General features: G+C 54.7%; 103 protein-coding genes, 1 pseudogene and 1 riboswitch (2 of these 105 only partly in view). Of the genes and pseudogenes, 15 read left to right on the top strand and 89 right to left on the bottom strand.

What is annotated here, in order from left to right:
• From SK3146_RS01925 to SK3146_RS01960, 8 genes are all read right to left on the bottom strand, one after another.
• On the bottom strand, positions 1-552 hold the 5' portion of the coding sequence (locus SK3146_RS01925) for a protein adenylyltransferase SelO (RefSeq protein WP_249866149.1). 924 nt of this gene lie to the left of the window's left edge; only the first 552 of its 1,476 coding nucleotides appear in the window; its start codon is at positions 550-552; the stop codon falls past the left edge of the window.
• Positions 553-630: 78 nt separating this feature from the next.
• On the bottom strand, positions 631-1,191 hold the full coding sequence (locus SK3146_RS01930; RefSeq protein WP_249863472.1) for a GNAT family N-acetyltransferase: 561 nt from the start codon (positions 1,189-1,191) through the stop codon (positions 631-633).
• A gap of 187 nt (positions 1,192-1,378) precedes the next feature.
• A complete protein-coding gene (locus SK3146_RS01935; protein WP_249863473.1) occupies positions 1,379-2,140 on the bottom strand; it encodes a DeoR/GlpR family DNA-binding transcription regulator in 762 nt (253 codons plus the stop codon).
• Between the two features lie 16 nt (positions 2,141-2,156).
• Positions 2,157-3,584: a rhamnulokinase gene (locus SK3146_RS01940; protein WP_249866150.1), complete on the bottom strand. Its 1,428-nt coding sequence runs from the start codon at positions 3,582-3,584 to the stop codon at positions 2,157-2,159.
• A gap of 70 nt (positions 3,585-3,654) precedes the next feature.
• Positions 3,655-4,914, bottom strand: coding sequence for an L-rhamnose isomerase (gene rhaA / locus SK3146_RS01945; RefSeq protein WP_249863474.1), 1,260 nt, complete (start codon positions 4,912-4,914; stop codon positions 3,655-3,657).
• A 24-nt stretch (positions 4,915-4,938) separates the two neighbouring features.
• Positions 4,939-5,310 carry a sensory rhodopsin transducer gene (locus tag SK3146_RS01950; RefSeq protein ID WP_249863475.1) on the bottom strand — a complete coding sequence of 124 codons (372 nt, stop codon included), beginning with the start codon at positions 5,308-5,310 and terminating at the stop codon, positions 4,939-4,941.
• A 43-nt stretch (positions 5,311-5,353) separates the two neighbouring features.
• Positions 5,354-7,423 carry a bifunctional aldolase/short-chain dehydrogenase gene (locus SK3146_RS01955; RefSeq protein ID WP_249863476.1) on the bottom strand — a complete coding sequence of 690 codons (2,070 nt, stop codon included), beginning with the start codon at positions 7,421-7,423 and terminating at the stop codon, positions 5,354-5,356.
• Positions 7,424-7,662: 239 nt separating this feature from the next.
• On the bottom strand, positions 7,663-7,881 hold the full coding sequence (locus SK3146_RS01960; RefSeq protein ID WP_249863477.1) for a hypothetical protein: 219 nt from the start codon (positions 7,879-7,881) through the stop codon (positions 7,663-7,665).
• Positions 7,882-7,976: 95 nt separating this feature from the next.
• On the opposite strand from SK3146_RS01960, the gene SK3146_RS01965 reads away from it, so the two are divergent.
• Positions 7,977-8,804: an alpha-helical endospore appendage domain-containing protein gene (locus tag SK3146_RS01965; protein WP_434006853.1), complete on the top strand. Its 828-nt coding sequence runs from the start codon at positions 7,977-7,979 to the stop codon at positions 8,802-8,804.
• Between the two features lie 64 nt (positions 8,805-8,868).
• Here SK3146_RS01965 and SK3146_RS01970 read toward each other — a convergent pair whose 3' ends face one another.
• Together SK3146_RS01970 and SK3146_RS01975 are read right to left on the bottom strand one after the other, a co-directional pair.
• Positions 8,869-11,859, bottom strand: a complete 2,991-nt coding sequence (locus SK3146_RS01970) for an NTTRR-F1 domain (protein ID WP_434006854.1) — start codon at positions 11,857-11,859, stop codon at positions 8,869-8,871.
• Positions 11,860-12,240: 381 nt separating this feature from the next.
• Positions 12,241-13,125, bottom strand: coding sequence for a TetR/AcrR family transcriptional regulator (locus SK3146_RS01975; RefSeq protein WP_249863480.1), 885 nt, complete (start codon positions 13,123-13,125; stop codon positions 12,241-12,243).
• A 203-nt stretch (positions 13,126-13,328) separates the two neighbouring features.
• Between SK3146_RS01975 and SK3146_RS01980 the strand changes: the two genes are divergently transcribed.
• On the top strand, positions 13,329-14,033 hold the full coding sequence (locus SK3146_RS01980; RefSeq protein ID WP_249863481.1) for an MBL fold metallo-hydrolase: 705 nt from the start codon (positions 13,329-13,331) through the stop codon (positions 14,031-14,033).
• The gene (locus SK3146_RS01985; RefSeq protein ID WP_249863482.1) at positions 14,030-15,118 is read left to right on the top strand and encodes an AbrB family transcriptional regulator; all 1,089 of its coding nucleotides are present in this window, start codon (positions 14,030-14,032) and stop codon (positions 15,116-15,118) included. The genes SK3146_RS01980 and SK3146_RS01985 overlap by 4 nt, the downstream gene beginning before the upstream one ends.
• Before the next feature lie 149 nt (positions 15,119-15,267).
• Here the strand turns inward: SK3146_RS01985 and SK3146_RS01990 are convergent, their stop codons facing one another.
• The 27 genes from SK3146_RS01990 to SK3146_RS02120 all read right to left on the bottom strand — a co-directional run bounded on the left by SK3146_RS01990 (position 15,268) and on the right by SK3146_RS02120 (position 44,118).
• Positions 15,268-16,254, bottom strand: a complete 987-nt coding sequence (locus tag SK3146_RS01990; protein WP_249863483.1) for a Gfo/Idh/MocA family protein — start codon at positions 16,252-16,254, stop codon at positions 15,268-15,270.
• A 121-nt stretch (positions 16,255-16,375) separates the two neighbouring features.
• A complete protein-coding gene (locus SK3146_RS01995; RefSeq protein WP_249863484.1) occupies positions 16,376-16,957 on the bottom strand; it encodes a uracil-DNA glycosylase in 582 nt (193 codons plus the stop codon).
• A 33-nt stretch (positions 16,958-16,990) separates the two neighbouring features.
• On the bottom strand, positions 16,991-18,070 hold the full coding sequence (locus SK3146_RS02000; protein WP_249863485.1) for a Ger(x)C family spore germination protein: 1,080 nt from the start codon (positions 18,068-18,070) through the stop codon (positions 16,991-16,993).
• Between the two features lie 15 nt (positions 18,071-18,085).
• The gene (locus SK3146_RS02005; RefSeq protein WP_249863486.1) at positions 18,086-19,186 is read right to left on the bottom strand and encodes a hypothetical protein; all 1,101 of its coding nucleotides are present in this window, start codon (positions 19,184-19,186) and stop codon (positions 18,086-18,088) included.
• Between the two features lie 64 nt (positions 19,187-19,250).
• Positions 19,251-20,558, bottom strand: a complete 1,308-nt coding sequence (locus tag SK3146_RS02010) for a spore germination protein (RefSeq protein ID WP_249863487.1) — start codon at positions 20,556-20,558, stop codon at positions 19,251-19,253.
• A gap of 345 nt (positions 20,559-20,903) precedes the next feature.
• Positions 20,904-22,382: an Lsa family ABC-F type ribosomal protection protein gene (locus SK3146_RS02015; RefSeq protein WP_249863488.1), complete on the bottom strand. Its 1,479-nt coding sequence runs from the start codon at positions 22,380-22,382 to the stop codon at positions 20,904-20,906.
• A 323-nt stretch (positions 22,383-22,705) separates the two neighbouring features.
• A complete protein-coding gene (locus SK3146_RS02020) occupies positions 22,706-23,080 on the bottom strand; it encodes a DUF488 domain-containing protein (RefSeq protein ID WP_249863489.1) in 375 nt (124 codons plus the stop codon).
• 18 nt (positions 23,081-23,098) lie between these two features.
• A complete protein-coding gene (gene cysI, locus SK3146_RS02025) occupies positions 23,099-24,820 on the bottom strand; it encodes an assimilatory sulfite reductase (NADPH) hemoprotein subunit (RefSeq protein ID WP_249863490.1) in 1,722 nt (573 codons plus the stop codon).
• Between the two features lie 34 nt (positions 24,821-24,854).
• Complete coding sequence (locus tag SK3146_RS02030) at positions 24,855-26,678, bottom strand: assimilatory sulfite reductase (NADPH) flavoprotein subunit (RefSeq protein WP_249863491.1); 1,824 nt, start codon at positions 26,676-26,678, stop codon at positions 24,855-24,857.
• Positions 26,679-26,890: 212 nt separating this feature from the next.
• Complete coding sequence (hmpA, locus tag SK3146_RS02035) at positions 26,891-28,126, bottom strand: NO-inducible flavohemoprotein (RefSeq protein ID WP_249863492.1); 1,236 nt, start codon at positions 28,124-28,126, stop codon at positions 26,891-26,893.
• A gap of 109 nt (positions 28,127-28,235) precedes the next feature.
• Positions 28,236-28,610, bottom strand: coding sequence for a globin domain-containing protein (locus SK3146_RS02040; protein ID WP_249863493.1), 375 nt, complete (start codon positions 28,608-28,610; stop codon positions 28,236-28,238).
• 253 nt (positions 28,611-28,863) lie between these two features.
• Positions 28,864-29,778: an NAD(P)-dependent oxidoreductase gene (locus SK3146_RS02045; protein ID WP_249863494.1), complete on the bottom strand. Its 915-nt coding sequence runs from the start codon at positions 29,776-29,778 to the stop codon at positions 28,864-28,866.
• 236 nt (positions 29,779-30,014) lie between these two features.
• Positions 30,015-30,566 (bottom strand): DinB family protein, encoded by a 552-nt coding sequence (locus SK3146_RS02050; protein WP_249863495.1) that lies wholly within the window; start codon positions 30,564-30,566, stop codon positions 30,015-30,017.
• Positions 30,567-30,774: 208 nt separating this feature from the next.
• The gene (gene sufB / locus SK3146_RS02055; protein ID WP_249863496.1) at positions 30,775-32,172 is read right to left on the bottom strand and encodes a Fe-S cluster assembly protein SufB; all 1,398 of its coding nucleotides are present in this window, start codon (positions 32,170-32,172) and stop codon (positions 30,775-30,777) included.
• Between the two features lie 60 nt (positions 32,173-32,232).
• The gene (sufD, locus tag SK3146_RS02060) at positions 32,233-33,537 is read right to left on the bottom strand and encodes a Fe-S cluster assembly protein SufD (RefSeq protein WP_249866151.1); all 1,305 of its coding nucleotides are present in this window, start codon (positions 33,535-33,537) and stop codon (positions 32,233-32,235) included.
• Entirely contained in the window at positions 33,534-34,331 is a 798-nt protein-coding gene (sufC, locus tag SK3146_RS02065) for a Fe-S cluster assembly ATPase SufC (protein ID WP_249863497.1), read from the bottom strand. The genes sufD and sufC overlap by 4 nt, the downstream gene beginning before the upstream one ends.
• Complete coding sequence (locus tag SK3146_RS02070; protein ID WP_249863498.1) at positions 34,324-34,563, bottom strand: nitroreductase family protein; 240 nt, start codon at positions 34,561-34,563, stop codon at positions 34,324-34,326. The genes sufC and SK3146_RS02070 overlap by 8 nt, the downstream gene beginning before the upstream one ends.
• Positions 34,564-34,850: 287 nt before the next feature.
• Positions 34,851-35,831 carry an AraC family transcriptional regulator gene (locus SK3146_RS02075; RefSeq protein ID WP_249863499.1) on the bottom strand — a complete coding sequence of 327 codons (981 nt, stop codon included), beginning with the start codon at positions 35,829-35,831 and terminating at the stop codon, positions 34,851-34,853.
• Positions 35,832-35,941: 110 nt separating this feature from the next.
• Positions 35,942-36,688 carry a sulfite exporter TauE/SafE family protein gene (locus tag SK3146_RS02080; RefSeq protein ID WP_249863500.1) on the bottom strand — a complete coding sequence of 249 codons (747 nt, stop codon included), beginning with the start codon at positions 36,686-36,688 and terminating at the stop codon, positions 35,942-35,944.
• Between the two features lie 648 nt (positions 36,689-37,336).
• A complete protein-coding gene (locus SK3146_RS02085) occupies positions 37,337-37,942 on the bottom strand; it encodes a TetR/AcrR family transcriptional regulator (protein ID WP_249863501.1) in 606 nt (201 codons plus the stop codon).
• Positions 37,943-38,022: 80 nt separating this feature from the next.
• A complete protein-coding gene (locus SK3146_RS02090; protein WP_249863502.1) occupies positions 38,023-38,631 on the bottom strand; it encodes a VC0807 family protein in 609 nt (202 codons plus the stop codon).
• Positions 38,632-38,923: 292 nt separating this feature from the next.
• Positions 38,924-39,616 carry an RraA family protein gene (locus SK3146_RS02095; protein WP_249866152.1) on the bottom strand — a complete coding sequence of 231 codons (693 nt, stop codon included), beginning with the start codon at positions 39,614-39,616 and terminating at the stop codon, positions 38,924-38,926.
• Positions 39,617-39,637: 21 nt separating this feature from the next.
• The gene (locus SK3146_RS02100; protein WP_249863503.1) at positions 39,638-40,816 is read right to left on the bottom strand and encodes a UxaA family hydrolase; all 1,179 of its coding nucleotides are present in this window, start codon (positions 40,814-40,816) and stop codon (positions 39,638-39,640) included.
• Positions 40,773-41,123, bottom strand: coding sequence for a UxaA family hydrolase (locus SK3146_RS02105; RefSeq protein WP_249863504.1), 351 nt, complete (start codon positions 41,121-41,123; stop codon positions 40,773-40,775). The genes SK3146_RS02100 and SK3146_RS02105 overlap by 44 nt, the downstream gene beginning before the upstream one ends.
• Before the next feature lie 27 nt (positions 41,124-41,150).
• Positions 41,151-42,659: a tripartite tricarboxylate transporter permease gene (locus SK3146_RS02110; protein WP_249863505.1), complete on the bottom strand. Its 1,509-nt coding sequence runs from the start codon at positions 42,657-42,659 to the stop codon at positions 41,151-41,153.
• A 10-nt stretch (positions 42,660-42,669) separates the two neighbouring features.
• Complete coding sequence (locus SK3146_RS02115; protein ID WP_249863506.1) at positions 42,670-43,119, bottom strand: tripartite tricarboxylate transporter TctB family protein; 450 nt, start codon at positions 43,117-43,119, stop codon at positions 42,670-42,672.
• A gap of 30 nt (positions 43,120-43,149) precedes the next feature.
• Entirely contained in the window at positions 43,150-44,118 is a 969-nt protein-coding gene (locus SK3146_RS02120; RefSeq protein ID WP_249863507.1) for a tripartite tricarboxylate transporter substrate binding protein, read from the bottom strand.
• A gap of 282 nt (positions 44,119-44,400) precedes the next feature.
• Here SK3146_RS02120 and SK3146_RS02125 point away from each other — a divergent pair, with 282 nt between their 5' ends.
• Entirely contained in the window at positions 44,401-45,165 is a 765-nt protein-coding gene (locus SK3146_RS02125) for an IclR family transcriptional regulator (protein WP_249863508.1), read from the top strand.
• Positions 45,166-45,292: 127 nt separating this feature from the next.
• On the opposite strand, the gene SK3146_RS02130 is transcribed toward SK3146_RS02125, so the two are convergent.
• The 11 genes and pseudogenes from SK3146_RS02130 to SK3146_RS02180 form a co-directional block, all read right to left on the bottom strand.
• Positions 45,293-47,458 carry a hypothetical protein gene (locus SK3146_RS02130; protein WP_249863509.1) on the bottom strand — a complete coding sequence of 722 codons (2,166 nt, stop codon included), beginning with the start codon at positions 47,456-47,458 and terminating at the stop codon, positions 45,293-45,295.
• A 28-nt stretch (positions 47,459-47,486) separates the two neighbouring features.
• Complete coding sequence (locus SK3146_RS02135; RefSeq protein ID WP_249863510.1) at positions 47,487-48,842, bottom strand: ABC transporter substrate-binding protein; 1,356 nt, start codon at positions 48,840-48,842, stop codon at positions 47,487-47,489.
• A gap of 36 nt (positions 48,843-48,878) precedes the next feature.
• Positions 48,879-50,054 (bottom strand): efflux RND transporter periplasmic adaptor subunit, encoded by a 1,176-nt coding sequence (locus SK3146_RS02140; protein ID WP_249863511.1) that lies wholly within the window; start codon positions 50,052-50,054, stop codon positions 48,879-48,881.
• A 34-nt stretch (positions 50,055-50,088) separates the two neighbouring features.
• On the bottom strand, positions 50,089-50,955 hold the full coding sequence (locus SK3146_RS02145; protein WP_249863512.1) for a carbohydrate ABC transporter permease: 867 nt from the start codon (positions 50,953-50,955) through the stop codon (positions 50,089-50,091).
• 19 nt (positions 50,956-50,974) lie between these two features.
• Positions 50,975-51,847 (bottom strand): carbohydrate ABC transporter permease, encoded by an 873-nt coding sequence (locus tag SK3146_RS02150; protein WP_249863513.1) that lies wholly within the window; start codon positions 51,845-51,847, stop codon positions 50,975-50,977.
• Between the two features lie 150 nt (positions 51,848-51,997).
• Positions 51,998-53,452: a sensor histidine kinase gene (locus tag SK3146_RS02155; RefSeq protein ID WP_249863514.1), complete on the bottom strand. Its 1,455-nt coding sequence runs from the start codon at positions 53,450-53,452 to the stop codon at positions 51,998-52,000.
• Entirely contained in the window at positions 53,439-54,107 is a 669-nt protein-coding gene (locus SK3146_RS02160) for a response regulator transcription factor (RefSeq protein WP_249863515.1), read from the bottom strand. The genes SK3146_RS02155 and SK3146_RS02160 overlap by 14 nt, the downstream gene beginning before the upstream one ends.
• Before the next feature lie 91 nt (positions 54,108-54,198).
• Positions 54,199-55,305 (bottom strand): Ger(x)C family spore germination protein, encoded by a 1,107-nt coding sequence (locus SK3146_RS02165; protein ID WP_249863516.1) that lies wholly within the window; start codon positions 55,303-55,305, stop codon positions 54,199-54,201.
• On the bottom strand, positions 55,302-56,363 hold the full coding sequence (locus tag SK3146_RS02170) for a GerAB/ArcD/ProY family transporter (RefSeq protein WP_249863517.1): 1,062 nt from the start codon (positions 56,361-56,363) through the stop codon (positions 55,302-55,304). The genes SK3146_RS02165 and SK3146_RS02170 overlap by 4 nt, the downstream gene beginning before the upstream one ends.
• Positions 56,360-57,706, bottom strand: a complete 1,347-nt coding sequence (locus SK3146_RS02175) for a spore germination protein (RefSeq protein ID WP_249863518.1) — start codon at positions 57,704-57,706, stop codon at positions 56,360-56,362. Before SK3146_RS02175 ends, SK3146_RS02170 begins: the two co-directional genes overlap by 4 nt.
• 141 nt (positions 57,707-57,847) lie before the next feature.
• A pseudogene (locus SK3146_RS02180) lies at positions 57,848-58,434 on the bottom strand (NAD(P)H-dependent oxidoreductase).
• 159 nt (positions 58,435-58,593) lie between these two features.
• On the opposite strand from SK3146_RS02180, the gene SK3146_RS02185 reads away from it, so the two are divergent.
• Positions 58,594-58,737 (top strand): hypothetical protein, encoded by a 144-nt coding sequence (locus SK3146_RS02185; protein ID WP_249863519.1) that lies wholly within the window; start codon positions 58,594-58,596, stop codon positions 58,735-58,737.
• 133 nt (positions 58,738-58,870) lie between these two features.
• Here SK3146_RS02185 and SK3146_RS02190 read toward each other — a convergent pair whose 3' ends face one another.
• From SK3146_RS02190 to SK3146_RS02240, 11 genes are all read right to left on the bottom strand, one after another.
• Positions 58,871-60,205 carry an MFS transporter gene (locus tag SK3146_RS02190; RefSeq protein ID WP_249863520.1) on the bottom strand — a complete coding sequence of 445 codons (1,335 nt, stop codon included), beginning with the start codon at positions 60,203-60,205 and terminating at the stop codon, positions 58,871-58,873.
• Positions 60,206-60,327: 122 nt separating this feature from the next.
• Positions 60,328-61,977, bottom strand: coding sequence for a response regulator transcription factor (locus SK3146_RS02195; protein WP_249863521.1), 1,650 nt, complete (start codon positions 61,975-61,977; stop codon positions 60,328-60,330).
• Positions 61,964-62,920 carry a sensor histidine kinase gene (locus tag SK3146_RS02200; RefSeq protein ID WP_249863522.1) on the bottom strand — a complete coding sequence of 319 codons (957 nt, stop codon included), beginning with the start codon at positions 62,918-62,920 and terminating at the stop codon, positions 61,964-61,966. The genes SK3146_RS02195 and SK3146_RS02200 overlap by 14 nt, the downstream gene beginning before the upstream one ends.
• 26 nt (positions 62,921-62,946) lie before the next feature.
• Entirely contained in the window at positions 62,947-63,861 is a 915-nt protein-coding gene (locus tag SK3146_RS02205; RefSeq protein ID WP_249863523.1) for a cache domain-containing protein, read from the bottom strand.
• A complete protein-coding gene (locus SK3146_RS02210; protein ID WP_249863524.1) occupies positions 63,851-64,924 on the bottom strand; it encodes an autoinducer 2 ABC transporter substrate-binding protein in 1,074 nt (357 codons plus the stop codon). The genes SK3146_RS02205 and SK3146_RS02210 overlap by 11 nt, the downstream gene beginning before the upstream one ends.
• A 59-nt stretch (positions 64,925-64,983) precedes the next feature.
• Positions 64,984-65,511: a DUF4241 domain-containing protein gene (locus tag SK3146_RS02215; RefSeq protein WP_249863525.1), complete on the bottom strand. Its 528-nt coding sequence runs from the start codon at positions 65,509-65,511 to the stop codon at positions 64,984-64,986.
• Between the two features lie 711 nt (positions 65,512-66,222).
• Positions 66,223-68,985 carry a glycoside hydrolase family 2 protein gene (locus SK3146_RS02220; protein ID WP_249863526.1) on the bottom strand — a complete coding sequence of 921 codons (2,763 nt, stop codon included), beginning with the start codon at positions 68,983-68,985 and terminating at the stop codon, positions 66,223-66,225.
• A 320-nt stretch (positions 68,986-69,305) separates the two neighbouring features.
• The gene (locus SK3146_RS02225) at positions 69,306-70,223 is read right to left on the bottom strand and encodes an ArsR/SmtB family transcription factor (protein WP_249863527.1); all 918 of its coding nucleotides are present in this window, start codon (positions 70,221-70,223) and stop codon (positions 69,306-69,308) included.
• An 87-nt stretch (positions 70,224-70,310) separates the two neighbouring features.
• A complete protein-coding gene (locus SK3146_RS02230) occupies positions 70,311-72,209 on the bottom strand; it encodes an ABC transporter ATP-binding protein (RefSeq protein ID WP_283942804.1) in 1,899 nt (632 codons plus the stop codon).
• Positions 72,206-73,936: an ABC transporter ATP-binding protein gene (locus SK3146_RS02235; RefSeq protein WP_249863528.1), complete on the bottom strand. Its 1,731-nt coding sequence runs from the start codon at positions 73,934-73,936 to the stop codon at positions 72,206-72,208. The genes SK3146_RS02230 and SK3146_RS02235 overlap by 4 nt, the downstream gene beginning before the upstream one ends.
• Positions 73,933-74,622: a TetR/AcrR family transcriptional regulator gene (locus SK3146_RS02240; protein WP_249863529.1), complete on the bottom strand. Its 690-nt coding sequence runs from the start codon at positions 74,620-74,622 to the stop codon at positions 73,933-73,935. Before SK3146_RS02240 ends, SK3146_RS02235 begins: the two co-directional genes overlap by 4 nt.
• 235 nt (positions 74,623-74,857) lie before the next feature.
• Here SK3146_RS02240 and SK3146_RS02245 point away from each other — a divergent pair, with 235 nt between their 5' ends.
• A complete protein-coding gene (locus SK3146_RS02245) occupies positions 74,858-76,021 on the top strand; it encodes a GNAT family N-acetyltransferase (RefSeq protein ID WP_249863530.1) in 1,164 nt (387 codons plus the stop codon).
• A gap of 142 nt (positions 76,022-76,163) precedes the next feature.
• Positions 76,164-76,565, top strand: a complete 402-nt coding sequence (locus tag SK3146_RS02250; protein WP_249863531.1) for an NUDIX hydrolase — start codon at positions 76,164-76,166, stop codon at positions 76,563-76,565.
• Between the two features lie 578 nt (positions 76,566-77,143).
• Here the strand turns inward: SK3146_RS02250 and SK3146_RS02255 are convergent.
• The 13 genes from SK3146_RS02255 to SK3146_RS02315 form a co-directional block, all read right to left on the bottom strand.
• The gene (locus SK3146_RS02255; protein ID WP_249863532.1) at positions 77,144-77,812 is read right to left on the bottom strand and encodes a cupin domain-containing protein; all 669 of its coding nucleotides are present in this window, start codon (positions 77,810-77,812) and stop codon (positions 77,144-77,146) included.
• Positions 77,813-77,973: 161 nt separating this feature from the next.
• Complete coding sequence (locus tag SK3146_RS02260) at positions 77,974-79,275, bottom strand: pyrimidine-nucleoside phosphorylase (RefSeq protein WP_249863533.1); 1,302 nt, start codon at positions 79,273-79,275, stop codon at positions 77,974-77,976.
• Between the two features lie 51 nt (positions 79,276-79,326).
• On the bottom strand, positions 79,327-80,034 hold the full coding sequence (gene deoD / locus SK3146_RS02265) for a purine-nucleoside phosphorylase (RefSeq protein WP_249863534.1): 708 nt from the start codon (positions 80,032-80,034) through the stop codon (positions 79,327-79,329).
• 21 nt (positions 80,035-80,055) lie between these two features.
• Positions 80,056-81,237 (bottom strand): phosphopentomutase, encoded by a 1,182-nt coding sequence (gene deoB, locus SK3146_RS02270; protein ID WP_249863535.1) that lies wholly within the window; start codon positions 81,235-81,237, stop codon positions 80,056-80,058.
• Between the two features lie 34 nt (positions 81,238-81,271).
• The gene (locus tag SK3146_RS02275; protein ID WP_249863536.1) at positions 81,272-82,450 is read right to left on the bottom strand and encodes a NupC/NupG family nucleoside CNT transporter; all 1,179 of its coding nucleotides are present in this window, start codon (positions 82,448-82,450) and stop codon (positions 81,272-81,274) included.
• Between the two features lie 115 nt (positions 82,451-82,565).
• The gene (gene deoC, locus SK3146_RS02280; RefSeq protein WP_249863537.1) at positions 82,566-83,231 is read right to left on the bottom strand and encodes a deoxyribose-phosphate aldolase; all 666 of its coding nucleotides are present in this window, start codon (positions 83,229-83,231) and stop codon (positions 82,566-82,568) included.
• A 223-nt stretch (positions 83,232-83,454) separates the two neighbouring features.
• Positions 83,455-83,844: a cupredoxin domain-containing protein gene (locus tag SK3146_RS02285; RefSeq protein WP_249863538.1), complete on the bottom strand. Its 390-nt coding sequence runs from the start codon at positions 83,842-83,844 to the stop codon at positions 83,455-83,457.
• A gap of 197 nt (positions 83,845-84,041) precedes the next feature.
• Positions 84,042-84,872, bottom strand: coding sequence for an ammonia-dependent NAD(+) synthetase (nadE, locus tag SK3146_RS02290; RefSeq protein WP_249863539.1), 831 nt, complete (start codon positions 84,870-84,872; stop codon positions 84,042-84,044).
• A gap of 23 nt (positions 84,873-84,895) precedes the next feature.
• The gene (gene nadD / locus SK3146_RS02295) at positions 84,896-85,510 is read right to left on the bottom strand and encodes a nicotinate (nicotinamide) nucleotide adenylyltransferase (RefSeq protein ID WP_249863540.1); all 615 of its coding nucleotides are present in this window, start codon (positions 85,508-85,510) and stop codon (positions 84,896-84,898) included.
• A gap of 45 nt (positions 85,511-85,555) precedes the next feature.
• Entirely contained in the window at positions 85,556-86,359 is an 804-nt protein-coding gene (locus SK3146_RS02300) for an NUDIX domain-containing protein (protein ID WP_259617751.1), read from the bottom strand.
• Positions 86,360-86,709: 350 nt separating this feature from the next.
• The gene (locus SK3146_RS02305) at positions 86,710-87,375 is read right to left on the bottom strand and encodes a stalk domain-containing protein (RefSeq protein WP_249863542.1); all 666 of its coding nucleotides are present in this window, start codon (positions 87,373-87,375) and stop codon (positions 86,710-86,712) included.
• Positions 87,376-87,494: 119 nt separating this feature from the next.
• Positions 87,495-87,845 (bottom strand): VOC family protein, encoded by a 351-nt coding sequence (locus SK3146_RS02310; RefSeq protein WP_249863543.1) that lies wholly within the window; start codon positions 87,843-87,845, stop codon positions 87,495-87,497.
• 285 nt (positions 87,846-88,130) lie between these two features.
• Positions 88,131-88,514 carry a ribosomal maturation YjgA family protein gene (locus tag SK3146_RS02315; RefSeq protein WP_249863544.1) on the bottom strand — a complete coding sequence of 128 codons (384 nt, stop codon included), beginning with the start codon at positions 88,512-88,514 and terminating at the stop codon, positions 88,131-88,133.
• Positions 88,515-88,689: 175 nt separating this feature from the next.
• On the opposite strand from SK3146_RS02315, the gene SK3146_RS02320 reads away from it, so the two are divergent.
• Complete coding sequence (locus SK3146_RS02320) at positions 88,690-88,872, top strand: hypothetical protein (protein ID WP_249863545.1); 183 nt, start codon at positions 88,690-88,692, stop codon at positions 88,870-88,872.
• A gap of 126 nt (positions 88,873-88,998) precedes the next feature.
• On the opposite strand, the gene SK3146_RS02325 is transcribed toward SK3146_RS02320, so the two are convergent.
• The 5 genes from SK3146_RS02325 to SK3146_RS02345 form a co-directional block, all read right to left on the bottom strand.
• On the bottom strand, positions 88,999-90,477 hold the full coding sequence (locus tag SK3146_RS02325; RefSeq protein ID WP_249863546.1) for a sulfatase family protein: 1,479 nt from the start codon (positions 90,475-90,477) through the stop codon (positions 88,999-89,001).
• Between the two features lie 69 nt (positions 90,478-90,546).
• Entirely contained in the window at positions 90,547-91,377 is an 831-nt protein-coding gene (locus tag SK3146_RS02330; RefSeq protein WP_249863547.1) for a carbohydrate ABC transporter permease, read from the bottom strand.
• Complete coding sequence (locus SK3146_RS02335) at positions 91,374-92,363, bottom strand: carbohydrate ABC transporter permease (protein ID WP_249863548.1); 990 nt, start codon at positions 92,361-92,363, stop codon at positions 91,374-91,376. The genes SK3146_RS02330 and SK3146_RS02335 overlap by 4 nt, the downstream gene beginning before the upstream one ends.
• A 39-nt stretch (positions 92,364-92,402) precedes the next feature.
• A complete protein-coding gene (locus SK3146_RS02340; RefSeq protein ID WP_249863549.1) occupies positions 92,403-93,908 on the bottom strand; it encodes an ABC transporter substrate-binding protein in 1,506 nt (501 codons plus the stop codon).
• 103 nt (positions 93,909-94,011) lie between these two features.
• The gene (locus tag SK3146_RS02345; protein WP_249863550.1) at positions 94,012-95,403 is read right to left on the bottom strand and encodes a response regulator transcription factor; all 1,392 of its coding nucleotides are present in this window, start codon (positions 95,401-95,403) and stop codon (positions 94,012-94,014) included.
• Between the two features lie 133 nt (positions 95,404-95,536).
• Between SK3146_RS02345 and SK3146_RS02350 the strand changes: the two genes are divergently transcribed.
• Positions 95,537-97,363 (top strand): cache domain-containing sensor histidine kinase, encoded by a 1,827-nt coding sequence (locus SK3146_RS02350; RefSeq protein WP_249863551.1) that lies wholly within the window; start codon positions 95,537-95,539, stop codon positions 97,361-97,363.
• A 260-nt stretch (positions 97,364-97,623) separates the two neighbouring features.
• Here the strand turns inward: SK3146_RS02350 and SK3146_RS02355 are convergent, their stop codons facing one another.
• A complete protein-coding gene (locus SK3146_RS02355; RefSeq protein ID WP_249863552.1) occupies positions 97,624-98,415 on the bottom strand; it encodes an AraC family transcriptional regulator in 792 nt (263 codons plus the stop codon).
• A 215-nt stretch (positions 98,416-98,630) separates the two neighbouring features.
• On the opposite strand from SK3146_RS02355, the gene SK3146_RS02360 reads away from it, so the two are divergent.
• From SK3146_RS02360 to SK3146_RS02375, 4 genes are read left to right on the top strand one after another with little or no spacing between them, the layout of a single operon-like run.
• The gene (locus tag SK3146_RS02360) at positions 98,631-100,133 is read left to right on the top strand and encodes an ABC transporter substrate-binding protein (protein WP_249863553.1); all 1,503 of its coding nucleotides are present in this window, start codon (positions 98,631-98,633) and stop codon (positions 100,131-100,133) included.
• 24 nt (positions 100,134-100,157) lie between these two features.
• Positions 100,158-101,120, top strand: a complete 963-nt coding sequence (locus SK3146_RS02365) for a carbohydrate ABC transporter permease (protein ID WP_249863554.1) — start codon at positions 100,158-100,160, stop codon at positions 101,118-101,120.
• 2 nt (positions 101,121-101,122) lie between these two features.
• Positions 101,123-101,977: a carbohydrate ABC transporter permease gene (locus tag SK3146_RS02370; RefSeq protein ID WP_249863555.1), complete on the top strand. Its 855-nt coding sequence runs from the start codon at positions 101,123-101,125 to the stop codon at positions 101,975-101,977.
• 29 nt (positions 101,978-102,006) lie between these two features.
• Positions 102,007-103,482 carry a sulfatase family protein gene (locus SK3146_RS02375; RefSeq protein WP_249863556.1) on the top strand — a complete coding sequence of 492 codons (1,476 nt, stop codon included), beginning with the start codon at positions 102,007-102,009 and terminating at the stop codon, positions 103,480-103,482.
• A 228-nt stretch (positions 103,483-103,710) separates the two neighbouring features.
• Here the strand turns inward: SK3146_RS02375 and SK3146_RS02380 are convergent, their stop codons facing one another.
• The 6 genes from SK3146_RS02380 to SK3146_RS02405 all read right to left on the bottom strand — a co-directional run bounded on the left by SK3146_RS02380 (position 103,711) and on the right by SK3146_RS02405 (position 107,397).
• The gene (locus tag SK3146_RS02380) at positions 103,711-104,919 is read right to left on the bottom strand and encodes a cytochrome P450 (protein ID WP_249863557.1); all 1,209 of its coding nucleotides are present in this window, start codon (positions 104,917-104,919) and stop codon (positions 103,711-103,713) included.
• A gap of 161 nt (positions 104,920-105,080) precedes the next feature.
• Positions 105,081-105,377, bottom strand: a complete 297-nt coding sequence (locus SK3146_RS02385; RefSeq protein ID WP_249863558.1) for a spore coat protein — start codon at positions 105,375-105,377, stop codon at positions 105,081-105,083.
• A complete protein-coding gene (locus SK3146_RS02390) occupies positions 105,374-105,589 on the bottom strand; it encodes a hypothetical protein (RefSeq protein ID WP_249863559.1) in 216 nt (71 codons plus the stop codon). The genes SK3146_RS02385 and SK3146_RS02390 overlap by 4 nt, the downstream gene beginning before the upstream one ends.
• A gap of 30 nt (positions 105,590-105,619) precedes the next feature.
• Complete coding sequence (locus SK3146_RS02395) at positions 105,620-106,756, bottom strand: zinc-dependent alcohol dehydrogenase (protein WP_249863560.1); 1,137 nt, start codon at positions 106,754-106,756, stop codon at positions 105,620-105,622.
• Complete coding sequence (locus tag SK3146_RS02400) at positions 106,753-107,139, bottom strand: spore coat protein (RefSeq protein WP_249863561.1); 387 nt, start codon at positions 107,137-107,139, stop codon at positions 106,753-106,755. Before SK3146_RS02400 ends, SK3146_RS02395 begins: the two co-directional genes overlap by 4 nt.
• Positions 107,140-107,151: 12 nt before the next feature.
• Entirely contained in the window at positions 107,152-107,397 is a 246-nt protein-coding gene (locus tag SK3146_RS02405; RefSeq protein ID WP_249863562.1) for a spore gernimation protein GerQ, read from the bottom strand.
• A gap of 166 nt (positions 107,398-107,563) precedes the next feature.
• Between SK3146_RS02405 and SK3146_RS02410 the strand changes: the two genes are divergently transcribed.
• Positions 107,564-107,917, top strand: coding sequence for a group I truncated hemoglobin (locus SK3146_RS02410; protein WP_249863563.1), 354 nt, complete (start codon positions 107,564-107,566; stop codon positions 107,915-107,917).
• Positions 107,918-108,062: 145 nt separating this feature from the next.
• Here the strand turns inward: SK3146_RS02410 and SK3146_RS02415 are convergent, their stop codons facing one another.
• From SK3146_RS02415 to SK3146_RS02435, 5 genes are all read right to left on the bottom strand, one after another.
• Complete coding sequence (locus tag SK3146_RS02415; protein WP_249863564.1) at positions 108,063-108,902, bottom strand: C40 family peptidase; 840 nt, start codon at positions 108,900-108,902, stop codon at positions 108,063-108,065.
• Between the two features lie 3 nt (positions 108,903-108,905).
• A riboswitch (cyclic di-AMP (ydaO/yuaA leader) is annotated at positions 108,906-109,055 on the bottom strand.
• A gap of 69 nt (positions 109,056-109,124) precedes the next feature.
• A complete protein-coding gene (locus SK3146_RS02420; protein WP_249863565.1) occupies positions 109,125-109,574 on the bottom strand; it encodes a DUF441 domain-containing protein in 450 nt (149 codons plus the stop codon).
• A 74-nt stretch (positions 109,575-109,648) separates the two neighbouring features.
• Complete coding sequence (locus SK3146_RS02425) at positions 109,649-111,367, bottom strand: ABC transporter ATP-binding protein (RefSeq protein WP_249863566.1); 1,719 nt, start codon at positions 111,365-111,367, stop codon at positions 109,649-109,651.
• A 342-nt stretch (positions 111,368-111,709) separates the two neighbouring features.
• Complete coding sequence (locus tag SK3146_RS02430) at positions 111,710-112,708, bottom strand: ABC transporter substrate-binding protein (RefSeq protein WP_249863567.1); 999 nt, start codon at positions 112,706-112,708, stop codon at positions 111,710-111,712.
• 90 nt (positions 112,709-112,798) lie between these two features.
• On the bottom strand, positions 112,799-114,418 hold the full coding sequence (locus SK3146_RS02435) for a helix-turn-helix domain-containing protein (protein WP_249863568.1): 1,620 nt from the start codon (positions 114,416-114,418) through the stop codon (positions 112,799-112,801).
• A 200-nt stretch (positions 114,419-114,618) separates the two neighbouring features.
• On the opposite strand from SK3146_RS02435, the gene SK3146_RS02440 reads away from it, so the two are divergent.
• Positions 114,619-115,343, top strand: partial view of a helix-turn-helix domain-containing protein gene (locus SK3146_RS02440; protein ID WP_249863569.1) — the 5' portion only. 91 nt of this gene lie beyond the right edge of the window; only the first 725 of its 816 coding nucleotides appear in the window; its start codon is at positions 114,619-114,621; its stop codon lies off the right edge, out of view.

Below are 115,343 nucleotides of genomic sequence, written 5' to 3' on the forward strand. Positions count from 1 at the left end.
GCTGGCGGCCACGCGGGTCAGAACCGCACCAGGCAGCTCGGTCTCGCGCATAATGGACTGTCCGGTCGCCGTCACCGCCAGACTGCGGGTCGTAGGAATCCCCAACGCATGCATCGCCTCGCTGATGATATATTCGCGCAGCATCGGTCCGACAGCCGCTCTGCCGTCGCCGCTGCGGGAATACGGGGTCCGGCCGGGGCCTTTCAGCTGAATGTCGAACCGGTCACCCCGGGGCGTTATTTGTTCGCCGAGCAGGATCGCCCGACCGTCCCCCAGCATCGTTAAATACCCGAACTGATGCCCCGCATAAGCTTGCGCGAGCGGCGCAGCGCCCTCGGGAATCGTGTTGCCGGCCAGCACGGCGGCTCCTTCCTCGCTTCGCAAAGCTTCGGCGTCCAAGCCCAGCTCCGCCGCCAGCGCCCGGTTCAGCGCCAGCAGCTCCGGCGATCGTACGGGGGTAGGAGCGAGCAGCGTAAAAAAAGTTTGCGGCAGCCGCGCATAGCTGTTGTCGAAGTTCCATCCTGCGCCGGTTATTGATCTATGATCGCTCATCATGTCACCTTGTTTCTTTATGATTATTTTTCAGAAGGGTGGCGAAAACCGCTGATTGCGCATGCGAAAGCATCTAGATTATGTACGGCGGTACGCCTTTTCGTGGAAACGGGTTATGCTGCGAAACAGCGCTTTGCCGTCCTCCGGCAGCCGGTCCGTCTCGCTGAAGCTGCAGTACATCGCCTGATAAGGCTCGGGCACCCAAATGTATTGATGCACATACGAAGTAAGCTGGAAGCCGTTCGCTTCCCAGAAGCGGATACGCCGCTTGTTCTCCTCCGTAGGCTCGGATTCCACTTCGACGATAATCCCCTTGGCATCCGCCTCGGCGCGCGCCCACTGCTTGATATGGCCCAGCAGCGAACGGCCGATTCCCGTACCGCGCACATCGCGGCGAACCGCCAAATAATCGATGATCACGGCTCTCGCCTGCTTATCGATACCGGTTAAAGCCATTCCGGCGAGTTCCCCGCCTCGGGCTACGGTATGCAGCTGGCACATCCGTCTTTCAAACATGCGGCGGATGATCGCGCGGCTCTTCCTGCCTTCGTGAGGAAACGCCTGCTCGTAGATCCGCTCCGCCTCGTTCCAGCGCTCTTCGTCCCACTCGCCGCTGATGCGATAATTCAAAGTGTCCAATCATGCTCCCTGCTTTCGGAATCCGATTCGGTATGTATTGTTGGCGCTCCAACAACATCATCATACCACTAGCTGAAGCCATATACCAAACCCGTTCCAGTACGTCGGGAGCTAAGTCTCCGATTAAAGGAAAAAGCGGCCGGCCAGAAGTTTTCCTCTGGCCGGCCGCTGGTATTCGAAGATTTCATTAAACGGTAATAACGGTAATTCCGCGGTCCTCAAGCTGATCTACCGTTTCCTTGGCGATGCGGCGATCCGTAATGATGACGTCGATTTCGGATAGATCGGCGACTTGCGTAAACGACTGCACGCCGAATTTACTCGAATCGACGAGCAGAATCACTTCGTCCGCGATGCCGATCATTCGTTCTTTGATTCGGGCTTGCAGCTCGTTCGATTCGCTGATGCCGCGATCTAAATGTACGCCTTTGCAGGACAAAAACACTTTATCCACGTGATAAGTATCGAGAGAACGTTCGGCCAGCGGCCCGACGAAAGATAAGGAACGCTGAGCCAGCCGGCCGCCCGTCGAAATCACTTCAATCTTCTCCTTATTGCTCAGCTCCGTTGCGACCTTGATCGAATTGGTAAGGACGGTCAGAGGAAGATCGGGAACTTCCGCCGCCATGTACCAAGCCGTAGAACTGGCATCAAGAAGAATCCGGTCTCGCTCGCCGATCCGCTCGATCGCGGCCTGGGCTATTCTCTTCTTCTCTTCGGCATAGGCGATTTCCCGTTCAAAGTAAGGGATCTCCGGCTGCTGGTCGTCCTTGATGCTGACTGCCCCGCCATGGGAACGAGTCAAACGCCCCGCCTGCTCCAAACGGTCCAGGTCGCGGCGAATCGTCTCCTCCGTAACCTGGAACAGCTCGCTAAGCTCGGAAACTCTTACTGCGCCTCTTTGGTTAACCAAACTTACAATTTTCTCGTAACGCTCCGCAACTAGCATAAGGTGCTCCTTTTCACTATTGTGCAATTCCCGTCAGCTTAACGAATCGTTCATAAGCCGCGGACCACTGCTCCTGCTCTTCCGGCATGTACTCTTCGACTGGGAACGAGTCGCGGATAACGCGGCGCGCTTCCCAGATGTCCTTGAACACGCCTTGCGCGATCCACTGCACGGCCATATTGCCGATAGCGCTGCCTTCCGAAGGCCCCGCCCATACGGGCTTGCCGATCGCATTGGCCGACCATTGGCAGAGCAGCGTATTGTTAATGCCGCCGCCGACCATATGCAGGCCGTTCAACGTCTGATTCGACAGCCGTTCGGTCATTTCGAACACAAACCGGTATTTCAAAGCCAAGCTTTCCAAAATGCAGCGAACGATTTCTCCTGCCGTCTCCGGCGCCTGCTGTCCCGTTTCGCGGCAATACTGGGTGATACGGGCGGGCATGTCTCCGGGAGCCAGAAACATCGGATGATCGGGATCGATGAATACGCCGAACGGTTTGGCCGCCCCCGCCAGCTGCACGAGCTCGGGGAAGGTATACGATTGCCCTGCCTTCTCCCATTCGCGGCGGCTTTCCTGGAGAATCCACAGTCCCATAATGTTTTTCAGCAGGCGGTACGTGCCTTCGACGCCGCCTTCATTGGTGAAGTTAAACTGCTGCGCCATATCGTTTATGACCGGCTCCTGAACCTCAGTTCCCATGAGCGACCATGTTCCGCAGCTCAAGTAAGCGAAGGAACGGTCGGTTGCCGGCACCGCCGCTACGGCCGATCCCGTATCATGCTCTGCTACGGCATAGACGGGAATGGACGGAATGCCGAGCTCTTCGCATACGGACTCTTGCAGCTTCCCTGCCGGACTTCCCGGCTGCAGCACTTCACAGAACCATGATTCCGGAAAGCCGAGCTGCTGAAGAAGCTCTTGATCCCAAGTGCCCTTCACAGGGTTGAACAGCTGCGTCGTCGTAGCGTTGGAAAACTCGTTATGCATTTCTCCCGTCAGGAAATACCGGAGCAAATCCGGAATCATCAGGAAGCGGTTGCCTTCCTGAAGCCAAGGCGAGTTCGCCTGTTTAAGCGCAAACAGCTGGAAGATCGTATTAAACTGAAGAAATTGAATGCCGGTTCGTTTAAAAATCTCCGACGCAGGGAGCTGCGCGAACAGCTTCTCCATCGTATGATCCGTATGCCGGTCCCGATAATGGTAAGGATTGCCGACCAGCTCGCCGTTCGCTCCGATAAAGCCGAAATCGACCGCCCAGGAATCGATCCCGATGCTGTCCAATTCGATTCCTTGATTTTTGGCCTTTAGCAATCCCTGCTTGATTTCATGGTATAACCGCAAAATATCCCAATGCAGGCGGTCGCCCACCTGCACCGGATCATTGGAAAAGCGATGAAGCTCCGTAATTTCAATCTTGCCGTCTATCAGGCGGCCCAGCATCGCTCTGCCGCTGCTGGCCCCCAGATCAAAAGCGATAATGTTTCCCAAGGATATCACCCTTATCCGTTAATTAGCCGCGTTTGAGCAGCACTTCTTGCTCGTACGCTTTCACTTGGGACAGCCATTCCTCGCGCACAGGAACGCCTTTGGATGCGCAGTAGTAATCCCATACGGCGCCGAAAGGATACGATTTGAATTCTTCCGTCAAAGCCAGACGAGTCGTGTAATCCCCTTCCAGCTCGGCTTTCTTCAAAGCTTCCACCGGATCGAGCATCGCCCGCAGCAGCGCTTTGATCGTGTTGCGCGTACCGATAACCCAAGCGGCTACACGGTTGATGCTGCCGTCGAAGAAGTCCAGACCGATATGCGTTTTGCCTAGCAAATCGCCGCGAACCAGTTCCCGGCCGATATCGATCAGCTCGTCGTCCAGCGTAACCACGTGATCGCTATCCCATCTCATAGGGCGGCTTACGTGAAGCAGGATACCGTCGGCGAACAGGGACAGGGAAGATAACTTATTGGAAATCACTTCCGTCGGATGGAAATGGCCCGCATCCAAACAGATTAATTTATTATTTTGAAGGCCGTAGCCCATATAAAACTCATGCGAGCCTACGACATACGCTTCGGAACCGAGGCCGAACAGCTTGCTTTCTACCGCATCCAGGTTATACGCCGGGTTCAGTTCTTCCGCGAACACTTCGTCCAATGCGGATTTCAGACGCTGTCTAGGCGCCAGGCGGTCCGCCGGAACATCCTTGAAGCCGTCCGGTACCCAGACGTTGGTTACGCAGGTTTGACCGAGCTGCTCGCCGAAGTAGGCGCCGATTTTTCTGGACGCTTTGCAGTGGTCGATCCAGAACTTACGGATCGCCGGATCGGGATGGCTTAACGTGAAGCCGTCCTTGGAATTCTCATGAGAGAAGCAAGTCGGATTGAAATCCAGACCCAAGCCCTGCTCCTTGGCCCAATCCACCCATTTGTCAAAATGCTTCGGCTGAAGCTCATCCAGCTCCACCTTCTCATCTGTATCGGCATAGATCGCGTGAAGATTCACCTTATGCTTGCCGGGAATCAGCGAGAACGCTTTCTCCAGGTCCGCGCGAAGCTCTTCGGGAGTGCGCGCCGCTCCGGGATAATTGCCGGTTACGGAAATGCCGCCGGTCAAATCCTGATCGCGGTTCAAAAAGCCTCTTACATCGTCGCCTTGCCAACAGTGCATGGAAATTTTAATTTGTTCCAGCTGCTTCAGCACTTGATCGACGTCAATGCCGTGGGCTGCATAAAGCTCTTTTGCCAATTCATAATTGGCCGCAACGTTTTTATCCATTTGTACAGCTCCTTTTAACGTATTTTATTTGATCGGATAAGCGATAACGGACATAAGGGCGTTCTCAGCCTGAGTTGCGTCCAAACGGCTGTATTGCACAATAACCGGAATGTCGCTCTTCACTTCGATGGCATAAGGAACGCCGACCGGAATCGGCGTCCCTTCCTTGGCCAAAGAGCTTGTGCGTATATGCTTCGTGCGCCGGGCCGCGACGACCTCGGCGATATTCTCCAGCGGATCGCGGTCCTCGAAGAAAATCGTGATGGTCAGATGGGCATCCTCCGAAGCGGTGTTAAGCACGCAAATCGATTCATGGCTGGTTAACGTTCCGGAGCTGTGCTCCGGAATATAACCGTCAGGAATAATCCATACTTTTTCCCCTGTAGCCGTTGGCATATGGCAAATCCTCCTTTAAATGAAACTCGTCATTTATAGATGATTAGCGAGTGAACGCAGCAGGTACGCCGCCGTCGATCGTCAGCATGCAGCCCGTCGTTTTCGCCGATTTCGAGGAAGCGAAGAACGCGATGCCTTCGGCAATGTCACGAGGATAAATGTTAACGAGCAAGGTCGTACGCTTGCGGTAGTACTCTTCCAATTGATCCGGCTCGATGCCGTAAGCGGCGGCGCGTTCGTTGCGCCAGCTTCCGTTCCAGATCGCCGAGCCTTGCAAAATTGCGTCCGGCAAAATCGTATTGACGCGGATGCCGAATTCTCCGCCTTCTGCGGCGATGCAGCGCGCAAGATGAGCTTCCATCGCTTTGACCGCGCTGTAGGCCGTTGCGTTTTTGCCGGCGTACACCGAGTTCTTGGAGCCGACGAACACCATGCTGCCGCCGACCGCTTGTTCTTTCATAATAATGAACGCTTCGCGGGCAACGAGAAAGTATCCTGTTCCGAGCACGTTCATGTTCAAATTCCATTCTTTCAGCGACGTTTGGTCGAACGGGCTGGAGGTTGCGAGACCCGCATTATTGACGATAATGTCGACGCCGCCGTAAGTAAGCGCCGTTTGCGCGTAAGCGGCTTTGATCATCTCTTCGCTCGTTACGTCCATTTTCACGGCAAGAGCGCGGTTCTCGCCGAATTTCTCGTTGATTTCCGCCGCGACCTTCTCGGCGCCTTCCAGGTTAAGATCGGCCAGCACGACATGCGCGCCTTCGGAAACCAGACGGCGTGCCGTTTCGCTTCCGATACCGCCCGCTCCGCCGGTGATGAAAGCGACTTGACGGGAGAACTCCGCTTCCGCAGGAGCCAGGGACAGCTTGTAAAGCTCAAGTGGCCAGTATTCGACGTTGTAAGATTCGTTCTCGCTGAGGGAAACGAATTGACCGAGAGCCGTAGCGCCTCTCATCACCGCGATTGCGCGATGGTACAGCGCGCCGCTTACTTGGGACATAACCCAGCTCTTGCCGGTGTTGATCATGCCGACGCCGGGGATAAGGATAACGCGCGGCGCCGCTTCGAACATGACGTCGCCTTCATTTTTGTTGCGCTCGAAGTAAGCTTTATATTCTTCTTTATATGCGGCAATGCCTTCTTTCAGCTTCGCTTTCAATCCGTCGATATCTTCTGCGTTCGGAGTCCAGTCGATGAACAACGGAACGACCTTCGTATGAACGAGGTGATCCGGGCAAGCTGCGCCGACCTGCGAAAGCTTGGCGGAGTCTTGTCCTCCTACGAATTGCAGCACGTCTTCGGCGTCGTCGAAGGAAAGGATCATTTTCTTCGCATCGCTTACCGCGCCGCGGATCGTCGGCATCACTTGCGCTGCGACGCTTCTGCGCTCTTCGGCCGTCAAGGCGCCGTGCTTCACGCCGCCGAATACGCGGCTCTCGTTAATGCGGGATTCGATGAAGCTTTCCGCTTCGGTAATGATTTTGATCGTTTGCGCGTAAGCTTCGTCAGAAGTTTCTCCCCAAGTAACCAAACCGTGTTTCTCCATAAGAACAAGCTCTGCCTTCGGATTGTTTCTTACGCCTTCCGCGATCATTTTGGACAATTTGAAGCCGGGGCGAATATAAGGAACCCAAACGAAGCGATCTCCGAAAATTTCGCGGGCGATTTCTTTGCCGTTATCCGCGCAGCACAGGCTGATGATCGAATCCGGGTGAGTATGGTCTACGTGTTTGAACGGAAGAAATGCGTGAAGCAGCGTTTCGATGGAAGCGCGCGGATGCTTGGCGTCGATCATGCAGTTGGCCAAATAAGCGACCATATCTTCATCGGACATGTCGTCTTTTTCGTACAGAGGACGAATGTCGTCCATGCGCAAGCCGGTGAAGTTAGACGCCTTCATCGTCGCCAGGTCGGAGCCGCTGCCTTTGACGAACATCACTTCGATGTCGCGGCCGCGGAAATCCTTAACGACCGTCTTGCTGGAGGTATTCCCGCCGCCGTAGTTACAAACGCGGCGATCCGTACCGATAAGATTCGAGCGATAAACCAGTTGTTCAAGACCTGTCGTAAGCTCTGCTGCTTTAGATGCATCCCATAAACTTTGTACCATTGATTTATACCTCCAGATGAATGTTGATTTATGTTTGTTTACATCTTATCATATCTGTTTCTCTTTGGATACTATAAATTCAAAAATAAACAAAAATAAAAACAGAAAAAATAAAATATGACCCCGCCGCGTCTTCAATCCGCTTTCCATATCTTCAAGGGCAATATTTAACCAATAACAGACATCCCTGCGCCTCTGTCGCCGAAGTTGAACACCTAAGAAAGCGGGCCCGAATATAGTTAGATATTAGATAGCTTTAATTCCCGGATTTCCGCCGATCTTCGGACCAGTCCTCTCAAGAAATCCGGGTCGGGCGGCGAGCGGAAGAAGCTTTCGCCTGTGCAGCCGGCGTTTTCTTCCCCGTTTAGGATTCTGTCAGAAAGAGTTGCTTGATAGAAGTTTCCAATCGAGCTGAAATCGGATTTTTGGATGGTTGTTCCTTTTTCTATGAAGAACATTCGTTTTCTTAGGCGAACGCTAACGTTTTTCCAGATTCAAATGGTCCCTCCGCTCTTTGTTCACCATCCTTTATCAATGAAAGGAGCTAATGACCGTGTCGCAAGCAAACTTTCCGAATATAACTCCTTCCATTTCTATAACGAGAGAACAGGCGATCAATTTGCTTTTATCCTCCATCGCTTTTGAGGAGCTGGGCCTCAGTCATATTTTGAATGCGGAAGGGGAAAAACTGCAATATGTGCTTGGCACCTTGCCGGGCTTGTCGCCAGCGGCGAGCATAGACGATCTTCTTGCCGTCAATAACAGCGTGTCGAATACGATCCAAACGATCATCCAGAAAGAATGGATTCTAAGCGATAACCTGGACAGCATACTTCGTACGCCGGTCACGGTCGGCCCGACGGGAGCCACGGGAGCGACCGGAGCGACAGGTCCTGCGGGAGGACCGCCGGGGCCGACCGGACCGACAGGTGAGGCGGGAGCGACCGGACCCGCCGGCCCTACAGGCCCCCCGGGAACCGCCGTCACCGAAAACAACGCGGATATTGGATTCGTCGGAACGTTTGCGGGCTTTTCACCGGTACCGTTAACAACGAATTATTCCATTAACGGGTTGGCAATCAGCCATCTGCCGGATACCGCGGACATCCTTCTCGCTCCCGGGCATACTTATCAGGTTGTATACACGTTCGAAGGCGTGCCGGGCGTCGGGCGCAATTTGCAGGCAAACTTATTATTGAACGGCAGTCCGGTTCCAGGCAGTGAAGCGGTCAACCAAATGACTTCAAATCCAAACCCCGAACTTGCTGTCGGTATTTCCATCGTCACCACTGCGGGGATTTCGCCGAGCATTCTTCAAGTTAACAACATTACGGCGAACACTGTATCCAGGGTGAGAATCATCATAACGCAAATCGCCTGACTTTCAATCCAAAAAGCCTCGATTCCTGTATTACAGGAACGAGGCCTCTTGGATTATGCCGGTATTAAGATAATCTGTGGACGGAGAATACGATTCCCCCGCTGTTGACGCCGCCCAAATTAATTGCAACCGTCAATCCTCCGCTATCATAGTAAAGATTGATGACATCACCCGCATTGAGCTGTACGTCTCCAGCCAATGTAATCGTTCCATTTCCCAAAATGGCTCTTAGAGTAAGCACCAGCGCAACGTTGACATTCAGCAGCGGGAAAAGCCCGCTTATCAGATTCGTTGCCGTGGCCGATGTCCTCCGTACAATAAACCCGGGATTCACTCCGGAGCCGAGCGATGCCGAAATCGCCGCTGATGTGGAATAATTAATGGTGGCTTTAATAGAATAGGTGCCTGTGCCAGGCACTGTAAAATTACCGGACGCTGGATCAAATCCGCTTGTATTGTAATAGGGAGAAGCGACCGTCCATCCCGCGAGCTGCCCGCTGGCGGAAATGGTCGCTGTTGAAATAAATGCGGAGAAGCCTTGCTGCGTAACTGTAGGCCCTGTGGCGCCCGTCGCTCCCGTTGTACCTGTTGCCCCGGTGGCACCCGTAACTCCCGCGGCACCTGTTGCACCCGTCACTCCCGTTGCACCTGTGGTCCCGGTTTCGCCCGTCACTCCTGTGACGCCTGTCGCTCCGGTAGCCCCTATTGTGCCCGTTGCACCTGTCACGCCTGTTGACCCGGTGGCACCTGTGACGCCCGTAGCTCCTGTCGCTCCCGTTGCACCTGTTGCCCCAGTGGCACCCGTGACGCCTGTTGACCCGGTTTCGCCCGTCACTCCCGCGACGCCTGTCGCTCCCGTGACACCCGTAACACCGGTCGCTCCCGTTGCGCCTGCGGCTCCTGTTACGCCTGTGGCTCCTGTTGCCCCCGTCGCACCCGTCGCTCCTGTTTCGCCTGCAGCTCCTGTTGCTCCTGTTTCACCCGTAGCCCCCATGACTCCCGTTTCACCTGTCGCTCCCGCAGCCCCCGTGGCTCCTGTTGCACCTGTGGCTCCGGTTTCGCCCGTCGCACCCGTGACACCTGTAGCTCCCGTCGCACCTGTCGCACCCGTCGCTCCTGTTGCACCCGTCACTCCTGTGACGCCCGTAGCTCCTGTTGCGCCTGCTACTCCTGTTGCTCCAGTTTCACCCGTAGCTCCTGTCGCTCCCGTTGCGCCTGCGGCTCCTGTTGCCCCAGTTGCACCTGTGGCGCCCGTAGCTCCTGTTGCCCCAGTTGCACCTGCGACGCCTGTCGCTCCTGTTGCCCCGGTTGCTCCAGTAACTCCCGTTTCACCTGTTACACCTGTGGCCCCGGTTTCTCCCATGGCTCCTGTGACGCCTGTCGCTCCGGTAGCCCCTGTGGCTCCCGCTGCACCTGTCGCTCCCGTTGCGCCTGTTGACCCGGTTTCGCCCGTCGCACCTGTTGCACCCGTAACACCGGTCGCTCCCGTTACGCCTGTTGCCCCAGTTGCACCCGTGACGCCCGTAGCTCCTGTCGCTCCCGTTGTACCTGTTGCACCCGTGACGCCTATGGCTCCTGTTGCACCCGTGATACCTGTCGCACCCGTGGCTCCTGTGACGCCTGCCGCTCCTGTGGCCCCCGTGACACCTGTGGCTCCTGTTTCGCCTGTCGCTCCTGTGGCTCCTGTGGCTCCTGTTGCACCCGTCACTCCCGCGGCACCTGTGGTCCCGGTTTCGCCCGTCACTCCCGTTGCACCTGTGGTTCCGGTTTCGCCGGTCGCACCCGTGGCTCCCGTTGCGCCCGTAGCTCCTGTTGCTCCCGTTGCTCCTGCGGCTCCTGTTGTACCTGTTTCGCCCGTAGCCCCCGTGGCTCCCATCGCTCCTGTTGCCCCAGTTGCACCCGTGACACCTGTTGCGCCTGTGGCTCCTGTTGCACCCGTCACTCCCGCGGCACCTGTGGTTCCGGTTTCGCCGGTCGCACCCGTGGCTCCCGTTGCGCCCGTAGCTCCTGTTGCTCCAGTTTCACCCGTAGCTCCTGTCGCTCCCGTTGCTCCTGTGGCTCCTGTTGTACCTGTTTTGCCCGTAGCCCCCGTGGCTCCCATCGCTCCTGTTGCCCCAGTTGCACCCGTGACACCTGTCGCTCCCGTTTCACCCGTGACTCCTGTCGCTCCTGTTGCCCCAATCGCACCCGTGACACCTGTCGCTCCCGTTTCACCCGTGACTCCTGTCGCTCCTGTTGCCCCAATCGCACCCGTAGCTCCTGTTTCGCCTGCGGCTCCCGTTTCACCTGTGGCTCCTGTTGCACCCGTCACTCCCGCGGCACCTGTAGTCCCGGTTTCGCCCGTCACTCCTGTGACGCCTGTCGCTCCGGTAGCCCCTGTGGCTCCTGCTGCACCTGTCGCTCCCGTTGCGCCTGTCGCTCCGGTAGCCCCCGTCACTCCCGCGGCACCTGTCGCACCCATTGCGCCTGTTGCACCCGTGGCACCTGTCACTCCTGTCGATCCCACGGCCCCCGTTGCACCTGACGCTCCTGTTACTCCCGTTGCTCCAGTAACTCCCGTTTCACCTGTGGCTCCTGTTGCCCCAGTCGCCCCCGTGACGCCCGTCGCACCCGTCGCTCCTGTCGCCCCCGTTGCACCTATTGCACCTGTGCTGACAGCAGCCATCAGCACAACTTCATCTACAAGAATTCCGCTCGCTCCCGTTAACGGAGCCCGCGTGATCGTCAGTTGCGCATATGCTGTATTTAAAGGCGCTTCCGTTGTCACTCCTTCGAACACATTCCAGTCAACGACTTTGAAATCCGTGAAATAACCTTGGGGAATTGTAAAAACGACGGCGGAGCTTGCCAAGTTAAAAGCGGCGTCCAAATAATCCACCAATATGGAAATAGCCGGACTTTCCCCAGGCATCGACTTGGCGAGGCTGACCGAAAAGTATAAGCCCTCGCCCGGACTGGCTGCAACGTTCTGCTGGAGAGACGAGGCAAAATTTCCGCCCAGCAGCTCCGCGCTGCTTAGCCCTTCTTTGCTAATCGGGCTTAAACCGGTGTTCACGGCGGTCCATGATGCCAACCCCGCCTCAAAGCTGCTGTTTATGATTCTATTTTCCAGTTGAGTCGTCATGAATTCACCTCGATCTGTTCTAAAATAAGCCTAAGCCATACCATGATATTCAAGTTTATTCTCACGGTTTGTGTTTTTGCCAAACTGAACGGGGCAAAAGGTCAAAAGCAGGTTGGCCGCTCATGGAAATCACAAACGGTTCCCGCCCCGTTCTTCCGTAATTCCTCTGGGATCGTTCTATGGGTAGACTTTACTTTCGGGGGAGACCACGGATATCCACAGGATATGGCTGCGCATCATTTCCTAAACAATAAAAAAAGCGCACACCTTCGATCAGGTATACGCTTGCAACTATAAAATGGTTAGCCGAGCTCATGACAACAAATACTTTAATTGGCGTATATGCGAACGAAGCTCGGGAATCGCATCCAAGTAAGACGCAAGCACCCGAATGAGCGTTTTGTCAGAAGGCTGCCGCTCGCACTGCTCACCGAGCATCGCCGCGACTTTAAGCAGCTCTTCCCGCTCGTCTTCCGGCTTCGACAGCTCGCCGATCCGGCCGGCCATGCAGGCGATCAGCTGCTGAACCGTCGCCTGGCGCGCCGGAGCATCGCTGGGATTTAAGTAATTGAAAGGCATACTGCGTTCGTCGATCACCGGCTTCGGCGCCGTCCGGATCAGATCCTCGGCCAAGGCGTCCATCCGGTCGACGATGAAAGCCGCCAGCTCCGACATCGGCAGCGCGATGACTTTTTGCTGGACGTAGCTTAAATATTCGATATGAATGCCGCGGAAAATAGCGACCACATCCCAAATATAGGGGATGATTTTCTCCCCGTACGCATCGATAAGCAGCTCGCGGCGCCAAGTCTGCAGCGCGGCTTTCTTACGCTTCCAGGCCGCGATGAACTGTTCGTTGGCGGCGATGGGCAGCTCTTTGAAATCGATCATAAACAGATGATTTTCCACCGTATATAGCAGTTGGAGCTCGATTTTGCGCCGCAGCTTTTCTTTGGGAGACAGATTCAGTTCGGCTCCCACTCGATCGAGTGCGCCCGCCTGATCCAGCAATGTCTGATGGCATACGACAAACGCAGCCGTAAACAGCTCTTCTTTGGAAGCAAAAAATTTATAAATGCTGGCCTTGGCCATGCCGCACGCTTCTGCAATATCCTGCATGGAAGCGGCGCTGTACCCCTTCAACCGGAACAGTTCGATGGCCGTTTGCAAAACTTTCGCTTTTTTCGCGTCTTCCATCGTCATTCCCCCTTCCTCATATCTTGACATGAGACAAGATGCGCGTCAACGTTTTCCCATTGACCAAAAAACTAGCTAGTTCTATAATGAACTCATAAGTTTCGGCCCATTCCATCAGATAAAGGAGGTGGCCGGTCCTGTCTTACGACATCCTTATAAGGTCAGGTATCGGCATGTACATGCGAATTGCACAAGGTATTGAGATGTTGGATTTAACAAAGGGGTCGGCGGCGTTATGCCCTACGATTTTGTACGATGAGAACGGCTGGATATTGATCGATACCGGCGTTCCGGGATCCGCACCGGCGATTCGTGAATTGGCGAAACAGGCCATAGGCCGGGATTTGCCGCTTCTTTCGATTATTTTGACGCACCAGGATATAGATCATATCGGTGGCCTGCCCGAGTTTCTGACTTCAGAGGAAGGGACTCCGGCGGTTTATGCCCATGAAGACGACAAGGGCGCCATTGACGGCACGCTGCCGATGATCAAGATGACGCCGGAGAGAATGGCCGGGCTCCTTGCACAAATGACCGAATCGGTACGCGGTTCATTCGAGCGGATATTCCTTCATCCGGCCGCTCCCAACGTAACTCGCATCGTTGCGGACGGCGACACGCTGCCGATCGCAGGCGGCCTGACGGTTATTCATACGCCGGGACATACGCCAGGCCATATCAGCTTGTACCACCAGCGGAGCAAGACGCTGATCACAGGAGACGCCACGGTCGCCGAAGACGGCGAGTTGAAAGGGCCTAACCCTCCCTACACGCCGAATATGGATCAAGCTCTGCAATCGCTCAAAAAATTCACGTCCTTCGATGTCGAGAACATCGTCTGCTATCACGGCGGACTTATTCAGGGCGACGCAAACCGCCGGCTGGCCGAACTGGCCGGCCGATCATGATCCGGTTTCTGGTCACTCTTGCCCTGGCGCTTGCGGGCGGAGCGCTGTTCACGCTGATTCATTCGCCGCTGCCCTGGCTGCTCGGACCGATGGTTTTTTCCTTGCTGGGGGCGCGGCTGCTGAAGACGATCAAGCCGTTATGGCCCAGTTACTTGCGCGATACGGCGATGATTATTATCGGTTATTCGATCGGCCTGTCGTTTACGATGGAGACGCTGAAAGAGATGGGCCGGCAATTGCCGACCATGATTTTGATGACGGTGCTGCTGCTTCTGTTCAGCGCGCTGATCGGTTATGGCGTCGCGAAGGTGTCGGGGCTTCCGCTGCCGACGGTGCTGATGGGGAGCGTTCCCGGCGGCTTGTCGCAGATGATTCTTCTTGCAGAGGAAACCGAAGGAATCGACCTGACGGTCATGACGTTTTTGCAGGTGTCGCGGGTCATCATGATTATTTTCTGCGTGCCGCTGCTCGTCTTCAGTCCGCTCTTCGGAGGCAATCATCAGGACATCAGCGTCTCTTCGGGAGCGTTCGGACGATGGGAGGATTTGTTCCCGGGCATTCTGCTGTTCGCCGTCGTCTGTGTTGCATTTGCCATGCTGGCAAAGAAAATCCGTTTCCCTTCCGCCTACTTGCTCGGACCGATGATCGCTACGGCGATTCTTCATGTGGCGGGAGTGCCCGGCCCGGCTCTGCCAGCCAGTCTTCTGGACGTTTCGCAGCTGCTGATCGGCACCTACGTCGGGCTGCTGCTTCGCCCGGAAAGTCTGACGAACAAATTCCGCGTCATCAGCTTATCGTTCCTTAGCGGCGCCGTGCTGATCCTCGGTTCGCTCGGGCTTAGCGCGCTGCTGACCCAGCTGCACGGCGTATCCTCCGCCACGGCCTTTCTGAGCATGGCGCCCGGAGGTATGGATCAAATGGGGATTATAGCCAAGGAGATCGACGCCGATATTGCGGTCGTCAGCTGCTACCAGCTGTTTCGGACCTGGTTCATCTACTTTGCCGTACCGCCGATATTGCGGCTGGCTTTCAAGCGTATTGCGCCGCGGGCGAAGGCGGCGGATGAAGCGGCCGGAGGACGCTGAGGCGGCACGGCATCAACGCAAGCCTACTTTCACAACGGTTCGACAACATTTCGAAGCGGTCGGCTCCAGGCCCGGCCTAGAAAAGAAGAAGACCTTCTCCGGCCATTCGGAAAAGGTCTTCTTCCTCTATCCGCGCGCAAGCTTCACACTCAACTCTGCGGCGAATAAAATCCCTTAACAAGCTCATCCATCACCCGGTTCGTGCGAGCGGCCGATTCTCCTGTACTGGCACAGACGCCGAAGCCCAGCAAATCGTTCACGACCGTCTGAATCAGCGGCTGCTGAATATGCTGCGGAGGTTCGAACGGAAACAGCTGCGTTCCGTCCGCCGTGTCGAGCCGAATCGGCTCATGACCGAAGGTGGAGAAGCTCAGTTTGCCCAGCGAGCCGACAATCTCGTTGCGATCCTCCCTCGCAAATGCCGAGAAGCACCAGCTGCCAATGCCATGCACACCGCTCTCAAACCGGTATGTCGCTGTGACAATGTCCTCGATTCCGGCATACTGTCCCTGCTGATTCGATGCGATCCCTTTGGCTTCGGCGATAGGCCCGAGCAGAAAATCAAACAAGTCCAGCGTATGGCTGGCCAGATCGAAAAAGAGCCCTCCGCCCGAAAGCTCCGGTTGCAGCCGCCAAGGGATCTCTCCTTCCTTCGCTTGCGGAGCCGGCTGGTACTGCACCATCGCCGCATAGCGAACATCGCCGATCGCTCCTGCTTCGAGCAGTTCCTTAACTTTAAGAAACCGCGGCAGCGCCCGCCGGTAATAAGCTACATACAGCGGCACTTGCGCCTCGCGGCAGGCCGCGATCATCCGGCTGCACTCCTCGCCGCTGAGCGCCATCGGTTTCTCTACATAGACCGGCTTGCCGGCCTTCGCCACCGCCAGCGCATACTCAAGATGCGAACCGGGAGGCGTTGCGATATACACCGCATCGACGTCGGGATCGCCGATCAGCTCCCCGGCGTCGGCATACCAGCGCGGCACGCCATGCCGCCGGGCATAGTCCTCCGCAAGCGCGGCGTCTCGCCGCATAACGGCGACGAGCTCGCAATGCTCGGCTTTCTGAAAGCCGGGGCCGCTCTTCACTTCCGTTACATTGCCGCAGCCGATGATGCCAAATCGTATACGCTTCATAATCGATAACCTCTCCTCGCCACAATGTAAACCGCTGCCATCTATTGTAACACGGTTATGCATTGAAGCGCATCACGGGAAATTGCTGCCGAAAGCTTGCCGACCCGAGCCCGTTCATTTTTTATATAAGGCTCATTTCCTTGGCTTTGCGAACAACGAACCGCAGGTCTTCCGCCAAATACTTCTGAAGCGCCGGTCTTCGGCGTACCGCCAACGGATGGTAGGAGAAAGCAATGGGAATCCCTTGAAAGTCATGCCACCTTCCTCTCAAGCTTTTTACGTCGCTCTCATCATGAGGAAATAGCGTTTGCACAACCGTGTTCCCCAAGCCCAGAAGCAGAGAGGCCTTGCTTACCGAGAGCTGATACTGGAAATAAGGGAAACAAGTCTCCCTGGCAAGCGGTTTATTGTAAGCCCGTCTAGGACGACATTTCAGGAGAAAGCTAACATAGACCTTCTCGGGCGCCAATCCGGCTTCATACATCCCTTGCTGCAGCGCTTCGCGCGTGCCGCATACGAACGGATTCCCTTCGGCATCCTCTCGCATTCCCGGGTTATCTAACAAGATAAAAATGGGCGCCCCGGGCGTCCCTTCGCCCCAAATCACTCGTTGACGTTGATTGGCAAGCTCGCATCTCCGGCAATCAACCGCATGTGACGGCGGCGGATCTTCCTTCAGCGGCACCGGCATAAAGTCGGACATGATTTGCTCCCCTTTCTGCTTTTTTTCCGGCGGTTAGCGGACGACGCCGGGTCCCAATATTTTGACACGGGTAGTTACTTTAAACTGAACGTCGGGATAGACGGACTGCCAATGCTTATAATCGTTTTGATCGCCGAAATAAGTGGACAAATACCGAAGCCCGAAGCCGTATGGATCGACCTCCGCATCGCGGATTTTGTACAGCAACTTCTCGACTTCGCGGGAGAACCGCTGGCCCAGCTTGCGCTCAATTCCTTCCCAGTCCCGCTCCAATACGTTCGGAGGACTCTCTTCCAAAATGCCCGATACCTGGACGTCCATCCTCACCTGCGGTACGTCGTCCCGGCTGATCTTCACCTTGGTCCGGGCTTGGTTGACGGTGAGCACGATCCGCTTATTGCCGTAAGGCATTTTCAGCTCGGATTTGGAATATTGATTGGCCGTCATATTATATAACAGCGTCTCCTCCGGGGTCAGAATAAGACGCATTCGCTTCTTATCCATAAATAAAGCGCGGTCGATCGCATAAGTATCGCCGTTGCTGCGAATGACCGGGAGCACCGGGTCCATTCCCCTTTCGAAATGCCTCCGCACCAGGTCGAAGAAGTAGGTCGTTACCGTATAAGGAGATTCGGAGCCTTCGTTGCCGAACGTAAGGGTCAGGGCATTGCCGGGATACCGTTCCGATTTCGGCGTAATCTTCAGCACCGACAAAGCGTCCGGATCACCGACGCCGACGTAGCTGATCGCCTGGATATCCCGTCTGCGGACAAACCAGGTCATCGATTCGGGATCTCCGTGCTCCAGCAGCGATTTGCCCATCACGAATACGCGGCAGTGCCCGAAATCGAGCTCCTTGTCCACGAACGATTTCAAATGGCGAATACCCTCGGCGATCGAGGGCGCTTCAATCGATTGAAGCTGGGTTTTGGACGAACCGCTTTCGACCTTCGCCGAAGTAATGGCCAGCCGGATCGACACCCGGAAAGGCTTCTCCGGCTTGCCGCTCCAATCGACTCCCGTCGCAACGACATAGAAGCGCTTGTCGATATCCTTCATCCCGCAGCCCGCGAGAAGCGCGCAGAGCAGGAAAGCGATGAACGCTCTGATCATGAAGGGCACCTCCTCCTACTTTCCGTAATTGGCGGAACCTCCTTTCGCGGCGCGAACGTTCGGGTCCTTCCTAGCGAGGAATACAATTATAAGCAGCAGCAGCATTAAGAACACTTCGACACAAAACCGGATCATGAGCCACCACTCCGTAGCCCATTGGTTTTTTTGCTCGTTGGCCCAAAAACAATAAATGAAAGACAATACACCGAAGACTGCGCAATAAATCCAGTTGGCCTTCGGTACGGGCATTTCCTCCGCTTTGGGCCGATGACGCGGGGAGCAGGATTTAAAAAACTCCATCGCACTGTGAAACGTATTCATGACAAACATGAGCGATAAAAACGAGAACACAATGAGAAACGTAAACAGCACCCGCTGCACGAATCCGTATTGCATGATCATGGAATCCGCAGTAATGCTCCAAAGAAACACGTACTGCTCTACCGCCATCGTGCCGTGGAATCCGATCGGAATGAAGAAGGTATAGAAGGCGAAGATCACGCCCACAATCGGAATGACCCAGCGGTGCTTCAACTTGAATCCCGGAGGATTCAATCGATTGAACAGCGACAGATTGAGGTACCCGCTGAACAGAAAGGTCGCTGCCGCAATCGATTTAAACGTCGGCGCTTGATGCACATAGCCGGCCACTACCCTCATTGCATCCCAGCTGACCCAATGGTCGGTTACGGCCTTGTACAGGATGAATAAACCTAACGGAGCGGTTAGCAGAAGCAGTATTTCTAGAGAAAATTGAACGGACCGCGACGACCGCGAGCCGGCAAAGATGCAAGCGACAACCATTATGAACAGAAACAAAAATTCGTTCATCTCCGGGTTGAAGAACATCCCCATCGTCCGCGTAAAGCTGTAAACGACGAGAATGCCCCCGGACATCCAGCTCAAGGCGGTCAACGCGATGAGAGCGATGGCAAGTCCCTTGGGAAAATAACGATAAAAAATTTCCGGCAACCCCAACCCGGGAAAACGCTGAAAGCATCCTGCCGTTACGATAGAAACCGTCGTGCCGCAAACGATGGCGATAATAAGGCTCATCACCGCTCCGTGGAACCGGTCTCGAATGAGAATATGCGGTACGAACAGCATGACGTTCATAAACCCGACATAAACAAAATGATAATAGAAATAACGGTTCAGATGCGATCCCCCCGCCCGCTGATTAACGATTTTCTCCAGGCTGATAGATCGAGAGATACGGCTGCCCGAAGCTGCGCAAATGGCATAAATACACGATAACAAGAAACATGGTGACGATGACGCCGACCATCCCGTAAAAGATCGACATCACGACGAAAACATACTTCAAGGCTCGAATCGAATAACTGAACGAGCTGCTCGGAATAACGAAGTTGGAAATCGCGACAACCGAGGTCACGATGATCATGATGCTGCTGACCAATCCCGCCTGCTGAGCGGCTTGTCCCAGAATAAGCCCTCCTACGGTCGCGGCGGTGGAACCGACGAAACGAGGAAGCCGGATGCTCGCTTCAATCAGCGCTTCAATCATAAAGAGCATGATGAACACTTCGATAAATGCGGGGTAAGGCACGGCGGCGCGGCTTCCGTCAATGGAGAACGCAAGCTGTACGCGAAAAAATTCCGGATTATACGAAGTTACGGCGATATACAGTGCGGGCAGCGTCATAGACAAGAGCATGCCGATGTAACGAAATAAAATGATCACTCGTCCCATCCAGTACGGCTCATAATCGTCGTCCATCGCATGCATGAAGTCGAAAAATCGGACGGGCAACGTAATGGCGAAGCGGCTGCCGTCGAGCAGGATCGCAATCTTCCCCCGTTCCAGAAACTGCGCGACGCGGTCCGGACGCTCGGTCTGCATCGTAACAGGGAACATCGTGTACCTGGAATTGCCCAAATACATCGCGAGCTGGCCGGCCGCCTGCAGCAGCTTGATTTGCACTTTGTCCAATCTTTGGTGCAGCTCCTCCAGCGGCTTGCGGTCTACCTTGTCCCGGTCGTATAAAATCATAAACCGGGTTTTGGACGAGTCGCCCTTCTCCATCTTCTCCACCGTCAGCGTCGGCAAATTATAGCGAAGACGAACGAGGTTCGTATTCATATCCAGGTCTTCGGTGAAGGCGGATTGCGGACCTTGCAGGGAAGCTTCTACTTCCGTGTTCTCCGGCTGGGTCTGCATCTTGCGGATCGCTTGCATCGCGTATACGACGCCTTCATATTCGATCAGCGTACAGCCTCGAAGCAGCATGGCTACCCATTCTTGAGAGTCATCCGCCTTTACGAACGCGGGGCTTCCCTCCAGCATCCGCTTAAATTCGCGAGGGTCAAACCGGTAAGAGAACGGAACTACGACGGCGTCTTTCACTTGATTAATATCGCTCATGCTCGCGAAGAAGCAAAATTCCATTTGAGTATAACCGTTGTTCAATAGTTGAGCCGTCAAATCGGCGGGGTTGCCGAGCTGCCGCTTGACTTCGTCAAGCATGTGAATCCCTCCCTCCGATAGCGTTATCTTGCCATAGATTACCCTGCAGGAGGAAAACTATTCCGAACTATAAGACGCAAAAAAAGAGCCTATCTCCGCTGAACGGAAGATTGGCTCTTGACGCTGCGACGAACCGCGTCTTTAAAAGAGCGAGTGAAAACCTCACCCTTTTAAAAGGGTGATGAAAAAGTCCGCTGCGGCGTCCATTTGATCCTCCAATCGCTGTTGAAAACGGATTCTTTGGATTGTTTTTTCGTTTTTTTGTGGAGAGAATCCGTTTTCAAAGGCGAACGCTAACGCTTTTCCAGATTCAAATGGCCCCTGCGCTCTTTTTTCACCAGGCTTTTAAAGCTCTACGGTCTTTGTCGCGATGCGTTTGCAAAACTCGCTGTCATGCTCGACGAAAAGAATGGTCGGCGAATGCTCCAGCAGCAGCTCTTCGATTTGCATACGGGAGATGACATCGATAAAGTTCAACGGCTCATCCCAAATATGCAAATGAACGTTCTCGCAAAGGCTTTTGGCAATCAGCACCTTCTTCTTTTGACCGCCGCTGTAAGAAGCCATATCCTTTTCGAATTGCGTACGTGAAAAATCGAGCTTTCTCAAAATCGCTTTAAATAAGCTTTCGTCGATCCCGACGCTCTTGGCATAATCGGTCAGATTGCCCTGTAAATGCGACGTATCCTGCGAAACATACGAGATTTTAAGCTGGCTGCCCTTTCGGAATGTACCGCAATAGGATATGTCCTCACCGCAAATCAGCTTGAGAATGCTTGATTTGCCGGAGCCGTTCGGCCCCATGAGCGCAATCCGCTGCCCTTGCTCGATGCTAAAGCTAACATCGCGGCACACCGTCCTATCGCCATAATGAATGGAAATATGCTCCAGCTCCGCCAGCTGACTTTTATGATAAGCGAGCTGGGAAATTTTGAGGCTTTCCGAGCCTTCGATATTTTTCAGAAGCGCGGATTTTTCTTCGATCGCGGATTGCTGCCTGCTTTCAAGCGATTTGGATCGTTTCATCATTTTGGCGGCTTTATGGCCTACATACCCTTTATCGACCTTGGAACCGGAATTGCGAGTGCCGTTTTTCGTTTTTTCCACTTCATGCGACCAGTGGCTCGTTCGGTCGGCCGCTTCGGACAGCCGTTTGATATCTTTGCGCAGCTTGTCGTTCTGGGCCAGCTCATACTGGTCCTGCCTTTGCTTATTTTCCCACCAATCGGAAAAATTTCCTCTTTGGATTTCGATATCCGTTTTGTTAATGGACAGAATATGATCCACGCAGTTGTCGAGGAACGCCCTGTCATGGGACACGACAATGTATCCGCGCTTGGTTCTCATATAATCGCTGACAAGCTTCCGCGCGTGCAAGTCCAGATGGTTCGTCGGCTCGTCGATGAGCAGAAAGCTGTTTTCCTTCAGAAACAGCGCCGCCAGCAGCACTTTCGTTTGCTCGCCGTTGGACAAGGATTGGAAGGGACGGTACAGCACGTCCTCGGACACCTTCAGCAGCGACAATTCGCGCATAAGCTCCCAATGCTGGTAATCCGGAATGATCTGTTCGACGACATCCAGCGTATTGGCTTCCTTATCCTCGACATGGAACGGAAAATAGTCGAAACTCACTTGAGCGGAAATCGTTCCGCTGTATTCATATTTGCCGAGCAGCAGATGGAGGAACGTCGTTTTGCCGCGGCCGTTTCTTCCCGTAAAGCCCAACTTCCAATCCGTATCGATTTGAAAGCTCACATGATCGAAAATATTATCGTAGCTGCCGTCATAAGCAAAGGTTAGGTTGGACACTGTAATCGTTGACATGGTTGGAATCCTCCTGTATAAAAATAGAAAAGCTGCAAGAAAGTTACCTTTCTTACAGCTCAATAGAATACAGCAAATCCACCCCTGTACCGATCAGAGTAAAACATGCCCTTTGAGTGAAAAGAATAAAGTAACTTTCTTGCTTATAAACAATACAACAGACAAATATGCTGTTCATGTTTATAAAAACCAGCAAGAAAGATTACATTATCCCATTCAACTCCCGTCGTTAAGTTAACGGTAGTTTACCACATTCGCCAGCGCATTTCAATCTTTGTATGGTAAAATGCGGAAAATCCTCATCAGTCCGTGCTTGCAAACGGCTAGCTTTCCGTCTCCCGCCGCTTGGCTTCCAAATACTCCTTTAACAGGACGGCATGATTGCACTGCTCATCCTTGGCGGCATACAGCAGCGTGACCCTGCCCTCCCGGCTCCAACGGATCAGCTGCTCAAGGTAAGGCTGAACCGCCTCTTGCTCCAGCTCGGCTGTATACAGCGTCCGGAAAGCTTCGAACTTCTCCGGCCGATGCCCGAACCATGTGCGCAGCGCAGCGCTCGGCGCGACTTCCTTCATCCAGCGCGTCAGCTGCGCCCCGTCTTTCGACACTCCTCTGGGCCATAACCGGTCGACAAGAATCCTAGCACCGTCCGAGCTGTCGATGCCATCGTAAATCCGTTTGATCCGTATGTCGCTCATGGCTTCTCCGGCTTTCCGTTACGCGTGAAAATCAAGTCCCGACAGCACTTCCTTGACATATCCTGCGCGTATGCAGAAATCGCCGAAATGCTCCCCTTCCTCTCTCTCCTTGGCATACCGGTTAAGAATCGGCCGCAGCACGTCCAAAATTTCGCTTTCGCCGATATTTTCCCGGTACAGCTTATTCAAGCGCTGCCCGTAAAATCCTCCGCCCAAATACAAATTGTACTTGCCCGGAGCCTTGCCGATAAACGAGACTTCCGCAAGCGCCGGACGCGCGCAGCCGTTCGGGCAGCCGGTCATCCGGATGACGATCTCTTCTTCGCGCAATCCCGCTTCATTCAGAATCGTCTCGATCTTCTCAAGCAGCGAAGGCAAATAACGCTCCGATTCGGCCATCGCCAAACCACAGGTCGGCAGCGAGACGCAGGCCATGGAATTTCTTCTTAATGCCGAGTAAGAGGCCCCGTCGGTAAGACCGTGCGCATGGATAATGCGTTCGATCGCTTCCTTCTGACGATCGTCGACATTGCCGATAATCAGATTCTGATTCGGCGTGAGACGGTAGTCTCCCGTATGCACTTTGGCTATTTCTCTTAATCCGGTCATCAAAGGATATCCTTCCTCGTCTTTAACCCGGCCATTCTGAATAAACAACGTATAGTGCCATTTGCCGTTATTGCCTTTGACCCATCCGTAGCGGTCCCCGTTATGGTCGAAGCGATAACCTCGCGCTTCCTCCAGCTTCCAGCCCAAGCGGTCTTGAAGCTCGTTAACGAACCACTCGATGCCGCGGTCGTCGATCGTATATTTAAACCTGGCATGCTTGCGCACCGACCGGTCGCCGTAATCCCTTTGGATCATGACCGTTTTTTCGGCGACGTCGATAAGCTGATCCGGCTTGACGAAGCCGATGACCCTCGCCAGCTGCGGGTAGGTGAGCGGATCGCCGTGCGTCATTCCCATGCCGCCGCCGACGGCGACGTTAAACCCTACAAGCTTCCCTTTCTCCTCGATCGCGATAAGACCCAAGTCTTGGGAGAAGACGTCCACCTCGTTGGCGGGAGGCACCGCGATGCCGATCTTGAATTTGCGCGGCAAATACACGGCGCCGTAGATCGGCTCTTCTTCCTCGTCCTTGCGGCTATCGACAATTTTCTCGCCGTCCAGCCATATTTCGTGATAAGCCGCCGACTTCGGTTCCAAATGCAGGCTCAGCTTGCTGGCCCATTCGTATACCTGCTCATGAAGCTCGGACTGATTCGGGTTCGGATTGCACATGACGTTGCGGTTTACGTCGCCGCAAGCGGCCAGCGTCGTCAGCAGCGCTTCATTCACTTCTTGAATCAATGTTTTCATATTCCATTTGATGACGCCGTGCAGCTGGAACGACTGTCTCGTCGTCAGGCGAATCGATCCGTTGGCGTATTTCTGCGCAAGACGGTCGATCACAAGCCATTGCTCCGGCGTTACGACCCCGCCCGCCGCGCGTACGCGAACCATGAACTGATAAGCCGGCTCCAGCTTCTGCTTGTTGCGTTCGTTGCGCAGATCCCGGTCATCCTGCATGTAGCTTCCGTGAAACTTCATCAAGCGGTTGTCGTCTTCCGGGATGGAGCCCGTAATTTGATCGTCCAGCGACTCCGCCAAAGTACCACGTAAGTAGCGGCTTCGCCGTTTAATATCCTCGACATCGCTGTGAGGCGCGCTGTTCGGCGAAATCAAGTTATTGTCTGACATATGTGTCGTCTCCCCTCTATGTCTTGCGTTCGCATTAGTACACGTCCCGCTGGTAGCGTTTTTCCTTCTGCATATTAGCGATATAATCCTTGGCGGCCTCCGGGCTGAGCCCGCCTTCCCTCTCCAGGATGGTCAGCAAAGCCGCATGGACGTCATGCGCCATCTTCTTTTCATCGCCGCATATGTAGATGACGGCGCCTTCTTGCAGCCACTGGTACACATCTTTGCTCTTCTCCAGCATCCGGTGCTGAACGTAAACCTTTTGCTCCGTATCCCGAGAAAACGCCACATCCATACGCGTCAGCAAGCCGTTTTTCAGCCAGCGCTGCCAGTCGGTTTGGTATAGAAAATCGGTGGAAAAATGCTGATCCCCAAAGAACAGCCACGACTTGCCCTTTGCCTGAATCTCCTCCCGCTCGCCGAGAAACGCTCTGAACGGAGCGACCCCGGTGCCCGGCCCGACCATAATAATCGGCGTATCCGGATCGGCCGGAAGCTTGAAGTTCGAATTATGCTGGACGAATACCGGCAAGCGGCCCCCGATCTCCAGCCGATCGGATACATAGGTCGAACAGACGCCGTAGCGCATTCTGCCGTACGACTCGTATGACACCTTCCGTATCGTTACATGCACTTCATCCGGGTAAGCTTTGGGGCTGCTCGAAATGGAGTACAGACGGGCCGGCATTTTCCGCAGCAGCGAGACAAACGCCTTGGCCGGCGTGCCCTTCAGGCTATAATCCAGCGCCAAGTCAAGCAGGTCACGGCCCTTGATATAATCTTTGAGTTCCTGCTCACGGCCCGCGGACAGCAGCTCAAGCAATGGCTCGCTGCCCGTCAGGCTTGCCGCCTGCTCCAGCAGCGGTCTGGTCAATACCGTAATTTCGTAATATCGCGTCAGCGCCTCCCTAAGGGAACCTTCCTGCTCCGATTTGGGAAGCGGCACAAGCTCTTCCGGATTCCATCCCATCGCCTCGATCAACTCTTCCACCAGTCGCGGATGGTTCTCGGGATAAATGCCCAAGCTGTCTCCGGGCTCGTAGGCAAGGTTCGATTCTTCCAGCGAAATCTCAAGATGCTGGGTTTTCCGGTCCGATCCGCGGCCGTTCAAATTGAGGTTCTCCAGCACTTCGGCGTGAAACGGATTCGATCTGGAATATTCCGACGAAGCCGGCGACCCTGCCGTAACGGCGGCAGTTCCTGCGTTCCCTGCTGCCGATGTCCCCGCCCCTTCCTGCAGAGCGGCCAATACTTCGCTCATCCACTTCTCCGCAGATTCGTCAAAGTCCACGTCGCAATCGACGCGCGGAGCGAGACGGCGAGCGCCTAGTTCCTCCAGACGCCGATCGAAATCTTGACCCGTCTTGCAGAACAATTCATAGGAAGTATCCCCCAGGGCGAGCACGGAAAAGCTCATATCCTGCAAGCCGGGCGCTCTCTTGCTGTGCAAAAATTCATGAAAAGTCAGCGCATTATCCGGCGGCTCTCCTTCGCCGTGGGTGCTTACGACAATAAGCAGACGCTGCACCTTTTTAAGCGTATTCGTTTTGAAATCGCTCATCGAGGAAAGCGTGACCTGGAAGCCCGTGTCCTGCAGGCGTCCCGTCAATTTTTTGGCCAGATTATGGCTGTTGCCGCTCTGAGAACCGAAAAGCACGGTCACTTCTTTATTGACGGGCTCGGCGTTCACGGCCGAAGAAACTGCCGGCACAGCGGCCTTCGCGGATTCGGGGCCGCAATGGGCCGACAAGTACCCGCACAGCCAAATCTTCTGCGTATCCGTAAGAGTGGGCAGCAGTTTGTTGATAAGCTCGGTTTGCTCCGGGCTGAAAGGACTATTCGTCGTATGAAATAACATTCGCTTACACCTCTCGTTGAACAGAAATTAAATACAAGTAGTCTGATTGGATTTATTAATTAACTTGCTTTAAAATTATCACAGTATATCCATGGAAGCAATGAAAATGAATTTATGGGATTTATCAGTTTTATTAATAAATCGAAAAACGTCAAAAAAGCGAAAGCCGAAAACTGCTTCGGCGATCGCTTTCTTTCATAGGGCATTGCTTATTAGACTGCCGCAGGCTCGTTCTCCAAGCTGCCCGCAGGACCGAAAAATTCGTAATGAATGTCCGCCGCGGGCACTCCCCACTCCTTAAGCAGACTGTTGACCGTTCTCATGAACGGTACGGGACCGCAGAAATAATAGCTGGAATCTTTAACGGCAACGATCGATTGCAGCCATTGCAGATCGACATACCCTTCTTTATGGTAAGCTTGATCCGCTTTATCCTGCTCGGTTGGCCGATCGTAACACCAATATGCCGAAATTTGCGGATGCTCGGCCGCCAGCTCCTCTACTTCGCCTCTCAGCGCATGGACATCTCCGTTCTGCGCGGCATGGATAAACGTCACTTGACGCTGCGGATTCGTTGCGGCTAACGTCTTCAGCATACTGACCATCGGCGTAAGGCCGACTCCGCCGCTTATCAACGTTACCGGACGCGTATCCTGCTGGTCCAGAGTGAAATCGCCCGCCGGCGCCGAAATCATAAGGACGTCGTGCTCCTCTACTTTCTCGTGCAAATAGACGGAAACTTTGCCTGCCGGGCGATCCTTCAACGTATCCTCCCGCTTCACGGAAATGCGGTAGTACGGTTTGCCTGGCGCATCGGAAAGACTATATTGGCGGATATGCGTGTACGTTTCACCGGGAATATCCAGCTTCACGCTAATATACTGCCCCGGCAGGAAGCTTGCGATACGCCCGCCGTCCTGCGGCGCCAAGTAGAAGGAAGTGATCACGTCGCTTTCCCGCACTTTCTTGACGACCTGGAACGGTCTGAAGCCGGACCAGCCTCCTTCCTGCTTCTCCGCCTGATCGTACATCTCGGCTTCCACGCCGATGAACGCATCCGCGATCACCCCGTATGCTTCGGCCCAAGCTTGAATGATTTCGTCGGTGGCGGCATCGCCCAGCACATCTTTAATGGCGGCGAGCAGGGTTTGTCCGACAATCGGATAATGCTCCGCTTTAATGCCGAGACTTCTATGCTTATGCCCGATTTGCTTCACAACGGGAATGATCGCTCCCAGATTATCGATATGCTGCGCGGCTGCGTATACCGCATTGGCCAGGGCCGTTTGCTGTCTTCCCTGCTTCTGATTCGCGTGATTAAAAATATGGAGCAATTCCGGATGGTTCGTGAACAGCATTTCATAGAAGCGTTTGGTAATCGCCGTTCCGTGAACTTCCAGTACGGGCACGGTGGATTTAATAATTTGAATCGTTTTATCGTTTAACATAGGATCGTCTCTCCTCTGTATCTTTGATATGAGCTTATTATATACACGGCCGATCCTCCTTCTTGTGATTTGAATCACATTGAAATGCAACGATCTGTGACAACCGGGCTTAAGCTTCTTCCTCCTGATTGACAAAAAAATAGGCAGGGCCTTTCAAACGGTTTAAAATGACCGCCCGCATTTCCGGGGAAGGAACTACTTCCTCCAGTGTGCTCTGCATGCAAGATAGCCACGCCTCGGCGCGGACTCTTGTAATCGGAAAAGGCATATGCCGGGCTCGCATCATCGGATTACCGTGTCTTTCCGTATACAAGGAAGGGCCGCCGAAAAATTGCGTCAAAAATTGAAACTGCTTCTCCATCAAAGGCTCCATGTCCTCCGGAAATAGCGGGGCAAGCAGCGGATTCGCCAACACTTTCGGGTAGAACGTATTAACGATGTTCCGAATTGTCGTTTCCCCGCCGATATAATCGTACAATTCCATTTCGCCGATTCTCCTCTCCCTATCGTACTTTTATTTCCGACTCTCTTTCTACTATACAAAAATTCCCCCGGCCCTTAGTGATTGCCGTCACTTTTTTAGAAAATGATCAAACTCCCGCAGCAAAAAGAACGTAATTCCTATCGGCCGTTCTCCGCAGATGCAAGCAGCGCTGTCCCCCCTCCGAAAAAGCCAATAGCCCGTACCGCGCAACGGCAGTACAGGCTATCCCGGCAATATGTAATAGGCAGGCTTCCTATTTCCGCTCTCCGAGCGTGGCGCCTGTCCAAGCTTCATAGCATTTGGCAATAGCGCTCATGTCTTCCGCGCCCCAGCCGCTGTTGCAAGCGATTTGAAAAATTTGCTGTACGGACGCCTGCATCGGCACCGGAACTTGCAGCGACTCCGCCAACCGCCCGGCCAGCTTCAAGTCTTTGAACATCAGCTGCGTCATGAACTGGGCAGAGAAATCCCGCTCCAATATTTTGGGCCCTTTCATCTCGGCCATGCCGCTGCGTCCGCCGCCGCCGGCCAGCACTTCGAGGAACAGCTTAGGATCGCCGCCGGATTTTTGGACCATCGTCAAACTTTCCGCCAGTGCCGCCAAATTCGCCGCCACCAGCATGTTGTTGGCCAGCTTGGCGTTGGCTCCGGCGCCGCTTGCGCCCATGTATACCGCTTTTTTACCCATGGCATCGAACAGCGGCACGCAAGCTTCGTACGCCTCGCGCTCGCCGCCGACGATAAAAGTGAGAACGCCGTCAATAGCCTGCGGCTCGCTGCCTGTCACCGGAGCGTCCAGCATCGTTACCCCGCAGGAAGCTAACTGCTCCGCGAGTTTTTGACTCGTAACGGGATAGATGGTGCTGCAGTCGACGACAATGCGCGGCTTGCCGGTATCGGCGCTGCCTCGACATACCGAGAGAAGGCCCTGTTCGCCCAAATATACTTGCTCTACCGCCGCGTCGTCCGTCAGCATCGTGATCACGATCTCCGCCTGCGATGCGGCTTCCGCAGGGGAAGAAGCGAGTTGCACCGCGTCCAGCGCTTCGAAGTCCTTGGCCCTTTCGCGGCTGCGGTTATAAACGATCAACGGGAAGCCCGCTTTATGCAGGTTTAGCGCCATCGGCTTGCCCATCGTTCCAAGTCCGATAAATGCAATTTTCATCATAGATTCTACCTCCTGACAGTACTAATAACCTGCTTGACGCAAGAAACGATACCCATATCCGATTAATCCAAACGTCGCTTTTTATCCCGGAAAAAGGCTCCGGAAGCGGCTTTATTCATTCTATCAAAATATTCCTCGTAAAGGAACCTCTCTTCTATTTAGCCGGGAAACGCCAAACAAGCCGGCGCCGCGTTATAGCGGGCACTGGCTTGTCGTTCCTGCATTGAGACGTCTCCTTACTGGCACTCCGCGATAAAAGCCTGCAGCCGCTCCTTTTGCAGCAGATGATGGCGATAGTGCATCTCGACTAGGGCAAACCACTCCGCTGCGTTCAACCCGCCGAGCCGGGGATGGGCGATCTTGTAATGAGGCGAAGCCTCATTCATCGCAGGAGCCAGTTCCCCGGCTCGCCGCAATACGGCTTGCAGGCCGTCGACCAATTGCTGCTTGCTCTCCGCTTGCGAAGGGGTATACTGCGGAGAGGCCGGAACCTGAATGCGCATCGGCGGGAAGCCGCCCAGATTGAAGACGGCTTCTCCGACCTCGCTCTTGACCGGCATCTCCGTCTCCGCCGGATCGCCCTCCGCTTCGCTCCCTATTCGGCATTGCTCCGCATTCTTAAGCTGCATATAAAGCGCCGTCTGGATAAGGTGCACATACATTTGTCCGAGGGACCAAGCCTCTTCGCTCGGCTTTAGCTTCAGCTGATCCTCGCTGTAACCGTCCAGCTCTTCAATATAATAGTTCGTCCACTTCTCTAGATTCTGCATGATTTCGGTCGTGTTCATTTGGTTATGGCTCCTTTTTCGGTAGGTGATGTTCACAGTATACCAAAACGCTCCTGACAACTGTATGTCAGTTGACGGCAGTCCGGCAGAAATCCGACAAATGAAAAATGACCCCTCGCAAAAGGGGCCGTCGTACTAATGCATGATGATCATATCGGCTCGATTCGGCGCATACCTGCGCGGCATCATTTGCCGCCGAGCGCAAACCTTACCCGATGGACCCTTCCATCTCGAACTTGATCAGACGGTTCATCTCGACCGCATATTCCATCGGCAGCTCTTTCGTAAACGGCTCGATGAAGCCCATCACGATCATTTGCGTCGCTTCCGCTTCCGTTAATCCGCGGCTCATCAGGTAAAATAGCTGATCCTCCGACACCTTAGAAACAGTCGCTTCATGCTCCAAAGTCACGTTATCGTTCATGATCTCGTTATACGGAATCGTATCGCTTGTCGAGCGGTTGTCCAATATGAGCGTATCGCATTTCACATTCGCTTTTGCTCCTGCGGCATTTCTGCCGAAGGAAGCGATGCCGCGGTAGGTCACTTTGCCGCCGTGCTTGGAGATCGACTTCGATACGATCGTCGAGGTCGTATCCGGCGCCAAGTGAAGCATCTTCGCCCCGGCGTCCTGGTGCTGGCCTTTGCCGGCAACGGCGATGGAGAGAACCATCCCTTTTGCCCCGCGGCCCTTGAGCACAACCGCCGGGTATTTCATCGTTACCTTGGACCCGATATTGCCGTCGACCCATTCCATCGTCGCGTTCTCTTCGGCGATCGCCCGCTTGGTAACGAGATTGTAGATGTTCGGCGCCCAGTTCTGTATCGTCGTGTAGCGAACTCGCGCATTCTTCTTCACGACGATCTCGACGACCGCGCTGTGAAGCGAGTTCGTGCTGTATATCGGCGCCGTGCATCCTTCGACGTAATGAACGAAGCTGTCTTCGTCGGCGATGATCAGCGTACGCTCGAACTGCCCCATATTTTCGGAGTTGATGCGAAAGTAAGCCTGCAGCGGAATTTCGCATTTCACTCCTTTCGGAACATAGATGAAGCTGCCGCCCGACCATACCGCGCTGTTCAGCGCCGCAAACTTGTTATCCTTCGGCGGGACGACGGCGCTGAAATATTCCTTGAAAAGCTGCGGATGCTCGCGAAGCGCCGAGTCGGTATCCATGAAGATAACCCCTTGCTTCTCAAGATCCTCCTGCATATGGTGGTAAACGACTTCCGATTCGTATTGGGCGGACACCCCGGCCAGAAACTTCTGCTCCGCTTCCGGGATGCCGAGCTTGTCGAACGTAGCCTTAATTTCCTCCGGCACTTCCTCCCAAGTTTTGCCCTGCTTCTCGGACGGTTTAACATAGTACTGAATGTCATTGAAGTCCAATTCGTCCAGATTGCCGCCCCAGCGGGGGAGCGCCATCTTCTCAAACTCCTCCAGCGATTTCAAGCGGAACCTCAGCATCCAATCCGGCTCGCCCTTCATTTCCGAAATCGTGCGGATGATTTGCGGAGTAAGTCCTTTGCCCGATTGAAACACCGCTTTATGCTCGTCGCGGAATCCGTATTTGTACTCTTCCAGCTCAGGCATTATTTTCGCCATGACGATCCATCTCCTTATCCTTTTTACGATGTGCTTACAATGCGTCCCGGCACGATCTGGCTACCCCAGCTTCTTCACCAGAATGCGCTGCAGCTGATCGCGCATCCAATCCAGCGGAATTTCCGAGACGACCGGATGAAGGAAGCCGTAGATGATCAGCCGCTCCGCCTCGGTGCGCGATATGCCGCGCGACATCAAATAATATACCTGCTCGGCATTGACTCGGCCTACGCTTGCCGCATGGCCGGCCTTCACGTCGTCTTCATCGATCAGCAGAATCGGATTGGCGTCTCCGCGCGCCTTCGGGCTCAGCATCAATACCCGTTCCGTCTGCTCGCCGTTGGCATGCGTCGCTCCCTTCTCAATCTTCGTCACGCCGTTAATAATGGCGGTCGCTTCGTCCTTCATGACAGCGCGGGTGACCATACCGCTCTCCGAGGACCGGCCGATATGAACGGCGCCGGTCGTCACGCTCATTCGCTGCGACCCGGTTCCCACGCAGATGACCTTGGTGTCCGAGGTCGAGCCGCTGCCGCGAAGGATCGTCTTCGTATCGGACAGAACATGACCCTCGTGCATATCTCCGATCAGCCATTCAATACGCGCATCGTTCTCCAGAATAGCCCGGCGGTATGAAATATCGATCGCGGAGCTGTCCATATCATGAACGGCGGCGTATCGGACATGCGCCCCTGCTCCTGCGAACACTTCGACGGCCCCGTTATGAACAAGCGCCGCTTCCGTTCCCCCGAGAGACGAGGAGACGTTCTCCACGAAGGATACGCGGCTGTTTGCTTCCGCAATGATCAGAATATGCGGCGCGAACGTCGCCTCCCCGTCGTCGGCGGACAGAATCGCCTGCACGGGCTCTGCGACCGTCACATCCCGCGGCACGTACAGAAACGCGCCGCCGTTCCATAAGGCGGCATGCATCGCCGCCAGCTTGTGCTCGTCACGGGCGTAAGCGGTCATCAGATGTGAGCGAAGCAATTCTCCGTGCGTCCGGGCCGCTTCCTCCAGGCTCGACAGCACAACGCCTTGAGCCGCCCACTCTTCGGGCAGGCGCGTAAAGACGACGGAAGAGTTATGCTGCACGATCAGCGGCCCGGTCCCTGACGCGTCATACAATGAAGCGATGGCCGGGGGGAGCTGCGCAGCCGATGAGACGGTCTTGCCCGGGCGGTGGACGCCTTGCACGTCCAGCCTCCAGCGCCGGATCGGCGTCTTCTCCGGCTGGGGAAGCTGCAAGTCCGCGACTCGCGCCCCCGCTTCTTCCCGCCAGGCGACGAGCCAGTCCGGCTCGTTCTTGCCGCGGGCAATGGCGGCTGCGGCTTTGCAATCGAAAGAGGCGGCCGGGTTAGTCATGACAGGCATCCTCCCGTCTCCTCCTGCGTTTGTCCGACCGTCTCGTCGGCAATGCCCAGCTCTTCTTTGACCCAATCGTAGCCTTCCGCTTCCAGCCGTTCCGCCAGCTCCGGCCCGCCCGACTTCACAATGCGCCCCTGCATCATGACATGCACGAAATCGGGCCGAATGTAGTTCAACAGCCGCTGATAATGCGTGATGATCAGAAAGCTGCGCTCCTTATCCCGCATCGCATTGACGCCAGCCGCGACGATTTTGAGCGCGTCGATATCGAGACCGGAATCGATTTCGTCCAAAATGACAAGCTTCGGCTCCAGCATCATCATCTGCAAAATTTCGTTGCGCTTTTTCTCGCCGCCGGAGAAGCCCTCGTTCAAATAGCGGTGCATAAATTCGAAGCTCATGTCCAGCTCCTTCATCCGCGCTTCCATCAGCCGGATGAACTTGATGAGCGAAATTTCGCGGCCCTCTCCGCGCCGGACGTTGATCGCGCTGCGCAGGAAGTCGGCATTGGTAACCCCGGCGATTTCGCTCGGATACTGCATCGCCAGGAACAAGCCTGCGCGAGCGCGCTCGTCTACTCCCATCTCAAGCACGTTGTCGCCTTCCAAATAAACTTCTCCCTCCGTCACCTCGTACTTCGGATGTCCCATGATCGAAGAAGCGAGCGTGCTTTTGCCGGTCCCGTTCGGACCCATAATGGCATGCACCTGTCCCCCCTGAATAGACAGATCAAATCCCTTCAATATTTCTTTGCCTTCTATCGTCGACCTAAGTCCTCGAATCTCAAACAAATGAATCCGCCTCCGCTTCTGCTTTGTTTTTCTCGTACCACTCGGCAACAAGCCGGTACATAGGCTCGCTCGTCTCTTTGACAATTTCGACGAATCGCCGCGGTTCCCGCATTCCATGGTTTGGAGCCCACACGGCATCGTTCGCAATTTCAATGAGCGATTGCCTTGGAATGGGAGTATCGTTAAATCGATGAACCGTTGGCCGCTCTCTAATGGCATGGATTAATTCCATCGTTCTCTCCTCCGTATTTCGTCAAAATATCGAGAGGCCAAGCGATGCATCGGTATCTTTCGACCAGATACGCGATATCCCCGCCAGCCGCTACCATGATATTGATTATCATTTGCATTGGGTTTTTTTTCTACCTGTAAACGGATTTTTTTCGGCTGAAGACGGAGCAGCCTCAGTCTGCATACCATTTTCGCTGAGGCGCTCCGAGGTTTTCAGCCGCAACGCAAATAGCCGTTCGGCTTTCCAAAACGAAAGCGAACGGCTTTGCAATACCAAATCCCATCCTTCTATTGCTTTTGCAACTTTACATATTGAGCGGGCGTACACCCGTATTTTTTGTAAAATGCCGCCGAAAAATTGCTCGGATTGTTATAGCCTACGGCCGCCGCAGCCTCGCCGACATTCAATTGTTCGACCTGCATCAGCAACACGCCCTTCTCCAGGCGCCGATCCCTGACATATTCGAACACGGTCATGCCGAATAATTGTTTAAACCCTTTCTTAAGCTTGAACTCGTTCAATTCCGTTACGCGCGCCAGTTCTCTTAACGACAATGGATTTTCGAGCCGCTCGGCAATGATCCCCTTGGCGGCGTACAGCTTCTCTATATCGTGCTTTTTCAGAAAAGCCCCCGGCGGCGAATCCGGCGCTCTCGTATAAGGTTCCAAAACGAGCAAAATAATCTCCATAATCTTGCTTTCCATATGCAGTTTCTTTAACGAGCGCCGATAAGGCGAGCGGACGATTTCAGTAACCGCGCGCTTAAGCTCCACACAATCCTGCAAAGGGCTTATTCGCCCCATTTGGCCTTCCAACCAGTTCTCCACGCTCCGATAATCGTCGGTATGCTCAAAGTAACGAAGCATCTGCTCCGGCGACATACGTATCTCTACAAATTGATAGCGCTGTTTGGATTGTTTCACCAAACGGAAATCGCCGTCTTCCACCGAATACACATTGCCGGACTGCTCGGAGCTCTTGAATCGGTTGCCCCGATAATAGCAATCCGTGAGTCCGCTGAAACAATAGTTGATCTCCAGCACTTGCTTTTCATGGATGTACTGATCCCATTCTTCTTCCAAAACCATATCCGTAATAACCACTTCAACGCCCTGCCGGATTTTCAGCCGGGATATGCTTCCCTCGCCCAAAAGCGGAGAAAGAACAAGGTGCTGCTCCCCGCTGTCCTCCATCCCGCAATCGGCCACATAAGCGGAGAGCCCGTCAAAATAACCGTGGATAGTATCCGAGCGAATGATCTGCTCCATTGGTACGCCTCCGCCTCCTTTTCTATTTGCGAACCGCCGTCTGCGCGCCGTGCACGCTTGTCGCGTATTGGTTTATCGTATCACCGTTGAGAATCATTATCAACCGATACCTAACGGGGCAGCAGCAATAAGATGCCGAGCACGATAATAATGACGTATAGGCAGCTTTCGAATTTCTTGGCGGGAATACGCTTGTTCACATAAACGCCGAGCGCGGTGGCGCAAAGAATAGCGGGCAGCGAGTAGCCGTACATCACGAGCGCGTCCGCCGTCCATAACCCGCCCAGCGCATGGCCGGCAACGACAAGGACGCCGGATATGAGAAAATGGGCCTGCAGCGTGCCCCGAAACCGCTCCGGATGCCATCGCCGCAAAGTACCGTATACGACGACGGGCACTCCGTTGAAGTTATAGGCGCTGCCGAGCACTCCCGAGGCGAAGCCGAACGGCAGCACCCATCCGCGATCGTTGAGCAGCGGCCGCTCGATCGCGCTGGACAACGTTTTCTTCAGCAGGCAGTACCCGCCGTATACGATCAGAAACACTCCCAAGCCAAATGTAATGACAAAAGCCGGCGTGTAACGAAGCACGACCAGGCCGGCGGGAATGCCGATGACGGCGGCGGCCGCCAGCCGGATCAGCACGGCGCGGTCAATATGGCGCCAACCGCCGAATACGGTAAACAGAGCCACGGTCAGGCCGGCCAGCCCGATCAGGGACACCGAGGTTTGCAAAGGAATCGGAAGCATCGCAAGCAACGGCATGCTGACGATCGCTTCTCCGAAGCCGAATACGGCTCTCATCAAGGCGCCGATGAACACCGCAGCGATGACCAAGACGATAACCTCAGCCGTCATCGTGCCTGCCTCCCATTAGAATAAAATGCCTCATGCCGCCCAATCCGCCGTTGCGGATAACAAACCATTATTTTCAAATCAAGCCCTCCTTTTTTACATATGATATCACACGACAAATGCTGTTGAAATACGAATTTTAACGAGCAAAAACATCGTTTAAACGCCGCAAAATTCAACTGACAAGGTCACCTACATAAAATCACTTAAACTCGTTAAAACACCTTTTACAAACCTTAAAAAGGATGCTGTTCCATCCAAAAAATACGATAAATTAACTGGCAAGGGAGAGCCTTGACTTCATAGCCGATTCAGGCGCTTTGCGGAAAGCCTCGCGACGATAAACGCTATAACGAGAACAAATCCCCCAAAAGCCATCCATGCCGCTACGCGGCACCACAGACAATGGAAATGGGGTACCAAGAGTAATTTCCAGGGTAGTGACGTGATGCTCTGAAGCTTATTCCGTCCGCATCCAGCTTCAGCTGGATCGGCGTCTAACCCTTCCTCTGGGATCGTTCTATGGGTAGACATTACTTTTGGGGCAGACCCCGGATATCCACTGGATATGGCTGCGCATCATTTCCTAAACGACAAAAAAGCCCTTGGAACGCAAGGACTTAATGACGTTCTAAATTCGCTGAATGTGCTTCAATCTCTTCCTCCGCCAAGCGCATTCATCATAAATTGGAATATATCCCGGTCGCCGATCTCGCCGCCGTCGGGCGATACGATGTGCTGCACCTGCAGACCGTTTTTAAAAATGGCGAACATCCGTGCGGCCTTCTCCGCATCGACATGCTCCGGAATGGCGCCGTGCTGCTGCCCGACCTCAATCCACTTCTTGGATGTTTGAACAGCCGCCTCGTAATAACGGTTCAAGATGGCCGCTACGGCGGGCTTATCGTTTTGACTGAGCAGGTAGATAAAGATCAGATTGGCGGCGTTGTCCGTGCCCGCTACATGCCCAAGCCGTTCGGACAGCGTGTTCAGCGGACCTGCCAACCCCTCGCGCCCTTCTGGCGCCCGGGCAACGGATTCGAAAAACCGCTGGTTGGTCGTCTCCATGCCCGCTTCGAGAATCAGGCCGAACAATTCGTCTTTGCTTTTGACGTAGTGATAAATGGCGCCTTTAGTCAGCCCGCCCCGGTCGGCAATATCCTGGAGCGTCGTCGCCCGGCAGCCCTTTTCCAAAATCATCTGTTCCGCGATGTCCAGCAGCATCTTCAGACTGGCGTTCATCGATTTATCCTGCATATCGTTTACCTCCAATAGTTCTTTTACGCCGGTATTTTTGCATACTTTCAAAACAATCGCCAACCCTCGGTCCGAATGCTTTAGAACCTTGCGGCCGCTTCCCTTTTGACCCGTCTAACATAGCTGATATTCCACCAGATCGTCAAGGCGATAATCCCGTAAGTCGCAAACGGCGAAATAGCGAGGAACGTCGGGATGGACAGCGAGTATACCAGCGCAACCTTGACGCAAGCCTCCAGCAGCAGGCTGACTCCCCATACGGCCGTCATCAGGCGGAATGTCCGGCGGTAATTCGGCAATCTCTCCCATTTCTCATTCATTTGCGGATCATGTCCAGTGAATCTTTCGGCAAAATAATAAATGAGCGGGCGGGCCCAAAACAGCGACACCAGAAACAGCAAACCCATAATCCCGGTTACATAGGACTCTCTGAGCAAAATAAACCGCTCGTCGCCGCCCAGAAGAACGGCAACGACGCCGAGGATCAGGCCTAGGAAAATAAATCCGGAGAACACATCCGCTTTGCGCGTCTTGATCAGGCTGTACAGCGTGTCGCACAGCGGAACGAGAGCCGCGGCGGAGAGCGCCGTCAAGCTGCTCGTATGGGAAATCAGCAGTTGATAAATAGCATAAGGCAGTGCGATGTTCAGAAGCAATGTAATGATAATTTCTTTTTTAGTTTTATTCATAATGATTCTTCCCTTCATTCTTCTTTATCAACAAACCGTCGGTAGGTATCTTTAGTATACATACCTTCGGTAGGTATGTCAATGGGCTGACATTTCGAAGCGCTAATTTTTTTGGCATGACATGTTCAAGCTCTCTATAGCTTCAAAAAAGCCGCTCGACCTGCCCATATGAGAAAAAAAAGCCCCTTCGCTTCGTCTCGGAAGCGAAAGAGCCTGCTCTAATGAAGCGGAGCGGTGATGAACTTCCTGTTTTCTATGGTTAGCGCCAAGCTAAGCGCCCGATGCCGCTTGTCTAAAACCAGCCGTGCTTATAATAAGATTCCAGCGGGTGCATTCCGTTCATAACGTCGTTTCTTACGTGATTTTCCGTTGCGACGAGCGCTTCCGCGCGTTCCAGCGCCTGCAGGGCGATCTGCTTGGGGATGACGACGACGCCGTCTTTGTCGGCCGCAATAATGTCCATCGGATGCACGTCGACATTTTGAATCCGAATCGGCACGTTGTATTCCTTCAAGCACCAGCGCCCGACGATATCCGCCGGTGTCGTATAGAGATGAAATACGGGCAGCCCGAGCTTCTCGATGTAATCCACATCCCTCACCCCGCCGTAAATAACGGCGCCGACGCCGCCCCGAGCCTTGATGGTCGTGGAGGAGAGCTCGCCGAGATGGGAGCAGGCGCTGTCGTTAGGCTGACTTACGACCACATTGAATTTCTGCACGTCGCCCAGCATTTTGAGCATCGGCACGAAGACGACGTCCGCGTCCTCCGAATGCGTAGCCTCTCCTCGCACCGTAAGCGCCGTTCCGCATAATTTGGCATCGGCCGTCAAGCCTTTAAGTTCTTTCGGCAGCACTTGATGTTTATACCCTAACTGATCCAGCGCGTCGGAAATGGCTCCGGTATATATGCGTGAAAACCGTTCGATGATTTCCTCTATGGCGATATCCCCGTATAATCCGTTTTGCTCTTGTTCCTTCTGCATTCTATCCACTCGCTTTCCTCGTTATGATGTGTACATGTCGCAGGCTCTTCCCGGCTTGTAAGGAATCGCATATTCCTTGTGTCCGAGACGCTCTGCTTTCGTCCGCTCTCCGGCTGCGACGCGCTGAATGAGCTTCAGCAGCTCCGCGCCTACGTCTTCGATCGTATCCGTTCCTTCGATGATCCCGCCGGCGTTGATATCGATGTTATCGGCCATTTTGACGGCTGTCTGCGGATTGCCGCATATTTTGACGACCGGAGCGACAACGGAACCTACGACGCTGCCGCGGCCGGTCGTGAAGAGAAGCAGCTGCGCTCCCGAAGCAAGCAGCGTGACCAATCCGTCGCTGTCGTTTTCCTCGTACAATGTCAATGAGCTCGAATCGAGCAAGCCGACTTTGTCCAGAATATACAGGCCGGGCAGCTCCGGTCTTTGCGCGGGCTTCAATATGCCGCTGATCGGCTTCGTGCCCGCCTTGCATAGAGCGCCGAGCGACTTTTCCTCAATCGTCGTCAAGCCGCCTTCTTCGTTGCCGGCCGAAACCGCAAACGTGCGCAGCGCATTGCCGAGCGCCCGCGCCCGTTTCAATCCGTCCGTGAGCCGGGCTTTGACCGCCTCACCCGCTGCCCGCGAGAGCAAATAGTCGTTGCAGCCGAGCAGTTCGGGCAGCTCGCTGAAAATGACGGTCGCCCCCTGCTCGATCAGCCGGTCGACAGCCCAGCCGGCAGCGGGATTGGCCGACAAGCCGGAAGTCGCATCGGAGCCTCCGCACTCCACTCCGATAATGAGATCACCGAGCCCGATCGGTACCCGCCGATGCCGCTCGGCATCGCGAATCATGCGGGCCGCTATCGTCTTGCCCAGCTCGATGGAGGCGAGCGAACCGCCGGCCTCCTGAATTGCAATCAGTTCCACCGGCTTGCCGCTGACGGCGATTTGAGCTGCAAGCGCATTCACATCGGTGCTTTCGCATCCGAGACGAACGATGAGTACGCCCGCGACGTTCGGATGACGCCCAAGCTCCACGAGCATCCGAAATGCGTAAGTATCCTGATAGCACCCGGCAAAGCCGAACACCTCGGTACCCGGTACGCCTCGCGAAATCGTATCGGCTACATGATGCGCGCATTCTACGGTATAAATAACCGCGACATGATTACGTATGCCGATTCTTCCATCCGCTCTTTTGAACCCCATCATGTTCATTGTCACCTCCTTCCTGCTGCATGCTGCGCAAATTATGCAAATGAATGTGTGCTCCTGCCGGAATATCGGACATTGCGATTCCTATCGGAACGCCGAATTTGAGCACGAATTGTCCGGCAGGAATCAAAGTGAGAGCGAACTTATGTCCGAACGGAATCGTGTCCTGCAATATAACGGACGGACCGCCTCCGGTTTCGTCCGGTGTCACCTCCGAGCCTTGGCGCAGCACGGCGAGCGCGGTCGCCGTATTATCTTTGGCGGACAAAACGAGCAGTCTTCTGGCTTGCGTGCGCTCTTGCATGTCAACCCTCCTTATGTTGCGTTGCAATCACATCTCCACATCTCCGGCAAACATGTCGCGTTTTTTCTTAATCGTCGTATAAATGCTGAAGACGAACATGAGAATGGCGATAACGAGCAGCGTTCCCGAAATAGGCCGCTGAAAGAACCCCCAGAAATCTCCCTTAAAATAAATCAGCGATTGCAGCAATGAATTTTCCAGCAGCTTGCCCAAAACAAATGTCAGCACAATCGGAGCCATCGGAATGTCGAGCTTCTTCATCGCGTAGCCGACCACGCCGAATACGACCATAACCGCCACGTCCCAAAGGCTGTTGTTGACCGTATATGCCCCTATGACAGAAATGATCATGATGAGCGGGAACAATATTTTCGGAGGAATCATTGCGATTTTCGCCCAGACGCCGGCCATAGGAAGGTTCATGATCAGCAGCATGCCGTTGCCGATGAACATACTGGCAATGACGGCCCATACGAATATGGGATTGCTCTCGAACAATGTCGGCCCCGGCGTCAGGCCGTGCATAATGAACGCACCCAAAATAATCGCGATCGTCGGAGAACTCGGAATGCCTAGCGTAAACAAGGGAATGAGCGCCGAGCCGCAGTAGGCGTTGTTCGCCGTCTCGGGGCCCGCCACGCCCTCGATCGCGCCTTTGCCGAACCGCGACGGGTCCTTGGCCACCTTTTTCTCCAATGAATAGGACAGGATGGCCGGGATGACGGAATTGGAACCCGGGATCAGCCCGGTAATCATTCCGAGCCCTGTGCCTCTCGCGATAGCCATCAGCGTAGGGCGCCATTCCTCGCGTTTGGGCAGCAGTCCTTTGACTTTAGGCAGCTTCTCGCCATTCATGCTTTGTTCCATGCCGATCAGAACTTCGGAAATCCCGAACAGCCCCATAGCGATCGTTACAAAATCGAGCCCGCTCATCAAATGCGCTTCCCCGAACGTAAACCTCATCGCCCCGGAGACGGGGTCCATCCCGATGAGCGACAGCGCCAGCCCTAAAATAGCGGATACGAGCCCGCGAACGACCGATTTGCCCATCAACCCGATAACCATAACGAGCCCGAACACCATCAGCGCAAAAAACTCCTGAGGACCGAACTGCAAAGCCAGCTTGGCCAGCGGCGGGCCGATCACCGCCAAAGCAACGATCGAAACGGTACCGCCGATGAAAGAGCCGATCCCGGCTACGCCCAGCGCCGTTCCGGCGCGCCCCTGCCTGGCCATCGGGTGACCGTCCAAACAGGTGATGACCGAAGCCGCTTCTCCCGGCGTGTTAATCAGCACGGATGTAATCGTTCCGCCGTACATGGAGCCGTAGTAAATGCCCGACAGCATAATGATGGCGGATACGGGCTCCATCGAGAACGTAATGGGCAGCAATAACGCCGTGCCCGTCGTCGGCCCTAACCCGGGAAGAACGCCTACCAGCATCCCGATGGTGACTCCGATAAGGCAGTACAGAAGGTTCCACCAGGAAAACGCCGCCGCAAATCCTTCCGCTACTTGCATAAAACTATCCAACATTCATCCCTCCTTACCATCCGAAATCGTTTACAGGCAGCGGCACATCGAGCAAAGTCTGGAAAATGACAAATACGGCGACGGAAATTCCGCCCGAAATACAAAGCGCCCAGTGCCATCTGAATTCTCTTGCCAGAACGATGAACAGCAGCGCCGTTGCCGCAATGACGAATCCGGTAAACGATACGATCAGCATGAATACGATCAGCGCGCCGATGGCGCAGCCTATGTTCCCGAGCGCCCGGCCCCTGGGCAAAAGAGCATGCAGCCGGATCGCTTCCTTCTTCAAGGACTCTCCGATATACAGCAGCGAAACCAGCATCAGAGAACCGCTTAACCATAATGGCAAAAATCCGGGACCAGGCCCCAGGGCAGTGCTGTATTCTAGCGTCAGCGATTGCCAGAACAAAATTCCGCCGAAGCCGAGCAGAAGGAGCCCGGCCCAAACGCCGGCATTGTTCATTGGAACACATCCTTTCATATAAAATAATAGTTACGGTTTCTGCTGTTTTTTGGCCGCTTCAACGATCGGCACTAACGCTTTCGTATCATTATCAATATAGGCTTTGAAGTCGGCTGCATTTTTATAATCGATTTCGGCAAACGATTGGTTCATAAAATCGATGAATTTGGGATCTTTCACCGCTTTGGCTACCGCCGTCTCCAATTTTTTCACGATCTCATCGGGCGTTTTCTTCGGAACGGCCAACCCGCGATACGTCATGGCGATCACGTCGACTCCCTTCTCTTTCATGGTCGGAACGTCCTTTAATCCTTCGAGCCGCTGGTCGGACATGATGGCGAGCGGGCGTAAATTACCGCTGTCGATATGCGTTTTTACTTCACCCGGGCCGTATAGGCCGAAGTCCGCCCGTCCGCCCAAAATTTCCACAATGGCCGGGGCCGCTCCCTGGAACGGTACCGTTACGAAATCCGCTTTGGCTGCCTGCGCGAAAGGAATGGCATAGTAATTGGGAACCGCCGAAGCGGCAAAGTTCAGCTTACCGGGATTCGCCTTTAACGCAGCCATCAGATCTTCAAAGGTCCGGTATTTCGATTTGGCGGACACGACCAGCACAATGTGATCCGTATTGACGTTGCCGATGTAAGTAAAGTCATCCGTCTTGAAAGGAGCGAGCCCCATCATAGGAAGCGAGGCTACTTCCCGCGTGACCATAGTCAGCGTGTACCCGTCGGGCTGCGCATGGAGCCCCTCGTTCATTCCTACAGAACCGGAACCGCCGGTTTTATTGGCTACTACTACCTCTTGTCCAAGGCTCGCCTTCATCGCTTCAGCCAACGCGCGGCCGATCGTGTCCGTACCTCCGCCGGCGGCGAACGGAACGATCAGCTCAATAGGCTTGGAAGGGAAATTGGCGGCTCCGCTTTTGTTCGAGCATGCGGACAACACCGGGAAGACGAGCAGAACGGAAATCAGAAGCCAAGACATTATTTTCTTCATATGAAATAACCTCCTACGATAATTAAGAAAAGCTGCTATTCGGAGTCTCCTCGAAGATGGATTGACAGCGTTTCCAATCTTGCGGAGCCTGAAGCTGTCGAGCGACTTGTTAAGTAATCGTCAGCAATGAACCGTCTTATCGTTTTTTCATAAAAGAGCGAACCCCTCTCTTTAATTTCACATATGTGAAATTATATTTTATATATATGTATATTAAGATGATATTATTATGGCTTCATGCTATAATGATGTCAATATAATTTTTCGGGAAGGACTGTCCTTATGAGCAAAAGCGATTTCTCGCCGGTGAAGTCGGCCGACCGCGTATTCGATATTTTGGAGGAGCTTATCCATCATCCGCACGGCATTACGACCCACGAGCTGGGCAAGCGCCTCGGCATCGCGGCCAGCAGCATTCACGCGCTGATTCAAACGATGGTGCGCCGCAAATACGCCAAAATCAACGAAGAACGCAAAATTACCCTCGGAACCAAGTTTTACGAGTTTGCGGCGCGATATTCCAACGATCCTCTTCTTCTGCATGCTAAGCCGGTTATGAAATCGCTGGCCCGGCAAGTGAACGAAAATATTCATCTTGCCGTGCTCGACGGCTTGGATATCGTCTATATTGCCTGCGAGCAAACGACTCATCCCGTGCGCTACCATTTCGAAATCGGACAAACCCAGAAAGCGTATGTAACCGGCGTAGGAAAAATGCTGCTCTCCCAGTATTCCGATAAAGCGATTCGGGATATGTTCGCAAGCTATCATTTCGAGAAATTGACGGAACATACGATCGATTCCGTCGAGATGCTCGCGGAACGCCTGGAGCTCATCCGCCGGAACGGCTACAGTCTCGACGACAGCGAGTCCTATGTCGGCGCCAAGTGCTATGCGGCTCCAATTTATGATGCCAACGGCGCAATGATTGCGAGCATCAGCATCAGCATCCCCTTCCTTCGCGCCGATTCGGCCCACGACGATGCCTATGTGGCTCTCATAAAGGAAGCGGGCCGGCAAATTTCCGCGCTGTTCGGCGACCGGTAACGACAAACGCTGCCGGCGTCCTTCGCACGGCTGCCCCGCTCGCATTCACCTCTGCGCTGCACAAAAACATCCTTTATCTGCAAATAGCCTAAGCTTCCGCATTTCGAAGCTTAGGCCGTGCTGCGGATCATTCCGATACGGCGAACCAATCCGCATTCTGCTTGCCGAGCAGCTTGCGATGTCCTTGAAATTCATCGTAGACGCTCAGGCTGTATTGTTTTAAAAACTCCGTTTTGTAGATCAGATCCTCATCGCTTACCTCAATCGTAAACTGCTGTTTCTTGCCCGGCCTTAGCGCATTGTCGTTCCCCGACTCGGACGCCTTGCCGTCATCCTCCGCTTCCCAATCCTTCAGATCGTACGACCTCTCAAACGATTGATTCCCCGAATGATCCTCGAAGACAAGGACCAGTCGATGTCCCGCCATGTCCGTCTCGATGTGCCCGGTCCTCGTAATTTCGTAATCGAACTTCAAATACAGCTTGCCGGTATGGATCGAGGTGTTGATCCGGCTCAAAGAAATCATGTAAGGAAACAGCTCGATTTGTTTCAACGAAGGTTGTACATCGCTCTTCTCGGACGGCAGCTCGAAGGCAACCGGGCTCGCGTATGCGTCCGGTTTGCTCTCTCCCTCGCTATCGCTATCGGCGGCCATGGCGACAGCGTCTCCGACGATGATCTGCATATCGTCCGCGCTGCGACCTTCAGGCAGCTCGGCCCACACATGGAACAACGCTTTTCCGTCCGGTCCGATCGGTTGGCGCACTTCTGATACTTGCGCCGGAAATACCGCGCCGTCTTTGGCAAGGAAGCGCGCGGCCAGCGGAGCCATGTCGGCAGCCCGCTTCTCCAGGTTGCTTACTTCCAGCTCTGCGGATATGAGCAGGCCCGAAGGTCCGGAATAAGTATTGACGGCCGCTATCGAATATCGGGCCCTCCGCCCCTCGGCTTCACGCGTATAAGAGGAGCCTGCCGCTGCGAGCGGAACGGACTGGAGGCCGATTGGAACCGCGATCTCCAGCGTATCGGCCGATGGAGTATCGCTAGCTTTCTCCTGCAGCACTAGCTTGGCCTGTGAATAACGGTACGTATAAGGAATTTTGCCGATCGCCTGAAATTCGATGGCCGAGTTTGCGCCAATGCCGATCGCTTGACTGCCGTTAACCAGCTTGGCGTCTACTTTGACCGAATCGTCAAACAGGAAGTACGCGGTCATATCGGGAACCGGCAGCGTATCCCCTCCTTGATTCGTTAGCTTGACGGCGGCGTTTACAATATCCTGGCCGTCCCAAGGAACGCGGGAAACACCGGCCAGCTGCACGATGTAAGAGCCGGCCTCATTATGAAACGCAAATGATTCCCCAAGCTCTCCGGACGGTGGCGCGGCTGCCGGCAGCTTCAAATCGCCGATAGGCATGATGATGCCCGGTTCGGGAATGGCCAGGCCGATCAGCAGCTCTCCGTCATCCGCATTAACAGAAGCGGGAATACTGCCCGTAAGCTCCAGCTCCTTCGCCTCTTGCGGAGCGATGCTCAAGCCTTGCGCCTGTTTGGCTTGCAGCGGATACATAAGACCGTCGCGCGTCCGGAATTTGTATTCGTATGCGGGTACCTTCAGGTTCCCATTTCCGGCGTTCTCCAGACGAAGTACTATGGCGGGCGAGCTGTTCTTCGCATTCCTGGCCATATGCAGCTTCTTAACCGACAGCTTCATAGGAATTCCGTCGACTTGGACGGTTTCCTCCCCGCCCTCCGGGATAACGGTCGGATAGGACCCGGGAACCGATAGCCGGGCGAGCACACGTTCGAACCCGGGCTCACTGAAATCCCATTGGATGAATTCGAACGTGAGATCATGCAGATCAACCGCCTGCTCCGGCACGGCGTAGAAGTGGATATCCTGCTGCGATTTGGCGGCAATCCGGTTTTTGTTCCTATCCTGCGGCAGCGTATGCACCTGGATCTCGCCGCCGTCTTTGGTTCTTAAGCGCACCCAGTAATCCATGAACAGCAGGTCGGAGGTTCCTCCGTTATCGACATGAACGGTGAAGCTGATCGCAGGATTCGTTGCATCCGGCTGCATCATGACATCGATCAATTCCACAGAAGCGGAATCGTTTAACTGGACGTTTCCGATAGACGGAGCCGTTCCCGAGGAGAGCGGGGCCGCCGCTGCGGCTCCCGGATTATCCCCTTCCGCATAAGCCGGGATAGCGGCTGCGAAACTAAGGACAGCGGTCAATAGAAGGGCGCAGCTTCTTATTCGCGTGCGCGAGTTGCTTTGTCGTTTCATACATACCTCCGCGTTGGTTCTTGTTGTATTATTCGTTTAAGTAGGTCGTCACCCGGTTCTGGATTAACTTGGCCGTCTCCTCCGCCGATTTTTGCCCGGCAAAGTAAGACTTGGACTCTTCCCCGACAATCGAATTGACCTTCGCGTCCGATTGGGTGAAGCTGTTGGCTTCAGCGATCATTTCGCGGACCGACTGCAATTCTTCATCCGTCAAAGGTTTGGGAACCGCTCCATTGAGCAGCTTGATCGCGCCCTGCTTCAGCTTCTCCTGCAGCTCGCCCAGCTGCTTCTCGGCTACGGCGCGATGAAGCGGAAAACCGTTCAAATCCGGCGATGACTGCATGTCTTCGGATAGCAGAAACTTCAGGAAATCCCAGGCTTCCGGCTTGACGCCCGATTTGGCGTTAATCCCAAACATCATTCTGGATAGGAAAGTAATGCCTTGATCCGTTCCCGGCTTCCGGTATACTTTACCGTCGTCATACACGGACTTGGGATACAGCACGAAATTTTCCAGCGAATTGACCGACCACGGACTGAAGAACTGGTTTCCCCAGCTCGTCGCTTCATCCGACAACAGCCCGTCGTCATACATCTGCTTGATCTGCTTCATCAGATCCATGAACTCTTTCGAATCAAAGCGGGCTTCCCCTTTGGCCGGATCGACATACTTGCCGTAATGATCTCCAAGCACATTGACGAGCAGCGATTCAGGCGGGTTATTCGTCATAACATATTTATCCGGGGTTCCGTCCCCATCGGAATCTCGGGTCAATTGCTTGGCTATCTCCGCAAACTTGTCCCAGGTCCACTGCCGGTCATCGATCGGGACCCCTGCGGCTCGAATCGCAGCGGCGTCGCCAAGCAGCGTATTTAAGGAAAAGCTGAGCGGCATGGCGTACAAGCCGCCGTCCTGCTTCGTTGAATTCAGAATGTTGCCGTAATATTGATTGATGTCGAACGCCTTGTCGTTTGCCATCATCTCGTTCAAATCGGCGAGCAGCTTCTTCCCCGCATATTTGGATACGGGCAAATTTTGCAGCGAAATCAGATCGGCTCCTTTGCCGGACAGCACTTCCGTGTTAACCGAGTTGACATACTTCTCGAACGAAGCCGAGTCCATTCCAAGCTTCATCGATGTATTCCCGCCATCGGGCGCAGCTTGATATTCCTTGATTTGAATGTCGATGTCCGGATGAGACCGCTCATATTGTTGCTCCGCGAGCTTCAGAAATTTGTCGGCTTGCAGCACGGAGACGGTCACGATCTTTTTGCCGTCCGCCGCGACAGCCGCCCCCCCTTTGTTTGACTCGCTTCCTCCGGTGCATGCCGTAACGGTTACGGCCAACATGCCGCTGATGACGGCAAGACTGATTCGTTTCATTGATCATTGCTCCCTTCGTATCGATCCTTGACGGTTTTATTGCAGCCGAACGCGATTGCCCTCCTGCAGCGGCTCGCTGCTTTCAATAACGATTTTATCCTCCGGCGAAAGACCTTTGGCGACGGCCGTTTCCTTGTCGTTCGCATCGCCTTTGGTCAGATAGGACTTTTCCACGGTAAATTCGTTTCCAAGAGGCCCCTTGTTCTCGCGAATGGTATATACATAGCTGCCGTCTCCATCCTCTTTGATCGCGCCATTCGGGATCAGCAGGCTCTCTTTGGCAGCCAGCTTAACGATGACGCAGCTTGCGCTTTCTCCTCCCTGAATGCCTTCGCCTTGTACTGAAATGACGATCCGCTTCTGCGGGCCTGCGGCTTGAGTATCCGCTTCTTTCTTGTCCCGCGCAGATAATGCGGCGCCCTTTGACGTTCCGCTTGATTCAACCTTTTCGATCTCCGTAATTAGCCCTTCCACCTGCCGGTTCGCGCTTCCCTCCGAATCGATCCGGACCGGCACTTTATCTCCCGTCTTCAAGAGATTGGCCGAACTTGCCGGAAGCTCGATCTCCAGTTTGTATCCCTTATCCGTCCGGGAAATCCGGATGAGCGGCTGCCCCGGCGACGGAGGAAGCGTCTCGTCTTCGAGCAGTTTGGTCACCGTCCCGTCGAACGGCGCTTTCAGTTCTCTCTGCTCGTTCGACTTCTCCTGCATACTTGCGATTTTTCTTTCCTGGATGCCGATATCGATAGTCTGACTCTCCAAGCTGCGGTTTGCCGCCCGTGCAGCGAGTTCATCTCCGTTCTGCCGTGCGGCAATATAATCGTCCTGCGTTTTTTCAAGCGCCAATTGCTGCTGCCTAAGCCTCGCCTGTTCGTCCTGAAGCTGCCGCTCCGCTTCTTTATTATCGAAGGCGATAAGCACTTGGCCTTTTTGGACGAAGTCCCCCTCCTTGACAAGCGTCTTGCTCACCTTCAGACCGGCCGCGTTCGTCAGCTCTGCCGCTTCTTGCGGTTCGATCGTTCCGCTGCCTTCCATCGTGTGTTGAAGCTTCGCCTTTCGGGGCTGTTCTGTATTTACTTTCGGCAATTTCATCGCGAGCAGGGTATTGCTGAATAAAGTAAGCAGCAGCAGCAAGGTTAGAAAACAACCGAATATGGCGGCTATCGTCTTCTTTCGTTTAGCGGCCGTCTGTTCATTCATTGCTATCTGCACGTTTCGTTCCTCCTAACGGTTCTTTCGGCGCAAGCTACCCTTTGACCCCGGACAATTGAACCCCTTCTATGAAATGGGGCTCTGCATATAAAAACAGCAGCACCATCGGCGTCATATAAAGGACGGAAGCCGCAAACGCCACGCCCAGCGCTTCCCCGTTAATCCGGGATAAATAAACGGATAACGGCTGTTTAAACGCGTCCTGTAAAAAAATGAGCGGCTGTTCGACCATATTCCAATTGTCCGCGAACAATAAAACGACCAGCGCCGCAAGCGCGGGCTTGACGAGCGGCATCACGATGGTAAAAAATATTCGCAGTTGACCCGCTCCGTCGATCTTCGCCGCTTCCATATACGTATAAGGAATATGCAGCATAAATTGTCTGAGCAAAAACACGCCGAACGCCGCAAAAATTCCCGGCAGTATAATCGCGGCCTGGCTGTTCATAAGCCCCAAGCGATCGGCAATAATATAATTGGGCACGAGCGTAACCTGAAACGGCATCAGCATCGTCATAAGATAGACAAGAAACAGCTTGTCCCGCCCCCGGAATTTCAGCTTCGCAAAAGCATACGCGGCCAGCGAAGCGACTGCGACCTGCCCGGCAATGATCGGAACGACCAGCAGCACGGAGTTCCAGAACATGAGCAGAAACTGCGGCGTGTCAACCAGCACCTTGGCATATTGCTCCCAGGACACCCAATCGGGAAGCAATTTCAAGTTGACGAACAGGCCGGAATCGGAACCGATCTGACCGATCGCGCCGTAGTTCGTGGAAATTTCCTGCTCGGTCATCAGCGAATTCGTCACCGTCAGTATAATCGGAGCGAGCAGCAGCAGAGCTATACCGGCAAGGAAGAACGTCGCAAGCGCCTTCCTGGCCGTGTCGGTTTGGATCATGACGACACCTTCCTTATCCTTATTCCATAAAGCTGCGAAACCGCTTCTCTACGGCAAACAGCGCAATGACCAGCGCCAGTATGCAGACGGCCATCAGCGTTGCGGCGGCGGTCAGCTTCTGAATATCGAGCGACATAAACATATTGTTCATATAATGCTGCAGCATATAAATGCTGTCGTGCGGATAGTCGCCGGCGATCAAGTACGTTTCCCGGAACACTTTGAACGAATTGACGATCGACATCAGCACGACGAAGAAGGTCGTCGGGAGTAAGTAGACGAGCGTGATGCCGGTAAATTTGCGCACCGCTCCGGCCCCTTCGACATCGGCGGTTTCGTAGTAATCGCGCGGAATGTTTTGCAGTCCGGCCAAAAACAAGACGATGTTGTAGCCGATGTTTTTCCAAACATAGACGAAAATGACGACGACTCTGGCCCAATCGGTCTTCATCCAATCGACCCGGCTCCAGCCGAAAGCGTGCAGCATCGCGTTGAGGGTTCCGTTCCAGTCGAACAAGATTTGCCAGATCAAAATGATCGAGGCGACCGGAACGACCAGCGGCATGACGAAGGCCGTACGGAGCCAATTGCGCAAATAAGCGCTCCGGTTCAGCAGCATGGCGATGAAGAGCGAAGCCGCGATCATAAGCGGAACGCTGATGACGGTAAACCGGAACGTATTGCCCGCAGCTTTGCGAAACGATGAACTGGCCAGCAGCTCCTGATAATTGGCGAATCCGGCAAAGCTGCCGTCTACGGAAGAGCTCTGAAACGAATAAGCTGCTCCCATACCGAACGGGATCAAATAAAACAGTGAAAATCCGATCAGGCTCGGCAGCAGGAACAGCCATGCGGAAGCCGAGTCCCTGCGCATCCATCGCCGAAATCTCATGGCTCTCACCCCCGTTCTTGTAATCTAAGCGCCGCAGTTTCCCGCCGCTCTTTCATCATAAAGGCCGTATGTGGAGTTTCTGTGGAGCTGGCTTGTGGATTTTGCGGAGAGCGGCCGTTTCCGTCAAACGCAAAAAAAGAGAAGACCCTCTCACAGGTCTTCTCTCGGAAACCGGATCGTAAATAAAATGCCGCCGTCCGCATTCGTTACGGCATAGGACGCCCGGTGCGCCTCCAGTATTTGCTTCACAATATACAGGCCGAGCCCGCTTCCTCCGGTGCCGCGGTTTCTCGATCTCTCGATCCGGTGAAACGGCTGGAAAATTTCCTCCAGCTGATCCTCCGCAATAGCGGTCCCTGCATTCCATACCTGCAGCATGACGTGCCGCGGGTCGCTCTCCGTCCGAATCTTCACTTGTTCGCCGGCGGGAGAATATTGAATCGCGTTCCGAATTACATTCGTGACCGCCTTCTGCAGCAAATTGCGGTCCGCCCGAATCTTCGGCGAACCGGCCGTCTCCGAGACGATTGTAATCCGCTTGTCGGCGGCCATATAGTCGAGCCGGCGCAAGCTGTCCCGGACGACATCGGACAGATCGACCGTCTCCCATTCGGGCCGAAAGTCGGAACTTTCCATTCTCGAGCTGTCCAGCAGCTCCTGCACCAGCTTCTGCATATCCATCATCACTTCATGCGAGCGGTGCAAATACTTATCCCTGTCCTGAAAAGCCCCGATACGGTGAATCATGCCTTCCAGCTGCCCCGTCACCGTCGTAATCGGCGTCTTCAGTTCATGGGAAATCGTCGCGATCCATTCTTTTCTCTTCTCTTCGAGCTGCCGCACCTTATGAATTTCGGTATTCAGCTGGGCATTGGCCTGCCGCAGCCCCTCCATCGCATCCTGCAAATTCTGGGACAGCCGGTTCAAGCTCCGGGACAGCTCGCCGATCTCATCCTCGGAATGAATCTGCAGAGCGCCCGTAAAATCCAGATTCGCCATGCTCTTCGCCGCCCTGTTCATATTCAGCAGCGGCCTTGTGAGCCATCTCGAATAAACGGCCGCTCCCGCAATCGAGACAAGCAGCACCAGCAGCAAGACATCAGGCGCGAAAAGAAGGATCGCCCGGGAAGCTTCGTCAATAGGCTGCAGCGTGGCGTTTACCATCAACGTGTACCTGGCGTCTTGGAAGGAGATTGGTTTACTTACGGCGTACATATTCTCTATAGGGGTATCCAATTGAATTTTTCTTAAAGGCATATTTTGCATGCCTTGTGCATCTTCCGATGCCGCCTCATCATGCCGGACGAATACGGACGGCACATAAACGAGGCGTCCGTTCTCATCCTGGACTCCCATCCAGACGTTATGCTCCTGCGTAAACAAGTCCAGCTGCCGCTGCGCTTCGTGAAAAGTCTCATGCTCCGATAGCCGGATCAGCTCGTCCAGCGCTTCATTCAACGTTTTGATTTTGTATTGATGATAATACCCGGGCAGCAGGAAATAAAATAAAATGAAGATGACGACGGTGCTGCCGATCAGCAAGCCGCTGGTGAACAAAGACGTTTTGAACGTGATCCCTTTGCTTTTCCGTCTAAGTCTGTTCATCGAACTTGTACCCTATCCCTTTAACGGTTTGAATATAAGGAACGCCGAGCTTCTTTCGCAAATTTTTGACATGGGTATCGACGATCCGCGCATCCCCGTAATAGTCATACCCCCACGCATGATCCAGCAAAGCTTCTCGGGAGACGGCGCGCCCCCGGTTGTCCAGCAAATAAACGAGAATCGCGAATTCCTTGACCGTCAGCTCGATTTTATTGCCGCCGACCGTGGCGATAAAGCCTTCCCTGTCTACAGCGACTTCTTTAAACACGATCACGCCCGAGGCCGAATCCGCCTTCGCTCTTCGGAGCACCGCCTCGACCCGTTTGATCAAAATGTTGAAGGAAAACGGCTTTGTGATGTAATCGTCGATTCCGAGCTCGAAGCCTTTGATCTGGGCGGCCTCGTCGTCGAGCGCCGTCAGCATGACAATCGGCAGGGACGAGGATTGGCCGCGGATCATTTTGCAGACGTTGTACCCGTCCAAATTCGGCATCATCACATCGAGCAGCACGAGATCGTAGCTGTTGTCCTTAAGCATCCTGATCCCGTTAACGCCGTCGTCCGCCGCATCCACCTCATAGTTTTGCGCGCTTAAAAATTCGCGGAGCAGCTCCTGAATATCCGCATCGTCTTCAATTACCAAAATTTTGACCATACCAAACAGCCACCTTATAAAAATCCATGATTAGTTATTCATGAACCATTATACATACTAACTAAAAACATGGCGAATTACTGCGGACATGTCAACGATTTTGTTCATCCGGCCGCTGCGGAGCGTTTTTCATTTTCCCGGGCGTTTTTAAATAAATGCTGTTCAAAATTTTCACATCGGCGGTAATTTCGTGCTTCAACTGCGGGAACCACACCAGCTTCCAGTCCTTCAGCTGCTCCTCCGTCATGCGGCTCCGGAAATATTTGCCGACGCCGAGCGAATCCGCCTTCTCTTCCTGCAATTTGCCAATTAATTTTCTCCCGCGCATTTCTACCAGATCTTTAAGCTTTTGGGAAATATCCGCCTCGGCTTCATGCTGCTTATTCTCGGAGATGACTACGTTCAGACGAATATGGCTGTTCATTTGCGGGCCTGAAGCGGCCCATGCGATTTGGTTGCGGATCGTCGCTTTTTTGATAAGGACGCTGGCTTGATCCGAAACCTCGATCGTGCCTCCCGTATATTTTTCTTGGAATATATTGTAGATCATCGTTTCATCGGAAGAAATTTCGCCGACAATCTTATCCTTGCGCAAAATGGCGGAGCCTTCGAACTTGTAGAGGGTGTCCGTTCCTTTGCTCAATATGGGAATCGCCATATCCTGCGTGTACGATTTCATGTCGCGGTAGGCTTCCCACAAGCGAAAAATCGTATTATTCGGCGTCCATCCGGCCTGCTCGCTGAAAAAATCATAGGACGAAAGCTCCGGATTCGCCTGCACATGATGATACATCAGCTGCTCGAAGTTGCCTCGGACGATGCCGAGCAGCCCTTTGATCGAAATATCGTTAGCCTGCACGGCGTAATCGATAATATCGTTGATATTGCTCTTGGCCGTTTTTTCACAAATCAAAAACAGCCGGATATGCAGCAGATCGATGCTTTTCTCCGCTTTGGAACGAATATGGTCTATCGCTTTATTGATCGTGGCCGAGCTGCTCTCCAAATATTGCGACCCTTTCTTCTCGGGGCTCGGGATTTGCAGAATGATCCGGTACGTTTGATCCGGGTTTTTGCATATCCCCATCACGACGGGCATCAGTCTTTTATTGATATCCTTCGTGTCCCAACAGCCGGTAAGCACTCCCGCCATACCGAACCATAGCAGCGCCGCGCAAAGCAATGAACGGGGGATCAAGCCGGATTCCTCCTATCGTGCAAACTCATGAGCCATACGGTAACCGGGACAACGCAGATGCTGTAGACGCAAAAGACCGAGTTCATCGTCACCAGCTGCTCCAGCGAGTCCATATTCGGAATGAAAGCGCTGAATCCGTAAGAAAGCAGTCCCAAGGCAATGACGATCCAGCCTCTGCCTACCGGCAGCAGCAGCCTTTGAATCAGCGTCGTGATCACCCACAACGAGACTGCGGATTCTACCATCGACACGCCGATCATCGAGATGACAAAAAAAGTCGGCAGCCAATCGAAGACGACCCACTCGTTATCGACCGTGTCCAGCGTCAGCACATTGGGATAGCGGAAAGACAGAATCGCTTCCGGCCCGAAAATAAGCATCGGCAAATAAACCGAAGCCAATCCGAAAATAAACAATACCGCTAACAAGTAAGAAAGCTGAAGCGGAGCCGGCTTGCTCTTCTTCGGCATCAAGCCGAGAAACAGGAACCCCGCATGAGGAAATAAGCTCGCATAGAATGCGGGTCTCTTCAAGTAACTCAGCTGCGCGTCGAACAGCGGGAAGATGTTATGGATATCCATATTCTTTACGCCGCTAACGAGTGAGAACAAGATCAGCGGCGCCACGCAGATGAACAAAGCGACGCCCCCTCTTGCTATAGCTTCAATGCCCTTCCAGGCGATGTAGCAGGGGATCGAATACAGCAGCAAAATAAACAGCGTCGGCGTCTTGGGCAGCAGCAGCACGTTAACCGACTCATACTCATAGCGGTGGATTAGGTTGAGGTCCAGAAACAGGAAGATGGCGAGCGGGACGAGCAGCACGGCCGACAGCCATTTGCCCGACTTCTGTCGGTACACGCCGATCACATCTTTGTCCGGAAATCGGGACAGCCCCTTCAAATACATCCACATGAACGCCAGCTCCGCAAGAAATCCCGTGAGGATCGGCTCCCAATGCCCTTTGGACGCCGTCTCGATGATTTTTACCGGATAGACGTAGTAGAACAAGGAAATGTGGACGATAAAAAACAGCGTCAGCAGCAGCCGTTTGCTCATTCGGATTTACCTCTTTTTACCGACAGACTTAAATAGGGTACTTCAAATGTCGTCATCGTTCCCATGTAAAAACAGAGCAGCACAATGGACGTCATCAGCCCCAATATCCCGTATAAAGCGCTGAACACGATGACGACGTATTTGTAAATGCGAATGGACACGGTGTTCATATAGGTGCCGAGAGTAAAATGGGCGATGGTCGAAGCGGCTACGACAATAATCAGAAAGTAGCTGACGAGCCGCGCCTGCACGACCGCTTGTCCGAGAATAATGCCGCCGATCATGGTGATGGTCGGACCGATGCTTTTCGGCAGCCGTATGCTTGCTTCAATGACCATTTCGATAACCAGCAGCATCAGGATCAATTCGATCAGCACGGGGTAAGGAACCCCTTCTCTGGAATTGGTGATCGATACGGCCAGCTGAATGCGCAGCAGCTCGGGGTTGACGGAGTTGAGCACGACGTACAGACCGGGCATAGAGACGGCAACGATCAGGCTGACGATGCGAATCATCCGGTACAAATACGTGAATAACCGCGGCTGGTTCTTATCGGTCTTCACGTTCCAGAAATCCGACACGATGGAAGGAAACGAGAGCGAGAACGGAAATTGATCCATCATAATGACGATGCGGCCTTCCATTAAATGATGCATGGCCGTCGAAGGCAGCTCTGAGGACACATAGGTCGGAAACGGGCAAAACCGCGGCTGCTTCAACACGCCGAGCAATCCTTGAATATCGTATACATCTGCGGATTGGCCCTCATCCAAGCATTGGCGGGCAAGCTCAACCGCCTTCGGGTCGGCCTGCCCCTCGACATAGATTAGCGCCGCATCGCGGCGAACGTCTGAACCGAGGCGGTACGTGCGGATCACCAGATCCTCGGTGTTCACCTTTTTGCGGATCAGGCTCAGGTTGGTCGTCAAATCTTCGTTGAAGGAATCAAGGGAGCTCTGTATCGGGTTCTCGGTCTGAGCTTCCGTAATGCTGCGGCTGTTCTCGATGGGAACCGGACTTACGATCAGGCAGCCGGTACCGTCTTCCGGAAGCAATACCAGCAGGCCGTCGCGGATCGATTGAACCGCTTCCTCTGGCGAACCGCAGACTCGGGTCAGATAGGACGAAGCAAGGTCTTGCATCGGGTCCGCGCCGCCATCCGGCTGCCGGGGCATCTGAGCATGGATGAGGTTCATCGTGTCGTCGTAATCGACCAGCGTCTCTAAATAACAAACCTCTGCTTTCGCTCCGCAGATGAACGCTTCCGTATAGACAAAATCGGAGGTGTTACCGAACGCGCTGCGAATCGATTGCTTCAGCCGCAAGCTGCTTGTGTTGTTCATAGTTGATCTCGCCTTTTGGTATGTTCTTAATTCGTCTGTATACATTATCCTCCATTTCGGTTGTAAATAACCGGAAAGCAGCTAATAATCCGCCCCTTCCCTTCGACTACGGCTCTAGCTCGCGGCGGCGCTTCCATCCTGCTAACGGCCTACCGTTTGAAAATAACGGTAAATTTTGTCCAGCTTCTCCTTCTGCCTCCCGCTCTTGCTCTCCATACCTCCGAATTCAAAAAAAGTGACGTTCCGTATGCCCACATAATGAAATAGAGCCTTTTTCATCAGCGCTTTATGAGCGTTGTTCAGCCAGAACAGCGGATAATGCGCCGGGCCTTTCATTAAGGAGATGCAGACGACGGATTTCCCCTTCAGCAATCCCTCGGGCAGCAGCCCTCCCTTCTCGCGGTAGGCAAAGCCGGATGCAAACATTTTGTCGATGTATCCCATTAGCATCGCCGGCGGGCGCCCCCACCAGATCGGGTAGACGAATACGATTTTATCGGCCCATACGATTTGTTCCCGGTACTTGGCAAGATCGGGATCGGCGTGCATATCCCTCCTTCGCTTTTGCTCATGAAACACTAGGACCGGATCGAATTTCTCTTCGACAAATCGAGCGTCCGAACCTCATCAATACGGGGATTGTCAGCGCTGCCTTCAAGAACCTTTTGGAAAAAAGCATAGCTTAAGCTTTGATGATTCGGATGCGTATAAATGACCAGTGTGTTCATAAAACCACCTCTTTAGTTATCTTTTGATAACTAAATCGTAGCACGCCCAATACAAGCCGCGAGCTGCGGAAATTATGCGAAAAGCGCCTATGCGAGAAAATCGCCGACGGCGAGGACCGGCGCAAGCAGCTCGTTCGTCTTGCCGAACCGGGCGAGGCTATGATGAGCGAAGCGTTCCGGCGTATTGAAGCCCGCTTTCTGCAGCGGCTGGAGCATGCTTCTGAAGAAGATTGGCAGGAAATCGACCGTGCGCTGGACGTGCTGTCTTCCAAAGTGTTCCGTACGGATATTCCCTTCGGTTGAGCCGCCTGTTCGTAAGGGTCCAAGGACCAGGCGAGCCGCGACTGCGCTTCATTCAAGGCAGCGCAAAAAACCGGCCGGGCGGCGAAGCTATCGCCATCCAGCCGTTTTTCGTTTGTCATGCCTTCATATCGACTTAATTGTGTACCGTTCTGCCGCTCACACGGGTGTCGGAACGTTCCTCCGTTTTTTCCCCGTACCGTTCTCGCTCGATCTGCGCCAGCGTCTTGCCCTGCGTATTCGGAGCGAAGACGATGCCGATCACGGCCGATACGACAAGGAACGCGATCATGATCATGCCTGCCGCAGCAAATCCGAGTTTCGTAATCAGCGTCGGCATAATCAGGCTCCAAACCGCGACCGCGAGCCGGGCAAAGAAAAACATAATGCCCTGCGCTCTTGCCCGGTAACGCGTCGGAAACAGCTCGCCGGCCCACAATCCGTAGAACGCTTGAGCGCCGAAGCCTGCCGCTACGCCCCACAAGAGGACGAAGACCAGCAACACAGGTATGCTCATGTTCATGAAAGTAAGCAGCAGCCAGGCGGCTATGCCCATTACGGCGGAAACCGCAAACAGCATACGGCGGTTTTTCTTATCGCCGAGCCTCATGAAGATGAAATAGCTGGCCAGCACGGTAAAGATCCACAGCACCGATTGCAGCAGGTTCGCATGATTCGCGGAGATGCCGCCGACCGTTTCGTAAATGTACGGCATGAAGAAGCCCATCGCGCCTGCGGTCAAGTTCCAGAACATATAAATGCCGAGCAGCACGAGCAGCGACTTGCGGTTCGCTTTATGCTTGAAAAATTCGGACAGCGACTGACGGGTTGCCCTGTTCTGCGTCGAACGCTCCTGCTCGCTTGCCTTCTCTTCCTTCCAAACTTTCGATTCCGACAAGCCCTGCCGGATGTACCAGGTAATAAACGCAATCACGAACAGATGAGCAAAAATAATCCGGCTGCCGAGAAGCCCCAGCGGCGCAAGTGCGACGGAGAGCAGCAGCGCGATGACAGGACCCATGGACCAGGCTAGCTGAGCCATTCCCGTATGCTTGGCGCGCTGCTCCGCCGGCGCTTCTTCGGCGATGTAGGTCCAGGAAGCGGGAACGCCCGCGCCTACGGCCAGTCCGACAACAATATAGCCGATGAGCAGCATCGGGAAATTCACCGAACACATGATGAGCAGCATCCCGATCATATAGATGATCAAATCGTACGTATAGATGAATTTGCGGCCGTATTTGTCGCACAAGTGGCCGCCGATCAGCGCGCCGATGGCCGCGCCGAGCGCGTTTGCGCTTACAGCGCCGAGCAGCCCGACGGAAAAATCGTTCAAGTGCAAATATTCCGTCCATAAGGACAGCCCGCCTGCGCCGGCGACAATGGAACCGGCTTCAATGTAGTTCGACATGGCCACCGACGCCGTGGCCTTCATTCCGGTCGTTTTTTTGCTTCCTACTCGGAAACTCATAGTGATCCTCCTTTGCGATGATGACTTTTTCCTTAAGCTTTCGTTGATATCTCTACTATAGGAAAAAGCGCCGCCGCGGCATAGATCACAAAGTTCAGGATAGGTACACGTTATTCAGAACATCACTTTCTTTCGGCAAGAAGCGCCTCTCTGTATTTGGAGGGAGACTGCCCGCTCCACTGCTTGAACAGCCTGCTGAAATATTTGGGATTCTGGTACCCTACGCTCACGCTAATGTCCTGCAGCTTCGCCCCCGGATCGCGCAGAAGCGCGGCGGCCTGTTCCATCCGCCTGCGCGTCACGTAATCGAGAATCGTCTCTCCGGTTTGCAGCTTGAAATATTGGCAAAAATAATTCGGATTCATAAACACATGATCGGCAATCCGCCTGATGGTAATATCCCCTCCGAGATGCTCTTCGATCCATGCTTTGGCCTGCTCAACCGGATGCGAGCTGTCGCGCTCGCGCACCGATTCGATCTGTCCGGCCGACGCCACGACGAGCCGCTCCAGCTCCCGTCTCATGTCCTGCATCGTAACGACGCGCTTCACGGCATTCAGAGCTTCTTCGACCGGGAAGCAGGGCATACCGCAGCTCTCCAGGCCGACGGAGTGAATCAGAACGACGGCGCTCTGCACAGCGCGCTGAATCGCGTCCGGAAGCTGCATCCGCTCTATCGCGCCGAAGAGCGCCTTGCACAGCTCCTGCGCCTCTTCCTTCCTGCCTTGGCCGATCGCTTGCTTTAACTTGTGCTCGAGCCCGGCGATTTCATTATCGCGCTTATTCTCATGCGCTCCCCGCTCGCCCGCCGTCTGCGGCGTAAAGCGCTGATTCCCTCCGTGAAGCAGCCGGTAATGAATGAGCGATTGCGCCTCCTGCTTCGCTCCGGGGAGCAAATACAAATCTTCCAGCCAATCGCCGTGGGCGATCGAAACCGTGAAAGGCGTATACGTTTGGATCGCTTTGCGGATCGACTCCGAGACGGCTTCCGCCGCCGAATCGAGCGCGTCGGGACCGGCCGCCGCCGGACGGTACAGCAGCGACCAGAACTCGGCGCCGCTGCCGCGCCACGACCAGCCTTCGCAGACTTCGGAATCGCACCAATCCTTCCCCGATACGATCTCGTCGATCATATTCCCCAGCGCATAATAATAAGCCTGCCAGTCCTTTTCCGTATACGATCTCGTCTTCACCGGCATCGCGTCCAGGCTGATATAGAGCAGCAAATACAAACCGCGAGGAAACTCGTCGACCCAGAAGCCGAGATGAGATAAATCGCTGCCGATTTGCGCCGAAGTAATGTAGCTTAGCACCTGCTTTTGCCGGGTCTGCTTCAGCTTGCCCGCCTGTCTGGACAACTCCTTCCACTGCAGACGGCTCATCCTCTCCCGTTCCACCTTCTCCTTCACCTCGTCCAAGCGGGCGCGGAACAGCTCGCGGTCGATCGGCTTCAGCAGATAGTCTACGGCGCCTTCCCTAAGCGCGGTCTGCACGTATTCAAAGTCGTCGTAGCCGGTCAGAAGCAGCGCGCTGATCGCATAGCGGCTCCTCGCCTCCTTGATCAGGGTGAGCCCGTCCATCTCCGGCATTTTAATATCCGTGATGAGCAGGTCCACCTCGCCCGGATGGCCGGACATATATTCCAAAGCCTCGATGCCGTCGGCCAGCGCGGCCGCGATCTCCCATTCCGGACCGCAGGAGCGAACCAGCCGTTCGACTCCCCGGCGGATTCGCGGCTCATCGTCGACGATCAATACTCTAATGATGCTCATCGTTATCCTTCTCCCCACTGCTGCGATGTTCAAGTTGTTGCGGTTCGTTCAGCACCGGAATCCGAAACATGACGAACGTGCCTTCTCCCGGCGCGCTGCGTATGTGCAGCCCGTACTGCGGGCCCAGCAATAGCCGGATACGGGCCTGCACGTTCGTCAGCCCGAATCCGGAATCCGCCTTTTTGAGCGCATCGCCGCCGAGCTGCCGTTCCAGCTCCGCAAGCTGGTCCGCGGCAATGCCCGGCCCGTTGTCGGATACCTCGAAGGCCAGCTCCTCTCCGCTATCGGCGGCGGCAATCATCCGAATCCGAATATGCACCTCGAGCCGTCCGCGCGCTTCAAGTCCGTGCTTGATCGCATTTTCGACAATCGGCTGCAAAATGAATTTGGGCGTATACAGCCGGTTTTTTTGCTGTTCTTCCAAGCCGTCCTCCAGCGTGTAATGAAGCCGATCTTCGAAGCGGAATTGCTGAATGGTCAAGTAGTCGCGAACGTGACGAAGCTCTTCGGCCACCGTAACGAACTTCGACTGGTTTCCGACCGAGAACCGCAGCATCCGGCCGAGCATCGTAACCATATCTACCGCCGAATCGTGCAGCCCTTCCTCGACCGCCATGCCGATGGACTCCAGCGTATTGTATATAAAATGCGGATTAATCTGCGACTGCAGCGCGTACAGCTCGGCTTCCTTCTGGTTCGTTTCGATTTTGACGTTGCGGTCGATCAGCTCGTCGATCGTGCCGACCATGGAATTGAAGCTGCGCGCCAGCATCCCGACCTCGGCGCCGCCCAGCGCCTGCTCGTCCGCCTGGCGGAACCGTCCCAGCTCGGCTTCGCGCATGAAGCCGCTGAGCCGCTTTAACGGGCGGGTCACATTCATGGCGAACACAATCGAGAGTACGCTCGTCACGGCTGCAAAGCCGATGAATAAGGAAATCGTCACGTTCCTGATCAGGTCCGTTCTCTCCGTCAGCTCACGCAGCGGTACGTCGTAGCTGAGCAGCCAGGCATAGGAAGCCGACGTGCTAACGCTAATGAGCGAATCGCCTCCCCCGCGCGGCGGATGAAGCTGCCGTTATGCACCGGGTACTGTACGACCTCAGCGTCCGTCGATCCGATCTTCGTGCGGTCGGCATCGTATATAATTTGCCCCGCGGACGTCTGCAGCCGGATGAATTCGCCGCCGCCCGTCCCGAAATGCTGCAAAATCCGGTCCATGAACGACAGCCGGACGGCGACGAACATCGTGCCGAGAATTTTTTGATTGTCCGTGTCGTATAGCTGCTTCAAGATAAGCAAATACGGCTCCTTGTCTTCGAAGGAAAGCCCGACTTCCCACGGAAGGACAATTTTGGCCTGTCCTCGAAGCTCCAGATCCTGCCCGTAAGGAATTTGCGAATGCTCCCAATCGAATCCGGTATATGACAGTCTGGCGCTTTCGAACAATCGGTTTTTGGACAAGATGAAAACGCCCAGCACGTCGGAGTTGCCCCCTTCCAAATACGTGCGGGCCAAATAGCTGTTGACCGTAAAACGGTCCCTGTTCAAATCAGCTTGACTCTGATACGACTCGCGCCGCAAAATGGACATCACCGTGTCGGAGCTGGCGAGCTGTTCCGGCAAATGCGATAATTCATTGACATAATTGTCGAGATTGGCGGTCGCGTGCTGAAGCAGCTTCGGCAAATATTCGCCGTTCTGCTCCTCGATGGAACGGGTGTACTGCTGATAGGAGAGGAAGCCGAGTAGAGACATCGGAACGACCGTAAGGCAGAGGTAGGCGATAATCAGCTTCGTGCTCAGCCGGAAATCCCGGAATCTCCGGCTCTTCTGCGGCGGCTTCCGATCTTCCGGACGACCCTGCCGCTCGCGCTCAGAAATCATATTGACCTGCGTTCTGCTTCGTAAAATCGAGCGGTTCTCCCATAATCACCTTATCTCCGTTCACCCTGATATGGCCGACATTGTTCACCGCTTCACCGTTGTAAGGCAGCTCTCCGTCCAAATACTGCTTCGCCAAAGCGACGGTCAAGTAGCCTAGCCGTTTGGGACTCCACAGCGTCGCCATTTGCGCGGAGCCGTCTTTCAGATACGAGCCGATAAGCACCGGCGTCGACAACCCGACGACCTTGACGACGCCCGCTTGGCCGGCTTCTTTTATCGCTTGGGCCGCCGCCGGCGTCGCTATTGCGGAGTTGCCGATAATGCCAGCCAGGCGGGGATGGTCCTTCAGCAGCCGGCTGGCCGCTTCATACGCCTTCTGGGGCAGATCGTCGGTCGGCGCGACTTCAACCAGCTTCATATTCGGATAAAACTGCTCCTGCTGCGTGCGAATCCATTGAATAAATTCGTTCAAACTTGCGGCGGAGAGCGACCCGGTCAACACCGCAAATTCGCCGTGATCCGGTATATGGGCGGCCATCGTGTCCATCAGATGCCTGCCCAGCGTCTCGGGATCGACCATGTTGACAAAGAACGCTCGCGATTCCGGGAACGTGTCCGAATCCCATGTGATAACTTTCACACCCTTCTCCTTCGCCTGTCTCAATACGGGAGCGAGCCGTTCCGGGTCGTTCGCCGATACGGCCAGCAGATCGACGCCGCTTGCGAGCAGACTTTCGATGGCTTTCGCCTGCTGGTCGGAGTCGGCCGTCTGCGGCCCGCGAAACAGAACTTTGACGCCCAAATCGGCCGCCGCCTCCTGCGCTCCGTCGTTGGCTACGTTGAAGTAAGGATTTTCCATCGCTTTGGGCACCATGCCGATCGTATAGCTCTTCTTCTCGCCATCAGGCGGCTGCGGCGTTTCCTCCGCAGACCCGGTTCCGGCCGTAGGAGGTGGCGCATCCATGGTGTAGATCACCTCGTATTGCGGCTTCCCTCCGCTTGCCGAGCAGGCGGTCAGCACAGCGACGGCCAACAGCAAACAGATGCTCATCCTGCGAACCATATGTTCTCCTCGTTCATTGTGAAATGATCTTTACTGACTAAGATGCCCATTCCGCCATTTTACCAGTCATTCCCTTTAATAAAAACGATCTTCACCCCGACGATTTGCCCTTGTTCGTTCGACGCGGTGTATGCCCCGTAGGCTCCGTCCCCGATCCCGGTGCTAGAGACGACGCCTCCGTCCACCACCCCGGCTTCATGGCCGCTCTCGGTAATGTCGCAGCAGGCGAGATACCAGTCGCTGTCCATCTCCTGCTGCTGCCCCGGCTTCGCCCCGGCATCGGGAATGCGGTATTTGGCGCTGTCGAAAATACCGGCTTGGCCGCTGTCAACGCCGACGATAAACTGCGTTTTCACCCAAAACAGCTCTTCTTTGTTGTCTTCGCAAGAGCTGTGGCAGGCGATGAGACGCGAGCAGGCTTCGCCCCAGTCTCTCACCTCCGTCTTGTCCACGTAAGCCGACCAGGTGCCGTTCTGTACATGGTCCAGCACGCCCATAATAATCGTATTCGTGTCGGCCTCGTAGCATGGATCGGCGACGACGAGCTCGCCCGAAGCGACTTCGAAATTCCCCAAATGAATCATCATTATTTCTCTCCCTTTTATGTATGGTTTCATTCCTATAATAATAATCGTTTCGCGCAAATCTTTTCAACCTTGTAATTACTAGGGGGAAAGTGACCGGAGAGCAGCGGGTAGAGAATTGGAACAGTGTAAGCGGTCGCCTTGGTATACGGATTTCCCCCCGCTTCCTTCTCAGGAACGGGTACGCGCGCTCGAGCGGCCTGGAGGAGAGCGGCAGGAGATACAGCCCCCGGAATCAAGCATCGAACCGCTTCTAAGTTTAACGGACACCCGGGAGCTAAAGTCGTCGCAAACAGACATTTGTAAACGTAACGGTCGTCATGGCGCTTACATAGCTCCGAATTGTTTTCTAAGGCGGCTTTGCCAATAAATAGCTGCATCTGCGTCCGTTAGAAATTCAAAATGGTCGATAGGGTTGATATAACGGCCGCTGTGTCCGTTGCGAGTGTGCTGCGTTAGCGCTCGCCTTTACAGCGGATTTTACGAACGGTCGCCTACTGCACATGCAAAATCATCTTCCGATCGCTGTTTAGCTTCAAAGCAAATTCAGATCAATTGCGGCCGGCCTCGAAATGAATACCATACCGCAAAAAACAAACAAGCAGCCCCTTTAAGAGACTGCTTGCATGTTGCAAAAAAATGAACGGTCATTCAGAGGGGGAGGACTGACTCCCCCCTTCGGAAAATGTCTGACGATAACGGCGCCCGCCGCGATTACTTCCAGCACACGAGCAAATCGATCGGGTACCGCCCCGCGTTGCGGCCGTACAGAGCGAGCCCGCCCGCTTCGCCGCCCGGCGCTGCGCTCTCCGCGCTAAGCCGCAAGGTGAATCCGCCCTTGGCGAGGATGCTCGCTGCCAGTCTGCTCGGGATTCGCACGCGCTGTAAGTAGCCATACGAACCCGCCTCATCCAGCTTGCGGTCGTCCGATTGATAATGCCACGTTAAGACGCCCCGGCTGTCGGCGGGATCGTCCGGCAAATGCAGCGTGCATACGGACTCCCCGTCCACCTGCACATCGATCAAGGACGAATGGCTCCGCTCATCGGTCATAAAGTAGGAGTTAATATTCATGCCCGGGTCCGCCTTGGCGCCGTGCATATACGAAATATCATTCGGTTTGACGGTCGTCATTTCTTTGTCTTTGCCGAGCACCGTCTTGGCTCCCGCCTCGAACAGCACTTCGATTTCGCTTACCGTCATATAGTTCGCATGCGCCGGCAAAGCGATCTCATATTGCACGAAGCCCGCCCCGCCGCCGTTCAGCTTATGACCCGCTAATGCCTGCCATTCATACTCCCATTGAGAGGCCGAGTACGCAGCCGGACGAACGCTCAGCCACTCTCCTTCGAGGGCATACACGCCGCCGGTTTGCCCGCTTTGGACGTCGAAAGTAATAAAGTTGCGCGTGATGATCGTCCCCTCCGCCGATTGCAGCGTGACAGCGAGCACGGCCGCCGCGTCTACCTGCGGCATAGTCAGGCGCAGCGCCGCCAATTGCCGCACGCCGTAGCCGCCCCATCCGACGGCCAGCTCTCCTGCCCCTGCGGACGCTCTTCCCTCGAGACTGTCGTAATACAGCTCCCACTTCAGCTGCACGGCCTGCCCGTGATAGTGATCCGAGTAGCTTGACGCCAGCAGCGGCACTTCCACGGCTTGCCCCGGGCCCACAGTCCGGCACGGAGGCGCATCGATAACGATAAAGTCGGGCGAATGCAGGTCGCGCAGGCTCATCCCCGGGCAGAACGAGCCGTAGCCGAAGTCTTTTTCCTGACGATCCATCCGGTAATACCCGTTAAATTCGTTGATCACGTCATGAAATTCGGTGAAAATAAATCCGCACATAGCGTCGTGACGGCGGAATTCGTTGATCATGTACCGGTAATGCCAGGCCAGGTCGCTGTCCCCGGCGCTGCCCTCGATGCCCCACACGGCGCCGCATTCGCTGTTCATCAGCGGAGCGTCGCTCTGCACGTTGCCCTCAGTATAGTTGAACGGAGAGCCCGGATACGTCTTGTCGACGACCTCCTGGATATGGTCGCGCACCGCTTGATAACCGTTGATATAAAAATGCCACGTGTTTAAATCCGATTCCACATGGTCGTAATTGCAGGGGGAATTGTCCTCAACCAGCCGCGTCGGATCTTCGCTCTTCGCCCAACGATAAACGGAGCGGACCCATTCCTGCGTTTCCGGAAGATAGCGGCGCTCACCCGCCTCGGTTGTCGTAAACAGCCCCCATGTTTCGTTGAACACGACCCAGGATATGATCGACGGATGGTTGAAATCGCGCTCGATGATTTCCCTCGCTTCCCGTTCGTAAGCCGTTCTCGCTCGCTCGTCCGGTTCGCCCCAGAAGCACGGCATATCTTCCATGACCAGCATGCCCAGCTTGTCGGCCCAATACAGCTTGACCGGCTCCTCCGGCTTAATATGAATGCGCACGAAGTTAAGACCCAGGCGCTTCAACCGCCAAATTTCGTCGCGGATATAATCTTCGCTTGGGAACGTGAAATATCCGTCCGGAATGAACGATTGATCCAGCGTTCCGCTTAGAAATACAGGCTTGCCGTTCAAGGTGATCCAGCGATGACCGCGCCCGCCGAACTTCGCGCTGCCGATTTCGCGGATGCCGAAGTACGTCGCCACCCGGTCGCATCCGCTCTCTGCGGACGGGTCGCCCAGCTCCAGCGTGCCTTCATACAAATAAGGCGTTTCCGGGGTCCATAGCTTCGCCGCCTCAACTTGAAACAAAGTCCGAAACGCATTGCCGCCTTCAGCCAGCTCCAGCGTCATCCGATGCTCGACCGCTCCGTTATCGAAACGACAGCGCAGCTCCGCCTCCCCGCTACGGCGCGCCTCGATCATCCCTTCCACCTCGACGGTCCCGTCGATCTTCGTCACGAACCGGGCGGAAGCTATATACTGCTGCGGACGCGCCTCCAGCCATACCGTCTGCCAAATGCCGCGCAGCTCGCCGTAGCCTTGTTTGCCGCGGGTTTGATACGCCTCGTCGTCATCCTGCACGCGCAGGACGATCCGGTTGTCCTCCCCCTGCTTCCATGCTTCCGTAATATCGAACTCAAAACTGCCGTAACCGCCTTCATGCTCGCCGATTTCGAACTGATTCACCCACAGCCGGCAGCGGTAATCGACCGCGCCGAACCGGAGAAATACGCGATGCTCCTTATGGCTAGGGCTCCAGTTCACTCGTTTGGCGTACCAGGCTGTTCCTTTCACATCCTCGCCGATGCCCGACAGTGGGCTAACCCAGGAAAAAGGAACTTGAATCTGTCTGTCAAAAGCCGGTCCGCCGGCCAAATACCATTCCTCCGTTAACCCCTCGTCCTTGCCGTCGAACATGAACTCCCAGCTGCCGTTCAAATTAAGCCAATCGTGACGCTGCCAATCCGGTCTCGGGTATTCCGGTCTCGCCGCTTGCGATTGGACAGGCTCTGCCGTTTCCATAAATGTCATTTGCCGCACCTGCTTTCTTCATTATGTAATAACGGGGATTGATCCGGCCGACGCAGTGTCATGAACGCTCATGTTAGCGCTTCCGGCAATCGTTACTTACAACATTATCCAAGGTGTTTCAATGTGTCAATGGTTTTTTACCGATTTTCGGTTTATTACAAAATATCAGTAATGAATTGGCGACTTGTCCAGCTTTTTCAGTTCCTCCGTGATTTCCCCATTCCTTTCTGTTCCGCTTGATGCCGCGTCCTCTATTCCGATCCGGTCAAAAAAATAAGCCCGCGATCCGCGCCGGGCGGATCATGGGCTTGCCTGCCGGCTTAAGCATAAATCATTCTCATCACAATATCTTGATCGTGATCGCCAAAGCCTTTGCCAAACAGATTGATTCCCCCGATATGCTCCGCATTCGGCAGATTGCCGACGCGAAAGCGGATCGATGGATGCCGGTCCAACTGAAGGTCGTTCAAGGCGACGTCCGATATTTTCACATCGTCCAGATAACTGCCCGAAGCGTCGACCTTCCATGTTTTCAGCAATCCGTACTGAGTGTGATAATCGGGAAACCAATGCGGGTTCAGTCTTCCTCTGCGGTCTCCGAAATCTCCGGGACACGTCCACGTGCCGATCAGCCGCTCGTTAATCCAGACGGTAATATCCGAAGGCCAGATATGGTCGTACTTCGGCGCCTCCGAGCATAGCTCCATGGAAAATTGCAACGAGTGGATGACGGCATTCGGTACCGTCAGCGTCGGAAAGCGATATTCGACGAAACCTTTGCGGAACCAGATCATCTGGGCGGACATCCGGTTCGGGTGAAAAAACGCGGAAGGCTCGTCGTCCGGCTTGCAGACGCCGTTATTGTTGATCATCCCGCATGTCGGATGAATGTCGCAATCCGTGAAAAATCCGACCGGCATATCGATTTGGAAGCAGTTGGGGTTGTTATAACCGGCGCTTGCGCTCAGATTCATATGAATATCGTCGAACGTGCGGGCGCATACCTTCATCGTTCCCCGCGAAGCCCGCCGAATCTCCGTCATAATAATCCCCGCCTCTTCCATAACCTTGACGTTCGAGGCGACCGTGGAAACCGGCAAACGGAGCTTTTCGGCAATATCCACGATATTTTCGTTCTGATGATGAAGCAGCTTCAATATATTTACGCGAACTTCCGAAGACAGCGCATGAGCCACTCTGATCAGCCGTTCCGGCTCGTCGATCGTCAGCTCCAGCATGAAATCACGGCTCCTCTGCGAGTTTGGATCGTCTTCTTGCCCGCCCGCTTCTTGCTCTTTCCCTGGCAGGCCGGGCTGCAGACGGTATTACGAGGCGGCGGCGCCCCCCGAAAACTGGCTGTTATACAATTCGGCGTAAAACCCGCCGCGTGCCAGCAGTTCCTCATGCCTACCCTGCTCAATGACGCTGCCGCGGTTCATGACCAGAATCAGATCGGCGTCGCGGATCGTCGACAACCGGTGGGCGATGACGAAATTCGTTCTACCCTGCATCAGCTTACGCATCGCCTGCTGAATGTGCGCCTCCGTCCGCGTATCGACGCTGCTCGTCGCTTCGTCGAGAATCAGAATGGCCGGGTCCGCCAAAATCGCGCGCGCAATCGTCAGCAGCTGCTTTTGGCCTTGCGAGATATTGGTCGCTTCCTCGTTGAGCACCGTATCGTATCCGTCCGGCAGCGTGCGGATGAAATGGTCGGCATGTGCCGCCTGCGCCGCTTCGACGATCTCCGCTTCCGTCGCTCCCGCCCGGCCGTAGGCGATATTGTCGCGAATCGTGCCGTTAAACAGCCACGTATCCTGCAGCACCATGCCGAACAACCGGCGCAGCCCTTCCCGTTTCATCTGCGTAATATTCAAGCCGTCGATGGTGATCTCGCCGCCGTTAATCTCATAGAAGCGCATCAGCAGATTGATCAGCGTCGTTTTGCCGGCACCGGTCGGCCCGACGATCGCGACGGTCTGGCCCGCTTTGACGTCGATATTCATGTCTTGAATAATCGGCGTATCTTCCGTATAGCCGAAGCTGACATGCTCGAACCTTACATGGCCCCGGTGCTCGCTACAGGCTTCCGCAGCTTCCGTATCGGGCTCCTCTTCCCGTTCATCGAGAATTTCGAATACCCGCTCCGCGGAGGCCAGCGTGGATTGGATGATGTTGGCGATGTTCGCCGTCTGCACGAGCGGCATCGAGAACTGCCGCGCATATTGGATGAACGCTTGAATATCCCCGATATTGATCATGCTTCGGGTAACCATCAGCCCTCCGACGACACAGATCAGCACATAGCCGATATTGTTGACGACCGCCATCAGAGGCATCATAATACCGCTGATGAACTGCGCCCGCCAGCCCGCCTCGTACAGCCTTTCGTTAATGGCGGCGAAGGTTTGTTCGGATTTCTTCTCGTGCCCGAACGCCTTGACGATCGTATGTCCGGTATACATTTCCTCCACATGGCCGTTCAATTCGCCCAGCGACTTCTGCTGTCCTGCAAAATGGGCCTGCGACCGGGAGGCGACCGCTTTGATCACCAAAAAGCTTAAAGGCAGCGTCAGGAGCAGAATCAGGGTGAGCAGCGGGCTGATCGTGAGCATCATGACGATAATCCCGATGATCGTGATCGCCGATGTCATCACCTGCGTCAAGCTTTGCTGCAGCGTGCCGCTGATGTTATCCATATCGTTGACGGTCCGGCTCAATATTTCTCCGTGCGTTTGCGTGTCGTAATATTTGAGCGGCAGGCGCGACAGCTTTTCGTTGACGTCTTTGCGGAGCCCGTAGACGGTTTTTTGCGCCACTCCCGCCATCAGGTATTGTTGGATGAACGCAAATAAAGAGCTGCAAACATATAATCCTATCAACAACGTAACGATGTTCAGGATATAGGAGAAGTCGAACGACGCCTCCGATCCCCCGTTCCATTGGGCCATGACGCCTTCAAACAGATGCGTCGTAATATTCCCCAGCAGCTTCGGGCTGACAATGTTGAACAGCGTGCTTAGCACCGCCGTTATCAGGACGGCTGTAAGCTGCACCCGAAACGGCTTAATATAATGCAGCAGCCGGAGGAATGTCTTCTTGGAATGCTTCGCCTTTTGCCCCGGCATGCCCATCGGCATTCCGAAGCCGCCCCCCATCGGTCCGCGTCCGGGCCCGCGCATTCCGGGACGCCCGCCCGCGGCTTGCGTTCTATTTGCTTGGCTCATGCGATTTCCTCCTCTGCCAGCTGGGAGGAGACGATCTCCCGATACACGGCGGATGTTGCCATCAGTTCCTTATGATTGCCGATTCCGGCGATTTCTCCCTCATCCAGCACGATAATCCGGTCCGCGTCCATAACCGTGCTGACTCTCTGCGCAACGATAATGACCGAAGCTTGCCCTGTTTCCCGTTTGAGCGCAGCCCGCAGATTGGCGTCCGTCTTGTAATCGAGCGCCGAGAAGCTGTCGTCGAACACGTAGATATCAGGCTTGCGCACAAGCGCGCGCGCAATCGCCAGACGCTGCTTCTGACCGCCGGAGAGATTGGTTCCCCCTTGCGAAATGGGCGTATCGTAGCCGGTCTCCTTATCGGCGATGAACGAAGCGGCCTGAGCGACCTCGGCGGCGCGGCGCACTTCTTCGTCGGATGCGTCCTCTTTGCCGTAGCGGATATTCTCTTGAATCGTTCCCGTGAACAGCACCGCCTTCTGCGGGACGAGGCCGATCTTGCGGCGCAAGCTTTCCTGCGTCATCTCGCGCACATCCACGCCGTCGACCTTAACGCTGCCGCTCCCGGTGTCGTAAAACCGCGCAAGCAGATGAAGCAGCGTCGATTTGCCCGAACCGGTGCCGCCGATAATCGCCGTAATCTCCCCCGGCTTCGCTTCGAAGGAAATGCCGGATACGGCCGGTTTCTCGGCCCCCGGATAGCTGAACGTGACGCGGTCGAACACGACGTAGCCCCCCCTCTTCTCCGCGGCCGGCTCTGCAGCCGGCGGGTCGATAATTTCGGGCTCGGTGTCCAGCACTTGATTAATCCGCACCGCCGCTGCCGAAGCGCGGGGCAGCATGACGAACATCATCGATACCATGATGAGAGAGAACATGATTTGCATGGCGTACTGCAAAAAAGCCATCAGATCGCCGACCTGCATATGTCCCGTACTGATGCGCAAGCCGCCGAACCAAATGATCGTGATCGACGTCAAGTTCATGATCAGCATCATCATAGGCATCATCCCGGCCATAATTTTATTCGCCCGAACAGCCGTATCGGTCAAATCGCGGCTTGCTTCGTCAAACCGCTTCTTCTCGTGCCCGGCGCGGTTGAATGCCCGGACGACGCGCATTCCGGTCAAATTTTCGCGCAGCACCAAATTCAATTTATCGATCTTGCCCTGCATCGATTTGAAATACGGAATCCCTTTTCTGGCGATCAAGTAGATCGTCAGCGCCAAGACGGGCATCACACAGAGGATGACCAGCGCCAGCACCGGATCTTTGGAAAAGGCCATGATCGTGCCGCCGATACACATCATCGGAGCCGACACCATCATACGCATCATCATCAGGAACACCTGCTGAACCTGCGCAATGTCGTTGGTCGTGCGCGTAATGAGCGAGGCCGTTCCGAACCGGTCGAATTCCTGCAACGAGAAACCGCCGACTTGCGAAAACATCCTGCCCCGCACCAGCTTGCCGAAGCCTGCGGATATGCGCGACGAGTGATAGCTCGCGATGACGGAGAACACACCGCTGGCGGCGGTGACCAGCAGCATGAAGCCCCCGATCCGCCATATATAACCGTTATCCCCGTTCACGATCCCATAATTGACAATGTCGGCCATCAGCGTCGGCAAATACAGCTCCGACAACGATTGCAGAAATATAAGCAGCAGCACGAGCCCGATCGCCAGCCGGTACGGCCGCAAAAATGGAAACAGCTTGATCATACGTTCTCCTCTCCCTTCGGAGGATGGCAGTCCGCTGCCGCCGGAGCCAGCAGCGCCATGCAGCAAGCAACGGCATCCTCCAAGTCTTGCCGGACCTCTTGCCTGATTTGCCCCGGGTCCATCCCTTTCTCCTGAAGCTCCAGGAACGATTGCCGCAAATATACCATACCGTGCATCATCGCGCCCCAATATTGCGTGGCCAGCAGCGGAGGAGACATGCGCCGCAGTTCTCCCTGCTCCATCCCTTTCTTCACCATGCCGCGAATGACGGTCATATTGTCGAGATGCCAGCTCCAGTTCTTCAGCTCTTCCGGCGTAAACAGCTCGCGCAGATCATGCCGCATCCTCATAAAAAATAACACGCTGTCCGTCTGCCCGAGCATGTTATTGTACATGGAGCGGACGAAATCCTCGAGCATCCGCAGGATCTGTCCTTCTCCGCTAAAATGCGATTGGACATGCTTTCTCGATTGATCGAACATAAACATGAACAGTTCCTTGAAGAGCGAATGCTTATCTTTGAAATAATAATAGACTAGCCCTCTGGCAACTCCAGCCTGCTCCGCCACTTCGCCGATTTCGGCGGCGGCGTAGCCCTTCTCCGCATACACCTTCAGCGCGCCTCTAATAATCGCCTCTTTTCGCTGCTTGCGTATTTCTTCGTTCTGCTCTTTATTGCGGGGCAACGATTCATCACCTTTCTTTCATTGACTTTCGTGTCAACCAAAATATATCGCAGCGGTAATCCGTCTGTCAAGACCTTCCATGCAAATGAGACGGACGCCCCGTTGCCCGGTTTGCCCCCGGACGAAGCGGTACAGTGTGCCTGCAAAAGTGCGCCTAACGCGTCAGGACGGCTGCGGTTTGTTATGATACTATAGGCTTGATACGCCGATCTAGCAAAGAAAGGAATTTAAGCTTATGCCACTTCATTCCGGCCACACCCCGGACGTCGAGCTTTACGACCGGCATTCGGCGCAGCAAATCCCGTTCCCACCTACGGCAGAAGGACGCCGGGCAGCGGATCTGCTGCTTCCGTGGCTGGAACGATCCGCTTCGCACTACATCGCCAATGTGACGACGGACCTCTATGTGCTGCGTCTGGGCGATATGCTGCTGCCGGTGACGGTGAACAGCGGGCAATACGAGAACAGCTACGTCTGTTCTCCCTACACGCATTACGTCACCTATGCGAAGGAGGAGCTGTACAAGCTGAACCGGCCTTCGCTCGAATCGATGCTCAGTCTGCTGCTCGGCGGAGTCGGCCTCCTCTTGAAGGCCGGGCGCTTGAACCAGGCGGTGCAGGTCAATAACGGGCTGCTGTCCACGAACCTGTACCCCGCCCAAGCTTCCGCCCTCTTGCCCGAAGGGCTGCGCCTCTTGCGAACCGCATTCCCCGAGCACGCGATCCTATTCCGCTCGCTGACGCCGGGCTTGAACGAGAGCTGGATTCGCTCCCTGCGCGAGGAGCGGTTCCGCTTCGTGCCGAGCCGTCAGGTATATGTATTCCGCCCGCCTAACGCCAAAGCCAGGTGGCTGATCAAGCGCGACCGGCAGCTGCTTGCGAAGAACGGCTACGCTGTCGTGACCTGCGATGAGCTGAGCGCGGAAGACATTCCGCGGCTGAAGTCGCTGTACGATATGCTTTATCTGGAGAAGCATTCGCGCTGCAATCCGTGGTTCACGGAAGCGTTCTTCGCCCAGGCGCTTCAGTCGGGAACGCTGCGGCTGCACGCGCTGCGGCATCAGGAAACCGGCCGGCTCGACGCCGTACTCGGCTTCTACGGCATCGACGGGGTCATGACGACGCCCGTCTTCGGCTACGATACGTCGCTGACGAAGGAGCTCGGCCTGTACCGGATGCTGTCTGCCGTGCTTATCGGCTTGTCCGAGCAGCTCGGCTTGCAGCTGCACGAAAGCTCCGGCGCCGCGGAATTCAAGCGCAACCGCGGAGCGGCGGCGGATATCGAATACAGCGCGGTATTCGACGCCCACCTGCCTTGGTCGCGCAGGGCGGGCTGGATCGCGCTGGACCGGCTGCTGAACCGGATCGGCGTTCCGCTGATGCGCAAGTGGAAGCTGTAAACGCGGCGATTGCACCTGCGGATCACACTCCGCCTAAGGCTTCCGTTCGGAAACGGATTATGCTGAAGACGGCGGCGCGCTATTTTGAAGAAAAACCGGTCCATGCTATAATTTATTTTAAAAAATGAAGAGGTACTTATCGATGACGACTACCATAGATAAAATCGCATTGCTGCATATCGAGAACGGCCGAATCCTATGCGCCCGTTCCCGAGGCAAGGACACCTATTACTTGCCGGGAGGCAAACGCGAGCCCGGCGAAGCCGACCGCGATACGCTGATCAGAGAAATCGAAGAGGAGCTGTCCGTCCGTATCAAGCCCGAAACGATTCTCTACTTCGGAACCTTCGAGGCCCAGGCCCACGGAAAAGCGGAAGGCGTCACGGTGACAATGGCCTGCTATACCGCAGATTTCGAAGGAAGCATGCAGCCGGCTTCGGAAATCGAAGAATTGGCCTGGTTAACGTATAAGGACCGCGACCGGGTGTCGGCCGTGAACCAAATCATCTTTGATCGGCTGCGCGAAGCGAATCAGCTTGCCTGAGCGAAGCGAGAGCCCGTAATGATAAGCCGCCCTTCAGGCATGCTTAGGCATTACGGGCTTTTTTGCGCAGCCAATGCAGATCGCGGAGCACATATTCCGGCCGGGGAAATCGGGAAACCGCCGCTCCCGTGCACCAGGAATCGTTGCTGACGGCCATCGCAAACCGCCGATCGACCGCCCATGCTCATAGCGCCGTCTTGCGGATCTGGAGTGATCGGCCACCGCTTCCGTGTTCACATCGATCCGCTTCCCGTCAAATTAATCCTTGCCGGGGCATTTGCCCGTTCGCCGAGAGGGTAAAGAACAAATCCCCCAAAAGTGACATGATGAAGCTAATTCCGTCCGCATCCAGCCTAGGCTGGATCGGCGTCTAACCCTTCCTCTGGGATCGTTCTAGGGGTAGACATTCCTTTCGGGGGAGACCCCGGATATCCACAGGATATTGCTCCGCATCATTTCCTAAACAACAAACAAGCTCCGAAGTCGGAGCTTGTTCCAGCATTGCATCTTACCGCGTAAGCGATAGCCGCCCATGCCGTTTGCACCTTCCGGTGCTTGGGCGTATAGCGCGTTGCTTCCTAACGATACCAGCCGCCGCCATAATATGTAGGTTGAGGCTGATACCGGTAATTTCTCATGGCATTCGGCTGATTGTTCGCGTTCGCGGCAGACGTGCCGGCTTGCGGCTTTGACGATTTTTGCTTTTGGGCGACGCATTGATCCGTAGGTCCTATGACGATCGTTTCGTTATGAAGTGGCTCCAGCGTTTTCTTCAACAACTCGGGGTCCAGACAATACGTGTGGGCAAGAACTTCGATCGGCGTCTTCGTCAAAATATCCGAACCGAAAATATATTCCGGATACGGCGCATCGAAAATGGCCAGCAAGTGGGTTTTATCTTCCGTAGCGATTTCCCAATGCCACCAGCCTTGCGGAACATTGGCCACCTGCCCCGGAGTGATCGGAATGTTGCTGATTTGGTTGTTAAAAGGATTGATCAGCGATACCGTAGCGGCCCCGCCAATGCAATATACCAGCTCCGCCGCGTTCTGGTGATAATGCGGCTCGACGACGCGCCCTTTGCTTAAATAAATATCGAGCAGAGATACGTTGCCCAGCGTGTTGAGATTATCCCGGCCCAGCCGGTTAATGAAATTGTCCGCATTTCGGGTGGTAATTCGGTTTTTATTGACGTCAAAAAAATACTGCACACCGGGCTTCGTATAATCCATATACAATGTCGCCATGACTTGATCCACTCCGTTCCGATGTCTGCTTACTATGTAGGCATGATATGCCGCAAAATCGAAATCGTGACAAATGACCAGTCACAGACAAACAAGGCCTCAAGTCCGCATGGACTCAAGGCCTGTTTCTATTCCCCGCTGTCAATCCTTAATCCGCTGCGTCATTCCGTTACAATGCCGTGCACGAGCACCGGAGCTTCGGCATGATCGGCGATCCGGATGTTCGCGTAAATTTTCTCGATCACATCCGTCACCTCTTTCCGGTTCGCATGGATCGTGACCAGCGACTCTCCCGTTTTGACCGGGTCGCCGATTTTCTTGTTCAGCATCAAGCCTACGGCCAGATCGATCTCGGAGTCCTTCGTCGCGCGTCCGGCCCCGAGCCACATAGCCGCCGTGCCGATTTCGTCCGCGACGATTTCGGCGACGACGCCGTCTTCCCGGGCAGGCACTTCGATTTGAAAAGCCGCCTGAGGCAGCTTCTCGGGATGATCGACGATAGACGGATCGCCGCCTTGATTGGCGACAAATTCTTTGAACTTCTCCAGCGCCTTGCCGCTGCGGATCACCTCGCGCAGCTTCTCCTCCGCTTCTTCGAGCGACGAAGCTTTATTCGCCAGAAACACCATCTGACGCCCCAGCGCCAAACAGAGCTCTTCCAGATCTTTCGGACCTTTGCCGCGCAGCGTATCGATCGCTTCCTTCACTTCCAGCGCGTTCCCGATCGCAAAGCCGAGCGGCTGGCTCATATCGGAGATGACCGCCATCGTTTTGCGTCCGACGCTGTTGCCGATGCGAACCATCGCTTGCGCCAGCTCTTTGGCGTCTTCCGCCGTCTTCATGAAGGCGCCTGCGCCCGTTTTCACGTCGAGCACGATCGCGTCGGAGCCTGCGGCGATTTTCTTGCTCATGATCGAGCTCGCGATGAGAGGGATCGAGTTCACCGTCGCGGTCACGTCGCGCAGCGCGTACAGCTTCTTGTCGGCCGGCGTCAAGTTGCCGGATTGGCCGATGACGGCGATTTTATGGCGGTTCACCAAATCGACGAACTGCTCTTTGCTGATCTCGACGTGAAACCCTTCGATCGCCTCCAGCTTGTCGATCGTTCCGCCGGTATGCCCGAGTCCGCGGCCGGACATCTTGGCGACCGGGATGTCGAGCGCAGCCACCAGAGGCGCAAGCACCAGCGTCGTCGTATCGCCTACCCCGCCGGTGGAATGCTTATCCACCTTCACGCCTTCGATGGCCGACAGATCGATCGTGTCTCCGGAATGCACCATCGCCATCGTCAAATCGGCCCGCTCCCGCTCGGTCATATCCTTGAAAAATACGGCCATCGCCCAAGCGCTGACTTGATAATCGGGGATTTCATTGTTCGTGTAGCCTTCAATGATGAAGTTGATCTCCTCGGTCGTCAATTCTCCGCCGTCACGTTTCTTTTCAATCAGATCTACCATTCTCATCGCTTGCTTCGCCTCCTTTTTCACTTGTGCGTCTAAAAGGGTGGTGATTATTTACAGAGCTATCGCCGTATCCAGCGCCACTTCCATCATATCGTGGAATGTCGTCTGGCGCTCTTCGGCCGTCGTTTCTTCGCCGGTAAGCAAGTGATCGCTCACCGTCAGAATCGTCAGCGCATTAACGCCGAACTTCGCCGCGAGCGTGTAGAGAGCGGTCGTTTCCATCTCCACTCCGAGCACCCCGTAATCCATCAGCCTTTGCACGACTGACTTATCGTCCCGGTAAAACATATCCGAGCTGAAAATATTGCCGACATGCAGCTTCAGCCCTTTGGCTGCGCCGCGCTCATAAGCCGCCTTCAGCAGCGGGAAGCTGGCGATCGGCGAAAAGTCGAAGCCTCCGAACACATGACGGTTCATGCTGGAATCCGTGCAGCAAGCTTGGGCTAGAATGACATCGCGCACGCGGACATGCTCCTGCATCGCGCCGCAGGTGCCGACGCGGAATAAATTTTTGACGCCGTATTGGCTTATAAGTTCATTGACGTAAATGCTGATAGACGGAATCCCCATCCCCGAGCCTTGTACGGAAATGCGCTTGCCCTGATAGGTTCCCGTAAATCCGAGCATCCCCCGAACCTCGTTGTAGCAAACGACATTTTCAAGATACTTCTCGGCAATATATTTGGCCCGCAGCGGGTCGCCCGGCAGCAGGATCGTTTCGGCGATGTCGCCTTGTTTAGCCCCGATATGAACGCTCATTTCTTTTTTCCCCCTAAATGCTTATTTCAAATCTTGCAAAAAGCTGGTCCCGTGCTCCGGCAATGCGACGCCGAAGTTCTCGGCCACGGTGGCCGCTATATCCGCAAACGTCCGGCGCAGCGGCAGCTCCCGTCCTCCTTGGGCAAAACGCGGCGAATACACAATAAGCGGCACATATTCGCGGGTATGATCGGTCCCCCGGTAAGTCGGGTCGTTGCCGTGGTCGGCGGTGATGATGAGCAGATCGTCGGCCGTCATCTTGGACAGAGCTTCCGGCAGCCGGGCATCATACTCCTCTAACGCTTGTCCGTACCCCTGCGGGTCGCGGCGGTGGCCATACAGCGCGTCGAAATCGACGAGATTGACGAAGCTGAGCCCTTCGAACGGCTCGCCCATGACATGGATGAGCTTATCCATTCCGTCCATGTTGGACACGGTGCGAATCGCTTTGGTGACGCCTTCGCCGTCGTAAATATCCGATATTTTGCCGATCGCGATCACGTCATAGCCCGCTTCCTGGAGCGTGTTCATCGTCGTCTTGCCGAACGGCTTCAGCGCGTAGTCGTGCCGGTTGGCCGTCCGGGTGAAGCTGCCCGGCTCTCCTACGAACGGACGGGCGATAATGCGGCCGAGCATATACGGGTCCTCAAGCGTAATTTCGCGGCAAAATTCGCAAATCTCATACAGCTCCTTGAGCGGCACGATGTCTTCGTGCGCGGCGATTTGCAGTACGGAGTCGGCGGACGTGTAAACGATCAGAGCACCGGTCTTCACATGCTCTTCCCCGAGCTCCGCAATAATTTCCGTGCCGCTGGCCGGCTTGTTGCCGATTACCTTGCGGCCGGTCTTTTCTTCGATCCGGGAGATCAGCTCCTTCGGAAACCCGTCCGGAAATACCCGGAACGGAGTAGCTATGTTAAGTCCCATAATCTCCCAGTGACCCGTCATCGTATCTTTGCCGTTCGAGGCTTCTTGCATTTTGGTGAAATAGGCCATCGGTGCGGACGCCTTCGGCACGCCCTCGATCTCCCGAATGTTGGACAAGCCGAGCTTGGCCATATTCGGCATGTTCAGTCCGCCCCGCTCGCGGGCGATATGTCCGAGCGTGTCGACGTCGTAATCGTCGAATTTGGCGGCATCGGGCGCTTCCCCGATTCCTACGGAATCCATAACGATAAGGTGAACTCTTTTGAATCGATCCATATATGTACTCCTTTATGACAATATTTTTCGGCCGTTACAAAAACAAGCCGGCAACCGTGGCCGATAACACGCTGACCATCGTCGCCCCGTACAGCAATTTCAGACCGAACCTTGCCACCACGTTCCCCTGCTTCTCGTGCAAGCCTTTCACTGCGCCGGCGATAATGCCGATAGAGGAGAAATTGGCGAACGACACGAGAAACACGGATACGATACCGACGGTTCTGGCCGACAATTCGGCATGCTTGCCGAGATCGAGCATAGCCACGAACTCGTTGGCCACCATCTTGGTCGCCATAATGCTCCCCGCCTCCACCGCTTCCCGCCAAGGCACGCCCATGACGAAAGCGAACGGAGCGAAAATATATCCAAGCAGCTGCTGGAACGAAATGCCGAGAATACCGCTGAAGATGCCGTTGACCAGGGCAATGATCGCTACGAAACCGATCAGCATCGCCGCTACGGTGATCGCAACCTTGAAACCGTCCATAATATATTCCCCGAGCATTTCAAAGAAGGACTGCTTCTCTTCATCGTGAACTTCAAGAATGTCCTCTTCTCTGGAAACGACGTAAGGATTCAAAATCGAAGCGACAATGAATCCCCCGAATAAGTTCAGGACAAGCGCTGTGACGACATATTTGGGGTTGATCATCTGCATATAGGCTCCGACGATCGACATCGAAACGGTCGACATCGCCGAGGCGCACAGTGTGTAGAGCCGCTGCTTCGGCAGCATGCCGATCTGTTTTTTGACGGAGATGAACACTTCGGATTGTCCCAAAATCGCCGAAGCCACCGCATTATATGATTCCAGCTTACCCATTCCGTTTACTTTACTCAAGACCAAGCCGATATATTTAATAATAAACGGCAAAATCCGGGTGTACTGCAAAATGCCGATGAGCGCCGAAATAAACACGATCGGCAGCAGCACCGAGAGAAAGAACGGGGATTGCCCTTCGTTGGCGAGACCTCCGAACACAAAATTGACGCCTTCCGCCGCATAAGTCAGCAGCTTCTCGAATACCGAAGCGAACCCTCCGATCAGGAACTCCCCGATACCTGTATGGAGCAGGATAAAAGCAAGCACCACCTGCAATACGATCATTACCGCAAGCGGACGGTAGCGGATACTCCGCCGGTCGTTGCTTCCCGCATAAGTGAGAACGAAGACGACCAGCACGCCTAGAATGGCAACTAAAAATTTCATGGTGTTATTCCTCCACAAAGTTAGTCGTTTTAGTATGCCTGCTCTAAGCGTATCCAACACCTATTCAGAAAATAATATCCAGCAAAACCCGTTTTTCCCGAAAGCTTGCCGGCGCTTAATAAGACGAATCCGAACGGCCGCCTTCCATAATCTTGACTCCGGAGCTGGCTCCGATCCGGTTAGCGCCCGCTTCGATCATCTTTTGCATATCTTCCAGACTTCGCACGCCTCCGGATGCTTTTACTCCTGCGCGTTCGCCGACCGTTTTGCGCATCAACGCAACGTCTTCGGCTGTGGCTCCGCCCGTGGAGAAGCCTGTCGACGTTTTTACGAAATCGGCGCCCGCTTGGACAGCGAGCCTGCAGGCGCGCTCTTTTTCCTCATCGCTTATAAGGCATGTCTCAATAATGACCTTCACAATTGCTTTGCCCGCCGCGGCGTCGACAACCGCTTTAATATCGTTCTCGACGAGCTCGTCGTTCCCATCCTTCAAGGCGGCGATATTCACGACCATATCGACCTCCGTCGCACCGTTTGCGATAGCATCCTTCGTCTCGAACGCCTTCACGGCCGAAGTCGAAGCTCCGAGCGGGAATCCGATCACCGTACAAACCTTCACTTCCGTCCCCGACAGCTGTTCCGCCGAATAAGCGACCCAGGTCGGATTGACGCAAACCGAAGCGAACTTATATTTTTTGGCTTCTTCCGTGAGCTTCGTGATCTCCGCTTTCGTAGCATCCGCCCGCAGCAACGTGTGATCAATCATACCGGCTAAATTCATGTTATTCTCTCCTCGGCTTTTTTAAAATTAATGTGTGCCAATGCGATGATTTTCATGACTTCATCGTTATCATAGCACGCGAATGAACGAATGTAAAATCCATTAAGTAATTATGTTCAAGACAAGAAATCTACTCCCCGGCAAAAAAAACTCTGCCCCAATCTTCCGATAACGGAGACTTGGCGGCAGAGCCTTATATCGTGCTCTCGCGGGCAAAAACGGGTTACGGCTTGACCGTGACCGTTCCGTAATACATATACATCCCGCAATGATATTCATATGTGCCCGGCTTCAGATCGGATAGCTCGACCAGGTTATTCCCTTTATCCAAATTGGCGTCGATCCCGAGCTTCTCGAACATCACATTTTTAATGCAAGTAAGATTCGATTCCTTCTTAAAATTCAGTTTGACCGGAACGCCGGCTTTCAATTCGATATGCTCAGGCTCGAAGCCGTCGGATTTGACATTTACCGTTACGATTTGATACCCCTGATTCTCCGGCAATGACGACGGATCGGCCGCAGACGCGTTCCCGTCCGTAAACAGCAGGATCAACGCAGCGATCAGCACGACGCCTATGCCGGCAGATAAAAACATCCATTTCTTTTTCATACCATCCACCTCTCCAAGCGGTCTTATACCGGCTGCAACAATTCCAGTATAATAGAAAGAACGCCGGCAAACCGTGAACATTGGGTGAATATTATGAACAATCTATTAAAATCCGTCTACAAAGGCGACCGCTTACGCTGCTCCAACTTTCTATCGACTCTTCGGCCACTTGTTCGCCACGCTTCTGAGCTCTGTTCTCATTTCCACCAGTCGTCGAACACCGTTATCGGCGGTTTCCGTTTATGCTTCGTACGTACGTACCAGCCTTCGATGGTCAGCCGCGCTTGTTCCGGCACGAGCTTCCCTTCCAAGTAGTCGTCGATCTGATCGTAAGTCACGCCGAGCGCATCTTCATCCGGAAGCTGCGGACGGTTTCCTTCCAAATCCGCCGTCGGCGTTTTGCGGTACAGCCGCTCCGGGCATCCGAGCAGCTCGAGAATGCGGCGGCCCTGCCGTTTGTTCAGCCGGAAGATCGGCGTCAAATCGGCCGCGCCGTCGCCGAATTTGGTGTAGAAGCCCGTTACGGCTTCGGCGGCGTGATCCGTCCCTAGTACGACGCCTTTATAATGACCGGCAATCGTGTACTGCACCTCCATCCGGTGGCGAGCCTTCATATTCCCTTTCAAGAAATCCGAAACCGGCGCTTGGATCGCCGCTTCCACGGCCGCCGCGCTGGCGTCGACCGCTTCCTTAATATTGACGCTCAAGACGACGTCGGGCCGAATGAATGACATGACCGCTTCCGCGTCCTGTTCGTCCGCTTGAATGCCGTACGGCAATCTGACGCCGATGAAGCGGTATTTTTTGCGGCCAAGCTCCAGGTTCAGCTCATCGCATGCGACTTGCGCGCATTTGCCCGTCAGCGTCGAATCTTGACCGAGCGACAGACCCAGCACGAGAGCTTCGACGTTGTCGTGCTTCTGCAAATATTGTTTCAAGAACCGGACGCTTCTCCGAAATTCCTCCAAGCCGTCAATGTCCGGTTTCACTCCGAGCTCCGCGATAATCTGTTGTTGAAGTGTCGTCATAAGTCACAACCTCCTTATTGATGTTAACTCCGGTACAACCCGTGTTCCGCAATGTAACGGTAGCAGGAATCCGGCAGCAGGTAACGAGGCTCTCCGCCGCGGGCGAATTCCTCGCGTATATAAGTAGAACTGATTTCCATTGCCAATCCTTTATCGACCAGTTGGAACCGGTCGCCGTCATCGTGATTGCGCAGCAGCGGAGACTTGGCGATGGCCGCCAGCATATCGATGCCGTTTCTGGCCATCACGATGAACTTATTCTTGCTGACCAGCTCCTCTCCGTGCGACCATTTGCCTGCGCCGATATCGACAAGCAGATCGGCTCCCATAATAAAGTACAGATCGTCCGCCGGGTACCGCTGCTTGAAATATTCCATCGTATAATACGTATACTGCATGCCCGCAAGGACGTTCAGCTCATAGCAGTCCAGCTCGAACTTCGGATTGTCGGCAATCGCCAGCTTGATCATGGCGACGCGGTGCTCGTCGGCCGCATGCGGCGACTTATCCAATCTTCGGCTGGAGGACGGCAAAAAAATCACCTTATCCAGCCGTTTGCGGTGGGCGATTGTCGAGGCGGTCCATAGATGCACATTCGTGACCGGATCGAAAGACGAACCGTAAATTCCTATCTTCATAGCCGTATCCCTTCTTTCTCTGGCTCTTGCATGTACGGTTTTTCGTTAACGGTAAATGGATGCGACCGGTTCGTAATCGTTGAAGCGAAACAGCCGCACCCTCTTCGTAACCCCTTCGCGGCGGGTCGTCTTAATGCGGCCCTCCTCATCCGTCGCCGGCTCGATGAACGGCAGCTTCGGCGCCTTATCCCAGAAGGTCGATTTGACGTAAATCATCGGATCGTCGGCCAGCACCGTCATCAGCACGTCCCGCAGCTCCGCAAGCGTAAACTCGGCCGGCAGAAAATGCCTGGCTACGGTCGTCTGCATCATCTCCCGTTTAATGACCGCCGCCGCCGTCGTCAAAATATCGGCATGATCGAAAGCGAGATCCAACGCTAAAGCTTCTTCGATCGTGAAGAGCTCGCATTCCTCCGCATCGTCGGCAGCCTTTCGCTTCTCCAAATAGTCGCCGGGGACGATCGCGTAATGCGCGTTGGATATAATCCAGCCTCTGCGGTCTCTTCCGGGCTTGTCGAACACGGCGAAATGCTCGACGTGAATGCCGGTGACTCCCGTCTCTTCGGATAATTCCCGCACCGCGGTCTCGTAAGCCGTCTCCTTGTCGGAGCCAAACCCGCCGGGAATAGCCCATTTGCCTCCCTCGATATTCGGATTCCCCTCCTGATCGGCGGCCGCCCGCTTAATAAGCATAAGCTTCAGCACCGGCTTCGCCGCCGTTAGATTGTCCCCCTCGCTGTCCCGGACAATGGTTGCGCAGACGATATCGGAGGTATAACCGTCCGGCGTGCGATATTTCTTCGGATCGTAATGGCGCAAAACTTCTTCTTCGGTCGTATATTTGGACATCGCTCGTTCCATCTTCCTTTATTTTAATTTGTTATTCCCGAATTACTAATTAGGATTATACGCCAACGAAGTTGCCGGCACAATAGGCCTCTGGACGGAATACTGCATAACCAATCCCCCAAAAGTGACGTGATGCTCTGAAGCTTATTCCGTCCGCATCCAGCCTAGGCTGGATCGGCGTCTAACCCTTCCTCTGGGATCGTTCTATGGGTAGACTTTCCTTTCGGGGGAGCCACCGGATTTCCTCAGGATATTGCTGCGCATCATTTCCTAAACAAAAATAAAACAAGCCGATGCCCGTTTGAAGGCATCAGCTTGCTGTCCATAATATATGATTTCCGGCTTATGTTCTACTTATAAGAAGAGGAAGTTAGCGGAACGAGGAACCCGCCGTCGTCCTTCGTCGTAATTTCGATATAAAGCGTTTTGACCCCGGAAATATCCGCTTCAATCGTTTTCAGCCCCTCGTCGATCGAGACCGTTTCCTTCTTCAAGAGCGCGAACGAATCGCTGTCCTTGATTTCGATGCTCGTAATGTCTTTACCGAGCGCCGCCACCTGCAAATACAGCTTCGTGTACTTTTTATCAGGAGTCAATATGAAGCTTCCGCCGTGATCTTTCCTTGTCAAAACTTCTTTATAATCTTTGCCTTTATACGTCGTATCGTTCTTATCTTTGGAATAGTAAGTACTATCGAAATCCTCCGATGCGACGGCAACGCCGTCCGCCTTCACCCCAAGCAGCACCGTGCTTGTTTCCGCATCGTAATCGACGCCTACCCCGAGCGTGCTTGCAATCGCGCGCACCGGCAAATACGTATTGCCTTCGTATGTAATCGGCTCCACGACCCGGCCCTGCTCATCGAGCAGTTGTATCGGCTTTCCGTCTACTTTCACCTTCAAATCGTGATTCAAATAAGCTTTAATTTCTTCAAGATTCGCCGCTGCGAAAGCCGCTGCGCCCGCGTTAAGCATCAGAGAAGCGCCCAAAATCATTGCCACCGCTTTTTTATTCATTACGTTGTATCCACCTTTTTTTTGCATTTTAGTGTAATTATACTTGCATACGACATCAATCCAAGGGACCAGAGACATATTTTGACCTATCGGATCACCCGGTCTATGGGCTGATTCTACTACACGTGAGCAAGAATATTGACCAATTGTCCGAACGGATCGCGGACGTAGAATCGTCTTACGCCCCAAGGCTCGTCGGCAGGACCGTATTCGGCGGGGAACCCCGCTTCCCGCATCCGTTCCAGCGCAGCGTCGACATCGTCGACTTCAATCGATATATCCGGAACCGGCGTGCCCGAGCCTCCCTCCGAGGCGAAGCTGATTTGAATGCCCATCTCTGCGGAAGAGCCGTAGGTAGCGATCCAGCCGTGATCCATTAATACATCCAGCCCCAGCACATCCTGGTAAAAAATTTTGGCGGCGGCGACGTCGCGCGCGTTTACATTGGTAACGATTCGTTTTACTTTCATAAGTCGGCCTCCTTCTTTTTCATCGGCGATGGCGAATGATTACGGCAGTCCGCTTGCGATGGTGCAGATTCGATATGCGCTATACCTATTCGATGCGGCCGGTCCATTATCCTTTTTTTGGATAAAAACGGCGATGTAGGCCCTTTGTCCTGTTTTAATTGAAAAAAGAAAGCTGTCCCGTTAAGGACAGCAATGGACCACTCCTTTACAAATAGCGATACGCCTAGCTTACTAATGTGTATGACGAACGGGAATGTCCCTATAACCGGTCCGGTCCGGTCCGCTTTACCGCTTGCGTCTCGGCCAGCAGGCGTCCATGCCGCAGGCTATCGCGATGCCGAGCAAATACCGGAGCAAATCGGCCGGTAAAAATCCTTTGCCCAACACGAGAGCGCCCAATACGGTATCTCTCAGCCGATTGATCCAAGCCGCTTGGTACAGCTGGCTGAATTCCACCGCATAGCTGAATACGATGCTTAGGGCAGCCGCCAGGATGAAGCCTCTTCTGACGAAGACAAACCGGAAGCCGAAGTAAACCATGGCTGCCCACAGCATATCTCCGGCATGCTCGGCAATCAGCTCGGGAATTCGGTCCGCGAACCTTCGAGAACTTAGCCCTAGAATCATCGTTATTACGACTGCAACAAAGTATTGGATTCGGATGCGCAAATGAATCGGTCCCTCCCATGGCAAGCTCCGAATTGGCAGACGGGGACGGTACGCGCCGCCTGCCGATTTGTATCGCGCTTTTCGAATGGAGCGTATTTCCGCCGGTATGCATGATTTGGCAATTTATCATCCATACTAACCGGGTCATTTCCATTCTAAGTCAGGAGGTACGCATATGCCAAGCAGCAGAGGACATCAAGGAGCCACAGGGATCGGGCAAGCCGAGGAGCAGCTGAACCGTCAAGCGCAGGCCGCAGCGGAGATTCAAGGTCAGAGCGAGACGGATCAGCATGTGCTGGAGCAGGCCAACCGCCAACAAACCGAGCTGGACGAAATCATCCCCTCGGATCAAGATTAGCCGCATGAGAGGGCGGGCTGCCGATATGACATCGGCAGCCCGTTTTCAGCCCTTTTAATTGGATAATATTACCATATTCGCTTTCGCATTCCCCTCACAGCGTCTTCCTTCGTCATGCCTCATCGTCTACATACGCTTATTCGCTTTCAGAGGCACGGTATCGCACGTTTCCTGATAGAACGTCAGCAGCCGGTCCTTCAATTGCGCCAATACGCCCGCCAGCTCCGGATCGCCGATCCGGTTGATCGTTTCCCCGGGGTCGAGCGTCAAATCGTACAGCTCATCCTGCTCGTAAAACCGCCGCACATACTTGTATTCCTTCGTCCGGCACATTACCGCCTTCGTATGCTCGGGCCCTTCCTGCAGCTGCCACTGAATGCGGGGCCAATACAGCCCCGAGGCGCTGCCGACCGAGGTGCTCTCGCGTTCCATGCATTGCTCCTCGCCGTGCAATCTCCCCCCTTCGCAGAAGACGGCGTCCCGGTGCTCGTCCGTCTCGCCGGCTATGACCGGCAGCAGCGATCGCCCGAAATGACTATGGCCGGGCTTTATATCGAGCAGCGCTTCCACCGTCGCCGGGAAGTCGATCAGCTCCACCATCGCGTCGCTGACCCGAGGCAGGACCGGTACATCCTTCGGCGGCTTGACGATGAACGGCACCCGCGACAAGCAGTCCTCGAACGTATTTTGCGTTTTTTCCACCAGGCCGTAATCTCCGGTAAAATCGCCGTGATCGGAGAAAAAGAACACCGCCGTATCGTCATACATTCCCGCATCGCGAAGCGCGTCCATCACCATGCCGAACTGCCGGTCGACGCGGGCGCACATGCCGTAATAGGTGGCGCGCAGCTCATCCCAGCGCTCCTCGGTCCATCCTTGCAGCTTCTGCTTTTCCCAGATACCCCGCAGCAGGCTCGGCTTGCCGTCCCAATCGGCCGGGGCCGGAATTCGCGGAGGCAGCTTGGCACGGTCGATCATGCTGAAATACGGCTCCTCGACACCGTACGGTGGATGCGGATACAACAGCGGCAAGTAAATGCACAGCGGCCGGTCGTCCGGCGCGTTGCGAATCAGCTCAATCGCTCCGAGCACATTCGCCCAATCCCCGTCATAATAGTTCTCCTCGTCCTCGGCCTTCTGCAGCCGTCCCGCATAAAAGGAGAAGTAATTGTCCCCCTCCGGCGCTCCGCGCCATACGTCATGGGCATGAAGGTTCGTCTCTCTGCGCGGCTGAACGGGCGGCTTGTATTTCACGTCGCAGTAGTCGTCGTATCCGTTCTCAGCGGGGACCAGATCGTTTTTGCCGCCCCACCATACGTAATACCCGGCATTCTTGAGCGTCCGAAGCAGCACCGGTTCGTCGGGCTGCATCATGTGGTACATCGTGCGGTGTCCTCTGACATGCGGGTACCAGCCGCTCATAAACGAGCATCGGCTCGGCGTGCACACCGTATTTTGGCAAAAGGCGTTGCGGAACGACACCCCGTCGGTCTGCGCCATCCGGTCCAGATGAGGCGTCACGGCCGCCGGGTTGCCCATATGCCCCATCACGTCGCTGCGCCATTGATCCGGATTGAATATAATCAGATGCGGTTGTTTTGCCATTGCTTTCTCCTCCTTATCCTAATGCGATATAACTGGCCTGGACTCCTATGCCGCTGCGCTCCTGAAGCTTCAGCCTTTGACCGAGCCCGAGATGCCTTCGATAAAAAACCGCTGGAACACGATAAACACGACGATGACCGGGATCAGCGAAATCGAAGCGCCGGCCGCCATGCCCGACCAATCGACGGTATGCTCGCCGACGAAGGAATACATGCCGACCGCAAGCGTACGCAAATCCGGCTTGTTGATGCTGAAGATCAGCGGCACGAAGAACGAATTCCACGTCCAGATGAACTGCATAATCGCCGTAGTGGCGATAATCGGCTTCGCGAGCGGCAGCATGACCCGAACGAAGGTGCGGATAAATCCGCAGCCGTCCATTTCCGCCGCCTCCTCCAGCTCCTTGGGCAGGTTATGGAAATACGTCATATAAAGCAGAATGAACAGCACATGCGCCCCCGACGATTCGGCCAATATGATGCCGGGCAGCGTATTGAGCAGCCCCAGACTCTTGATGATCTGATAAATCGGGATGATGGTATATCCTTTGGGGATAAACATCGTGGCGGTAATCGCCAGAACGAACAGCTTGCGTCCGGGAAAAGCGACCCGCCCGAGCGCATAGCCGGTCAGCGCGCACATGACGATTACGATGACGACCGTCGTGCAGGTAATAATGACCGAGTTGGCAAAATAGGTGGAGAAATGGCCGACCTTCCAAGCTCTTGCATAATTGTCCCATTGCGCCGCCTCCGGCAGCAGCTTGAAGCCCGCGTTAATATACTCCGTGTTCGTTTTGAGCGACGAGAACAGCATCCAGATGAACGGGTAAATCCATACGGCCCCGAGCACGAGCAGCAGCAGGTGAAGAAGGCCGGTTAACGAACGGCGTCCGCTCATACGGGCGTCCCTCCTTTCGCATGCTTGGTGCTGCGGGCGTCCTGCCCGTCCTTCGACAGCTTGGCAAGCCATCCGAGCGCCAGCGTAATGATGAAGATGGCCAAGCCGAAGACGATCCCGGCTGCGGAAGCGTAGCCGATTTGCGGAAATCCGCTCGTGCTGAAGGCATAGTTGTAGATGAACAAATCGACCGTTTCCGTGGCAAAGAACGGTCCGCCGTTCGTCAGCGTTTTGACCAGGTCGAACACATGCATGCTGTTGACGACGGTCAGAAGCAGAATGACGGTCGCTACCGGCATCAGCAGCGGGATCGTAATGCTGCGCAGCGTCTGCCAGTAATCGGCCCCGTCCACCTTGGCCGCTTCATAGACGTCGCCCGGAAGCGACTGCAAGCCGGCAAGCCAGTACACCATCATCATCCCGAAAAACTTCCAGGAGCCTACCAGAATCAGCACCGCCATCGCCGTATACGACTGGCCTAGCCACGGAACAGGCTCGGACAATATGCCGAGCGCAATCAGCAGCTCGTTGATCAACGCCTTGTCGTTGCCGAAGATGAATTTCATAATAATGCCGACGATCGACGTCGTCGTCACGACGGGCAGGAAGTAGATCGTCCGGTAAAACACTTTGCCCTTGAAAAACGCCTGATTCAAAATCAGCGCCATGATCAGCGTCGTCGGCATTAAGATCACGGTTTTGGCTCCCATATAGATCAGGCTGTTGCCGAAGGCGTTCCAAAATTGATCGTCGTGCAGCAGCTTGGTCAGATTATCCCAGCCGACGAAATTGGAGAGCGGGCCGAACCCGCTCCAGTCGTAGAAAGCGTACACGTAGCTCATAATGATCGGATAAATCGTAAAAATCATGAAAAACAGCAGCTGCGGCAAAATAAACAAGTATGCCCATTTATAGCGGGCCCGCTCTCTTCTGACCGCTGCGGAGCGGGCGGCTTGCCTAGCCAGTACGGTCGTTTGTGCGCTCAACGCGTCCAACTCCTTTGCGCATTAGATGGTAGAAGCCCGTCATTTCCCCAGCTCTTCGTACTTGCTTTTGGTATACGGCTCAAAAGGCGTCCAGTTCGGGAATTTATAATCGTTTAAGCCGATTTTGGCGCCGCCGCCGGCCACTTTGTTGATCGAATCTTGAAGCGCCTTGTTATAGTCGGAGCTGAGCTTGCCCAACGTCCCTTCCAAATCTTTAATTTGACCGGCCATATAGCCTTCAAGAATTTTCCCGAGATTTTCCTTCGGCTTCTTGCCGTTCAGCTCGGTGTTGACCTTGATCGCAGCCAAATTGCGGATATATTGATGAGGCGACAATATAAACATCTGGTCCTGAATTTTTTGCGCCTGCTGGAACTGCGGATTCGTCATCTTCGTATTCTGATTTTGCGCGATGATCGGCGAGCCTTCGACGCCCATCTCCAGCTCCAGCGGATAAATGCGGTCCATATAAAACTGCAGGAACAGCTTCACTTCGTCGTAATGCTTCGTATTTTTGCTGACATGCACCGAGGCCTTCGTCTCGCCCTGAAACGCGTAGTACTGCGGCTTGCCGTCTTTGGTCGGCAGCGGGGCTACGCCGAAGTTGTTGAATTTATTGTTCTGCTGCAGCTCGGACGTCAGGAACGTGCCGTCGATGACGAACGCCGCCTTGCCCCCGGCAAACAATGCGGACGCCTCGCGGTAATCGATGACGAGGCTGTTCGGATGCAGCAGCTTATCGTCCTGCAATTGCTTGATGAACTTCATCGTCTGCACGATGCCGGCCGAGTTGTGCTCGTACTCCCCTTTCTTGTAATTAAAGCCGGCATAGGCGCCGTCGTTGGGCAATACGTCGGGATTGATCGCCGATGCCATCTGCCCGATAAATCCGCCCATCAGCCAATCGGTTTTGACGCCGAGAATGAGCGGGTACACATCGCTGTTTTTCTCTCTAATCTTCTTCCCGACGGCGATCAGCTCATCCCAAGACTTCGGCACATCCTTCTCCGACAGCCCGGCGTTTTTCAGCACATCGAGATTGTAGTACATGACATGAGCGAACCTCCGGGGCGTGAAGTGAGGCATCGCGTACACCTTGCCGTTCATCGTCGTGAAGCCTTCCGTCCAGGTGCCTTCGTAAAATTCGTCCTTCTTCTTCTGCGGGAACAAATCGTCCAGATCGTGGATGAGATCGAGCTGATACAGCTGATCCGTCGGCACCGCGTTCTGATTGGCGAAAATATCCGGCAGATCGTTGCTCGCTACCGCCGCCTGCAGCTGCGCCGCATACTGTGCGGAAGCGATCGACGGCATCTCTACTTTAATGTACGGATACTTTTCCTGGAACTCTTGAATCGCTTTCTCGAACACCGGCTGCGATTCCGGCCAGCGGTGCCAGAACGTAATCGTCACCGGCTTTTTGTCTCCGTTCGCGCCGCCGCTCCCGCTCTCCCCCTGCGAGCTGCCGCTCGAATCGCTGCAGCCGGATAAGACGGCGCTCATGGCCAGCATCGACAACAGACCGATCGAAAACGCTTTCTTCATTGTAGACTCCCCCTTGTTAAGCGATTGAATGTGTTACAAATCAAGTATAGTGAAAGCCTCGCGGGGAACATAGCCGAATAAATTAACGTCACGTATGAACTTTTTAACGATCCGGGCGAATATGCCGCTTGCGGTATTCCGACGGGCTGAGGCCGTAAGCCTGCTTGAACAGCTGGCTGAAGTAACGGTAGTCCGCATAGCCCGCCTCCTCGGCGATTTCTCCCACCTTCTTATCGCTTTCGACGAGCTGCCGCTCGGCCTGTTTCATTTTATGCCGGACGACATAACGGACGAAGTTCTCGCCCGTATGCTGCTTGAAGATGCGGCTTAAGGTCACGGAATGAACCGACAGCGCTGCCGCCACCGACTCCAGATTGATATCGGCGCCCTTATGCCGGTGAACAAGCTGCATCGCTTTGTCCACAAGGTCGGTCGGCTGCTGATTCGAATCGAGCTCCGCCAACGCTTTGACGCCTCCGACGACGAATCGCTCCACGCTGCGCTTCAACTCCCGCCAGCTCGGATGGCGGACGACCCAAGAAAACCAGTAATCGAGCTTGTCCTCCTCGACGATCGTAATATTATGCCCCGCCGTCATCGCCTCGTCGAGCATAGCCATCAAATATGCGCATTCCTTGCGCAGCTGCTTCAGCTCCAGCTGCTCCGCGTGGCGCAAAAACGCATCCACCCTCTGCTCCAGCTCCGAAACGTCCATCTCCTTCACCGCCTGGACGATCGACTGCCGCATAGCCGACGATTGCTTCAGCCGGGCTTCGCCGCCCCGCTGCCTCGAAGCACCGTCCGGCGCGAAAAATTGCTTCGCCTCCCAGCGTTCCGCCTCGCGGATAAACGCCGGTATGAACTCATCCCCCCGGGCAAAGCAGCCGTGCTCCTTCCAATCGGCGCGCACGACCGCTCCATCCACATGAAGCTTGTATTTGAAGGAGAAGATCACCGCTTCCCGCTCCGCCTCAACCGCCATACCGTCCGGATCGGCCGCAAGGCGGATTCGTTTCGGCACCGTTTCGTCATACCAGCTGAACGGCATTAGCAGCTCCGCCGGCTCCAGATGCATCTCCCGCTCCCTGAGCTGGGCAGCATAACGGCGCAAGTCGGCCGCCAGCCTGCCGCTTTCCTCCCGTTCTGCGTCCGAGACCAGCTTCAGCAGCTCCTTCCGGTTCGCCGGCTTGAGCAAATATCCCATCGCCCCGAGCTGAATCGCTCTGCGGGCGTATTCGAACTCGCTGTAGCCGGTCAGCAGAAACACGCGGACGGCAGGCAGCTCCTCTTTCAGCTGCTGAAGCAGCTCCAAACCGGTCAGCCCCGGCATCATAATGTCCGTAATCACGATATCGGGCCGGATTCTGCGCACGTTCTCCAGCGCCGCCTCGCCGAATCCGGCGTCAAACACCTCGATAGGCTTGTTCAAACGGTTTAATTTAACAATAACCCCCGACCTGACAGCGATTTCATCATCGATGACACAAATTTTCAAACTTCTCAGCCTCCTGCTAGGAAATCGGTTGCATCGCAGCGAAATAAAGGTTTACGGTTCTATTTTAAGTTAACCATACTTACGCGCCGGATGGCGAGCTTAAACTTTTACAACCTACAAGGGTGGTGCGGCAATGCTACAACGCTTCAAGACAATGGTCCGCAAATTTCGCGCTTTATCGCTCAGAGGCAAGCTTTTCGTGCTGTTAATCCTCTTATCTCTCGTCCCTACGCTGACGGTCAGCTTCATCTCCCAGTATCTCATCGTACGCTCCAGCACCAATTATACGGCCGCTATCTCGTCCCAGCTGATCGAGTATATGGCTAACGAAATTAACAATTATTTCATCGGAATGAACGAAACGCTGAACACGGTCGTCATTAATTCCGAGTTTCAGAAATTTCTATCGGTGCCCAAAGACAGCGTTCCCGACCAGTCCGGCTATTCGATCAGCTTCCGTCCCCTGCTGCAGCTCCTCATTCAATCAAAAAAAGAAATTCTCAGCGTGCTGTACTTGGATTCCTTGGGCAAAGTCTACTCCGAATCGCAAAAGGTTCATATTCAATACGAATATCCGTTTCAGAAAGATCCGGTGTTCAGCCAAGTTTTCGGCATGACCAAGGAGGGGCTGCTCGCGCCTCACCCGATGAACTACGCCGTTACCCCGTCGGCCGGACAGCAGGTCGTCACTTTCGTCAAACCGGTCATCGATCTTCAGCAAAAGTCCGTCGGCTCCTGGCTGCTCATTGAGATCGACGCCGCCTGGCTGCAGAAGATGATGGATCATACGAAGCTCGGACAGGACGGACGGATGGTCATGTACAATAGAGAAACCGGCGAGCTCGTCAACTTCGGAGAGGCGGGCACTCTGCCGGAGGGGCTTTCCGGACAGCTGAAGGACCATTCGCGTTCGCCCGAGCCGTTCCTAGCGACGCTCGAAGGGAACCGCTATCAAGTAATGTCCCATCCGATACCGCTCGGAGGCTGGACGCTCGTCGGGATCTCGCAGCTGGACGAGGTCAGCAAAGGGATCAAGCAGGCCCAGACGCTCACTTACATCGTCGCAGCCATCAGCCTGATGCTGGCGCTGCTGATCGCCTTTCCCGTGATGGGAGCCGTGCTGAAGCCGCTGTACCGCTTAAAATCGGGAATGCAAATGCTGGGTCGCGGCACTTCCGTGCCGATTGAGCATTCCGCGCAGGATGAAATCGGCTTTCTCATTAACACCTACAATCGGATGCTGGACGATCTGGAGATATTGAGGAAGGAAGTGCTTCGCTCGAAGCTGAGCGAGAAGGAGAAGGAGCTGCTGCAGCTCCAGGCGCAGATCAACCCGCATTTTTTGTTCAACACGCTGGAGACGATCGAATCGTATTCGCTCCATAATGACGGAGAAGCGGTCAGCGACATGCTGCAATGCGTTTCGCGGATGATGCGCTACAATGTGCGCAAAGACCGGGGGCTTGCCCGTCTTGAAGAGGAGCTTGAGTACACCAGCGATTTCTTGCACATCCATTCGTACCGCTACGGAAGGCGGGTCCAGGCCGATTTCGCCATCGCTCCCGAGCTGCTCGACGCCCCGGTGATGAAGCTGAGCATTCAGCCGTTTGTGGAAAATTCGCTGAAGTACGGCTGGAGTCCGCTTGCCGACGATGATGATTTCCGCCTCCGCATCTCGGTGCAGCCGGATGGGGATCACTGGGTGTTTACCGTAGCCGATAACGGCAGCGGCATGCCGGAGGACGTGCTGCAGCGGATGGAGAACCTCGCCGCCGCAGGGGGCGAACCCTCCGATCCCTACTTTGCCCGGCATACCGGCATCTTGAGCGTATACCGCCGGTACGAGCTCGCTTACGGCGAGCGCTTCTCGATGCGAATCGGGCGCAACCGGCCGGAAGGGCGGGGAACGCTGGTACGGGTGCGGCTGCCCCGCTCCGGAGACAACCCAGTGATGCCTTAAAGGGTGGTGAAACCGGTGAAAACGTCAGCGAAGCAAGCGGGAGCAATCTGGAGAAGCCGTTAGCGTTCGCCTTTGTTCTCGGATTTCACCCGTTTCACGGGCTTACCTATTCAAGAAATCCGGGAACAAGAGCGATCGGAAGATGCTTTCGCATGCGCAGTCGGCGTTTTTCGCCATCTCACTAAAAAGTCCGGTGAAAACGCAAACGAAGCAAGCGGGTCGAGGATTTGAGCGTCTGCGTCTCGTCCCCCGCTCTTCGCTTACCCCATCTCTTCGCGCGTAATAAACGCCGTCGGCGACATCGACGTAAACTTTTTGAACATTTTGAAAAAATAGGACGTATCGTAGTACCCCAAATATTGCGAAATTTCCGTTACGCTCATGCCCGAATTGGCCAGCAAATTGCGCGCCTCCATCATTCTCAGCTGATGCATATATTGAATCGGGGATTGTCCGTTCACTTCCTTGAACAGGGAAATCGTGTAGTTCGGCGAACGATGGATCAGCTCCGCCAGCTGCTCGATGTGGAGCGGCGTGCGGTAATTTTCGAGAATGTATTGCTGGATCGTTTTGGCCAGCTTCAGCTTGATCGGCGAAATGTCGAGCACCTCGGCCTCTCTTCCCGCCAAAGCCAGCAGCTCCTGCAGAGTGCCCAGGCGGATCAGCTCGGAGAAAGGCTTTTTTTCCATGTCTTCCCGGTACAATAGCATGAAACGCTGCTTGACGTATTCGAAATTGCGGATTTTCAAATGGAGAATTTGACCGTTCGTCAAATACGGAATTTCACTCTCTTCCAGCACATTGTGATAAAAATAATGAAACAGCACCGTATATTTCTGATGCGGTTCTTCGCTTGCATTTTCCGCCACCCGGCTCGTTCCCTTCGGAATGAGCAGCAATTCCCCCGCCTGCACGATCCGGGATTCTCCGTTCAGCGTATACAACACTTTTCCGTGAGTAATCAAAACCAAAATGTGGAACTTGACCGCCTCCAATTGGTTGCGCCAGTTCGGTATCATATTATCGAAAAATGCGGAATGAATGGTCAGCATAGCGCGAAGGCTCCCTCCTATGTTGCGTAATATTATACAGCCGATTATCTCATAACTGCTGTAATTCGCCTACATCTTTTCAAATTGAACGATAGTTTTATACATCTGATCTGTATATTATACATAGACGTTGCTGGAGCAACTATCTATAATTTACCTTGTCAGACCAATTTGAAAGCGATTGCAAAAAATGCAAATTAAGAGGAGGTCTATGTATGAAGCCTTACTTGCGCATCATCACTTCATTGCTTGCCGTCGTCAGCTTAATTCCGTTGAACGCCTGCTCCCCCGCCGCTTCCCCTCCGGGCGACAGCGCCCAAAGCAAATCGTCCGCGGATACTCAAGGCGGCGATGGCGCTCCCGTCGTCCTGCGCGTGATGGACTGGAGCGACAGCGTCAAGCAGCTGCGGGACGAGTTCCACAAACAGTTTATGGAAAAATATCCGAACATCAAGATCGAATATACCCAGCTGACGGTCGATCAATTCAAAAATACGGTGCTCACCGCCGTGAAAACGAACGACGCTCCCGACTTATTCCCCGTCCCGACCGGGATGAAGCTATCCACTCTAGTCAAAGATCAATGGTACCAGCCGCTTGATCCGTACATCGACGACTCCTTCAAAAACATGTTTATCGACGGCACCTTTCAGAACGGAACCACCATGGTCGACGGCAAAATCTATTCGATTCCCGAGGCGCTTTCGCTCCCGAGCACGCTTGTTTTTTACAATAAAAAACTGTTCAAGGAAGCAGGCCTCGACCCGGAGAAACCGCCGGCAACCTACGCCGAATTCCGCGAATACGCACAGAAGATTACGGCGGCGGGCAAAGGCAAATATTACGGCATTATCGAAGGCGGCAAGCAGAGCAACCGCTGGCTGTCGACGCTTAGAGAATGGTCGTCTCTCGGCGGCAGCGGACTGAACGGCAACGCCCCGGTCAGCTTGGCCACCAAACAAACGACATACGACTCCCAACCCGTGCTCGATTTATTTAACCTGTTCAAGGGACTGGCCAAGGACGGAAGCTTCCATCCCAAGACGATGAGCATTTCCGCTCCCGAAGCGCGCGCCCTATTCGCCCAAGATCAGGCGGGCTTCATCATTCAAGGCGCTTGGAACGTTGGCGTATGGAATAAGGACAATCCGAAGCTCGATTACGGCGTCATGGCTCCTCCGCTGCCCGAATCCGGACGCAAAGGCTCGCTGCCGCTGACGAATAACGGGGCTTGGATCGGACTGTCGGCCCAATCCAAGCATCCGAAGGAAGCGATCCTGTATTTGAAGGAATTTTACGGAGGCGACTTCTTCCAGCCGAAACGGGTCGAATCCGGCGATTCCTTCTCCGTCGTGAAGGGCATCAACGAGAAGTACGCCAAAGCGGCCCAGCTCAAGGCCTATTACGACATCGTGCAATCGTATGGCCGGACCATCCCCGATCCGAGCGTCCGCAATCCGGAGACCGCCTCGGTGTTCGCGGAATTTAAGGATGTTCACCCGGATGCGGGAGAAATTTTATCGGCCGTCGTCTCGGGGGCGATCAAGGACGAGAAAGATGCGCTCGCGCAATACTCCAAGCAGCTCGGGACAGCATGGAACAGCGCGATCGAGGCGGCCAAAGGCAAGGGCGCCAAAGTATCCGCCTCGGATTTCGAATTTCCTAATTGGGATCCGATGAAAAACTATACCTCGGAGGATTACAAGGCGTTAAAGTAACGGCGCCAAGTCAGGAGGGCTGATATGGAGAAAGTCGTTTCAACGCCGCAGCATACGGGGACCGATCCCCGCGCCCGCAGCAGCCGGCAGCGCGTTCTTCAGAGATGGTGCTGGCTGTTTATCGCGCCGAATTTGCTTTTTTACGCGATGTTTCAAGGATGGCCGATCGTCATCAATTGGTATTACGCTCTGCATGACTGGTCGGGGATCAGCTCCGATATTCAATATGTCGGCCTGCAAAATTTCAAGGATATTATTCATGATCTTTACTTTTGGAAAGCCTACGCCAACAGCTTCAAATTTATGCTGGGCTCCGTTCCGCTCCTTCTCGTGCTGGCTTTGTTGATCGCTCTTGTGCTGAACAATCCGAAGCTGCGGGGCGCGGCGGTATACCGGACGCTCTATTTCATTCCCGTGGTGACCACCGCATCGATCGTCGGCATCATTATGGTCTACATTTGGAGCTCCGACGGAGCCGTCAACTTTATGCTGACCTCCCTCGGCATTCTCGACGCTCCGGTCAACTGGCTGGGCGACGCGAATTGGGCTATGTTCACGGTCATTATGATTTATGTATGGAAAAATCTCGGCATGAACATGATTTACTGGCTGGCCGGGCTGCAGACGGTCCCGCGGGAGCTGTACGAAGCGGCCCGAGTCGACGGCGCTACCCATTTCCGCACCTTCGTGCACATTACGCTGCCGCAGATTATGCCGATCGGTCTGGTCATCCTGCTGCTCAATATCGCCGGCTCGCTTAAAGTGTTCGATCTGATCAAAACGATGACGGAAGGCGGCCCCTTCTACGCTACGGACGTCGTCTCCACCTATATTTACCGTTACGCCTTTTCCAGTGAAATGGGACTGCCCCGAATGGGATATGCGTCGGCCGCCGGCATCTTCTTCGCTTTCACGATCGTACTGATCGCCGTTATTCAAGCCTGGATCAACGGCAGAATGAAATCATCCGGCAGAGGAGGCGCGTAACGATGCATCAGCTCACGACGTTCCGCAGTACAGTCAAGTCGCTTCCGGGTCTGCTCACTCATATTTTGCTCGCTGCGGTTGCTTTTGTATGGATTTATCCGTTTCTATGGATGATCTCGGCTTCGTTCAAAAGCCAGGACGAGTTTTTTGCCAAAGGACTCAGCCTGATTCCCGACTCCTTGAACGGAGCGAACTTCGCTCGGGCTTGGGACGCGGGACATTTCGACCGCTATTTTATGAACTCCGTTATCGTTACAATTGCGGTTATCGTTATCGTCCTGTGCATTACTGCTACCTGCGGCTACGCGCTAGGCCGGTACGCCTTCAAGGGAAAGCGGCTGATCATCACGGTATTGGCCGCCAGCATGTTCGTTCCGCTGGAGTTTTCCATTATTCCTGTCTTTGAGCTCATCAAGCATTTGGGACTGATGAACTCGCTCGGCGGCATTATTTTGGCCGAATCGGGAGGCGGCCATCTCGTCTTCGTGCTGTTATTCGCCGGTTTTTTCCGCCAAGTGCCGAAGGAGCTGGAAGAGGCGGCGATTATGGACGGCTGCGGCTTCTTTCGCACCTTCGTCCACATCATGCTCCCGCTGTCCAAGCCGATCGTCGGCAGCGCGGTCATTATGCAATTCATCTGGACCTGGAACTCGTTTCTGCTTCCTCTCGTACTGACGCTGAGCAACCCGGATCTGCGAACGCTGGCCGTCGGGCTATATGCTTTGCGGGGCGAAAATATCGTCGATTGGACGGGAATCGCCGCCGGCGGCACGATTGCGCTGGTGCCGATCATCATCGTATTTCTGCTGCTGCAGCGCTACTTTGTCGACGGCATGGCCGGCGCGATTAAAGGATAACGATCTCTCATACAAAGGAGAATGCCTCAATGAAAACGAACAAAACAAGAATTTTGCTGCTCGATCTGGACTCCACACGCCCGGACCATCTGGGATGCTACGGCTATCACCGGAACACCTCCCCGAACATCGACGCCATCGCCAAGGAAGGGGTGCGGTTTACGAATTATTACACCTCCGACGCTCCCTGCTTTCCGTCGCGCACCGCGCTGATGACCGGCCGCTTCGGCATTCACAACGGCGTTGTCGGACACGGCGGAACAGCCGGAGATGTGCGGCATGAAGGCGAGGAGCGTGCGTTCCGGGACCGAATCGGCAAGGAATGCCTGCCCAACGTGTTCCGTCAAGCAGGAATGAAAACCGCCTTGATCAGCCCGTTCGCGGAGCGTCACTCCTCATGGACGTTTTACGCCGGATTTCACGAAATGCATAATACCGGCAAGGGCGGCATGGAATACGCCGAGGAAGTGACGCCGGTCGCCTTGGACTGGATTCGCCGAAACGCCCAAGAAGACAATTGGTTTCTGTACGTCAATTATTGGGACCCTCATACGCCGTACCGTACGCCGGAGGATTTCGCCAATCCGTTCGAGAGCGATCCTCTGCCTTCCTGGATTACCGATGAAGTACTCGAAGCGCATAAGCAAAAGATCGGGCCGCACAGCGCCAGCGAAATCAATATGTACGACAACCGGGCGCTGCCGCAGTACCCCCGCCATCCCGGCGAAATTACGGACCGGAGCGGCTTAAGGCGAATGGTCGACGGATACGACATGGGCATCCGTTACATGGATGAGCATATCGGCCGGCTGTTCAGCGAGCTTGAAGCTCAAGGGGTCATGGACGACCTGATCGTCATTATTACCGCCGATCACGGTGAAAACATGGGCGAGCTGGGCATCTACGGCGAGCATGCGACCGCGGATCAAGGCACATGCCGCATCCCGATGATCATCCGCTGGCCCGGGCTCATGTCGAACCATGTCGACGAAGGGTTTCATTATCATCTGGACCTGGCTCCGACGATGGCCGAATTGCTCGGCTCTCCGTCGTCACCGAGCTGGGACGGACAGAGCTATGCCGCCGCTCTGCGGTCGGGCGAAGCGTGCGGCAGAGATTATCTCGTCGTCTCGCAATGCGCTCATGTCTGCCAGCGCAGCGTCCGCTTCGGTGACTGGCTCTACGTCAGAACGTATCATGACGGCTTCCATTTATTCGATAAGGAAATGCTGTTCCGGCTTAGCGCGGACCCTTACGAGCAGCATAATCTTGCCGCCGAACGCCGCGACGTTTGCCGCGAAGCGGTCTATCTGTTAAATGATTGGCATGACGCGATGATGCAATCGATGCCGTTCGACGTCGATCCGCTGTGGACGGTCATCAAGGAAGGCGGTCCCTACCATGCCAAAGGCTTCTTAAAGGACTACGTGAAGCGGCTGGAGGCAACCGGGCGCGCCTACGGGATCGAGGAGCTGAAGCGGCGGCATCCGCGGGAATTCGCTTAAGCGGCGGCACAGCGCAGTGAACGGCGCTCATAGTGCAGGAAACAAGAAACGGCTTTCCGGGAATGTACCGGAAAGCCGTTCGTATTGCGGCGGCACGCGGCCGCTCTATGCCTCCGCCGCCCCGAATCCGAAAATAACTTGCCCTCGAAATCCATCCGTTGTAACGTAAAAAACTCCCCTCGGCCAAAGAACAAGCCAAGGAGAGTCAGTCGCTTTCCATCAAGCGGTTTATCGCGCCGAGAATGTAACCGGGTACTGCTTCACGCCGAAGACGAACGGGCTTTGGATAGGAACAAGCGGCGTCCCCGCTGCGAACCGTATGTCCGCCATCCGCTCCAGCATCGCACGGATCGCAATCTGCCCTTCCAGCCGCGCCAGCGGCGCGCCCAGACAGAAATGAATGCCGAAGCCGAAGGAAAGATGGGCGTTGGGCTTGCGGTCGATCAGGAACGTGTCGGGATCGGGGAATTTCGACTCGTCGCGGTTGGCCGACGCTACCCAGGACACCACTTGATCCCCCGCTTTGATTGGCTGGCCGCCAATCGTGCAATCCGCAGCGGCGACGCGGCCGATCGCTTGAATCGGCGGATAATAGCGCAGTACTTCTTCGAAAAATCCGGGTATTAGCTCGGGATGCTCCCGCAGCTGCTCTTGCGCCTTAGGCGCTTCCGTCAAGTAACGCACGGCATTTGTGATCAGATTGGTCGTCGTCTCGTTGCCCGCCGCGAGCAGCAGGATCGAAAATCCGAGAATCTCGTGATCTTTCAGCTTTTCACCGTCAATTTCGTCGGAAATCAGCAAGGAGATCAAATCTTCCTTAGGCTGTTTCTTGCGTTCCTCGACGATGCTGCCTAAATAAACGTTCAATTCCTCCAAAGCCCGCTGCTTGGTCGCCATTAGCTGCTTAAACGATGCTTCGCTGTTTTCTTCCGAGCCCATGACAAGAATATCGGACCATTCTTTGAACAGCATGCGGTCCTGCGGACGGACGCCCAGCAATTCCGCTATCACGATAACCGGCACCGGCACCGCCAGATCGTGCACGACATCCATGGAGCCGCGGCCGATGACCGCATCCAGACATTCGTTGGCGATCGAAGCGATGTGCGGCTCCAATTCGGAGATGACCCGCGGCGTGAACGCCTTGTTGACCAACGCTCTCATCTGCGAATGCCGCGGAGGGTCCATCGTTAAGAGAGTATCGTTTTCGTTGCCCGCCAGCCTTCGCTTGGACGAAAATTCGGCCGGATTTTTCAATATATGATGCGCGTCTTCGTAACGGAATACGTCCCAGCACGCCCGGCTCTCGTCGTACCGGACCGGGGACTTGCGCCGCAGCTCGTTCAGAACGGGAAACGGATGCAGCCGTTTGTCGGCCGTTCCCAGCTCGTCCATCGGGACAATGTTCGCATATCGCTCCGATTGCACGGTTTCCATATGGACAGGTCTCCTCTCGCGATAGTAAGTTTGCTCCACATTAAGATGCCCCCGAATTAGCAATATCATCCTGCTTATGCCATACATGGCAAGCCGAAAGCCCTCCCGATCAGAGAGAGCTTCCGCCGGTCCTTAATCTTTAATCCTTAATCCTTAGGCGGTCAGCCCGAAATGTTGAGGGCCGTCTCCATATTGTTCAAATCGAGCGCGAGCTGCCCGTCTGTGTCATGAGGCAAATACCAGCCCCGCTCCACCATATAGTTCGCGATCTTCTCATGCGTTGCGACCGCTTCATCGAGCTGTCTCGCCAGCATATCGCGAATTTCCGGCGTCGGGCACTCGGTCACGGCCATCGCATAACTACGAACGGCGTTCTTGGCGCCGATCAGAAAATCGGTCGCAATGACTTGATCCGTCAATGTATGCATGCCGGTCAGATGCTCCAAAATCGTATTCATACGGTCTTCTCCCTCCCCGCAGCCTTCGACAATACGCCGCGAAGCTCCTCCAGCTGCCGGGAAGCGAGCTGGGCCTCCTCCTGCAAAATCGACTTCAGTTGCTCATCCGATACGAGCAGCTGCATCGTTTTGGCTTTGGTCAGGCAAACCGTTTTGAATGCGGCAATCTCATGAACCTCCAGCGTTTCATGCAGTGCGTACGTTGAATTCATCCGAATATTCCTCCTGCCTGCAATTCGTTGTTAGGGCTTCAGAACGACTTTGATGCAGTTGTCCCTCTTCGTATCGAACGCTTCATATCCCCGCTTGGCATCGCTCAGCGGCAGCACGTGCGTAATAATATCGCCCGGATCGACTTTGTCCGAGGCGATAAGGTCATACATATATGGCATCAAATGAATGACGGGAGCTTGTCCCGAGCGGATGTTCACATTGCGCTGCATAATATCGCCGAGCGGAAATCCGTTGTACCGCCCGCCGTATACGCCGGTGATTTGAATCGTTCCCCCTTTGCGCACCGCCTGCGAAGCGGTGATTAACGCCCCCATCGATCCGCCCTGCAGCTTCAGCCCGCTGGCTAAAAATTCGAGGTCGCTCATCTTGCCGTCCATACCGACCGCATCGATGACGACGTCGGCCCCGCCTTTCGTCATTTCCTTCAAATGCTGCCCGACATTCGGATATTGTTCGAAATGAATCGTTTCCACTTGATTCGTTTGCTTGGCATGCTGCAGCCGGTAATCGACATAATCGACCGCGATGACGCGCCCCGCTTTCTTCAGCCAGCAAAACTTTTGCGCCAGCAGCCCGATCGGGCCGCAGCCGAGCACAATCACCGTATCGCCTTCTTTCACTCCGGCGTTATCGACGCTCCAGAAGGCGGTCGTCATGGCATCGGCGATCAGACACAGCTTCTCATCCGGCTCTTCGCAGCTCTCGGGAATTTTGAAATGAGTGAAATTGGCGAACGGCACGCGCAAATATTCGGCCTGCCCGCCGGCGTAGCCTCCCGTTGATCCGGAATAGCCGAAATAGGCCCCCATATCGCCGTTTTCGTTGGAATTGTCGCATTGGCTTTCCAGTTGATGTTTGCAGTAAAAGCATTCGCCGCACGCGATCGTGAACGGGATGATGACGCGGTCTCCCTTTTTCAGCTTGCTAACTTCGGGCCCCACTTCCTCCACGATGCCCATCGGTTCATGTCCGATCACGTAATTTTCCTGCAAATTCGGAATCATCCCGTGGATCAGATGCAGGTCCGAGCCGCATATGGCCGTCGTTGTCAGCTTCACGATCATATCGTCCGGCTTTTCGATCTTCGGGTCCGGCACTTCCTTGACCGCGACCTGCTTAATTCCTTGATAAGTGACAGCTTTCATGACAGCTTTCCTCCGCTCGGCTCGTCCGGCGTCCGGTCGAACATCCCTTTACGGGACGTGTCTCCCGGAAATAAATTCATTTGCCCGATCATAACCGTATTTTTGGCAGATAATTGATCCAGCTTGTATTGCTCGCTCAGCTCGTACGGATGGAACCATTTCTTGTCTATCATCAGCTCCATAATTTCCCGGTGCATCGCAAGACTTTGGCTCAGCTGCGTCTTCAGCAGCGTCCTTGCTTCCGGAGTGACCGTTTCCGTCAAAGCGATGGCCGCATTGCGAACGCCCTCCTTCGCCCGCATAAGAAAATCCGCAGCCAAGGTCATATCCGCTAATTCCGGCATATTTAATGCGTTAATCGGATCTAAATGATCGCTATTCATACTGATCACACCTTAGTTTATGATAGGGTCCGGACGACTAGCGGGCACCGCGGCTAGAAACGGGGCTTTCGCATAAAGCGCCTGCAGCTCGGCGATCGCTTGAATGGACTGCTCCACATCCTTTTGCAATAAAGCTTTCAGATCCCGGTCGAATACAAGGCCCTGCATCAGTTTGGACTTGGCCAGGCAAAGCGTTTTGAAATTGAGCGCTTCATGAAGCTCCATCGATTCATGCGGCGCTAACGACGATATTGGCATGTAGCCGTCACCTCCCAAATTGACTTAAACATAGCTAACATTTCCTTTCATTTTGCATGTTATGCGGATGCGGAGAGCTATCATTGCCTTTTAAGCGTTCCATGAATATTTTGGAGAAAAACGGACAAATTACTGTACGCAATCTATCCATCGGAAGGAGCTTATCATGACACTGTACGAACAATTAGGCGGAGAAGACAGCATTTCGAAGGTTGTCGATGAATTTTACAAACGCATTCTTGCGGACGACACGATCAAACATTTTTTTGAGCATACCGATATGGAGAAACAACGCAGACATCAGGCCAAATTTATCAGCTTCGCGCTCGGCGGGCCGAATCAATATTCGGGCAAATCGATGGCCAAAGCCCATGAAGGCATGAATTTGCAGCCCGTGCACTTTGATGCGGTGGCCGGGCATCTGCACGACGCGCTCGCCCATTTCGGCGTTCAGGAAAAAGAAATTTCACAGGTGCTGGAGCATGTGGCGACCTTGAAGAACGATATCCTGTATAAATAAAAGACGCCGGCTGCAAGCGCCGACGTTTTTGGGGCCAAGAACCAAACAAACAGGCTGACCTAGACAGCCTGTTTGTCATAAATTCCTATTATATCCTTTTTCGATAATAATCCATTAAGCATGGGGACTCTTATACTGCACAACGTTACAAGCTTTTAGCTCCTATGTACCTGCTTCCCCAGTACGAACTGTACAGCGAGTCGATATGAACCCCGTACGACGTCGTTGCCGAAATGAACTGGCCGTTGCCCATATAAATGCCGACATGGGACAGGCGTCCGTTAGCGAAAAATACGAGATCGCCCGGTTTCGGAGACGCTACGGCAACGCCCGTGCTATCATACATTTCGTTGGACGTTCGGGGCAGTTCGATTCCGCGGACATTCGAGAAAACAAACTTCACGAAGCCCGAGCAGTCAAAGCCGGCCGGCGAGCTGCCTCCCCATACGTACGGAATGCCCATATAAGCTTGGGCGTACTTCAGCAGCTTATCGTCCTGCTTGGGCTTGTACCAGGCCGGAGCATGATATTTCCCGTCCGCGTCGACAATGGCGATTTGATTATCGTTATCCCATTGCACCTCGCTTCCCAGCGTCTCGGATACGAAGCGCAGAGGAACGTATACGCTGCCTTGCGCCATCCCGATCATCGAGTTCACCTTCACTTGCTTGCCGTTGACGACTACGAAATCGTCGCCGGTTTTCAGCGTCATGTTCTGATCGCCTTTGCTCATCGTTACTTTGACTTCTCTGCCCTCCTGCACCCATTCGACCTTATAGCCGAGGTTTTCCATCAGGGGGCGGAACGGAACCTGCAGCTGAGAGTTCGCGTCCAAAACCGGCTTCGTTTCCGGAAAATCGACCAGCTTGTCATTGACTTGAATCTTCACTGCGTCTTCCGGGGCGGCCTGAGCATGCACGGCCGAAAAAAGCGCGCACGAAATAAACGCGCAGGATACAATTAAAGCTTTGCCAAACAACTTCAACGTTCAATTCCTCCCAAAAGCCTCCGAGGTTAGTTGACGGGTTAGGGAGAGGTTTTCCCCTATTCGCTTGGCGCGAGGCCGCGCAAACATTCACCCCAATAAAGCATCCCCCGTACGGTCACTTATGCTGTGCCGATTCGGCATGTTTACTTCGCGAAGCTATTTACAGTATATTCGTTCTCCTTCCGGCATATCGGTGGGTACGCGCCGCAAATACTGCCATCATTTGCCTAAAAATAAGGATAAAATTCCCGCTGCGATAAGCGGGCCTACGGGAACGCCCTTCAAGAAAGCGACTCCGAGCACGGTGCCCAGCAGAATGCCCGTTACGACCGTCGGCTGATTCGTCATCAGCATCGCGCCGCGCCCGCCCAAATAAGCGACCAGCATGCCGATCGCCACCGCAAGCAGCGATTTCCAGTGGAATACCGATTCGTACAACGTTTGAAACGTAATTTTGCCGCTCGCCAGCGGCGCCATAATCCCTATCGTCAAGACGATAATGCCGGCCGTCAGGCCGTACTTTTCAATCCACGGAAAAGCCTGCTGCACGTTCAACACCCGCAGCAGCAGCAGGAAGACGACGGCCACGGTAATCGAATTGTTGTTGCTCAATATGCCAAGCGCCGCAAAAATTAATAGAATGACAGAAGGCATGTCGATCTGGGGCATAAGAACTCCTTTGTAATCGTAATCAGCAGCATTATCCATTTTACATGAACGATACCTGGAAATTCAATGGAAAATCACTTAAGCCCGAATTGGGCCTGATGCAGCTGAGTGTAAGCGCCTTGGGCGGCGAGCAGCTCTTCGTGCCGTCCCTGCTCCCGAATTCCCTGCTCCGTCATCACGATGATGCGGTCCGCGTTCTGGATCGTCGCCAACCGGTGCGCGATGATCAAGGTCGTGCGTCCTGCGGCCAGCTCGTTCAACGACTGCTGGATCGCTTTCTCCGTCTCCGAATCCAATGCGGAGGTCGCCTCATCCAAAATGAGAATCGGAGGATTCTTAAGGAACATTCTCGCAATGGAAAGCCGCTGCTTCTGGCCTCCGGACAGCTTCACGCCCCGCTCGCCGATCACCGTCATCAAGCCGTCGGGCTGCGACCGTATAAACTCCTCCAGCCGCGCTCTGCGGGCGGCTTCCCATATTTGCTCTTCCGCAGCGTCCAGCTCGCCGTAGGCGATATTATCGCGAATCGTGCCGGAGAACAGGAATACGTCCTGCTGAACAATGCCGATTTGGCCGCGAAGGGCAGCCAGCTTCATCTTGCGGATATCGATGCCGTCGACCGTAATGCTGCCTGCGTTCACCTCGTAAAAACGCGGCAAAAGGCTGAGCATCGTCGTTTTCCCCGCGCCGGAAGGGCCGACCAGAGCCACCGTCTCCCCGGCATGAATAGTCAAACTCATCTGGCTGATGACGTTTCTCCCCTGCTCGTACCCGAAGGTAACGTCGTGAAAACGGATGTCGCCGCGCAGCTTACCCGGATCGACCGCCTCCGGCGCTTCGGCAATATCCGGCTCCGTCTCCAGCAGCTCCAGGTAGCTCTTGAATCCGGCAATGCCCTTCGGATAACTCTCGATAACGGCCCCGATCTTGTTGATCGGTCCGAGCAGCACGTTCGACAGCAGCAGGAATCCGACGAATTCCCCGCTCGTCAGCTCCCCCCGGATGACGAACCACGTGCCGCACACAAGAACGAACAAAATGATCATCCGCGTCAGAAAGTAACTGGCCGACGCGTTCTGCGCCTGAACTTTATAGGAAAAAAACTTCGTTTGCCGGTACTGCTCGTTATTGTGAGCGAACAATTTCGCTTCGTGTTCTTCGTTCGTGAAAGATTGCACAACGCGAATGCCCCCGATGCTATCCTCCACCCGCGCGTTAAACTCTCCGATGTCCCTGAACATGCGCCGGAACGCCTGAATCATTTTGCGGTTAAAATGCATCGCCAGGAAGATCAAGCCCGGAATGACAATGACCGTGAGCAGGGCCAGCTTCCAATTGATCGCCAGCATCAGCGCGAATGCGCCGAGCAGCGTCATGACCGCGATAAATACGTCCTCCGGTCCGTGATGCGCCATCTCCCCGATTTCCATCAAATTGCTGGTCATCCGCGATAACAGCGTTCCCGTCTTGTTGTTGTCGAAGAAGCGGAACGACAGCTTCTGCACATGCTCGAACAGCTTGCGCCGCATATCGGTTTCAATGTTGATGCCCAGCTTATGTCCCCAGTAAGTGACGATATACTGCAGCGCGCTGTTCAGCGCATAGACGGCAAGCAAGCCGAGACACGACCATAAAATCAGCCGCCAGTTGCCGCTCGGCAGCAGCTTGTCGACGAATTGGTTGACGGCCAGCGGAAATCCAAGCTCCAGCAAAGCCGAAAATACGGCGCAGCAAAAATCGATGATAAATAACTTTTTGTAAGGCTTGTAATAAGCAAAAAATTGTTTCAGCATTCGTGCCCGTTCTCCTCTCTCCGGCTTCCGCCATAACGGAACAAATCCCCCAAAAGCCATCCATGCCGCCGACGCGGCACCACAGACAATGGAAATGGGGTACCAAGAGTAATTTCCAGGGTAGTGATGCTCTGAAGCTTATTCCGTCCGCATCCAGCCTAAGCTGGATCGGCGTCTAACCATTCCTCTGGGTTCGTTCTATGGTTAGACATTCCTTTCGGAGGAGCCCCAGGATATCCACAGGAATTTGCTGCGCATCATTTCCTAAACAACCAAAAAGACCAGAGGGTGATCCGCTCTGATCTTGCGGCTGCGCCTGCGTGCGTCCTTGCAACGGAACGCCTATCGTTTCAACAGCTTCAGCACATCGTCAATCGTCTTCTCGTTGGCAAGGATGCCTCCGTTAATCCAATTGCCGTAATCGACCTCGTAGGCGTGGCCCTGCTGAACGGCGGGCAGCCGCTTCCATACTTCGTTATCGAGAATAAGATTCGTTTGTTCGTTGCCGTTCGCATTCTGATTGACATAGAAAATATAATCCGCCTTCAAATCCGGCAGCGTCTCCAGCGACAGCTCGGCCAGCGGCTTGCCGACCGTCTCCACCAAAGCCTGTTCGGGGAACGGGAAGCCGAGATCCTTCGCCAGCACCGCGCCGCTGAAGCGTCCGCTGTCGACGAGGTAGATGCTTTTGCCCTGTATCCATAAGATCACGCTTTTCTTGTCTCCGACAATAGGGCTTATCTGCCGCTTAGCTTCGCGCGCTTTTTGCTCGTAGCCGGCGATGGCCTGTTCGGCTTTGTCTTTGCTGCCGAGCAGTTCGCCTACGGTGAGCAGCACCTCTTTCCAATCTTTCGTGAGCCCGTTCTGGAACACATAGGTCGGCGCGATTTTCGCATACTGCTCGTAAATCCCGTTCGCCGCCTTGGCGGCCGTATTCAAAATAATAAGGTCCGGCTGATAAGCGAGCACTTCTTCGACCGCCGGCGTCGAGCTTGTTTTCGGCACATCCTTCAGCCATGGCTGCAAGTATTCGAATACGGTGCTGCCGCTCGACCATTGCGCGACGGGCTTTACGCCGAGCGCCGCTATCGGGTCCTCCAAATAGGGAGCGAGCACCCGATCGATATGCGCAGGCAGCTTCACTTGATGACCCAGCTCGTCGGTGACGGTACGTTCCCCGGCGGGCGCGGCCGAGCCGCTCTGCGCATCTCCCGAAGCTGCATTGGTCTGGCTGGATTCTGCCGTTCCGCCGGCGTTTTGCCCTGTATTGCCGCAAGCCGAGCCTAACGTCATGGCGGCAATGACGAGGCACAGCATTATTCTCGATGTTCTGGATTTCATAAGATCCTCCCTTAATTGATAACCATTCTCAACACTTTTGTAGTATACATTGCCGCCTCTCCGCCAGCCATAGACAATCCTCAGTTTTTTTCATGGACGATCCTGCGCAAACAGCTTTAACGCCTCCTCGACGATACGCTGGTGGCCCGAAGCCGAGTACTCCAGCCACGGGTCCATCCCGACCTGGTAGACGCAGCCGCTGCGAACCGCCTTCAGCGCGCGCCACGCAGCCGCTTCAGACCATGAAGCCATGTCGGCGGGCGCCGTCGTAGCGCGGTTGACGATACATATCATATGGTCGGGATCGTACAGGAGCAGATCGCCGGGCTCCGCCGCTTGATAAGCAAAGATCTGCCGGACCGGCTCCGGAGGCTTGATGTGCAGATCATCGTATAAGACCGATCCGGTTCGATGCCTGCCGCATATATACGCCTTGGGCCCGTTGAAATAAAGCATCATAACGGTTTCCTCGCCCAGCCGCCGGCGAATTCGGACGCCGGCGCGTTCCGTCAGCTCTTCGTACTGCCGCAGCCATTGCCCGGCTTCCTTGCTTCGGTTCAGAAATTCTCCCGTCAGCTGCAAATGCTCGCGCCAACTCGCTTCCCGCCAGGGAACGTACAAGGCGGGGGCAATGCCGTCCATTTCCTCCCTGTCGGCAACATCGGGCCAATTGACCGCGACGATAGCCTCGGGCCGCGAATTCCTCAGCGCGTTCCGATTCTCCTCCCAATATCGCGGGGTATCCGCCGCCTGAAGATGGAGAGGAATATCCCGGCCGTAGCGGCTCATATAATGCGCGGACCGCTGCCAATCGCGGGGCGCTCCGTACGGTATGATCTGCAGCGCCAGCAGTTGTCCGGTAACGGCGTAGCTGTAGGAGACGATCTTATGCCGGCGGCTTCTTATATACACGGACGGCGCCATGCCGGTCTTCCGCTTGAACAATCGGCTGAAATAAAACTCGTCCTTATAACCCGCCGCGCGGGCTACCTCGCGAATCGACTCCCCCGGTTCAAGCAGCAGCGCTTTGGCCCGCTCCATTCGTTTGCCGGTCATGTATTCGATCGGGCTTGTCCCATATTGCTTTTTGAACAAATGCAAGTAATAATGCGGGTTAAATCCGCTCATGCGCGCGAGCTGCCCGACCTTCAGCGGCTCCTGGCAGCGGGAGTCGATATAGGCCTTCGTCCGCGCTATCGCATCCTCCGGCCGCTCCCCCTCCTCTCTGCGGCTTTGGAGCAGCCGGCAGAGCAGCATCAGAAACGCCGACTGCGCCGTCATCCGCTCCAGCGGGTCTGCTGAGCGCCAATACGCTTCCGTCTCCGCGGCGAGCCGAGCGGCTGAAGGGTCGTTATCGGGCGAATACCGCCCCGCCAGCCATGCGGTATCCTCCGACGCGGGATCAAGCCGTCGCCATCCGCTCTCGTGCCGGGCGAACATATCAAAGTGAAACAGATAGACGGCCGGCGGCTTGTCCGAAGCGGAATCACTTCCGAACGCTATCGCTTGCCCCGGCGTATGCACGCAAATATAGGCTTCGCTTGGGTTCAGACGTATCGCCTCGTCTCCGGTCCGCACAATAGCGCAGCCGTGTTGAAGGAGGATCAGACTAAGCGCTGCCGTCCGTTCGGCCGGGAGCAGCTCTCCCTCGCCCTGCTGCCGACGCTCCGCCTCCTGCAATTCAAATCTAAGTTGGTCCAGCTTATTCAACCGACAGCATACCCCTTCCCCAATAATATTGATAATGATTATCATTATTATATAGGAAAACGTCCGGAAGGTCGAGCCTTGATCCACATTGACCTCGCCTAGTACAGCCAAATCGGTATCCGTTTGTATTTAGCCTTCTTTTTCCATACAATGGATCAAGAAAGCTGTCCAGCCATCATTCTTGACGGGAGGTTCTGACCGTGGAAGCCAATCTAAAAAAACCGCGCGGGGTGCTGAACGAGCCGGTCCAACGCAGCAAGTTTACTCTTGACCTGTACATACCCTCACCGGATTTGGAGGCGTATGTCGAGCAATACTGGATCGTGAAATGGGATTTAACGGGCCAAGAGCCGTATATGTCCGAGGTGCTGCCCCATCCTTCGGTCCATATGACGGTGGAGCCTGACGGAGCGTGGGTTACGGGAGTCGTCGAACGAAAATTTACGCGGAAGCTGCAAAATTCGGGGGTCGTTCTGGGCATCAAGTTTCATCCGGGTGCGTTCTACCCGTTCACCGGGATTCCGGTTCAGCGCTGGACAGGCCAAACTGTCCGTGCCGAGGACGTGTTCGGAGCCGATGCCGTCGCCTACGAACATGCCGTAAAGTCGCTGGACAGCAATGATGCGGCAGGCATGGTGACGCAGGCCGAAACGTTTCTTCGCGGCCGTATGCCCGCGCATGACCCGGCGGTTGCCGAAATCAGAGGCATCATCGAAGCGATCAAAAACGACCGCAGCATTACCGGCGCTCAGGACATCGCAAGGCAGTTCCATTTATCCGTCAGAATGCTGCAGCGCATGTTCGGCAAGTACGTCGGCGTTAGTCCCAAATGGGTTATTCAGCGCTTCAGGCTGCTGGAGGTAGCCGATAAACTGGAGGAAGGACAGCCGTGGAATTGGCCGCAATTTGCGGCGGAGCTCGGTTA

Origin of the sequence: Paenibacillus konkukensis (assembly GCF_023523925.1) — a bacterium.
In the GTDB taxonomy this organism is placed as follows: Bacteria; Bacillota; Bacilli; order Paenibacillales; family NBRC-103111; genus Paenibacillus_S; species Paenibacillus_S doosanensis.

What these genes read in the sequence shown, in the direction of transcription:
- SK3146_RS01935 (WP_249863473.1), bottom strand. Translation starts at nt 2,140, where the DNA reads ATGCTAGTTGCGGAGCGTTACGAGAAAATTGTAAGTTTGGTTAACCAA.
- SK3146_RS01940 (WP_249866150.1), bottom strand. Translation starts at nt 3,584, where the DNA reads ATGCTGGGCCGCCTGATAGACGGCAAGATTGAAATTACGGAGCTTCAT.
- rhaA (WP_249863474.1), bottom strand. Translation starts at nt 4,914, where the DNA reads ATGGATAAAAACGTTGCGGCCAATTATGAATTGGCAAAAGAGCTTTAT.
- SK3146_RS01950 (WP_249863475.1), bottom strand. Translation starts at nt 5,310, where the DNA reads ATGCCAACGGCTACAGGGGAAAAAGTATGGATTATTCCTGACGGTTAT.
- SK3146_RS01955 (WP_249863476.1), bottom strand. Translation starts at nt 7,423, where the DNA reads ATGGTACAAAGTTTATGGGATGCATCTAAAGCAGCAGAGCTTACGACA.
- SK3146_RS01960 (WP_249863477.1), bottom strand. Translation starts at nt 7,881, where the DNA reads ATGTTCTTCATAGAAAAAGGAACAACCATCCAAAAATCCGATTTCAGC.
- SK3146_RS01975 (WP_249863480.1), bottom strand. Translation starts at nt 13,125, where the DNA reads ATGGAAGACGCGAAAAAAGCGAAAGTTTTGCAAACGGCCATCGAACTG.
- SK3146_RS01980 (WP_249863481.1), top strand. Translation starts at nt 13,329, where the DNA reads ATGTTGGATTTAACAAAGGGGTCGGCGGCGTTATGCCCTACGATTTTG.
- SK3146_RS01985 (WP_249863482.1), top strand. Translation starts at nt 14,030, where the DNA reads ATGATCCGGTTTCTGGTCACTCTTGCCCTGGCGCTTGCGGGCGGAGCG.
- SK3146_RS01990 (WP_249863483.1), bottom strand. Translation starts at nt 16,254, where the DNA reads ATGAAGCGTATACGATTTGGCATCATCGGCTGCGGCAATGTAACGGAA.
- SK3146_RS01995 (WP_249863484.1), bottom strand. Translation starts at nt 16,957, where the DNA reads ATGTCCGACTTTATGCCGGTGCCGCTGAAGGAAGATCCGCCGCCGTCA.
- SK3146_RS02000 (WP_249863485.1), bottom strand. Translation starts at nt 18,070, where the DNA reads ATGATCAGAGCGTTCATCGCTTTCCTGCTCTGCGCGCTTCTCGCGGGC.
- SK3146_RS02005 (WP_249863486.1), bottom strand. Translation starts at nt 19,186, where the DNA reads ATGAACGTCATGCTGTTCGTACCGCATATTCTCATTCGAGACCGGTTC.
- SK3146_RS02010 (WP_249863487.1), bottom strand. Translation starts at nt 20,558, where the DNA reads ATGCTTGACGAAGTCAAGCGGCAGCTCGGCAACCCCGCCGATTTGACG.
- SK3146_RS02015 (WP_249863488.1), bottom strand. Translation starts at nt 22,382, where the DNA reads ATGTCAACGATTACAGTGTCCAACCTAACCTTTGCTTATGACGGCAGC.
- SK3146_RS02020 (WP_249863489.1), bottom strand. Translation starts at nt 23,080, where the DNA reads ATGAGCGACATACGGATCAAACGGATTTACGATGGCATCGACAGCTCG.
- cysI (WP_249863490.1), bottom strand. Translation starts at nt 24,820, where the DNA reads ATGTCAGACAATAACTTGATTTCGCCGAACAGCGCGCCTCACAGCGAT.
- SK3146_RS02030 (WP_249863491.1), bottom strand. Translation starts at nt 26,678, where the DNA reads ATGTTATTTCATACGACGAATAGTCCTTTCAGCCCGGAGCAAACCGAG.
- hmpA (WP_249863492.1), bottom strand. Translation starts at nt 28,126, where the DNA reads ATGTTAAACGATAAAACGATTCAAATTATTAAATCCACCGTGCCCGTA.
- SK3146_RS02040 (WP_249863493.1), bottom strand. Translation starts at nt 28,610, where the DNA reads ATGGAATTGTACGATTATATCGGCGGGGAAACGACAATTCGGAACATC.
- SK3146_RS02045 (WP_249863494.1), bottom strand. Translation starts at nt 29,778, where the DNA reads ATGATGAAAATTGCATTTATCGGACTTGGAACGATGGGCAAGCCGATG.
- SK3146_RS02050 (WP_249863495.1), bottom strand. Translation starts at nt 30,566, where the DNA reads ATGAACACGACCGAAATCATGCAGAATCTAGAGAAGTGGACGAACTAT.
- sufB (WP_249863496.1), bottom strand. Translation starts at nt 32,172, where the DNA reads ATGGCGAAAATAATGCCTGAGCTGGAAGAGTACAAATACGGATTCCGC.
- sufD (WP_249866151.1), bottom strand. Translation starts at nt 33,537, where the DNA reads ATGACTAACCCGGCCGCCTCTTTCGATTGCAAAGCCGCAGCCGCCATT.
- SK3146_RS02070 (WP_249863498.1), bottom strand. Translation starts at nt 34,563, where the DNA reads ATGGAATTAATCCATGCCATTAGAGAGCGGCCAACGGTTCATCGATTT.
- SK3146_RS02075 (WP_249863499.1), bottom strand. Translation starts at nt 35,831, where the DNA reads ATGGAGCAGATCATTCGCTCGGATACTATCCACGGTTATTTTGACGGG.
- SK3146_RS02080 (WP_249863500.1), bottom strand. Translation starts at nt 36,688, where the DNA reads ATGACGGCTGAGGTTATCGTCTTGGTCATCGCTGCGGTGTTCATCGGC.
- SK3146_RS02085 (WP_249863501.1), bottom strand. Translation starts at nt 37,942, where the DNA reads ATGCAGGATAAATCGATGAACGCCAGTCTGAAGATGCTGCTGGACATC.
- SK3146_RS02090 (WP_249863502.1), bottom strand. Translation starts at nt 38,631, where the DNA reads ATGAATAAAACTAAAAAAGAAATTATCATTACATTGCTTCTGAACATC.
- SK3146_RS02095 (WP_249866152.1), bottom strand. Translation starts at nt 39,616, where the DNA reads ATGCAGAAGGAACAAGAGCAAAACGGATTATACGGGGATATCGCCATA.
- SK3146_RS02100 (WP_249863503.1), bottom strand. Translation starts at nt 40,816, where the DNA reads ATGATGGGGTTCAAAAGAGCGGATGGAAGAATCGGCATACGTAATCAT.
- SK3146_RS02105 (WP_249863504.1), bottom strand. Translation starts at nt 41,123, where the DNA reads ATGCAAGAGCGCACGCAAGCCAGAAGACTGCTCGTTTTGTCCGCCAAA.
- SK3146_RS02110 (WP_249863505.1), bottom strand. Translation starts at nt 42,659, where the DNA reads ATGTTGGATAGTTTTATGCAAGTAGCGGAAGGATTTGCGGCGGCGTTT.
- SK3146_RS02115 (WP_249863506.1), bottom strand. Translation starts at nt 43,119, where the DNA reads ATGAACAATGCCGGCGTTTGGGCCGGGCTCCTTCTGCTCGGCTTCGGC.
- SK3146_RS02120 (WP_249863507.1), bottom strand. Translation starts at nt 44,118, where the DNA reads ATGAAGAAAATAATGTCTTGGCTTCTGATTTCCGTTCTGCTCGTCTTC.
- SK3146_RS02125 (WP_249863508.1), top strand. Translation starts at nt 44,401, where the DNA reads ATGAGCAAAAGCGATTTCTCGCCGGTGAAGTCGGCCGACCGCGTATTC.
- SK3146_RS02130 (WP_249863509.1), bottom strand. Translation starts at nt 47,458, where the DNA reads ATGAAACGACAAAGCAACTCGCGCACGCGAATAAGAAGCTGCGCCCTT.
- SK3146_RS02135 (WP_249863510.1), bottom strand. Translation starts at nt 48,842, where the DNA reads ATGAAACGAATCAGTCTTGCCGTCATCAGCGGCATGTTGGCCGTAACC.
- SK3146_RS02145 (WP_249863512.1), bottom strand. Translation starts at nt 50,955, where the DNA reads ATGATCCAAACCGACACGGCCAGGAAGGCGCTTGCGACGTTCTTCCTT.
- SK3146_RS02150 (WP_249863513.1), bottom strand. Translation starts at nt 51,847, where the DNA reads ATGAGATTTCGGCGATGGATGCGCAGGGACTCGGCTTCCGCATGGCTG.
- SK3146_RS02155 (WP_249863514.1), bottom strand. Translation starts at nt 53,452, where the DNA reads ATGAACAGACTTAGACGGAAAAGCAAAGGGATCACGTTCAAAACGTCT.
- SK3146_RS02160 (WP_249863515.1), bottom strand. Translation starts at nt 54,107, where the DNA reads ATGGTCAAAATTTTGGTAATTGAAGACGATGCGGATATTCAGGAGCTG.
- SK3146_RS02170 (WP_249863517.1), bottom strand. Translation starts at nt 56,363, where the DNA reads ATGAGCAAACGGCTGCTGCTGACGCTGTTTTTTATCGTCCACATTTCC.
- SK3146_RS02175 (WP_249863518.1), bottom strand. Translation starts at nt 57,706, where the DNA reads ATGAACAACACAAGCAGCTTGCGGCTGAAGCAATCGATTCGCAGCGCG.
- SK3146_RS02185 (WP_249863519.1), top strand. Translation starts at nt 58,594, where the DNA reads ATGATGAGCGAAGCGTTCCGGCGTATTGAAGCCCGCTTTCTGCAGCGG.
- SK3146_RS02190 (WP_249863520.1), bottom strand. Translation starts at nt 60,205, where the DNA reads ATGAGTTTCCGAGTAGGAAGCAAAAAAACGACCGGAATGAAGGCCACG.
- SK3146_RS02195 (WP_249863521.1), bottom strand. Translation starts at nt 61,977, where the DNA reads ATGAGCATCATTAGAGTATTGATCGTCGACGATGAGCCGCGAATCCGC.
- SK3146_RS02205 (WP_249863523.1), bottom strand. Translation starts at nt 63,861, where the DNA reads ATGATTTCTGAGCGCGAGCGGCAGGGTCGTCCGGAAGATCGGAAGCCG.
- SK3146_RS02210 (WP_249863524.1), bottom strand. Translation starts at nt 64,924, where the DNA reads ATGGTTCGCAGGATGAGCATCTGTTTGCTGTTGGCCGTCGCTGTGCTG.
- SK3146_RS02215 (WP_249863525.1), bottom strand. Translation starts at nt 65,511, where the DNA reads ATGATGATTCATTTGGGGAATTTCGAAGTCGCTTCGGGCGAGCTCGTC.
- SK3146_RS02220 (WP_249863526.1), bottom strand. Translation starts at nt 68,985, where the DNA reads ATGACATTTATGGAAACGGCAGAGCCTGTCCAATCGCAAGCGGCGAGA.
- SK3146_RS02225 (WP_249863527.1), bottom strand. Translation starts at nt 70,223, where the DNA reads ATGCTGGAGCTGACGATCGACGAGCCGGAACGGCTGATCAGAGTGGCT.
- SK3146_RS02230 (WP_283942804.1), bottom strand. Translation starts at nt 72,209, where the DNA reads ATGAGCCAAGCAAATAGAACGCAAGCCGCGGGCGGGCGTCCCGGAATG.
- SK3146_RS02235 (WP_249863528.1), bottom strand. Translation starts at nt 73,936, where the DNA reads ATGATCAAGCTGTTTCCATTTTTGCGGCCGTACCGGCTGGCGATCGGG.
- SK3146_RS02245 (WP_249863530.1), top strand. Translation starts at nt 74,858, where the DNA reads ATGCCACTTCATTCCGGCCACACCCCGGACGTCGAGCTTTACGACCGG.
- SK3146_RS02250 (WP_249863531.1), top strand. Translation starts at nt 76,164, where the DNA reads ATGACGACTACCATAGATAAAATCGCATTGCTGCATATCGAGAACGGC.
- SK3146_RS02255 (WP_249863532.1), bottom strand. Translation starts at nt 77,812, where the DNA reads ATGGCGACATTGTATATGGATTATACGAAGCCCGGTGTGCAGTATTTT.
- SK3146_RS02260 (WP_249863533.1), bottom strand. Translation starts at nt 79,275, where the DNA reads ATGAGAATGGTAGATCTGATTGAAAAGAAACGTGACGGCGGAGAATTG.
- deoD (WP_249863534.1), bottom strand. Translation starts at nt 80,034, where the DNA reads ATGAGCGTTCATATCGGGGCTAAACAAGGCGACATCGCCGAAACGATC.
- deoB (WP_249863535.1), bottom strand. Translation starts at nt 81,237, where the DNA reads ATGGATCGATTCAAAAGAGTTCACCTTATCGTTATGGATTCCGTAGGA.
- SK3146_RS02275 (WP_249863536.1), bottom strand. Translation starts at nt 82,450, where the DNA reads ATGAAATTTTTAGTTGCCATTCTAGGCGTGCTGGTCGTCTTCGTTCTC.
- deoC (WP_249863537.1), bottom strand. Translation starts at nt 83,231, where the DNA reads ATGAATTTAGCCGGTATGATTGATCACACGTTGCTGCGGGCGGATGCT.
- SK3146_RS02285 (WP_249863538.1), bottom strand. Translation starts at nt 83,844, where the DNA reads ATGAAAAAGAAATGGATGTTTTTATCTGCCGGCATAGGCGTCGTGCTG.
- nadE (WP_249863539.1), bottom strand. Translation starts at nt 84,872, where the DNA reads ATGACGACACTTCAACAACAGATTATCGCGGAGCTCGGAGTGAAACCG.
- nadD (WP_249863540.1), bottom strand. Translation starts at nt 85,510, where the DNA reads ATGAAGATAGGAATTTACGGTTCGTCTTTCGATCCGGTCACGAATGTG.
- SK3146_RS02300 (WP_259617751.1), bottom strand. Translation starts at nt 86,359, where the DNA reads ATGTCCAAATATACGACCGAAGAAGAAGTTTTGCGCCATTACGATCCG.
- SK3146_RS02305 (WP_249863542.1), bottom strand. Translation starts at nt 87,375, where the DNA reads ATGAATAAAAAAGCGGTGGCAATGATTTTGGGCGCTTCTCTGATGCTT.
- SK3146_RS02310 (WP_249863543.1), bottom strand. Translation starts at nt 87,845, where the DNA reads ATGAAAGTAAAACGAATCGTTACCAATGTAAACGCGCGCGACGTCGCC.
- SK3146_RS02320 (WP_249863545.1), top strand. Translation starts at nt 88,690, where the DNA reads ATGCCAAGCAGCAGAGGACATCAAGGAGCCACAGGGATCGGGCAAGCC.
- SK3146_RS02325 (WP_249863546.1), bottom strand. Translation starts at nt 90,477, where the DNA reads ATGGCAAAACAACCGCATCTGATTATATTCAATCCGGATCAATGGCGC.
- SK3146_RS02330 (WP_249863547.1), bottom strand. Translation starts at nt 91,377, where the DNA reads ATGAGCGGACGCCGTTCGTTAACCGGCCTTCTTCACCTGCTGCTGCTC.
- SK3146_RS02340 (WP_249863549.1), bottom strand. Translation starts at nt 93,908, where the DNA reads ATGAAGAAAGCGTTTTCGATCGGTCTGTTGTCGATGCTGGCCATGAGC.
- SK3146_RS02350 (WP_249863551.1), top strand. Translation starts at nt 95,537, where the DNA reads ATGCTACAACGCTTCAAGACAATGGTCCGCAAATTTCGCGCTTTATCG.
- SK3146_RS02355 (WP_249863552.1), bottom strand. Translation starts at nt 98,415, where the DNA reads ATGCTGACCATTCATTCCGCATTTTTCGATAATATGATACCGAACTGG.
- SK3146_RS02360 (WP_249863553.1), top strand. Translation starts at nt 98,631, where the DNA reads ATGAAGCCTTACTTGCGCATCATCACTTCATTGCTTGCCGTCGTCAGC.
- SK3146_RS02365 (WP_249863554.1), top strand. Translation starts at nt 100,158, where the DNA reads ATGGAGAAAGTCGTTTCAACGCCGCAGCATACGGGGACCGATCCCCGC.
- SK3146_RS02370 (WP_249863555.1), top strand. Translation starts at nt 101,123, where the DNA reads ATGCATCAGCTCACGACGTTCCGCAGTACAGTCAAGTCGCTTCCGGGT.
- SK3146_RS02375 (WP_249863556.1), top strand. Translation starts at nt 102,007, where the DNA reads ATGAAAACGAACAAAACAAGAATTTTGCTGCTCGATCTGGACTCCACA.
- SK3146_RS02380 (WP_249863557.1), bottom strand. Translation starts at nt 104,919, where the DNA reads ATGGAAACCGTGCAATCGGAGCGATATGCGAACATTGTCCCGATGGAC.
- SK3146_RS02385 (WP_249863558.1), bottom strand. Translation starts at nt 105,377, where the DNA reads ATGAATACGATTTTGGAGCATCTGACCGGCATGCATACATTGACGGAT.
- SK3146_RS02390 (WP_249863559.1), bottom strand. Translation starts at nt 105,589, where the DNA reads ATGAATTCAACGTACGCACTGCATGAAACGCTGGAGGTTCATGAGATT.
- SK3146_RS02395 (WP_249863560.1), bottom strand. Translation starts at nt 106,756, where the DNA reads ATGAAAGCTGTCACTTATCAAGGAATTAAGCAGGTCGCGGTCAAGGAA.
- SK3146_RS02400 (WP_249863561.1), bottom strand. Translation starts at nt 107,139, where the DNA reads ATGAATAGCGATCATTTAGATCCGATTAACGCATTAAATATGCCGGAA.
- SK3146_RS02405 (WP_249863562.1), bottom strand. Translation starts at nt 107,397, where the DNA reads ATGCCAATATCGTCGTTAGCGCCGCATGAATCGATGGAGCTTCATGAA.
- SK3146_RS02410 (WP_249863563.1), top strand. Translation starts at nt 107,564, where the DNA reads ATGACACTGTACGAACAATTAGGCGGAGAAGACAGCATTTCGAAGGTT.
- SK3146_RS02420 (WP_249863565.1), bottom strand. Translation starts at nt 109,574, where the DNA reads ATGCCCCAGATCGACATGCCTTCTGTCATTCTATTAATTTTTGCGGCG.
- SK3146_RS02425 (WP_249863566.1), bottom strand. Translation starts at nt 111,367, where the DNA reads ATGCTGAAACAATTTTTTGCTTATTACAAGCCTTACAAAAAGTTATTT.
- SK3146_RS02430 (WP_249863567.1), bottom strand. Translation starts at nt 112,708, where the DNA reads ATGAAATCCAGAACATCGAGAATAATGCTGTGCCTCGTCATTGCCGCC.